63 protein-coding genes (1 of these 63 cut by a window edge) are annotated in these 90,315 nt (G+C 52.4%); 33 read left to right on the top strand and 30 right to left on the bottom strand.

The features are described 5' to 3' along the window. Positions 1–164: 164 nt before the first annotated feature. The 3 genes from CA13_RS16900 to CA13_RS35305 all read left to right on the top strand — a co-directional run bounded on the left by CA13_RS16900 (position 165) and on the right by CA13_RS35305 (position 1,653). Positions 165–773, top strand: coding sequence for a hypothetical protein (locus CA13_RS16900; RefSeq protein WP_146398557.1), 609 nt, complete (start codon positions 165–167; stop codon positions 771–773). A 17-nt stretch (positions 774–790) separates the two neighbouring features. Continuing rightward, positions 791–1,444, top strand: a complete 654-nt coding sequence (locus CA13_RS16895) for a hypothetical protein (RefSeq protein WP_146398555.1) — start codon at positions 791–793, stop codon at positions 1,442–1,444. Between the two features lie 62 nt (positions 1,445–1,506). Further along, positions 1,507–1,653 (top strand): hypothetical protein, encoded by a 147-nt coding sequence (locus CA13_RS35305; RefSeq protein WP_419194471.1) that lies wholly within the window; start codon positions 1,507–1,509, stop codon positions 1,651–1,653. A 71-nt stretch (positions 1,654–1,724) separates the two neighbouring features. Here CA13_RS35305 and CA13_RS16890 read toward each other — a convergent pair whose 3' ends face one another. Continuing rightward, positions 1,725–3,785 carry a S46 family peptidase gene (locus CA13_RS16890; protein WP_419194470.1) on the bottom strand — a complete coding sequence of 687 codons (2,061 nt, stop codon included), beginning with the start codon at positions 3,783–3,785 and terminating at the stop codon, positions 1,725–1,727. A gap of 293 nt (positions 3,786–4,078) precedes the next feature. Here CA13_RS16890 and CA13_RS16885 point away from each other — a divergent pair, with 293 nt between their 5' ends. Continuing rightward, complete coding sequence (locus tag CA13_RS16885) at positions 4,079–5,146, top strand: glycosyltransferase family 9 protein (RefSeq protein ID WP_419194469.1); 1,068 nt, start codon at positions 4,079–4,081, stop codon at positions 5,144–5,146. Positions 5,147–5,243: 97 nt separating this feature from the next. Here CA13_RS16885 and CA13_RS16880 read toward each other — a convergent pair whose 3' ends face one another. Continuing rightward, positions 5,244–6,821, bottom strand: a complete 1,578-nt coding sequence (locus CA13_RS16880) for a sulfatase family protein (protein ID WP_146398553.1) — start codon at positions 6,819–6,821, stop codon at positions 5,244–5,246. A gap of 89 nt (positions 6,822–6,910) precedes the next feature. After that, entirely contained in the window at positions 6,911–9,166 is a 2,256-nt protein-coding gene (locus CA13_RS16875) for a bifunctional SulP family inorganic anion transporter/carbonic anhydrase (protein WP_146398551.1), read from the bottom strand. A 269-nt stretch (positions 9,167–9,435) separates the two neighbouring features. On the opposite strand from CA13_RS16875, the gene CA13_RS16870 reads away from it, so the two are divergent. Then, a complete protein-coding gene (locus CA13_RS16870) occupies positions 9,436–11,487 on the top strand; it encodes a hypothetical protein (protein WP_146398549.1) in 2,052 nt (683 codons plus the stop codon). Between the two features lie 67 nt (positions 11,488–11,554). Here the strand turns inward: CA13_RS16870 and CA13_RS16865 are convergent, their stop codons facing one another. Further along, positions 11,555–12,367, bottom strand: a complete 813-nt coding sequence (locus CA13_RS16865) for a sensor histidine kinase (protein WP_146398547.1) — start codon at positions 12,365–12,367, stop codon at positions 11,555–11,557. 206 nt (positions 12,368–12,573) lie between these two features. Here CA13_RS16865 and CA13_RS16860 point away from each other — a divergent pair, with 206 nt between their 5' ends. Both CA13_RS16860 and CA13_RS16855 read left to right on the top strand, forming a co-directional pair. Then, complete coding sequence (locus tag CA13_RS16860; protein WP_146398546.1) at positions 12,574–12,891, top strand: hypothetical protein; 318 nt, start codon at positions 12,574–12,576, stop codon at positions 12,889–12,891. An 80-nt stretch (positions 12,892–12,971) separates the two neighbouring features. Further along, entirely contained in the window at positions 12,972–13,994 is a 1,023-nt protein-coding gene (locus CA13_RS16855) for a type II secretion system F family protein (RefSeq protein ID WP_146398544.1), read from the top strand. A gap of 19 nt (positions 13,995–14,013) precedes the next feature. Here the strand turns inward: CA13_RS16855 and CA13_RS16850 are convergent, their stop codons facing one another. Genes CA13_RS16850 through CA13_RS16835 form a run of 4 tightly spaced genes read right to left on the bottom strand, consistent with a single transcriptional unit; the run spans position 14,014 to position 20,224 of the window. Further along, the gene (locus tag CA13_RS16850; RefSeq protein ID WP_146398542.1) at positions 14,014–16,854 is read right to left on the bottom strand and encodes a hsp70 family protein; all 2,841 of its coding nucleotides are present in this window, start codon (positions 16,852–16,854) and stop codon (positions 14,014–14,016) included. Positions 16,855–16,861: 7 nt separating this feature from the next. Further along, positions 16,862–18,640, bottom strand: a complete 1,779-nt coding sequence (locus CA13_RS16845; RefSeq protein WP_146398540.1) for an Hsp70 family protein — start codon at positions 18,638–18,640, stop codon at positions 16,862–16,864. Positions 18,641–18,651: 11 nt separating this feature from the next. Beyond that, entirely contained in the window at positions 18,652–19,227 is a 576-nt protein-coding gene (locus CA13_RS16840) for a DUF2760 domain-containing protein (RefSeq protein WP_419194468.1), read from the bottom strand. A gap of 43 nt (positions 19,228–19,270) precedes the next feature. Then, positions 19,271–20,224 carry a hypothetical protein gene (locus CA13_RS16835; RefSeq protein ID WP_146398538.1) on the bottom strand — a complete coding sequence of 318 codons (954 nt, stop codon included), beginning with the start codon at positions 20,222–20,224 and terminating at the stop codon, positions 19,271–19,273. A gap of 190 nt (positions 20,225–20,414) precedes the next feature. On the opposite strand from CA13_RS16835, the gene CA13_RS16830 reads away from it, so the two are divergent. The 3 genes from CA13_RS16830 (at position 20,415) to CA13_RS16820 (ending at position 24,235) form a co-directional block, all read left to right on the top strand. Next, positions 20,415–22,289: a mucoidy inhibitor MuiA family protein gene (locus CA13_RS16830; protein ID WP_419194467.1), complete on the top strand. Its 1,875-nt coding sequence runs from the start codon at positions 20,415–20,417 to the stop codon at positions 22,287–22,289. An 87-nt stretch (positions 22,290–22,376) separates the two neighbouring features. After that, positions 22,377–23,270, top strand: coding sequence for a hypothetical protein (locus CA13_RS16825; RefSeq protein ID WP_146398534.1), 894 nt, complete (start codon positions 22,377–22,379; stop codon positions 23,268–23,270). 155 nt (positions 23,271–23,425) lie between these two features. Further along, positions 23,426–24,235: a site-2 protease family protein gene (locus CA13_RS16820; RefSeq protein WP_146398532.1), complete on the top strand. Its 810-nt coding sequence runs from the start codon at positions 23,426–23,428 to the stop codon at positions 24,233–24,235. Here CA13_RS16820 and CA13_RS35300 read toward each other — a convergent pair. Beyond that, positions 24,232–24,558, bottom strand: coding sequence for a hypothetical protein (locus tag CA13_RS35300; protein WP_419194466.1), 327 nt, complete (start codon positions 24,556–24,558; stop codon positions 24,232–24,234). The two genes, CA13_RS16820 and CA13_RS35300, sit on opposite strands and share 4 nt — an antisense overlap. Before the next feature lie 56 nt (positions 24,559–24,614). On the opposite strand from CA13_RS35300, the gene CA13_RS35295 reads away from it, so the two are divergent. Beyond that, the gene (locus CA13_RS35295; RefSeq protein ID WP_419195185.1) at positions 24,615–24,869 is read left to right on the top strand and encodes a hypothetical protein; all 255 of its coding nucleotides are present in this window, start codon (positions 24,615–24,617) and stop codon (positions 24,867–24,869) included. A 187-nt stretch (positions 24,870–25,056) separates the two neighbouring features. Here CA13_RS35295 and CA13_RS16810 read toward each other — a convergent pair whose 3' ends face one another. From CA13_RS16810 to CA13_RS16800, 3 genes are all read right to left on the bottom strand, one after another. Continuing rightward, positions 25,057–25,668, bottom strand: a complete 612-nt coding sequence (locus CA13_RS16810; protein WP_146398528.1) for a peptidylprolyl isomerase — start codon at positions 25,666–25,668, stop codon at positions 25,057–25,059. A 260-nt stretch (positions 25,669–25,928) separates the two neighbouring features. Then, entirely contained in the window at positions 25,929–27,149 is a 1,221-nt protein-coding gene (locus tag CA13_RS16805; RefSeq protein ID WP_146398526.1) for a hypothetical protein, read from the bottom strand. Between the two features lie 93 nt (positions 27,150–27,242). Continuing rightward, positions 27,243–28,796, bottom strand: coding sequence for a Gfo/Idh/MocA family protein (locus tag CA13_RS16800; RefSeq protein WP_146398524.1), 1,554 nt, complete (start codon positions 28,794–28,796; stop codon positions 27,243–27,245). An 87-nt stretch (positions 28,797–28,883) separates the two neighbouring features. On the opposite strand from CA13_RS16800, the gene CA13_RS16795 reads away from it, so the two are divergent. Both CA13_RS16795 and CA13_RS16790 read left to right on the top strand, forming a co-directional pair. Further along, entirely contained in the window at positions 28,884–29,687 is an 804-nt protein-coding gene (locus CA13_RS16795; RefSeq protein ID WP_419194465.1) for a sulfite exporter TauE/SafE family protein, read from the top strand. A gap of 15 nt (positions 29,688–29,702) precedes the next feature. Then, entirely contained in the window at positions 29,703–30,596 is an 894-nt protein-coding gene (locus tag CA13_RS16790) for a TerC family protein (RefSeq protein ID WP_146398522.1), read from the top strand. 53 nt (positions 30,597–30,649) lie between these two features. On the opposite strand, the gene CA13_RS16785 is transcribed toward CA13_RS16790, so the two are convergent. From CA13_RS16785 to CA13_RS16770, 4 genes are all read right to left on the bottom strand, one after another. Beyond that, on the bottom strand, positions 30,650–31,828 hold the full coding sequence (locus tag CA13_RS16785; RefSeq protein ID WP_419194464.1) for a class I SAM-dependent methyltransferase: 1,179 nt from the start codon (positions 31,826–31,828) through the stop codon (positions 30,650–30,652). Positions 31,829–31,893: 65 nt separating this feature from the next. Next, positions 31,894–32,733, bottom strand: a complete 840-nt coding sequence (locus CA13_RS16780) for a DUF1365 domain-containing protein (RefSeq protein WP_146398518.1) — start codon at positions 32,731–32,733, stop codon at positions 31,894–31,896. Then, entirely contained in the window at positions 32,679–33,986 is a 1,308-nt protein-coding gene (locus CA13_RS16775) for an NAD(P)/FAD-dependent oxidoreductase (protein WP_146398516.1), read from the bottom strand. Before CA13_RS16775 ends, CA13_RS16780 begins: the two co-directional genes overlap by 55 nt. 3 nt (positions 33,987–33,989) lie before the next feature. Further along, positions 33,990–34,778, bottom strand: a complete 789-nt coding sequence (locus CA13_RS16770; protein WP_146398514.1) for a DUF1295 domain-containing protein — start codon at positions 34,776–34,778, stop codon at positions 33,990–33,992. A gap of 115 nt (positions 34,779–34,893) precedes the next feature. On the opposite strand from CA13_RS16770, the gene CA13_RS16765 reads away from it, so the two are divergent. Next, positions 34,894–35,910 carry an SAM-dependent methyltransferase gene (locus CA13_RS16765; protein ID WP_146398512.1) on the top strand — a complete coding sequence of 339 codons (1,017 nt, stop codon included), beginning with the start codon at positions 34,894–34,896 and terminating at the stop codon, positions 35,908–35,910. Between the two features lie 4 nt (positions 35,911–35,914). After that, on the top strand, positions 35,915–36,262 hold the full coding sequence (locus CA13_RS16760; RefSeq protein WP_146398510.1) for a DUF1475 family protein: 348 nt from the start codon (positions 35,915–35,917) through the stop codon (positions 36,260–36,262). Here the strand turns inward: CA13_RS16760 and CA13_RS16755 are convergent. Beyond that, a complete protein-coding gene (locus CA13_RS16755) occupies positions 36,246–37,220 on the bottom strand; it encodes a putative bifunctional lysylphosphatidylglycerol flippase/synthetase (protein WP_146398508.1) in 975 nt (324 codons plus the stop codon). The genes CA13_RS16760 and CA13_RS16755 overlap by 17 nt on opposite strands. Positions 37,221–37,406: 186 nt before the next feature. Between CA13_RS16755 and lpdA the strand changes: the two genes are divergently transcribed. Beyond that, positions 37,407–38,798, top strand: coding sequence for a dihydrolipoyl dehydrogenase (lpdA, locus tag CA13_RS16750; protein ID WP_146403717.1), 1,392 nt, complete (start codon positions 37,407–37,409; stop codon positions 38,796–38,798). Between the two features lie 78 nt (positions 38,799–38,876). Here lpdA and CA13_RS16745 read toward each other — a convergent pair whose 3' ends face one another. Then, complete coding sequence (locus tag CA13_RS16745) at positions 38,877–40,739, bottom strand: serine/threonine protein kinase (protein ID WP_146398506.1); 1,863 nt, start codon at positions 40,737–40,739, stop codon at positions 38,877–38,879. A gap of 149 nt (positions 40,740–40,888) precedes the next feature. On the opposite strand from CA13_RS16745, the gene lnt reads away from it, so the two are divergent. The 4 genes from lnt (at position 40,889) to CA13_RS16725 (ending at position 48,628) form a co-directional block, all read left to right on the top strand. Beyond that, positions 40,889–42,598: an apolipoprotein N-acyltransferase gene (lnt, locus tag CA13_RS16740; RefSeq protein WP_146398504.1), complete on the top strand. Its 1,710-nt coding sequence runs from the start codon at positions 40,889–40,891 to the stop codon at positions 42,596–42,598. Positions 42,599–42,710: 112 nt separating this feature from the next. After that, a complete protein-coding gene (locus CA13_RS16735) occupies positions 42,711–45,659 on the top strand; it encodes a secretin N-terminal domain-containing protein (RefSeq protein WP_419194463.1) in 2,949 nt (982 codons plus the stop codon). A 160-nt stretch (positions 45,660–45,819) separates the two neighbouring features. Then, positions 45,820–46,746, top strand: coding sequence for an ATP-binding response regulator (locus tag CA13_RS16730; RefSeq protein ID WP_146398502.1), 927 nt, complete (start codon positions 45,820–45,822; stop codon positions 46,744–46,746). Positions 46,747–47,188: 442 nt separating this feature from the next. Further along, positions 47,189–48,628, top strand: a complete 1,440-nt coding sequence (locus CA13_RS16725; RefSeq protein ID WP_146398500.1) for an RNA polymerase sigma factor RpoD/SigA — start codon at positions 47,189–47,191, stop codon at positions 48,626–48,628. Positions 48,629–48,634: 6 nt separating this feature from the next. On the opposite strand, the gene CA13_RS16720 is transcribed toward CA13_RS16725, so the two are convergent. Together CA13_RS16720 and CA13_RS16715 are read right to left on the bottom strand one after the other, a co-directional pair. Then, positions 48,635–49,627 carry an NADPH:quinone reductase gene (locus CA13_RS16720; protein WP_146403715.1) on the bottom strand — a complete coding sequence of 331 codons (993 nt, stop codon included), beginning with the start codon at positions 49,625–49,627 and terminating at the stop codon, positions 48,635–48,637. Positions 49,628–49,747: 120 nt separating this feature from the next. Beyond that, a complete protein-coding gene (locus tag CA13_RS16715; RefSeq protein WP_146398498.1) occupies positions 49,748–50,617 on the bottom strand; it encodes an OmpA/MotB family protein in 870 nt (289 codons plus the stop codon). 486 nt (positions 50,618–51,103) lie between these two features. On the opposite strand from CA13_RS16715, the gene CA13_RS16710 reads away from it, so the two are divergent. The 4 genes from CA13_RS16710 to CA13_RS16695 all read left to right on the top strand — a co-directional run bounded on the left by CA13_RS16710 (position 51,104) and on the right by CA13_RS16695 (position 54,713). Continuing rightward, a complete protein-coding gene (locus CA13_RS16710) occupies positions 51,104–51,736 on the top strand; it encodes a hypothetical protein (protein ID WP_146398496.1) in 633 nt (210 codons plus the stop codon). Positions 51,737–51,740: 4 nt separating this feature from the next. After that, positions 51,741–52,322: a hypothetical protein gene (locus CA13_RS16705; protein WP_146398495.1), complete on the top strand. Its 582-nt coding sequence runs from the start codon at positions 51,741–51,743 to the stop codon at positions 52,320–52,322. Between the two features lie 733 nt (positions 52,323–53,055). Next, the gene (locus CA13_RS16700; RefSeq protein ID WP_146398493.1) at positions 53,056–53,307 is read left to right on the top strand and encodes a DUF3302 domain-containing protein; all 252 of its coding nucleotides are present in this window, start codon (positions 53,056–53,058) and stop codon (positions 53,305–53,307) included. A gap of 26 nt (positions 53,308–53,333) precedes the next feature. Beyond that, complete coding sequence (locus CA13_RS16695) at positions 53,334–54,713, top strand: HlyD family secretion protein (protein ID WP_419194462.1); 1,380 nt, start codon at positions 53,334–53,336, stop codon at positions 54,711–54,713. Between the two features lie 121 nt (positions 54,714–54,834). On the opposite strand, the gene CA13_RS16690 is transcribed toward CA13_RS16695, so the two are convergent. After that, a complete protein-coding gene (locus CA13_RS16690) occupies positions 54,835–57,069 on the bottom strand; it encodes a serine/threonine protein kinase (protein WP_146398489.1) in 2,235 nt (744 codons plus the stop codon). A 978-nt stretch (positions 57,070–58,047) separates the two neighbouring features. Here CA13_RS16690 and CA13_RS16685 point away from each other — a divergent pair. Beyond that, positions 58,048–60,927 (top strand): methyl-accepting chemotaxis protein, encoded by a 2,880-nt coding sequence (locus CA13_RS16685; protein WP_146398487.1) that lies wholly within the window; start codon positions 58,048–58,050, stop codon positions 60,925–60,927. Between the two features lie 31 nt (positions 60,928–60,958). Here the strand turns inward: CA13_RS16685 and CA13_RS16680 are convergent, their stop codons facing one another. Next, positions 60,959–63,397: an ATP-binding protein gene (locus CA13_RS16680; RefSeq protein WP_146398485.1), complete on the bottom strand. Its 2,439-nt coding sequence runs from the start codon at positions 63,395–63,397 to the stop codon at positions 60,959–60,961. Positions 63,398–63,622: 225 nt separating this feature from the next. Here CA13_RS16680 and CA13_RS16675 point away from each other — a divergent pair, with 225 nt between their 5' ends. From CA13_RS16675 to hisA, 3 genes are all read left to right on the top strand, one after another. Further along, a complete protein-coding gene (locus CA13_RS16675) occupies positions 63,623–64,462 on the top strand; it encodes a purine-nucleoside phosphorylase (protein WP_146398483.1) in 840 nt (279 codons plus the stop codon). A 190-nt stretch (positions 64,463–64,652) separates the two neighbouring features. Beyond that, complete coding sequence (locus CA13_RS16670; protein WP_146398481.1) at positions 64,653–65,501, top strand: purine-nucleoside phosphorylase; 849 nt, start codon at positions 64,653–64,655, stop codon at positions 65,499–65,501. A gap of 68 nt (positions 65,502–65,569) precedes the next feature. After that, on the top strand, positions 65,570–66,298 hold the full coding sequence (gene hisA / locus CA13_RS16665) for a 1-(5-phosphoribosyl)-5-[(5-phosphoribosylamino)methylideneamino]imidazole-4-carboxamide isomerase (RefSeq protein WP_146398479.1): 729 nt from the start codon (positions 65,570–65,572) through the stop codon (positions 66,296–66,298). A 133-nt stretch (positions 66,299–66,431) separates the two neighbouring features. Here hisA and CA13_RS16660 read toward each other — a convergent pair whose 3' ends face one another. Further along, positions 66,432–67,577, bottom strand: a complete 1,146-nt coding sequence (locus CA13_RS16660) for a helix-turn-helix domain-containing protein (RefSeq protein ID WP_146398477.1) — start codon at positions 67,575–67,577, stop codon at positions 66,432–66,434. Positions 67,578–67,847: 270 nt separating this feature from the next. On the opposite strand from CA13_RS16660, the gene CA13_RS16655 reads away from it, so the two are divergent. Beyond that, on the top strand, positions 67,848–71,393 hold the full coding sequence (locus tag CA13_RS16655; protein WP_146398475.1) for a hypothetical protein: 3,546 nt from the start codon (positions 67,848–67,850) through the stop codon (positions 71,391–71,393). Between the two features lie 123 nt (positions 71,394–71,516). On the opposite strand, the gene CA13_RS16650 is transcribed toward CA13_RS16655, so the two are convergent. The 3 genes from CA13_RS16650 to CA13_RS16640 all read right to left on the bottom strand — a co-directional run bounded on the left by CA13_RS16650 (position 71,517) and on the right by CA13_RS16640 (position 76,583). Further along, positions 71,517–72,290: a response regulator gene (locus CA13_RS16650; RefSeq protein ID WP_419194461.1), complete on the bottom strand. Its 774-nt coding sequence runs from the start codon at positions 72,288–72,290 to the stop codon at positions 71,517–71,519. Positions 72,291–72,692: 402 nt separating this feature from the next. Then, positions 72,693–75,788, bottom strand: coding sequence for an error-prone DNA polymerase (locus CA13_RS16645; protein WP_146398471.1), 3,096 nt, complete (start codon positions 75,786–75,788; stop codon positions 72,693–72,695). Between the two features lie 36 nt (positions 75,789–75,824). Further along, positions 75,825–76,583 carry a hypothetical protein gene (locus CA13_RS16640; protein ID WP_146398469.1) on the bottom strand — a complete coding sequence of 253 codons (759 nt, stop codon included), beginning with the start codon at positions 76,581–76,583 and terminating at the stop codon, positions 75,825–75,827. A 531-nt stretch (positions 76,584–77,114) separates the two neighbouring features. On the opposite strand from CA13_RS16640, the gene CA13_RS16635 reads away from it, so the two are divergent. Further along, a complete protein-coding gene (locus CA13_RS16635) occupies positions 77,115–78,224 on the top strand; it encodes a DUF937 domain-containing protein (RefSeq protein WP_419194460.1) in 1,110 nt (369 codons plus the stop codon). Positions 78,225–78,325: 101 nt separating this feature from the next. Further along, complete coding sequence (locus tag CA13_RS16630) at positions 78,326–80,023, top strand: cation:proton antiporter domain-containing protein (protein ID WP_146398465.1); 1,698 nt, start codon at positions 78,326–78,328, stop codon at positions 80,021–80,023. 69 nt (positions 80,024–80,092) lie between these two features. Here the strand turns inward: CA13_RS16630 and CA13_RS16625 are convergent, their stop codons facing one another. The 4 genes from CA13_RS16625 to CA13_RS16610 form a co-directional block, all read right to left on the bottom strand. Then, positions 80,093–82,075, bottom strand: a complete 1,983-nt coding sequence (locus tag CA13_RS16625; RefSeq protein WP_419194459.1) for a c-type cytochrome domain-containing protein — start codon at positions 82,073–82,075, stop codon at positions 80,093–80,095. A 35-nt stretch (positions 82,076–82,110) separates the two neighbouring features. Beyond that, positions 82,111–84,597, bottom strand: a complete 2,487-nt coding sequence (locus tag CA13_RS16620) for a DUF1549 and DUF1553 domain-containing protein (protein ID WP_146398461.1) — start codon at positions 84,595–84,597, stop codon at positions 82,111–82,113. Continuing rightward, complete coding sequence (locus CA13_RS16615) at positions 84,594–87,038, bottom strand: PPC domain-containing protein (protein ID WP_146398459.1); 2,445 nt, start codon at positions 87,036–87,038, stop codon at positions 84,594–84,596. Before CA13_RS16615 ends, CA13_RS16620 begins: the two co-directional genes overlap by 4 nt. Before the next feature lie 84 nt (positions 87,039–87,122). Then, entirely contained in the window at positions 87,123–88,424 is a 1,302-nt protein-coding gene (locus CA13_RS16610) for a DUF1501 domain-containing protein (protein WP_146398457.1), read from the bottom strand. A 525-nt stretch (positions 88,425–88,949) separates the two neighbouring features. Here CA13_RS16610 and CA13_RS16605 point away from each other — a divergent pair. Then, a complete protein-coding gene (locus CA13_RS16605; protein WP_419194458.1) occupies positions 88,950–89,921 on the top strand; it encodes a S26 family signal peptidase in 972 nt (323 codons plus the stop codon). Positions 89,922–90,176: 255 nt separating this feature from the next. Next, positions 90,177–90,315 carry the 5' end (the start) of a 6-phosphofructokinase gene (locus tag CA13_RS16600; protein WP_146398453.1) on the top strand. It continues 983 nt past the right edge of the window, so 139 of the gene's 1,122 nt are visible here — the first part of the coding sequence; the start codon lies at positions 90,177–90,179; its stop codon lies beyond the right edge, outside the window.

The raw sequence follows: 90,315 nt of genomic DNA, 5'->3' as shown, positions 1-90,315 counted from the left end.
GCTGTGTCTGCTGTGTCTGCTGTGTCTGCTGTGTCTGCTGTGTCTGCTGTGTCTGCTGTGTCTGCTGTGCCGATTCGCTACGAAAGACGGTTGGCGGTATACTGACTTGCCGCGAACGCATTGATAGTCATCGGTTTTTGAACTTCGTGGCGAGATAACGATAAATGAGCACCGACAATCCTTTCGATCCAGGCGACTCGGAAAGCCCGAATTCGCAGAACCCTTACTCGCCTGCACAGGACCCATCGGTGGTTGTCAGCAGCAGCCCAGGAAACCTTTCCGATGTTGTTTCGCGAGGCATGGTAGGTCAAGTTCAGATCTTGGGCGTCTTGATGATCGTGCAAGGCATCTTGATGGCATTGATGGCCGTTGGGATTGCATTTTATGCGTTTTTTATGCCTAGCATGCTTGAAGCGATGCAGCAGCAAGCGGCGGCACAAGGGGGAAATGCCCCAACGCCAATGCCCCCCGAATTTGGACCGATGATGATGATCGGCGGTAGCATTTTGGGGACGTTGATCTTCGCCCTTGGGGCTGCAACCGTCTATTGTGGTTTTCGCACGACTCAGTTTCGAAACCGTATGCTCAGTATGGTGGTGCTTTGTGCCGGACTACTCACCGCGTTCACCTGCTATTGTTTACCAACGCAATTGGCGTTAGTCATCTATGGACTCATTGTGCTGCTCAACGGACCCGTGGTCGAAGCGTTTCGTTTTGTCGACCAAGGTCACTCGGCACGCGATGTTCAGAGTGCTTATTTGTCGCGACCTTAACCCATTTGAGACAACTCATGGAATCTTCCAATACGATTGCGGCGCACGAATCACAACCGATCGTCACATCGGATGGTCCGATGCTGCGACCGCTTGGCGTGACCGTTGTCGGTGTATTAAGCATTCTTGGTGGCGCACTTGGTTTCATGTCGTCGTTTAGTGTCATCATTCAAACCGTGGCCGCACCGTTCATTTCGGATTTGTTCAGCCAGGGAGGTCCGTTTCAGGGCTCACAAGCGGCGATGCAGAAAGAGATGTTTGATGTAGTTTCAAGGTACGCGATTCCAAATTGCCTCATCGCAGTCGCCGGAATGGTACTCACCGCGATGATGGTTACGGGCGGAGGTGGTTTGTTCATGAGAAAGCCGTGGAGCCGACAACTGCTTCGCCGTACCTTTTTGTTCATGATCATCTGGGAATTCGTTCGACTAATCCTCAACGGTTTTATGCAGGTCGAAATCATCCCGATCAACCAAGCCTATTTTCAGTCGACCGCTGCTGGTCCGGGTGGCGGTGAAGCAATGGCCCAATTCGCTTCGATCATGACCTATGTCGGGCTGGTTTTCTATGTCGTTTGGGTACTGGTCAAGCTCGGTTTGTTGACCTGGGGTCGAAAGTACCTTGCCAAACCGCACCTCGACGGCTACTGGAATTCTCCGCAACGTAGCTGAAAACGGGTCGCTCGTGACACCGCGGCAAAAGGCTCGTGCTCAATCGCAGCGAGCAAGCCTGAATGGGGCTCGCTGCCAAGCACGTTCGCCGTCATTGCGCGGTGGCTTCGGCAACCGCCTTTCCTGTTGCAGAACCACTTGATCGCCACGGTGTCGTTCGTAACGCCATCCGCTATGGCACCGAAATCGCCGACGTCAACGTCAGCTGATAGGCCAACCAAGTCGAAGCAACTGACAAGCGTAAAAACAACAACGATGCGTAAAAAATCCCTCGCTAAATCTACTTTCCAATCGATTCGGCTAGATCTTTTGCATTGTAGATTGATCGCAGTGCTTCGAGGATGCCGACGCCTGAAACGCTGACCGCCCGAGCCTGGTCGTCGCTGTAAAGATAGTCGCTCGTTAGACTTTGAATGTTTCCATCAAAGATCAATCCAACCAATTCGCCTTTGCGGTTGACCACAGGCGATCCACTGTTGCCACCGATGATGTCAGCCGTACAAACGAAGTTCAGTTGGGTATCCAAATTGACTTCTGCTTTTGCTTTCATCCAAGACGGTGGCAAATCAAAATCAGGCTGCCCTTGGTGTGCTTTGGCATGATCGTAAGCACCGGCGAAGTTCGTGGTTGGATCAATCGACTTTCCGTCTTCGTTGTACCCTTTCACGGTCCCAAAGGCTAATCGCAGCGTGAACGTCGCATCGGGATATCCGCTGGTCCCTTCGATCGCCGTAATTGCCTTAGCGACTTTTGCGTAAGCCTGTCGCTCACGCTCTCGGATCTGTTCGTTCTTTTCGCGAAGACGACGATACTCTGGTTCCAAGGTTCGAGCCAGCACGACGATCGGGTCTTTGCTTCCGAACACCGCGTCATGACCGCCATCGATCAATTCACTGCGGTAGTCGACGTCATCAAGTTTGGTTCCCTCAATCAACGCTGCTGCTCGTTCCCGTGGACCTTTCCCAGTAAGGATTTCCTGTACGAGGCTATTGTCGGCACCTCGCAAGACAATCTGTCGCGAAATCTCGTCCGCCAATTTGACTTGTTCTAAGTCGCGATAGATTGGTGCGGTGCTTAGCAGTTCTTGCATCAAGGATTCGCGTGACGAGTCCGTGAATTCGCGAAGTCGCTCTTCGTTCGGCTTCAAGTCTTCACGAGTGAGCAACACAATCTGAAGAGCGAGATCAAACAGGGTGCTACGCAAACTGACTGATTGATCGAGCATTTCGCGTTTGTCATCTTGAATCGCTTTGATGTCGGCCCAGGCCGATACCAGATCCGCCATTTCAGGATCCTTTTTCAAATCGCTCAAAAGCCGGTCTTCGCGACCTCGTTTGGCGACAAAGGTTTGCGGATCTTGCAGCCCACCTAGCATTCCGGTGTAAGCTTTTCGAGCGTTTTGGATGCCAAACAATTCATCGCGAGCACGTCGTGCTTGTTCGGTCCCTTCGAGCCCAAATTGCTGCATCAAAATTTCTTTACGACGCAAATAGTCGAGCGTGTAGGGAATCCGGTCATCTCGCAAAAACTTCAATGCGTCGACGGTAAAGATTCGCTGGGTCCGGCCGGGATTTCCACTGACAAACACAAGGTCGCCGTCGGCCAGCGGGTCTTGGCACCAACGCAAGAAATGATCCAACTTGGCCGGTTTGCCATCCTCGTATACTCGCATGATCGACGCATCGAGGTTGTAACGCGGATACTCAAAATTGTCGGCGTCTCCGCCAAAGAATGCTGCTTCGGTTTCCGGTGCCCAAACCAATCGCACATCGGTGTATTTTTTGTAGCGGTAAAGGTGGTATTGGGCACCGCCAAAGAGAGTCACCACATTGCTTCGCAATCCCGTTTCATCGAACGATTCTGCTTCGATCGTTGCGATCACCGCGCGACGCTGTTTGACGGCATCTTCGCTTGTCGCGTCCGCCGCAACGGCCCCATTGACCCGCTCCGTGACGTTTTCGATTGCCACAAGTTGATTCAATTCCAAGTCGGGTGCCTTGAGTTCCTCGTCGAGCGTCTTGGCCAAGTAGCCGTTTTCAATCAGGTTCATCTCAGGTGTGCTGAGTTTGTGGAGCGTGTCGCTAGCGACATGATGGTTGGTCAGTACTAACCCATCGCTGGAAATGAAGGAGCCCGAACCACCAACATTAAATCGAACCGATGCTAAACGAAGTTCATCAGCCCAGGCAGAAGTCGCATCAAAATCATGCCGCTGCTTGAGTCGTTCGGTTGGTAACTCATTGAATAGGAACATGCCTTCGTCGCCACGTACTTCGACCGGTAGCGATGCGTTGGTGGTGAAAATAAACATAAGAGGGATCAGCAGTGATGGGATTTTCATGAAGATTCATCAATAGGAGGCATAGGAAGCGAGGGAAACCGACTGGTTCAAACGCTGCAAATTCGGCTCCATTTCAAAATAAGCAACCTGAAATGATATCAAACTTGCATCTCTTCTTTTCTGCGGTTCGCCGTATTCTAGCACTCTATGCGAGCTTTTTAACCAGTCCGAAAGCTGGAAGTGGGTTATTTCCGCCGTCGGTTTCACGATGCGGGGATCACTCTGGCATTGGAGAGGGTTGAAGGATTAGACTCGCACAACGAACCGAGTTTCTCAGGCGAAGGATCGCAAGAATGTCAAATGCCCCAGAATCGTCAACCGTGCCGTCAATCAATCGGTCAGGTCTCCGAATTCTAATTTCTCGCATGAGTGCGATTGGTGATGCGATTTTGACGCTCCCGGTTGCCTGTGCACTGCGGCGCGAGTTCCCCGATGCCTACATCGGTTGGGTGGTCGAGAAGAAATCGGCACCGATGGTGCGCGGTCACCGGACGCTCGACGCTGTGATCGAACTCGAGCGAAAATGGTTCACTTCTCCATCGGGAATTCGTGACGCCCGGGCGAAATTGCGTGGCCATGAATTCGATATTTCGATCGACTGCCAAGGAAACACCAAGTCGGCGTTGGCTGGTTGGATTGCGGGGGCATCACAGCGGATCGGGTACGCGGGTTCGCATGGCGGTGAGCTGAGCCGATGCTTTAATAATGTCCGAGTGGCGCCTGCGTTTCGGCATTTAACCGATCGATCTCTAGAACTCCTTTCACCTCTTGGGATTCATTCGCCAGGCGTGCAATGGGATTTGCCGATTTCCGACGCATCCATTTTATGGGCAAACCGGTGGCGACGAATGGTCAAGCATCCACGGTTGGCTGTCCTGAATCCTGGCGGAACTTGGGCATCCAAATTATGGGAAACCGATCGGTTTGCTTCGACAGCCAAATACCTTCGCGATCGTTACGACTTGAAAAGTGCCGTGGTTTGGGGAACACCCGACGAAAAGAAAATGGCTAATCAGATAGTGGCGCGAGCGGACGGTGCAGCGATTCTCGCACCGGATACTGACCTGCATCACTTAGCCGCATTGATCAGTACATCCGACCTGTTCATCAGTGGTGATACCGGGCCATTGCATATGGCGGTCGCAGTTGGAACGCCTACGATTGGTTTGTACGGCGCGACCCGGCCGGGTGACAGCGGCCCGTACGGCCAAATTGCGTTACAAAAGGCTTACGAGCGAGGTTCACGACGACACCGTCGCCGCGCCGATAACTCGGCCATGCGAGCGATTGGTGTGGAGCATTTGTGCGCCGCGGTCGACGAACTCGAATTCCAGCGAAAGCTAGCCGAGAAGGTAGCTTAAGGTTCGACCGGAATGCGTCGTGGTGGTGTCCTCGAACATTCTATTGCGGATCACCACGACCGATTTGATCGGGTTCGACAAGAACCAAAAAGACGGCTCACCAATTCAGAGCCATTGATTCGTCGCCCTCGGCCATCTTCCCTGGGGCACGGAGCTCGCTTCCGGTTCGCTTGGTTAGTTTGTCGCCGAGTTCCTTGCGAGCTTGTTCGGCAGCAGCCATCAATTCCTTGACAACCTCCGGGTATTTTTCTTTCACATCCGTTGTTTCCGATATGTCGTTGTCGAGATCGAACAAGGACAAAGCCGTTTTGTTCATTTTGTATGAAATCGGTAGACCATCGGATCGACCCTCACGACCATCCAAAGTTCGGTAGGCGTGCGGGAACATTAGTTTAAATCGCTCGCTCCGTACTGCTTGCAATTCCCCCCCTTTGTAATAGCACCAAAAGGCATCATGAGGGGAAACCGCATCCTGTTCCCCGAACAACAATGGGCGGATATCCTTTCCGTCGATTTTCTTTTCGGGTAACTCGGCTCCGATTAATTTTGCGACCGTTGGCAATAGATCGATCGTGCTACAGAGTTTGTCGCAAGTCGTGCCTGCAGGGATTTTGCCTTTCCACTGCATGATGGTTGGCTCGCGGTAACCTCCTTCGAACATGGTTCCTTTTCCTTCACGCAGTGGCGTTGCGTGGCCTGCATGTGTTCCATAAGACAACCATGGGCCGTTGTCGCTTGTGAAGACGACGATCGTATTTTCAGTCGCTCCGATGTCTTCGATCGCTTGAACCACTTGGCCGACTGACCAATCGACTTCCATCACAACGTCGCCAAACAAGCCTTGTCCACTCTTTCCGCGAAAGGTTTCCGAAACGTACAGCGGTACATGGACCATCGGATGAGGCAAATACAAGAAGAAAGGATGATCGTCGTTCTGGTGAATAAATTCGACCGCTTTTTCGGTAAATTGGCGCGTCATTTGTTCTTGGTCGGACGGCTGGACATTGTCATTGACAATTTCGTACCCATGATCGCGGGTCGACGAGATCATTGGCAAATCAGGCCATGGCGATTTGGTGTTTGGGTTCTTCGCTCGGCGAGCTAAGTAATCCGGGTGCAGTGGCCACATATCGTTGCTGTAGGGGATGCCATAGAACACATCAAATCCGTGCTGGGTTGGCAAGAATTTGGGATGATGCCCAAGATGCCATTTCCCAAAGATGGCTGTCGAGTAGCCCTTGGATCGACATACTTCGGCCAACGTCGTCTCGTCCGCATTGATGCCGATGTTGGACTTAGGGCCAAGCGCACCCGAGATGCCGATGCGTCGGTGATAACAGCCGGTCAGCAGTGCTGATCGCGACGCGGAACAAACGGCGGACGAGACGACAAAGTCGGTAAATGTTCGACCATTGGCAGCCATCGCGTCCAAGTGAGGCGTCGGATACTTGGTTCCACCAAATGGATTGATGTCCGCGTATCCCATGTCATCGATGAAGATGACGACAACATTCGGTGGTGAAGTTACTGCTGCATAACTATCAACGACAAAACAATGTGCAACAAATAACGCTGCGATCAAAACCACCGTGGGCCGCAGTGTCCATTGGGAATACCGCAGTGTCCATTGGGAGTACCGACGAGATGCAAGACAGCGGACGATTTGACGTTTCATTTTGAAAAGCCTAAAGGGGAGTTGTTGGTGGCTAGGCATAAGCCGCCCAATACGTTGGCCAGCTCAATGTAGATAGCACCTAACTCGCCCTATTCTACATCATTGAGGAAATCGATGTTCCCCGTGACGACATCATACATCGCTCCGGCGACCATTAGGCGTCCCGCCTCAACGGCTTGGCGGATTCCTGGGCTTCGCTCGATGATTGCCGAAACGGTATGCATCACGTTTCGTTTTGCGACGTCGTCAATAAGGCTCTTGGTCTGCTCTTCGTCTTGTTGCTTCGGTATCCAGCATTTTTCTCGATCTAAGCAAGGTTCGATTTCGGAGATGATGGCGTGCAGATGCGAACACCCCGTGGCCTGCTCGGTGTCTTGATTGTCACAGAGTAGTTTGACTGCGGAGGTAACGGCGCCACATCGAGTGTGACCCAGGACAAGTATCAATTTCGCACCGGCCACCGTCGCGCCGTATTCAATGCTTCCGAGCGACTTGGTGCCGATCACATTTCCCGCGACACGAACGCTAAATATGTCACCGAGTCCAAGATCAAGAATCAATTCAGCCGGTACTCGCGAATCGATACAACTGAGGATCACTGCTAACGGGCTTTGTCCTTCCTTGGTCGCTTCAAGTTGGCGGCCGAAGTCGCGAGTCAGTCGTTGGCCGGTGCGAAAACGTCGATTCCCTTCTCGTAAAAAATCCAGCACTTGTTCCGGTGTGACTCGGTCCTGTAGTTCACGGGTGGAATAGTCTGCAAATTGGATTTCATCATGAAGCTGATACTTCGTGCGAAATCCTTTTAAGCTCACTTTCACACCGTGGACGTCAGCCGTTGTGGCTTTGAAGTCTCGGATCAAACTGAGCACATCCGGATCGATATAATCCGTTTCGGATGCGTCAATCAGGACATGGCTGCCGCGCGGCGCTTCACTAAAGACTTTGTCGAGTGCGGCACGATTTAGGAAACTCACTTGATTGGCCAATTCAATATGCATGATGTCTCCGTCGACGTGGGTTTCGACAATCCGTCGAATCGGACGTCGCAAGTTACTGTTGAGGATAAACAGCAAACTGATGCCAAGTCCGATCAGAATACCGACGAGCAAATCAGTAAAGACGATCGCAACAACCGTAATAATGAACGGTAGGAATTGGTAACGGCCCTCGCTCCACATTTGTCGAAACAACGTGGGGCTGGCAAGCTTCAAGCCGGTCGCAAACAGAATGGCCGCCAATGCGGACAGGGGGATCATGTTCATATAGACGGGAAGCAGGATCACGCAAACCGCCAGCAAGATGCCATGGAAAATAGCGGACATCTTGGTTTTTGATCCTGAGTTGACATTCACGCTACCACGGATAATGACCGACGTCATTGGTAAGCCGCCTATCAATCCCGCGACAACATTGCCGACTCCTTGTGCGAGCAATTCGCGGCTGGGAGGTGAGTTGCGGCGCTGTGTGTCAAGCTTGTCAACCGCTTCGAGGTTCAGCAGTGTTTCGAGCGAGGCGACAATGGCGATCGTTACGGCCGCGAAATAAACCGCAGGATTCAATATCTGAGAGAAGTCCGGCAACATCAGAAAACCAGTTAACTCACTCATCGACTCCGCGATCGGGATTTGAACCAAGTGGGAAACACCAATTGCCCAAGGGCCTCCGATACGTTTGAACAATAGGTTTAATACGACACCCAACACAACCACCACGAGCGGCGCCGGAACACGGGAATTTTTGAGTGGTTTATATTTTTCCCAAAACAGCAAAATGGCGAGCGACACGATTCCGACAACGAGTGCGCCAAGGTGAATATCACCTATCATCGAGACGAATTCCGAAAACGTGTTTTCATTGTCGACTTGAGAAAACGCCAAGTCTCCTTCCGGGTCCGTGTCATGGCCCACGAGATGTGGAATTTGTTTCAGAATAAGCGTCACACCGATCGCCGCTAAAAGGCCCTTGATGACACTCGAAGGAAAAAACGCCGACAGCGCACCGGCGCGAGCGATTCCAAGTCCAATTTGCATCAGCCCGGCAATCAAAACGGCTAACAAGAACGCTTCAAAGGAACCAAGGATCGCGATTTGGGCTGCAACGATCGCGGTCAACCCGGCCGCCGGACCGCTGACGCTGGTATGCGAGCCACTGAGCATGCCCACGACCACGCCACCGAGAATTCCGGTGACGAGTCCCGAGAACAACGGCGCGCCTGAAGCCAAGGCGATGCCCAGGCACAATGGAAGGGCGACCAGGAACACAACCGACCCCGAAAGCAGGTCAGCAGGGAGCGTTGATAGTGAAAATACTGAATCACGTTGGTCTTGCAGCGGTGTCGAGGTCATAAACTTGCTGTGGGGAGAGGATGGAATCGTACGTTAGAATACAGTAGTCTCGGGTCAATGAGTAAAAAGTCCTCTTGGTTCAGCGTACGAGAACAATCATGATAGAGAGTGTCGTCTTTTTGCCGTGCTGAGCACACTCGCGTTACCATAAAGGGTTGCCGTTGTCGTTCCAACCATTTTCTGTCGAGTGTTTGACCTGTTCAAGTCGGCTGCGGGTGTCCGACCCGTCATTGGTGGGTACGATCACAAGTTGCCCAAAATGCGGGTCAATGGTGCAAATTCAACCGCCCAGCGGCGAGGTGGATGGTTCGCTGCCTGCGGCGGCTGGACAAGTTGCCGTCGGTAATTCGAATGTTGATAGTGAACAAATCACTCGCGATGCAATGTCAGCGGTCGACATCGATTCACCGGACAACACGGCGGACTCACACGTGCCGCCTACCGCGTTCCAGGGTGCCGAAATTGTCGCCGCCGAGACGATCGAAGATGTGGCTCCACCGATCGCCGGTGAGGGTTGGCAAAGTGATCAAACACGGAAATCCCGGCAAATCGCACTGGTCGTCGCCGTTTCGATCGCCAGTTTACTGACCGCTGCGGTCGTGTTCGTCTGGTTTGTGCGTTCAAGAAATCCAAAAGCAGATATTGCCCAAGGGGATGATACTGCCCAAGTAGCCACCGATGCTGGTCCAGAGAATGACACTCACCCAGGGGAGATGGGGGGTACGGGGGAAGACGGTATTTCAAGGAAAGGTATCGCTACCGATCCAACGGCAGTCGCGCTGCTTCCCGAAACGCCCGAAGTGGTGGAAGTTCAACCCGACGCGGGTAATGGCGACCCGGGTAATGGCGACCCGGGTAATGGCGACCCGGGCAATGTCCAACCTAACGCAGGTGAATTGACAACACCCCAAACGCACGGGATGGTCACGGACGCGACGGAGACTCCACCCTCCACCGAGAAGCTTCCACCTTCGATCATTCCCGCTGATTTATTACCGAAAGATCCGCTTGCATCGGATGCAGATCTGCCAATGAATCAGCCACCGGTGATTGCGTCGCCTGAAACACCGCCGGCGACCGACAACGAGTCACCAAGTCCGAGCCTACAACAATTGCCGCCCGGGCTAGCGAAGTTCACACAGTTGCTCGATTTGGGCGGGGATGCCAACGAAGTCAAACCGACGATCGAGGCGCCGCCGACACTCGCACCCGTCGCGCTTGATGCACCTGCCGAAGAATCGATCGATCCGATGATGATCGCAACGCCTCCACCGACGATCAACACCAAGCGATCATTGGCGATACCGTTTGCGTTCGATTCCAAGGGGTATCCATTGGGTGATATGGTGTTGCTGTTAAGTCAAATTACGGGCGTACCGATTCAGCTCGATTGGGTGTCACTTGACATCGCAGGGTACGATATTGCCAACCGAGTCGTGCCGGAGCGAGGTTTCCTGTCGGCGAAGGAACACGTCGAGAAAATATGCGAGTCGTTTCAAGGCGAAATGCGAATCGAAGAATCTTTGATCGTCTTAACAGTCGCCGACGATGCTTTCTCACAGCGCAGCGACACCATCACGGAGATGGCCGATTTTGGTGAAGGTCGTTCATCAGCAATCTCCGTCGTCAATACATTTTTGAGTGAGCCCGACGGCGAGGATGCTACGGAATTGCCCGTCAGTGATTTACGGCCCGAGCAACAATTGAAATTGTTGGCCGTCGATTCACTTCGCCGAATGCGAGGGATCGAACCGAAAATTGATGACGCGCATTTTCTGCGTTGGGCGCATCCGGCTGATGCAGCTCAATCACAATGGCCGGTGCTAAGCGGAGGTGACTCCGTTCCCACTCTCGATGCGCCGATCACCATTGGTGGACTGTTGCGGCGAGTGTCGCGGAAAAATGGAGCGACGTGCGTGGTGAATTGGTTCGATGCAAACCGCAGGCAAATGTCGCCAGAACAGTTGATGATGACCTATGCGAAAGATGACGCAGGCCAGTTGTTCGAGCGAATCTTGGCTCCGTTTGAAGTTCAGGTGCGAACGGTCGACAAGCATTATTGGTGGGTCGGTACCGAGGCGTCGTACGACCGATTGTCCGCGATCGTATGGACGGAGCCGCTTGGTGAGAATCGACAAGCGTTTCTAAGTAATATCCACGAAAAGATGGCGGGCCAGACACGCGATGTTTTTCGAATTGCTTATGACCAACAAAGCGATCGCGTGCTCATGATGTTGCCAAGATTCATCGTTCGGCAATTGCCAAAGTTTCAACCAGCCTTGGCCAACAATTCAGCGGACGGTCGATTGCCTCGTCCATGACGGCGAACCCAATCCTCGAAGTTGACGAAGCATTTGGTTGGGGGTCACCACAGCTGAATGTTAACCACTAGGCGGCCGCTTGTTGTTTATCGGCCACGGGCAGCCGAATCACGAACGCGGTTCCTCGACCGACGGTACTCTCGACGCGGATGCGACCGTGATGCGCATCGATCACTTCTTTGCATGCCGCCAACCCAAGCCCAGTTCCCCCTTTGCCTGATTCGTCCGGTCCCGTCTTTGTGGTGTAGAACGAATCAAAGATGCGCGGCAATTGATCCCTTGGAATACCGCTTCCTGAATCACGTACGGTCAATTCGACCCAACTTTTTTCAGCCGAAGGATGCAATTTAATCAAAATCGTTCCGCCATCGGGCATCGCTTGTCGGGCATTGATCAAGAGGTTCAAAAGTACTCTTTGGATCTGGTTACCGCTGGCCATCGCATGCGGCGTTTCCTCGGCAATGTCCGTTTCGATGACAATGCGATATTTTCGCATTTCCCGCTCAAGTAGCACCAACGAATCGTCAATGATCGAACCCAAATCGGTTGGTTCGAGCGATTCACTACGGTTGCGTGCCTGGGCCAGAATCGTGCCGGTGATCTTTGCGGCTCGCTCAGTCGAGGCCAAAATCTTGCTGAGTGCCTTGTCGCGGCTGGCGTCGTCCCGGTTGCGAATCCCCAATTTGGCGTAATTCAAAATCGTCATCAGCACGTTGTTGAATTCGTGCGTCGCCGTCCCCATCAACTCCCCAAGTGTGGCAAGCGATTGCAGTTTCCGCATCTCGCGACGCAAGTATTGAATTTCAGCATCTTTGTCGTGAGCTGAGTTGGTTCCAGCAGGGCAATCCACGTGGTGCGAATCCGATATTGGCGATGGCATGGTATGACGGTATGGGGTTTGTCGTTGGTGAACAATGAGAAGCGGCGGGCTTGATGTTTCTACCTGATCTATCGTCGAATCCGTTGGATTTGCTACACCCGGAACAATCGTTCCCTCATAGTTTGCCACAGCCAGCGCAACCGGCTAGAGAGACGGCAAACTGTACCGATTGAATCGTTTTTCACCTTTTCCGAACGGGGCTTCCTGTGGCCGATGCATCAAGATTTTTCCGCAGTGGCGACCGAACCACCCGCGAGCAGATGAAGAGTGAAGAAAATGTGGTTGAGCGTCTAAAGCGACGTTCGGCGGAAGCGAAAAAGCTTGGGTTTCATCTTCGAACCGAGCTGCTCGATGGGGAACAGGCCACTTGGTGTATGATCGGAATGAAAAAAACGATCTTCATCGATTTATCGCAAACTGCTGCCGAACAACTCCGTACGCTTGACGAAATACTGGCCGATTTCAGAAACGAAGCGAAAAAGAGTCAGCCTGCGAGGCAAAAGTCGCCTAGCCAAGCTGCATAACGTGGCAAGTTCTCCTACACTGGGAAGCGGCCCCTGTTTCGCTCCTCTTTCAAGGCATGTCCTGCGTGTTTTCTCGCCGAATGAAGCTCTCTGCCGCTCAAGGCTTTTGCTATCGCTTTGGTACAGGCATCAAAGCGGGAGCCGATCTTCTGGTTTTGCTAAAGAGCGAAGCTGGCTACGGTAGCGATCGACAACGCAACGCGATGCGTTCCCTTGGCGAAGGGGCCAAATCGGGAGAGTCTCTCAGCAAGTCGATGGAAAAAGAGGCTCCATTTTTTCCACCATTAATGATCGCGATGACACGCGTGGGCGAGGTGACGGGGCGGCTCGAACGCTCGTTATTGTCTCTCTCGCAGCTGTACCAACATCGGATCCAGCTTCGCCGCAAGTTCCTGGGTTCGATCGCATGGCCCGGCCTCCAATTATTTGCCGGATTAATGGCGATCTCGTTGTTGATTTGGTTACTCGGCGCGTTAACGCCTGCCTCCGGTGGCGAGATGTTCGACGTGCTCGGTTTTGGTATGAAAGGAGTCTCAGGCGTCCTGAAACTTTGGGGATATGTCGCCATCGTCGCCTTGATAATCGGTGGGATGATTTGGGCTTTCTTTCGCAATCTCGGCGGTGTCCAAAACATCATTCCGATTCTTTACATGATTCCCGTGATGGGGCCAGCGCTGCAAACGATCACATTGTCGCGTTTTTGTTGGACGCTTTCTCTGGCCCTCGACGCGGGGCTTGATCCCATTCGTTCCATTGAGCTTGCGCTCGACAGTACCGATAGCGACTATTACCGCAGCGGAGCCGAGCCTGCGAAGGCCGCGATCCTAGGTGGTGAAACCTTGGCCGGTGCATTGAAGGCGACCAATTTGTTTCCGGAGGAATTTTTGACGCGAGTTGAAATCTCGGAAATTTCCGGGACCGATGCCGAATCGATCGATATTCTGGCAACCGAATACGATGGAAAAGCCAAGGTCGCCGTTGGGACCATCTCCGCGATCGCCACGGGATTGATTTGGCTTTCCGTTATCGCCATTCTTGTTTTCTTGATCCTTCGGATGGCAATCAGAATCTTTGGCGGGATGTACGACGTGACTCAGATTTAGTCGACACGTTGGATTCCGGCTATCGGACGAGGTGGATTCCGAGCGGCAATGATTCACCAAAAATCACCGCTTCTTCGTCACTTTGCAGTGCGCCGCCTTTGGTTAATAGCGTTATGTAGTGCTCGGGTGCGTCAAGTAGTTCGAGTTGTACTGCCATCGCTTCACGCCGCGGTTGCGAAAGGTCGCGGTATCGGTCACCCGTTTGCCGTGCCATTTGGACGATCGATAACAGCAACATGTTTTTGCTTTGGGTAAGATCGTTCTCTTTCGCAAAATCCAATAACTCCCCTGCCCATCGTGACGCTTCTTCAACAGGCAAGGTGGCGTTGAGTGGGCCGTAAGCCGGTTGGCGACTTCCGATTCGACCGAGTGCCCACAATAATGCCGGCCGGATCTTTTTGTTCTTTTTTTGTTTCACTGCCGCGAGAGCTACCAGCCCAAGATCGATCTTTTCGCGGACGGACAACCGTTCCATTGACCCTAGCAGTCGCCACACTTCGGCCGCTTCATGAGCCTCGATCCGTCGAGTTTTGTTTTTCAGTGCGCTGATAAGCGGTGCGGCTAATTGTTCTTGTTGACCGCTGGTCAATCCGCCTGCGATTCGTCGCCATAGAATCATGGATTCGGTTCGCGACGAAGCGGCCGCAAAGGCCAATTTTCCGTGGACGGCTCGCCAAGTTTGTGCGACCCGCCAATCGTCGACGGCAACGCCGTAACCCGGCCGCAAACAGAATCCAACAAGGTTCAACCAACGAGCTTCGTGTTGTGCCGACTTTCGACGTCCCTCTTGGTGATCCAATAGCGATTGCCATTGATCACGCAGGAGTGATGGCGGCCACTGGTTACGGTGCAATTCCGTCGCCGATTGCAGCTGTTTGACAATCACGCCCGGTTTTTGTTGCGACTCCGACGGAACAGCACCAAATACGTTGGCGATCACATGGCCGCACGCTTCGGCCGTTTCCGCGTCGACGATTCCAGCGGCTTCGCCAGAACCTTGGTGGGCTTCACGATCGGTTTCGAGGGTGCTGCGAATGTCAAATTCTAGTCGCCATCGCTTGTTTGTCGCCGAATCGACACAAAATAATCCGATCGTACCGATCTCGCTCAATTCCGCTTCGATGACCACTTCGATTTCCGCATCGACATGTTTTTTGCCTTGTACCAATGCGGTACAAATCGGCGGTAGAGGTGACGCTTCGGTGCGATCAATTGGAACCAAATCGCCCACCGAATCGGCCAACCGCGTACTGCTGACCCAAAGCGGGAATTGTACCGGTGTGCCAATCTTTAACCGCAGTGGATGCGAATCGGCACGGAATCGTTGTCCCGCTTCGGCCTTGCCTGGGATCAAGCACAATCCACGCGGCGGGTCCGATGTGACTTGCATGTAATACGAACGCCCCAAATTCGCCGCGATACGAACGCCTTGTCCGCGGCGGACCATCGCATAGTAGGCAGCGCCTTGTGCGACCGCTAAGTCCAATCGAGGCGACGATAGAACGATGGGTTTCCAGTCCGTAGAGCCATCGGTTGATTGGGCAAACCATTCTGATAATCGATTGACGATACGCGTCCGAATCGCTGGCGCGGCCATCACGCCGCCGTTGAATAACACCAAATCAGGTCGATCTGCGGCGTCCTTTTCATCAGCCTCTAATCCACTGCGGCGATGTTCGCGTAAGAATGCCGCCAAGTGCCGCGTGATTGCGGCATCGGCTGCGTATGGCAAACCAAATTCTTGGAACCCGCTTTCACCGAGCGTCGGTTCGTCACTCAGGTCGACATTAGGAAAAAAACCTTCCAACAAGGCTTCGTCGATCTGGTCCGCCGTCAATTGCATTTGAATCGAACCGCCGATCAAGCGTGATCCTTCCGATGGCAGATTGATTGTGTAAGTATCAGGCCGATCATCGCCAAGCATCGCTTCTTTGACCGATCGCGATACCTGAACCAAACGATCCCACTGGGCCGGTGATAGCGATTCGACCGATCCCGAGGCGGTAATTTCTGATTCAGCTAGTCGGGCGACGGCCAAATCCAAGTTGTCGCCACCGAGAATCAAATGCCGACCAACCGCGACACGATGAAATTGAACTTGGTCACCTTTCTCACCAGCGGTGCGTACACGTATCAACGTCAAGTCGGTCGTTCCGCCACCGATATCACAAACCAAAATCAATTGGCCTGGCGTGACTTGCGTGTGCCAATCATCGCCTTGGCGATCGATCCAAGAATAAAACGCCGCTTGCGGTTCTTCGATCAGATACACGCGTGGCAGCCCCGCCTGTTTCGCGGCTGTGACGGTCAATTCGCGAGCGACTTCGTCGAACGAAGCGGGCAACGTGATGACCACATCTTGTTCATTGAGCGGATATTCGGGGTGCGCATGATCCCAAGCGGCACGAAGATGGGCCAAGTACCGCGAGGATGCTTCGACGGGCGACAATCGAGTGACATCGGCATCGCCGTGCCAAGGCAACAAGTCCGCCGTTCGATCAACCCCTTCGTGGCTGAGCCAACTTTTCGCCGACGCAGCCCGACGACCGGGGTGCCGCGTGCCGGAATCGCGAGCAAGTACACCGACGCAATGCTCGGTCCCCTTTTTCTGCCAAGGCAAACGATGGCCTGCTGACTTTTCATCGGATGTCAATTCGTAATGGAATGACGGCAGCGTTTCGCGTGTTTCACGTTGACCAAAATCGACCCATTGAGGAATCTTGAATGTTTTGACCGACCAATCCGCATTGTCGGTATCGACGTAGCACATCGCGCAATTGGTGGTGCCTAAATCGACACCGACAACATAGCGGCTAAGTGCATTAGAGGGATCGTCGGCGGTAGGGTTGGATTGAGGCACAGCTGGGTTATGTTTCGCGAGCGTTGAATTCCATCTTCCATTTGTCCTCACTACGCGTGCTATGGCACCACAGTTCAAACATCCCTAATTCAGTGATGCGGCTCACGAAGCGAACGGGCACGAAAGCAGACTCGCCGCTTGCCGATTCCGATGTCAAACAAACGCTCACCGGTTCAATTTCGACGAGTTCATCCTTTGTCCATCGATCGAGCCTGGTTCCGGCGGTGTCATCGGCGCGAATTGCCGAGCTGAAAAAACGGAACTGGGCCGGAGTCCCCACGATCACGCCCACCTCTTCGCCGGGGACTTCTGATTCGGTTCCTTCTTCCATGCCTCGTGGGGCAACACAAACTGCTCTCAGCGGACGCGGTACGCCCGGGATCGCGAGGCCTGCCGTTTCGATGCCAACGTAGTACGATCGAGCGGTGCCGCCACGTATGCGAATCCCACCGCTTTGTTTGCTCCATCCGTAATAGGCTGCACCAATGGCGACCGACGTGTCTAAGTCTTCGGGGCCACCCAAGGTTTGTGGGGCGTTTTGGCACCAATCGTCGATCGTCTCACGCATCCGCAACCGTAGCGTCTCGCTACGGAATACGCCGCCGTTGAAAAGGACGTGAGTCGGCGAGACGGTATTGGATTCTTCGGCCGATTGATCTGCCAAGAAAGTCGCGACATGTTTCGTGACCGCAGCATCGGATTCATACGGTAGTCCGATGTCTTGAAAACCTGATGCAACGTTGCTTTGAGGGCGATCGCTTGCACCACATTTCGGAAAGAAGCCTTCGACGATCAGCTTTGCCGTTTCCTGTTTGGTAATTTCGGTCGATACGGTGCCACCAATCAGTGAACTGCCGCGTCCCAGAACCGAGATGGTCTGTGTTTCAGGACCATCCGGTGCGAGCAGTTGCTCTTTGGCATTGCGGCATGCGTGCCAAAGAGAAATGCTTTGCCACGGATCGAGATCGTGGCCCTGCTCGGCGAACCGCCCACTCACGAAATGGGCAAGTGCCAAATCCATGTTGTCACCGCCAAGCAATAGGTGGTTGCCAACCGCCAAACGGCGCAGATTCAATTCGCCCTCGTGTTGCGATACGGTAACCAAAGTTAAATCGGTCGTTCCACCGCCGACGTCGACGACCAACATCACGTCATCGGGCTTCAGCGATTCACGCCATTGGTCGCCCCGAGCCGCGAGCCATCGATAGACGGCTGCTTGAGGTTCTTCAAGCAGAACAAACGATTCGGGCAAACCCGCTGCGATGGCCGCTTGGCGTGTCAGTTCACGAGCCGCAGGTGCAAATGATGCAGGAACCGTCAACACCACTTGTTGATCGCGTAGCGGCGCGTCGGTGTGTTGCTCGTTCCATGCGGCGACCAAGTGAGCTAAAAAACGTTGAGTACATTCGTAAGCGGATACTTTGGGAACTTCCGGCGGTGATTGCCATGGCAGCACTGCATCGGTACGGCCCACGGTACTATGACAAAGCCAACTCTTAGCGGCCACAACCACACGCTGAGGATTCTCGGCTGCTTGGGTTCTTGCATACTCACCGACAACGCCGCTGGCGGGATCAGCGTCGATTTCGGTGCGCAGCGAATCGATTTCGCCTTCGCGAGGCAAATACAGGAACGATGCCAGCGAAGCAAGGGATTCGACTTGCCCAGGCTGGACGATTTGCGGAATCATCAACAGCTGCAAATCGGTTTGGTCCGATAGCGGTGAGTAGGCGACGACGGAGTTGGTGGTTCCGAGATCAATGCCGACTGAATAACGAGCGTTCATATTGGATTTTTTTACGAGCGTTGGACTTGTGCGGGGGCAACGGTATTGGCGTCGGCGTCATCACCCGTCCACTGGGGTAGTTCGACCTTGGAAGCGACCCATCCGTGATGAACCAATTTTCCTTGAGTGGACGTTCCTTCGCCGATCCATTGGTATCGAGCCGCCGATTCATCGGCACTGACTTCGATCGTGGCTCCTTCGCCGGATGCATCCACCGGTTTGAGCTCGAATAGTCTCGCAAGAGTCGAGGCACATTGCAGCAGACAAGGGCGTGCAGCCGCGCCGACTTGTGCGTCGGAGAATTTAGCTAAATCTTCTTGAACCAAATCAATCAGCCGTGATTCTCGTTGTAGTGCTGACAGCAACGTCACCGCTTCACTGCGAGCCGATTTTTTCGTTGGGGCGATCGCTTTGGGTTTGGGCTGGGCGGGGGCGGGCAATTTCGGTTCCCCTGATCGCGTATCGTCCCCATCGAGTACTTTACGGAGCTTGTCGGCGGTCTGTTGATTGAACAGAGCTGCTGAAAATGCTCGAAATGCGACGCCTAATCCCATGCCGTTTCCCTCAAGAATGATGGTTAAAACCACCAGCTTGGCACACCTTGTCTCAGCGTCAAGCGGACATGCCCACTCAGCGGTTCAAGCGGTCCAGTAAGGCCCCAATCTTCCAGTGTGTCGTCGTTTTGGCAGCCACAATCATCCATTGGCGTCCACGCGCCGGGTAAAGCTCCATCGTCGAAACGCCACCAAGGTATTCCCACGACTCGGGGTCCACCATATGCGTGATCATGCTGATGATGGTCGGATCGTCGGAATAAGAAACGCTTGGGTACGTGCTTGTTGCCATTGGTTGGATGTTGGGCCCCATCAGTGGAGTGACGTCGTAAACGCGTATGGGCAACTCGTCTTCGGCACTCTCGACGGTGGTGAGAATCAACTGCCCTGAACGAATACTCAGCGTCAACTCTTGTTGCGATAGCAGATAGATCAAGCGCGCTGCGGTGCTGATTTCAGCGGTGTTTCGGTTTGCCGCCATTTTTGTCGGCGCGCTACGACGCCACCAGGGTGTGACCGTTTCGGCGTTCGCCCTCTCGGTAGTGGTCACGACGTTCGTGCGGCTGGCAGCACTGGCACTAATATCAGCATGGTCATTCGACGGCTGACCAAAGGGATCCGCTGCCGGTGGTCGTTTTTGACTTTTGGGATTCGATTCCAATTTCGGTACGAGAATGGCATCGCTGCGGATTCCGAGTTCTTCCAATGCTCGGTCTTCGATCACAGTGGGAAACAGGGTCAATAGGTCGCGATGGACGTCTCGCAGCGTTGTGCCCGCGCTCCAGTCGAACGGACAAGGTTCCTTCAGGTGTCGCATGATGATTTGTTCTTGTTGGTCCGTCATCAAAGGATCAACACTCCACGATGCAATCGATTGTCCAGCGATCGAGGTCCGACTTGAATAGCGAAGGCTGGTGACGACATCGGCTGGAAGAATGCTTTGTGCCGGACCATCGCTGGCAACACAAACGAAACATAGCACCATCAACGGTTTGTCCAAGAAGCGATACGAAAAAGAGTGTCGTGACATGTTGTGGCCTTTTCGAAGTTGTGACCTGCTTATTGCGATGTTATTTGGTCGATAGGAGCAATTGGCATTCCAAATGCATCGAGCCCTAGTCGAACGCCATTCTCGTCGTGGATGGCGTCAATCGGCTGAGCAAATCCGATACACATGTTGCAAATTACAACGTGGTACAAGCTACAAAAGGAACTTCCCAATGATGAATCGAACAATTCCTGGAACAAAATGGTTTCTGGTCGCTGTAGGGCTTGGCATTTCAGTCGTCGTCGCTGCTTCTACACCCGCTCAAACACACGGTGCCGAAATATCGGCGGATCAGTACACGAAGATCGATTCAGTAACGCTCTACCATAACGAGGCTCGCGTGGTTCGTGAGATGCAACTGCCTGCTTCCAATGAGGTCCAGCAAATTCGTGTTCCACATTTGCCGATCGGATTGATCTCCGGTTCGGCAACCGCGGAATCCGATTCAGCCACCACCGTCCGTTCATTGCGAATCCAGCCGGCCGGAATCGTGGATGATGATAAACGAGAGAAATTGGACGGACTCAACCAACAGCATCAAAGTTTGTTGGACGAACAATTCACAATGGAGGCTAAGTTGGCAGTCATCGAACAAGATTTGTTGACGATTGAGAAATTGGTCAACTTTTCATCCGAAAAAGTGCAACAAAACCTCGACCGTGCCACCCTGGATGTCGATTCAGTGACATCGCTCGCCGAATTCACGATGCAATCTCGACGGAAACTTGCCGCAGAGCTTCACGGGATGCAGCGAGATACCGAATCGCTTGGCAAGAAGATCGACGCGAATCGCTTGGAATATGGACGGCTCCTGTCCAAGCAAGACAAGCGCGGCTTCGAAGCACTCCTTGCGGTTGTTTCCCCGCAAGGGGGTTGGGTGCGGTTTGGCTATGTTGTCGGCGATGTTGGGTGGAAACCAAGCTACACGCTTCGTGCAACCACAGCCGGTGACGATGCGCCAACATTCCGTCTGCAATTCGATGGCGAAATTCATCAAGAAAGCGGCGAAGATTGGAACGATGTTGCATTGGTGCTTGCGACTTCGCGACCCGATGCACAATCCACAGTGCCTATTTTAACTCCGCTTCGCATTAAAACATCCGCCGCGTCGGAAGCTCAATCCGAATTTGGGGCCTCGTCGACGGGCGGCTCGTTTGCCACGAACATACCGGCGTGGCAAGACCCCGCAGTTTGGCAACGTGACTTGTTGCGAAATACCGAAGCGGGCAACAAACAGCTCGACGAGTATCGCTCCGCTGCGCAGGTGCAACGTGATATCGCAGCGGACGCGGATTCACAAATTGCGGATGAAACTTACCCTGTCCAAGGCCGCATCGACCTCGTTTCACAGCCTGAACCACAAACGGTCGCCATTACTGCCGATCAGCTCACAGGGACGCTGTACAACGTCGTCACGCCACTGCTGAGCAGTTTTGCATACCGTGAAGCCGAATTTGAGAACACGCTCGGTCGAAATCTGATTGCGGGACCCTTGAATGCTTATTTGGACGAAAAGTTTGTTGGTCGCACCGTGTTGGCACCAACGGCTGCTAGCCAGAAACTGTTTGTTGGCTTCGGCGAAGACCGTCAATTGCGAACGCGTCGAGAGTTGCTGTCGCGTGAGGAGACCATTCGCGGTGGAAATCGTCAAACCGAATTAGAATACCGGCTAGTGGTCTCTAACTATCACGACAAGGCCGTCGACGTTCGACTCTACGATCGTATTCCCCTCACTGCTAAAAACGGCGCGATCACCGTCGTCTTGGCGACGGAAGCAACGGAAAAATTGTCCCCCGACCCGTTGTACAAACGGATGCAGCGTCCGACCGGCATTTTACGATGGGATTTGTCCATTCCGGCGAAGCGATTTGGCAGTGATGCGTTCGACTTCGAATACCAATTCTCGCTTGAGCTTGATAAAGAGCAAACGGTCGTTGGTGATGCAATGATCGAAAAAATGCGAGCCGATTATCGCTTCAAGCATTCAAGCGGCGGCGGTGGGTTTGGAGGCGGAATGGGAGGCGGAATGGGAGGCGGGCAGTTTTAGTCGGATCGGCTACGCGTCGTGTGATCATCCGTTATCATGGGGTTTTCGATTGATTAAAAATCATGAAAGCACCCAAAGGAACACACGATGCAAAGCCTTGTGGAATGGTTGTCGAGTTTGCAATGGGAACGCTTGTTTCCGGAATTCATCGGCAAGGCGCTAGGGTTTCTTGCAGGGTTTGCAGCGAGTTGGTTCTTAGTGTTTCGGCAGCGTCTCAATGCGATCGCACGTATGCAGTCCGGTGATTCGGATGATTTTATATTCCAAATGCATCGTTTGTGGGAACTGCCTCATCAAGCGAATGATTGCGTGCTGCTATTTCGCAACATCGCCCCCAAAACCACGCTCAATGATCTATACGACAACATTGCCGTTCGGGAATTCTTGAAATCGACTGCGGAGACGACAACACTCGAAAATCCGATCCTTCATTCCGAGGGGACCCTTGGGTTCGAAGTGCTCAACGATGCGATGGGGCATATCGCTGGGTTGGTTGCGACGACGCCTTTCAAACGCGAAACGTGGTTGTTTGCAATGACATGCGAAGACCGCCAAGTGGTGCGAAAAAAGTGCATTCGTTGTTTTTTGATTCGTCCAGATGATTTGGAACGCTTTTTGGATTGGCAGTGGTGCCAAAAACATGTCCTGGTGGAAAAACCTTGGCATTGGTTCCGCGTCGTAGCACTGCATCAAGTCGCGTTGGCATGGAAAGCAGAGCAGGAAATGGCGGTTCAAGAAGCTATCGCGTCGCGTGATCAAGACATGCCACTAGTCGACAAACAAATTCGTCATGATCGCATTCGAATGTTGTCGATTGGGCTCAATGATGGCGAGCGTCCGATCGGCGAGCCATTTCGGATCGAGTGGGCTAGCCATGTCGCGAAATTGGAAACGATGGGGCTGGAATTGGCAGGCCCTGATGTTGAACCTGACGAGAATGATGAAGCCGCAGCAGCACCCGTCGAATCGGTCGCCGAGTAGCCCGCTCAATTGAACGCGGGCAAGATGCTAGACTTCACGAGGCCCAAAATACTCACTAGACACTGTCCGGTAAAGCAACCGTGCGAAGCCTGTTGAATTCGGCCTGTTGATTTTGGCCCTGCAACACACACTCGAAACCAGTTTCACTTTCCAAAATGCTCCAAGAACCCCCTGAATCCCAATACGATCTCCGTTTTGAAATCTTTGGTTTCCCCGTTCGGGTGGCATGGTCTTTTTGGCTAGGAGCAGTGATTTTTGGCTATAGTTTGGTCGATTTGCTCGATCGGGTAGGTGCCGATAGTCCAGGTCGATTACCGCTACTGATGCTGTGGTGCGTCTGCATGTTGGTGTCCATTTTGATCCACGAGCTTGGTCATGCGTTTGCGTTTCGCCAATACGGAATCAATGCTTCGATCGTGCTGTATCACTTCGGTGGATTAGCAATTCCAAGTAGTTCGTTTACACCGGGACGATCGTTTTCGCGGTTGAGCGAAAAACAAGACCTATGGATCGCTTTAGCAGGGCCATTGGCGCAAATTGTTTCTGCGTTTGTGCTGATCGGCGCACTAAAGGTATTAGGACTCGGATTTAGTGAAGGGCAGTTCTTTCTAGTCGATTTAGCGATGCCTCTTGGGCTGTCGAGAATCTTTAGCGTGCTCGATGGCGAACCGATCCAAAGTATTGGTCTGTATGCGATGGTTTTATTCTATATCTTCCCAAGTGTCCTATGGGCGCTACTAAATTTAGTCCCTGTGTGGCCACTTGATGGTGGTCGCATCATGAACTCGGTTGTGTTGATTGGTGGTGGTCGTCGCGATCAAGCGTTGTGGATCAGCGTTATCGCTGCAGGATTGCTTACCGCGTATGGTTTCAAGAACGGCCAAACATTCTTGGGCATCTTATTTTTATCCTTAGCAATCTCGAACTATCAGGTACTTCAGCAAAACAGTACGTGGCGTTTCTAGTTCATTTTTTTAAGTTGGTTTGCGGTGAATGATCGATCTGTTTCAGCACGTTTGAAAAGCGCAATCAAACGTTTTGAGCGCGAGAGATTCATTGCTTCAAAGGTGATAAACATCCAATCGATGATGTGCGTAGCAAAAAAAAAATTTGTTTGCAAGCACTTTTTTGCCAAAAAGATGTTGCGAAATTCTGAGAAGCGCGTACAGTTACGCGCAGTTTCTAAACGGTTGAAAGCAAAAGTAATGTTGAAGGACTTTAACAACGCTTTGAGATTCAACTTCCATTGTGACGATTGGTGAGCCGTGGCCGGTGACTTTTGAGACAACGTGTTTTAAAAAGTCACAAGGACTCGCCAGCGTTTCCTTTCTAGCGGAGGAAAACATGGCCAAGAAGAAAGCAACGAAGAAGAAGGCAACCAAAAAGGTTGCAAAGCGAGTAACCAAGAAGAAGGTTGCTAAAAAAGCAACTAAGAAAAAGGCTGCTAAAAAAGTAACCAAGAAGAAGGTTGCTAAGAAGGCGACCAAGAAAAAGGCTGCTAAAAAAGCAACCAAGAAAAAGGCTGCTAAAAAAGCAACCAAGAAAAAAGCAACCAAGAAGAAGGTTGCTAAGAAAAAGGTCGCTAAGAAGCGTCGCTAATTAGCTAACTTGCTCTTCTCTTTGAGATTGAAGCAACGATTTAAAAAAAGCCGCGTCAGAGTTCACTCTGGTGCGGCTTTTTTTCGTTGATTTTTATCGTCCGAGGGTCGTCTTTAGATACGAAAAAACCTCGCTAGAATGGGCTGGGCGTGCCAATTTGGCAGTTTTGTGGTTGGCGTCGTCTGGCTCACTTTGTGACAACTTCCGCGCCTTGAATCACGACTTGAGTCACAGGGACATCCGCCATCAAGCCACCTGGAATTGAGGGATCACGAATTGGTTTAGTAGGTGTTTTGGCAATGCGGTCAACGACATCTTGGCCTTTGACAACTTTGCCAAAAACGGTGTAACCAAAACCGTCTTGCGAGTTCACCCGATCCAACATTGAGTTCTTGACGGTGTTGATGAAAAATTGGCTCGTTGCACTGTGCGGATCAGGCGTGCGCGCCATTGCGATGGTGTACTTGTCATTCTTCAGCCCGTTGCCTCCTTCGTTTCGAACCGGAGCCTTTGTCGATTTCTTTTTCATCGACGTATCAAAACCGCCTCCTTGGATCATGAAGCCATCAATGACGCGATGGAAGACTGTATCCTTGTAGTATCCCTCTTTGGCATAGCTAAGGAAGTTCTCGACCGTTTTAGGGGCCTTGGACGCATTTAATTCCAAGACAATCGCTCCTTCGCTTGTGTCAAGCTTAACCAAGATCGGTTCACCCTCTTGTTGAGCGTGAACCGGTCGACTGTGAAACGCCAACACGCCGATGGCTAATCCTGCAATCAAAAACAATCGGGAAACCATGCTGTTTGTCCTTTTCTATGTTTGGGTGAGAACCTCTTTGGAAAAAGGACGTTACATCCCTTTTCCATCAATGAATTTTTTCCAGCAGTACGTTTTCTGAACTGCGCTTTCGTCAAACCGTACGATGTAAAGGATTTGGCTGTTCGCCGTAAAGTGCGGTAAGTCCCTCGGCTCAATCGCTCCATTGTGGTATTCACCCCTATGGCCGATTGCGAACCGTAGTTGTCTCAAAACGAAACACGGTGACTCAAGAGAGTGATTCAACCAAATTCGACACGAGCATCGTTGGTGTTTTCGCCTTGCGGCGCGGGTTCGGCATCGACTAGGACGCCGATTCGGCTTGCCAAACTCTCCAATCTGGAATCGTATCGTCGGCTGCATGCAAACTCAGTCTTTTTGCCTGATGGATCAACCACTTCCATGGTGTGCATGATCCAACCTCGTCGCATTTTTGGTGTCGAAGATTGGGCGATCTCGTGCCGAGTGCTGGGCATCCACCAATTGGCTTCGCAAAGTTGCCAGCCCTCTCCCGATGGGGCACGCTCAAGTCGCAAACGACTCTTCGCGGCAAAGGGGCCGAGTGCTTCTTTGCAAAATATGATCATCTCAGGTTTTGTCGGGTCACCGTATTTGCTCCAAAGTCGTGAAATGATCGGGTCCAATACCATCGTTCGATAGTAGCGTACGTGGCGACTGATCCAACGCAGAACAACTGCGGCGACACACAGGATCGTCAGGTTCAAAATGGTTGCGATCGTGGGGCTAAACGCATAAACGGTCATCAGTGCAGCGCAAAGTGTTTTGTTGCATACTTCGAAAATCGCATCGATCGCGGGAATCGGTGTTAACCAAACCATGAATTCAAAGAAAAATTTGACACTGTTTATGACCAAGACGTTGATGATCATCGCAATCGCCAAAAGGGTGTCCGCCGTAAAGCTGAACACGCCCAATTGGATCATCGCGACGGGGGCTTGTTCGACACTCGGAGTCTCGATCGAGGCAATGATTTTGATTGCCAACAGGATCACGATGACGGCGTAGGTTTCGAGCCGATCCGTCGCCTGAGCAAACGGTTTGCTGACTTTGGTTAGCCGCGGAACGCTGGTCAAAACCGTTAGCGCCAAGAAGACGAAAAACAGCGTATGGCTCTTCAGCGGCCCCGACGAACCAAGCAGCGCGTTGTTGGTAATGGATTCAGGGCCCCAAAGAGCTAAACCGGATAAGCAGGTTACTCCGAAAAAGGGAGACAGAGCCACGGGCGCAAGCGGCCCGAGCCAATCGGCAAGCCCGAGCGAATCGGCCCACGACGTGGCCGCTGCGATGTCGGTTGTATCGAAATCGCCTTCGAGTTGTTCTTGGACAGTTTCGACACTCAGAGTTCGCGATGATTCCGCCGGCGTTTTTGTAACGGCCTCTTGAGCAAAGCTAGTGGAGAACGTCGCAACGACGAAGCCAAATAAAAAGAAGAGTCGAACCATCAGGGAATTCTCGCGTGAAAAGCCGTAGGCCTCACCCATGAGGCCTGACACGCTAGTTTACGCGAAAATGGTCGCATCTGCCCGCCGAATCGACTACACGTTTGCTGCGGATGGTACCTCGAAACCTTTTCGGTACTCGCGGCTGAGCATTGCATTGGCGTCATCATTGCCAATGAACCGTTCGGCTTCCGGATCGAACTTCAGTTGGGCTCCGAGTGAAAGTGGCGTCTGGTCCAACTCAACACCATTTTCAACGAGGTGGTCGATAGTGCGGTCAAGTGTCGCATCGTTGTCATCCAGACTCTTCACTTTTGACAGCACGTTACGAAGTTGATCCGGCGAGACGTGATGTTTTTCGCCAAGGTAGTAGGAAATGTTCCCAAGATGACTTACTCCGGCCGACAAATGACCCGTCAATGCATCTGCGTTCAGCGCCGATGCATCACGTGACCGACAGGAGTCGATAAAGTTTGCGAAGTGTGCATCGCCAACGTTCTTGGCACGAAACTCTTGGATCACGTTCATATCGAGGTCATACGCGGTGCACTGTGCGTAGGACGTTTGTGCCACGTAGCCCTCGTTGCCATAAAAGATCACGCCGATCTTGTTGCTGGTTTTGTTGCCAAAGAAACGCTCGATCTCCGGGCCAGACGTCGTTTTGCAGTCGAGCCCTCGTGTTTCAAACACAATGCACTTGTCGCCGTAATCGTAAAGTGAGATTTCGGTGTTTCCCGTATCGCCAGCATCGACGTAATTAGGGTCTTTTTGTTCGGTTTGGTATCCGAGTCGTCCCCCGTAGGTGAAGATTGCATTGGGGTGTCGGTTTAGTCCGAGCCCCCATCGCGCGATGTCGGTTTGGTGAGGGCCTTGGTTGCCGAGGTCGCCGTTACCGTAGTGACGTTGCCAATGCCAATCGTAATGAAAACGACGGCGAGTCACCTTTGGATCCGTGTACGTGGCGGGACCACTCCAAAGATCGAAGTTCACTTTTTCAGGAATCGGATAGTCACCAAGTGCTCCAATCGACGGACGTCGTTTGTAGCATAGTCCGCGAGCAAAGTTGACTTCGCCGATGCCTCCGTCGGCGATCAATTGCATCGCATCTCGAACTGCACTACTGCTGCGGCACTGTGTTCCGGTTTGGCACATGCGGCCATACTTTTCGGCTGCTGCCACGAGGGCACGACCTTCGTGGAGGTTGTGACAAATCGGTTTTTCGATGTAGACATCTTTTCCCGCTTGCATGGCCCAGATGCCCATCAATGCGTGCCAATGATTTGGAGCGGCGGAGGTGACGATGTCGATGCCATCCATTTCGAGCGCTTCGCGTAAGTCCGTAAAGAATTCAGGCTTGCGGCCTTGCGTCTCGGCGATCTTTTCCACGCGTCGTTGACCAACACTTTCGTCAATATCCACAATCGCTCGCACTTCGGTCCGAGGGTCATGGCTAAAGCCTCGGATATGCTCTTGCCCACGACTATTGACGCCTGCGATACAGACTCCCAATTTCTCATTTGGGCCGACCGCAATTTCATTTGGCTCGACCGCATTTTCATTCGAATCGGCAGCAGAAAGTCGTGACATCCTTGTGGACGCGATGGTCGCTGCGGCTGCGGCTGCGAATTGACGACGATTTAGACGTGGCATGTCTTATGTCTCTCAGGAAGGGAAATGGGGGGATTGGTACAGAAATCAAGGCAGGATCGCGTCCAATTTTAGTCAAACCACCGTCACATGCCCATCATGGGAATCGAAAAAGGTCGCTACAATGCCGCGATGAGTGAATGGCTCCACTATATTCCGTTTGTTTGCGTGTTGTGTCTGGGGATGTTTGTCCAGTCCGCAGCGGGCTTCGGCGCTGGACTATTGACGATTCCTGTGTTGATGTGGCTGGGTTATTCGATCCCTGAGGCCCAAACGTCACTATTGGTCGCAACGGTCCCGCAAAACCTTTGGGGCGTGTGGGTGCTACGAGATTCGATCCCCGTGTCGAAAGTGGCGGTGCCGGGGTTATCGCGAATCGCATTTGTCCCGATCGGGATTGCAGCGTTAAAAATGCTCGAAAGCCTTTCTGCTGTGGTGCTTCGCCAATGCGTCGGCGGCATTGTCTTGGTCGTTACCATCACGATCATGGTCTTCAATCCCAAGCCCAGGCACAAATTGCATCCGGTGTGGGCTTGGTTGGCGTTTCCTACGTCAGGTTTCTTGCAAGGAATCGTTGGCATGGGGGGGCCGCCGATGGTGTTTTGGGTCCAATCCCATGATTGGAACACACGTCAAACGCGCGGCTTTCTTTTCGCAGCCTATTTGATCAGCCTTTTCCCCGCGTTAGGGTTGTTGTATTACAGCTTTGGAAACCGCATCATCGGTCCAGGCTTGGCTTCGATAGCGACCACACCTTTGTTGCTGCTTTCGACCTTTGTGGGATTGAAGTTCGGAACATGGCTTGGCCGCAAACGGCTGCGACGGATCACCCTAGCGATGTTATTGTTAGTCGGACTTGTCGGACTAGCCGCACCGCTACTGAGTCAAACCTAGAGGAGAATTCGATTCATGTTATTTGCATCGACTGCGGCAGTTGCCGAAGGTGCGTCGCTCTATTCGATGGAATCGCTGATTGCGATTTTGGCGCTGACCGCGATGGAAATCGTCTTAGGGATCGACAACATTGTCTTCATCGCAATTATCACTGGCCGACTTCCGCCCGACAAACGCTCGGTCGCTCGTCGCGTTGGGCTGTTCTTGGCCATGGGGATGCGGATTCTACTTTTGCTGATGATTGGTTGGCTGATCAGCCTCGAAGATCCGCTATTGGAACTATCGCACTGGATGCCGATTGAAGTGTTTTCACAGCAGCTGATCGATACACCTGAGATCAACGAAATCTCTGGTCGCGACTTGATTTTGCTATTCGGCGGCTTGTTTCTGCTCTATACCGCCGTCCGCGAAATACATCACAAAATCGAAGGAGACGAAGAAGAGGCGGATATCGGTAACATGCCCGGTGACCAAGGGGGGGCGAGCGATGGCATCACACCGGCCGCTCAAAGCAAAACGGCGATCACCATGAGTGGGGTACTGATTCGTATCGCATTTATGGATGTGATTTTTTCACTCGACTCGGTGATCACCGCAGTCGGGATGGCAAACCATATCGAAATCATGATCGCCGCGGTGATCATCGCAGTGACCGTGATGATCATTTTCGCGAACCAGATCAGCGACTTCGTTCAAGACCACCCGACGGTGAAAATGTTGGCGTTGTCGTTCTTAATGCTAATCAGTGTCGTTTTGCTAAGCGACGCGGTAGGCACACCGATCAACAAAGGTTACGTCTACTTTGCAATGACATTTTCGTTAATTGTCGAATTCTTGAATCTAAGAATGAAAGCCAAACGCTATCGCCCTAGCCAAGGCGAAGGTGAGATTGGAACGGTGGAGGCATAGGGGGTTAAGTTGAACTCCAACTCGGATGCACGTTGACATGCGTCCTCCAACATCTAGCCTCGCGATAAAATTGGATCGCGGCGGCATCCGGGTTTGGCGAGGAGCACGTGCGACACCCCGATTTCACGTTCCTCAAACCCCGCTTCGCAGTAGCAGAGATAATAGTGCCATGTGCGAATAAATCGCTCATCAAACCCGAGCTGTTTGACTCGGTCAAGGTTGTTCCAGAAATTCTCACGCCATCGAGCAATCGTTTGGGCGTAGTGAGATCCAAAATCTTCCGATTGGAGAAATCGAAAATCGGTCGCTTGTCCTACGCACGTTGACATTGCTCGCATGCTAGGCAAAAAACCGCCTGGGAAAATGTAGCGTTGAATGAAGTCGACTGATTTGCGATAGCGATCGTAGCGGTGGTCGGGAATCGTGATCGCTTGCAAACACATCATGCCGTTGGGTTTGAGTAGCTGCGAACATTTCGCGAAATAGTGAGGCATGTACTTTTCGCCCACTGCTTCGATCATTTCAATCGACACCAATTTGTCGTATTGGCCCGTCAAATCGCGATAGTCATCTTTCAACAGGGTGATTCGATCAAGAAGCCCCGCATCACGAAATCGCTTTTCCGCATATGCATGTTGCTGATCCGATATCGTCGTGGTCGTGACGCGGCATCCATATTCTCGCGCAGCGTACTCTGCAAACCCACCCCATCCGCCACCAATCTCGATCACGTGATCATGCGAGCTAAGTTGCAGTTTTTGGCAAATTACATCGTACTTTTCGATCGAAGCGTCTCGCAGCGTTGAGTTCTTGGTCGAAAAAATGCCGCTACTGTAGGTCATTGTCGGATCTAGCATCAACGAAAAGAATTCGTTGCTTAGGTCGTAATGAGCCGCGATGTTTCGCTTGCTTCCGGAGCGAGAGTTTCGGCGACGATAATTCAGTGCCGCAAGAGCTGGGCGTAGTAACCTCGCTGTCCCATTTTCCACGCTTGCGATCATCTCTCGGTTCTTCACTAAGATTCGAAGGGTGGTCGTCAGGTCGGTCGAATCCCAATCGCCACGCAAATACGACTCCGCGGCACCGAGCGCGCCTCGAAGGCTGATGGTCCGATAGAACCGCCGATGATGAACCTTCATTGTTGCTGTTAATCCTGAGTCGCCGACTGTTCCGAATTCATATCCGTCACTTCGATCGACGAGGGTCAATTGGCCGGTATCAAGCCGACTCAATCGTCGCAATACCGCGCGACGAAACCAACAATTGGCGTCGAGCCAGCGTAGTCGGCGCGAGGTGACTAGCCGGCCTTGTCGTTGATTTTCGACAATACCTTCGTCGTCGTGCTGGCATGGGATGCCGGTGGGCTCACCTCTTTGGGATGAGGATAAAACGGGCATTTTTTCCACCATAGTCTCAAAGCCTGAAAGTAAATCGCCACACCAATTCGTGCGGTCATCAAAAAGTAACGAGTTGTCATTCGACGAAGTTCGCGTTTGGTGAGCTCGCGACGCTGGAGCGTCATCGAGGCGTCAAACACTTTTCTTGACTCTTGAAAGTTGGACAATTGGATTGTCGCATGCTTCGTTGGCGACGTCACTCGCCATTGGTATTGCATGTCCATTTGCATAAAAGGCGAAACATGAAATGTCTTCGGATGACAGTACCGTAGTACGTTGTCTAGCGTTCCATTGTTTTTGTCATTGTCTTGGCGGTTCCCTTCCCAAAGCACATAGCAATGTCGTTCTTTCCACGGCGTATTGCTGACTTCGGCGACAATCGTTTCCACTCGAGAGTCCGTTTCGTCAAATACGTAAAACAAATTCAATGGGCTGAAATAATACCCTAGGTAACGCAATTGACTCAGCACTCGGATTGGCCCCAGTGGAGTGACCCCCGTTTTTTCCTGTACGATTCGGCGGACTTCCGATTCGATTGATCCAGACGAATCATACAAGTGGTCACCGCGCAGCAACGAACGGCCCGCAATCTTGCGATCGGAGATTATCTTGCCTGGGCCCACCAGCGATGGCAATTCAGCGAGATCCAAGTAGACCATGAAGAGTCGATACCTAAACTGATGAATCACAGGCTCGTGGCGGCAATGCGTGACGGTTCCTTCGTAGATGCAACTGTGCATGATTGAAATGGGATTCCGAAATGTTTGGCGACGCTAATCGCGCTGTTGACGCCATCCTCGTGAAAACCATAGCCCCAATACGCCCCGCAATAATGCGTCCGATTATGGCCGCTGATGCTGTGGAATTGACTCTGCGCAGCGATCGAATCGCTCGCGAAAGCCGGATGAGTGTAGGAAAAGTTTCGCATGACTTTTGACGGGTCAATGCTTTCGGTCTCGTTCAAGGTTAGCAGGATCGGCACCGGCGATGCATGGTTTTGCAATCGGCTTAGATCGTAGGTTACCGATGCAGCGGAGGATCTTCCTTTGGGGATATGGTAATTCCAGCTCGCCCACGTTCTCGGCCGTTTAGGCAAAAGACTTGAATCCGTGTGTAGCACCGCTTCATTCAATTGATAGGAAAATGCCCCGAGGACCTTTCGTTCGGCATCCGTAGGGTGAGCCAAAAGTTTCAGAGTCTGGTCGGCGTGGCTTGCCATAACGATTTTATCAAACCATTCGCGATTACCGTCATTTGTCGTGACCACGACGCCATCTGTTTTTCGCTCGACTGCGGTGACTGCCTGATTCAAACGTAATTGGTTTTCAAGGGGCGCTAGCAAGGCAGTCAAATAGTGTCGGGAACCGCCGAGGATCGTTCGCCATTGAGGACGATCGCGAAGTTGCATTAGTCCATGATTTGCAAAGAAGCCAATCATGAATTCCGCTGGGAAGCTCAGGATGGATTCTGGCTTGCTCGACCAAATTGCCGCTGCCATTGGGACCAGGTAGTGCTGCACAAAACGTTTGCCAACCGAGCACTCGTTGAGGAAATCACCCACGGATCGCCCATCTTTTAAACAGCCACTTGCGGCTGCTGCCATTCCAAGTCGATTAAAGCGGACAATATCTCGCAGCAGTCGCAAGAAGGAAGGGCGAACCAAGTTGGAACGTTGGGCAAACAAGCCATTGAGCGAACTTCCTTGGTACTCGGTTTGACTGTTACTGCAGCGAACGCTGAAACTCATCTCGCTCGGTTGCGATGGAACCGCGAGCCATTCCAGCATCTTGCAAAAATTCGGATACGTCCGCTCGTTAAATACCATAAACCCCGTGTCGACGCTGTACGTTGTTCCATCAAGCGATATGTCGACCGTATTTGCGTGCCCACCGGCATAGTGATTTGCTTCGTAGACAACGACATCGTGCAGTGATGACAGCAGACGCGCGACTAAGCTGCCGCTGATTCCTGTTCCGACAATGGCAATTCGCATCAGTTAACTCGAAGCAGAGCTTTTTGAACGAGGAAGCGGGAAAAATGGACTTGTTATTCTTGCATATTCATCATAGCCATCGACGCGGCTGCGAAGTGAGTTTTCCAGTAGTCGCACTCCCGAGACGCGAAGCAGCAGAAATGTCATCAAGATCGGGCTGAGGATCGTCCACCACCATGATCCGCTTTCAACGGCGGTCAGGTAAAAGCCCCACCAAACGCAAAAGTCACCAAAGTAATTCGGGTGCCGAGTGTAGTGCCATAAGCCACGATCCATGACTTTGCCTTGGTTCGACGGATCGGATTTGAAGCGAGCCAATTGATAATCGCCCACCGATTCAAAAAACAACCCGATTGACCAAACGATCACGCCAAACCATACCACAGGATGCCAAGGAATCGATTTCAGAATCGCCACCTGAATTGGCATCGAGATGAACCACATCAACAATCCTTGAAGAGAAAAGACGGTCACAAGACTGACGATTGGGAACGCGGAGCCATGCTTTTCTCGCATTGCCGCATACCGATAATCTTCTTTCTTGCCCCAATTCCGTCGTCCGAGGTAAATGCCTAACCGGGCGCCCCAGATTGTAACCATCATCACAAGTAGCATCGTTCGTGTGGACGAGTGACCGGCCATCCACTGAGAAAACCAAGCGATGAAAACGAATCCGAGCCCCCAGAAAATGTCGACGATGCTGACATCACGAATTGCCAAGCTGATGCCCCACAGCACAAAAATAATCCCAGCGATGGCTGCTAGGCTCGGTAGGAAATCAGCAAACTCCATCGTAGTGCGTCTGGGGCAAGTGGCTCGGATTTTTGAGGATGTCGCAGTCTTTGGACTTCTCAGGAACGTAACATAGTACCACCGAGGAAAGTCTGGCATCACTGGAAATGATAAAATGAACTTAATTGAACTTGCTGAGTCAGGTCTCATCCCCGATGCGCTGATTCGCATTGGGATTCGCCGTTTGTTGGCTAAACGGTTGCAATCCATTGGAACGCACGGCCCCGATGCCACAGCAGCGTTTGCTCAATCGCTTCGTGCGAGTCCGTTAGCGATCGCCACCGACGAGGCAAACCGCCAGCACTACGAAGTCCCTGCCGAGTTTTACGAGCACGTTTTGGGTCCGCGTTTGAAATACAGTTCCTGCTTTTACACAACGGACGAAACGACTCTCGCCGAAGCCGAAGAGGTGATGCTTGAAATGACATGCGAGCGAGCCGAACTTCAAGACGGCATGCGAGTGCTTGAACTCGGTTGCGGATGGGGATCGTTGACCCTTTGGATGGCAGAAAAATTTCCTAACTGCGAGATCACAGCAGTATCCAATTCCGCCAGCCAGCGAGCGTTTATTGAGAACAAGGCGGCGGAGCGTCAACTTTTGAACATCCGTGTGATCACCGCGGACATGCGTTCGTTCGAGTTAGCCGAAACATTTGATCGAGTCGTTTCGGTTGAAATGTTTGAACACATGCGAAACTATCAGTTGCTGTTTGAACGAGTCGCCGGGTGGCTTGAGCCGAATGGGAAGGCATTGGTTCATGTTTTTTGCCATCGAAATTCGCCTTACCTGTTTGATACCGAGGGAGTCTCGAATTGGATGGGGCGTCACTTTTTCACTGGTGGCCAGATGCCCTCGGAAGACTTGTTTGGCTATTTTGATGAGTCACTCGCAATCGAGCAGCAATGGCAAGTCAATGGCATGCACTATTACAGAACGAGTCAGGATTGGCTCGCGAATTTGGATTCCAATCGCAGCGTGATTCTGGATCGATTTAGTCAAGATTTATCACCGTCCGAGGCAAAGAGGAGCTTGCAGAGGTGGCGGATGTTCTTCATGGCGTGTGCGGAATTGTTTCGCTATCACGAAGGCGCGGAGTGGTTTGTTGCTCACTATCGTTTTAAGAAAGTCTGACAAAATGAATCGCACTCAGTTGGTTCTCTTATTCAGCATGATTTTGATCGTGATGTTGGCCGTGACGACCTACGCGTCGCTCGACCGAAGCGTCTTGAAGGTTGGTTCCGAAATCCTCTTGGACCGTTGGTTTATCGCCACATTGTGTGATGCTTACCTTGGTTTTTTGACGTTCTATGTTTGGGTTGCTTACAAGGAAACAGCCTGGTGGAAACGCATCACTTGGTTCGTGCTGATCATGTTGCTAGGAAACATCGCGATGGCAATCTACGTTTTGATTCAACTATCAAGCTACGACCAATGCAAAGGAATCGAGTCGGTGTTGCTTCGCAAGTCTACTTGTTCCGTTTGATTCTCGGCGGAGCCTCTAGCCGGGCTTCGCGCGCTTGCATCGCGCCACTGTAAATCTCGTGGGCGGCTAAGGTGATCATGCCAAACAACAGGGGCAGCACGTAGTACAGAATGCGGAAAATCAACACTGATGCTAAGACCGAATCTCCGACCGTCCCTTTAAGCAGCTTCACCAAAATGACTTCCAAGACGCCGAGGCCACCGGGAACTTGAGTCAGTAATGAGATCGAGATAGCACACAAATATGCTGCTAAGACTTGGGCGAACGGCACGGTAGCGTCGTTCGGCAAAACCAAATACAGCGCCGTCGCGGAGATCAACAAGTCGACCGCGGCAACGGATGCTTGAACCGACATCAGCCCCAATTCGGGCGGACGCAAATGGAGCTCACCGATTGGCCACGGTTTTCGCCATAGCCAACAAACGACCGCATACCCAATCGCAAGCGTCAACAAGATCACTCCGAGGGCTTGTGTGCCGAACGGCAGGCTCAGTTCCGGTGGCAATTCAATCGGCACGAAAACCAAAACCGTCCCGCCGAGGAACCACAGCCCACTCCAAAAAGTCAAACCACAGATCGAAATCAGGACGACGATTTGACGCGGAGTTAATCCCCACTGGGTGTAGAAGCGAAACCGAATGGGTGCACCTGCCATGAGCGTGCCCAAGTTATTCCCGAGCGTGAACCCCAAAAAAGAAACCAGAGCGACTCGGCGAAGGGGCAATGATCGGCACACATAGCGAAGTGCAAGCAAATCGTAGGTGATCAATAACCCGTAATTCAGCGCGATCAGGAACGCTGCGATCGCCAGATAGACGGTTGGAACGCCCGTGAAACCAGCTTTGAATTGCTCCCACGTGACCTCATGTGCCTCTCGCCAAAGCAACTTCACTGCCAAAGCGAAAAGCACTGCCGCAAACGCGGGACCGGCAATCTTGCGAATTTTCGTCTTTGACAAGGTGTACTACCGCCGGAAGTGGCGAGGGTTCGGGTTCTGTGGAGCGGTGCAATTGTCCCAGCTGACGCCAGTTCGGCAAGCCCATATTCCACTTGCCCCCCTATAGCCTAACTGGGGCTCCGTTTGGCACACTGGATGAATCTAATTGGCATTCGCATCCTCTTTCTTGACGCAACAATCACCGATATGAAAACCGTTCGACATGAATTAGTGGTATTAGGTGGCGGACCCGCTGGCTACGTCGCAGCCATCCGAGCCGCCCAACTCGGTATCGATGTTGCCTGTATCGACGAAAATGATCGATTCGGCGGCACATGCCTGCGAGTCGGATGCATTCCCAGTAAAGCGTTGCTTGAATCGAGCCATTTGTATGAAGAAGCACAGCATCGGTTCGCCGAACATGGATTGAAGATCGACGGCGTCCAATTGGATCTTGATGCAATGATGGCTCGCAAGAAGAAGATTGTCGACGCACTCACTGGCGGTATCGACATGCTATTCAAGAAGAAAGGCGTCACCCCCTATCGTGGTCGAGGCCGTTTTCGTGATGTCGAGTCGATTCAAGTCGAAGGCCAAGACAACGTCTTGATCCAAGCCGACCGAATCTTGATTTGCTCCGGCAGCCGTCCATCGAAGTTGGGTTTTGTCGAAGAAGATGGCGACAGAATCGGTAACAGCACGACTGCTTTATCGTTTCCCGATGTCCCAGAACGGTTGGTCGTGATTGGCGGCGGTTATATCGGTTTGGAAATGAGCAGTGTTTGGAATCGGCTCGGCAGCAAAGTGATCGTGCTTGAGGCACTCGACCATATTATGCCCGGGATCGACGGCGAGCTCGCACAGATGGCTCATCGCATTTTCAAAAAACAAGGTATGGATATTCGCACGAAGACGTTTGTGGAATCCGCCAAGCGAGATGGCGATGAGTGTGTCGTGGCGATCAAGGATGCCGAGCCGATTCGATGCGACCGTGTGTTGCTGTCTACCGGGCGAACCCCGGCGACCGATGATCTCGGGCTAGAGGCGATCGGATTGGAAACGGACCGACGCGGATTCATTCCCGTCAACGCCGAGTTTGAAACCTCGGCTGATCATGTCTACGCTATCGGTGATTGTATCGGCGGAGCCATGTTGGCACACAAAGCGATGGAAGAAGGGATCGTTTGTGTCGAACGAATCGCAGGTGTCAAGAGTCACATGAATTATGATGTGATTCCCGCGATCGTATACACGCATCCAGAAATCGCGATGGTTGGCAAGACCGAGGAGCAACTGAAAGAGGAAGGAATCGAATACAACAAAGGGGTTTGCCCGTTTGGTGCAAACGGCCGTGCGCGAACGCTTGGCGAATTCGAAGGACGCGTGAAAATTCTTGCTGACGTTGAAACCGATCGCGTGCTTGGTGTTCACATTCTTGGAGCACGCGCAGGCGACTTGATTGCGGAAGCCGCTTCTGCGATGGAGTTTGGTGCCAGCAGCGAGGATATCGCGCGGACCTGCCACGCGCATCCTACGCTGTCCGAAGCCGTCCACGAAGCCGCGTTAGCCGTCGATTCCCGAGCGATTCATACGATTTAGTGGATCGATTAGCGGCCCAAGAAGGTTGTTCTAACATGTTTTCTGGTCTGTGGAGGATCGGAAAACCATCGTGAATTGTCAATTCGAATCCGCGTTGGTCTCGTCCAAATTTCTTAACTGCCGGCGGGCCTCTTCGACGGCCGGCGTCGCCCAGGCTTCCCCTTCGTGTAGCTGGACGATTCCCTGCAATGTGTCGCGTGCCGATTCTAGAGGTGCCTTTTCAATCGTGTCGATGATACGCTCAATCAACTCCGTCGCACGCGGATCAATCAAGATTTCGGGGGAACGCTCGACCAACTGGATAATTTCGTTCTTTGCTAAGACGACCATTGCATCTAACTCTTCGCTCGACGCGATCGTGTCAGCATCGTAAATTGCGAGCCACTGTTTCAATCGCTCGCTTGCCGAAATCGGATCTTGTTCGCGGCCTGTCATTGCATCCAAAAATCCTTGTTCGGCCGCGTTCAGTGGCGTGATCCCCAACTTGTTTTGCACGGTCAGACGCCGCAGGGTTCGCGTTAGTTCTAATGCAAAGTTGAGTTGTTTGATTTCTTCAAAACGAGAGTCATCGGGAAAACGTCTAAGGAATTGATCGATCTCCGTTTGCGCTTGTTGCACTTGGTCCGCTTTGTTTTTTTGAACGACGGCGCGGTAAAGATCATCCGCACTGGGTTGCTTGGTCGCTTTGACGAACAAAACCAGACATGCGATTAGAACCGCGCTCATCATCGAAATCGAAATAGCTTGTTTCCACCGCTCGGCCGCAGTTTCCTTGTCGGAAGTGGGCTCGGTTCGGATATGTTTGTCTGATTCAACCGATTGGAAATGCGTTTTTCGTTCGCCGGGTTCGCCGGGTTCGCCGGCGTTGTCTTCACTCGATCCGCCATCGGTTCGACCGCCTGCTTCGGTACTGCCCAACTTGACTGTGGCTAGCGTTTTCGAGGTTGGGCGAGAATGGAGGTCCGATTGATCCTGACCTGGAACGTTCGCTGCGATCGGTGTGACTTCTTGGTCCGCTCCAGCCGACTTCTCGACGCTTGCTTGATCGTTTTCGTTTCCTCGCGAATTTTTTGGATGCGAACTGGTCGGCGAATCACCACGATGAACGGTTTCTTGATGAAGTAGACCCGCTCGCATGGCCTTGAGTCGGTTCGTTACCGACAGTGCCGTTGGCGGTCGTTTTGCGGGATCCTTCTCGAGCAATTGGTGAACCAATTCAACCAGGGCTTCGGGCAGTTCCGGGTCCAAGCGGTCGAGCGGAATCACTCTGTCATTTCGCAATGCCTTGATGACTTGCGTGACATTTTTTCCCGTGAAGGGTGGTTTTCCCGAAAGCATTGCGTACATGACGCTACCAAGCGCATACAAATCGGTTCGGATGGTGATTCCTTCGCCATCGGCCTGTTCGGGAGCCATGTAGTCAGCGGTGCCCAGCACCGAGCCCGCCATGGTTTGTTCACCGAAACCGAATAGCTTTGCGATTCCAAAGTCGACAAGCTTGACCGAATGATCGGGTGTCAACAACAGGTTCGCAGGTTTCAGATCTCGATGGATCACACCAATGTCGTGAGCGTGCTTGAGTGCCTCGCAGATTTGGATCGACAGGTCGATGGTTGTTTGCCAATCGAGCTTTTTCTCGCGGCGTATCCGTTGTTGTATTGACTCGCCGTCGATCCGTTCCATCGAGTAGAAAAGTTGTCCTTGTTGTTCGCCGTACCCGATCAAGCGAACGATTCCTTTATGACGCAGTCGCTTGAGCATTTCGACTTCGCCAGCAAATCGTCGCCTGAATCGAGGTTCGTCTGCGATGTGTTGGGAAATCAGCTTGACTGCGACTTTTTCACCCGTGCGTTCATGGACACCTGCATAGACGGCACCCATCCCACCACGCCCGAGAGTCTCTCCGATACGATACGGTCCAAGAAACTCAGGTGAAGTCATAACAAGCCATTAGTCAATCGAAATAAAAACTCGTGCCCAATATCAGCGAACACACGATTTTATCGCACCGCAGCCATGAATACGCCACCCCTTGGACGATTCTCCTATTTGACATTCTCGTGACAGCCGTCACTTCCTAAGATTGCCACATGAATTCTAACCACAACTATTTCGACACATCGACCGAATACGGCCGATATTTTTTGGTCTGTCTCGCCTGTCTGCTGCTTTGGGCATCGCAGCCGCCATGGGGTCTGTGGCCGCTGTCGATCGTCGCGTTAGTCCCTTTGCTACGGTTGGTGGAAAGTCCATGCGGATTCTCGCGACGTGATTACCTCGGCTTTGGATTGGTCGCAGTGGTTTATTGGCTCGTGACGTTGCAAGGTATCCGGCATGCGCATCCGGCGATGTATGTTTGCTTGTTCGTTTTGGCTAGCTATTTCGGTGTCTATATCCCGCTGTTTATCGGGCTCGGGCGGCACCTGCGAAAACGAAATTGGCCGCTCGTCTTGGTTGCTCCTGTGGTATGGGTTGGGCTTGAATGTTGGCGAAATTATATTGCGACTGGCATTTCTGCCGCGATGCTTGGACACACTTGGGCCGACGTTTCGATCATGATCCAAATTGCGGATCTGTTCGGGTCCTATGGCGTGAGCTTTTTGATTGTCATTATCAATGTCGCATTGTATGCATTGCTTGCCCGCTTTTGCTGGAATTCGTCAGGGAAGAAAGTTGGTGTTTCTGTCTCTCTCTCTGTGGCGGCCATCTTGGTTGTGGCAACTTTCTTTTACGGCCAATACCGGTTGGGCCAATCCCTTGGCGAAGAGCTTTGCACGTTTGCGTTAATCCAGCGAAATGAACAGGTTGAATACCAGCAAGAGGCGGGACGCGCCGACGAAATTTTCGGCGCCTACGCACGCCAATCCATCACGGCTTTGGAGTCTTCACCGGAACCTGTGGGTGCCGTCGTTTGGCCCGAGTCAATGTTCACGGGTGGCTTGCCTTACATGCTTGCAGACGTCAACGCGGTCGCTCCGCCGGAGTATCCGGGGGATGCATCCGAGTTTCCGATGGTGGTTGATGAGAATCGACAAGCGTTTTTGAGTCGAGCCGGAGATGTGCTTCGAGTCCTCGAATCGGTCAATCCAAATGGAGCGATGCCGCACTTGGTCGTTGGTTGCGGCGTGGTTCATTACAGTGATGTGCCTCGTATCTACAGCGGCGTGGTTCAGATCGCTCCCGACCAAACCGTTCCGAATTGGTACGGCAAGAATCATTTGGTCATGTTCGGTGAATACATCCCGATTATCCGCTCGATCCCAGGGCTTCGCAGCTTCGTTCCTGATGGCTTGATGGTGACTCCTGGGGCGGGGCCTCAGGTATTAAAAATCGACGACACCCAGGTGCTGCCATCGATTTGCATTGAAACGGCTGTTGAGCGAGTGACGATCAACCATCTTTCCAAATTGGTTTCGCAGAAATCTGGTGCCGATGTGATTGTCACCGTCACCAACGATGGATGGTTCGACGATTCAAGCATTATCGACCATCATTTGCGGTGTGCTAGATTCGTTGCGGTTGGCGGGCGACGACCAATTTTGTCATCCGCCAACAACGGGCCGACCGCTTGGATTGATAGCTGCGGACGCATTGTCGGGGCGTCACCCGTCGGTACCGACGGTGCGGTGATTGCGACGCCTCGGCGAGATGATCGAACGAGTTTGTACGTGCGAATCGGCGATTTCCCGGCCAAAGTACTGGCAATGATTTGTTTGGTTGCAGTGATGGATTGGTGGATTCGTCGGAATCGCGATCGGAAATTTGCTTCAAAGCAGGCCGTTCTTGATGAAAGCAAGTGATTTCACCGGCCCGGAAGCGGCCCGTGGGCTTTTAGTTTGTCATCCGCTTACAGACAGGTCATACTGAGATCGCGTGATTTGGTGCGGCTATTCGTTTTTATTGGGTGATCGCTTGGGTTCCAAGATCATTTTTCTCTTCGCAATACTTGCCGTTCTTGTGAGCGGGGTGTCGATCGGCTCGTTCTTTTTAGGGCAAGAACTTTTTGCTCAGGAAGCTTTTCAAGCTAAACATGGCATGCCGATGGGGATGCGTCCATCGGGACAACCGGGCGACCCCGGGGTCGAAGCAGGAAAAGAATCCGGTGGCGAAAAGGAGAAGGACGGCAAGAAAGAGGGTGAGAAGGATGGCGAGAAAGGAGAATCGCCGGAACCGAAAGTAGTGCGGCGAGACCAAAATATTGATGATGATGCGAACGCAGATGAATTGAAAGCGACGGTGGGTGAAGATGGCCGCGTGGCATTTCAATTTCGCAATCAACCTTGGGTCGAACTGGTTCAGTGGCTCGCGGAAATTTCGGACAAACCTCTTGATTGGTTGGAATTGCCTGGTGACCGGGTCAACCTTTCGTCGCCTCGACGCTATACCGTTGCTGAAACTCGTGACTTGTTCAATCGATATCTATTGGCTCGCGGTTATGTGATTTTGGACCTCGATGGTGGATTGACGGTTGCGAAAACGAATGCGATTAACTCAGCGATTGTTCCACGTGTTGATCCGGAGGAACTCGAATCAATCCCGCCTCACACGTTTGTTCGTACTTCTCTTGATGTCGCTTGGTTATCAGCCGAGAAGCTCGCCGAAGAGCTCAAGCCAATGATCAGTTCGAATGGACAACTGACTGCTTTTTCGACAACCAATCGAATCGAAGTGATGGATGCTGCGATCAATGTTCGACAGGTTGCCGAGCTGCTTAAGCAAGAAGGTAGCTCCAATAGCCGTGAAGCACTTGCGCCCGAATTCAAACTTCGTTATGTCCCAGCCGAGGAAGCGAAGCGAATGCTCGAAGAGTTTCTCGGTGTTGCCAAAGAAAAACCTGCTCCACTTTCGCCCGAGCAAATTCAGATGATGCGCCAAATGCGAGGCCAGGGTGGTGGACAGAAGCCACAGGCTGAGAAAAAGGTCGAAATATCGATTGTTGCTAATACTCGGCAAAACTCGGTGATCATCCGAGCTCCGGAGGACCGTGTTGCGATTGCTGCCGAATTTGTCAAACGAATTGACGTACCGAGCAATTCACTCGCATCGTTGGCCGATGTCGAAAAACGGGTCGAGGTTTTTCGGCTGGCGTCACTCGATCCAGAAAAACTGGTCGAGATCATTGGCGAGATGAATATCCTTGAACCGGCGACCCGCATGCGAACGGACAAAGACAATAACGCTTTGATCGTTTCCGGGTCTCCGGCGGATCGGTTTATCATCCAGTCGTTGATCGAGCGGCTTGATGGCAGTGGGCGGAGTTTTCATGTTCTGCAACTTCGCCGGCTCGAGGCGAGTGAAGTTACCGAATCGATCGCTTTCTTGATGGGGCAAGAGAAAGACGACAAACAGAATAATTCACGTCGGAGCTATTCCTTTTGGGGCGGTTACGGCGACGACGATCAGGACAAAGAAAAGGATGAGTTTCGTGTTGCTGCGAATAATCGGTATCGCCAAGTCCTGTTGTGGGCCAACCCGATCGAAATGGAGCAAGTCGAATCGCTGCTGATCAAGCTCGGCGAATTACCACCACCAGGCGGCAGCGACCGGACCGTGCGAGTGATCGATGCCTCAGCAACCCTCGAAACGCTGGAGTACCTGAAGCGACTCAAACAGCAATGGAATCAATTATCACCGAATCCACTCGAGCTTCCGGATCCTGACGAATTTATTGATCCGAGTGCTGATGCTGATGCTGATGCTGATGCTGATGCGGCGCCCGATCAAGGCAGCGGCGATGAGTTCACGCATGCCGATAGTGCCGATTCCAATAGTGCCGAAGCCTATCAACTTGCGATCATGCAGCCGCCCGGCACCGAGGCTCCCGTTGCGCCAACGGAGAAGTTGCCTGAGATTCGGTCGCGTCGCGAGTTTGATCGTTTGTTTGGAAGCGATGACCCGAGCGAGTCGAAATCCGATAAGCCGCCCGCAGCGATTCGGATTGAACTCGATTCGTCAGGGAATTTGGTGTTGAGCAGTGCCGACACGAAGGCACTTGACCGGCTTGAAAATTTGATGCTGCAAGTCGCGCCACCAAAGAGGCCCTATCATGTGCTCAAGGTTAAGAACACCACGGCCTATTGGATGCGTCTGAATCTGGAAGAGTATTTCGACGAAGAGGACGACGACAATTCCGATGATTCGTTCTATCGTTGGTATTGGGGAGAGGACAACAGCGACGATGAAGACCCCGCAGGTTTGGGGAAAGGGGCTAAGTTAAAGTTCATTGACGACATCGACACCAACACCATTGTCGTCACCGGGGCGTCGACGGACCAACTTCGTACGATCAAAAATTTGATCGAATTGTGGGATGTGGCCGAACCGGTCAACCAGCGAAAGGCTCGTTATACAAAGTTGGTGCCGATCAAATATGGCAAGGCGGATAAGGTCGCCGAAACGGTCAAAGAAGCCTACCGCGATTTGCTAAGCAGCAACGACAAGACATTTCGAGGTGGCGGCGGAGGCGATCAGCGTCAACAAAAGGAAGCATCCCGAAATCGAGACGGCAACGGTTCCGGGTTGGTCGAATCGGAAGGGGGCCGCGACGCGGGTGGAGCGGACTTTTCATTCAAGGGCAAACTTTCTTTAGGAGTCGACGAAGTTGGTAATTCGCTGTTAGTCAGCACCGAGGGAGAACCGCTTTTGGAATTGGTATGCGAGATGATTTCGAAGTTGGACGACGCAGCGAAGCCGAGCGGTGAAGTGGAAGTGATCAATTTGCCAGGTGAAATCAGTGCCAAGTCGCTTGAGACTGCACTAAAGGCGTTCGGTGCGGTAGAATCAGTGGGTAACGATAATCGTGACCAACGCCGTCCCAATCGAGGTGGTGACGGTCGCGGTGGCGATTGGCGAAGAAATTAAGGCGGGAATTCGCTTGAGTTAGCTTCTTTGATGTCTAGGCCTGCGCCGTTCGAGGCGTATAAATTGTCCAGCGACTAGATAGTTCAGCGACCGGACGCAACGAGAGGCTGTGGACCAGTGCGTGATTTCCAAAATGATTCAACCTTGAAGGTGATCTAAGATGGCGACGGTATTACTTTGTGAAGACAGCCCGACTCACATGGTTTTGATGCAAACATTGTTAGAAGACGACGGGCACGAAGTGCGCTGCGCAGCGGATGGTCGGCAAGGGCTTGAGCAAATTCGCCAAACGATGCCGGACGTGGTTGTCACTGACTTGCGGATGCCTGAAATGAATGGCTTGGAATTGGTCCAAGCCATCGCCAATGAATACTCTTCATTGCCAACCGTCGTGGTCACTGCGCGTGGTTCGGAAGACTTGGCGGTTGACGCACTTGCGCTCGGCGCGGCAAATTTTGTACCGAAAAATTCGCTAAATGTTCTCTTGAACCCTATGGTTCGCCGGGCGATTTCGTTTGCCAAGTGTGACGCGTTCTACCAGGCCTTCAAGGGACAACTCCATTCACCCGAGTTCTACTACAAGCTGGGAAACACGATTGATGCGATCAATCCAGCGTCCCAGTTTGTTATCGAATCACTCGCAGCGGCTGGTCAATTGAACCCGACCGACCGGATTCGCATTGGAATGGCGGTCGCCAGTGCCCTATTCAACGCAATTTGCTACGGCAATTTAGAACTCCAAGACGAAGACCCTAGAATCGCCGAAGCGATTGCGGGCAATGAAAGCAGCCGCGGTGAATTGATCGAGCATGCAAAGAGTCCGACATTTAGCAAACGACACGTTCATTTGAAGGTTTCGGTCGGCGATTGCGATACTCGCATATCGGTGGCTCACGATGGACCAGGACGTTTGGCTAGGTTCCATCCAGCACCTGGGACCGCCGAATCGTTTGAAGTCGAGCAGTGCCGTGGCATGATGCTGATCACTAGCTTTATGGATAACATGATGTTCAACTCAGACTTTAGCGAAGTCATTATGGTCAAAAACCACGCAGCGAGTGAGAACCACCAATTGTTGCCCGTGTAGAGTTTGACGCGGCTTTCGAGACGCATGGAGTGCAGAATCCAAGCATCCTTTTGGCCGAATGCCAAAGCCTCAGCACGCGTCTTTAACCGACTTGCGCATTTTGCCTTTGGGGGCACCAATGCGTAGGATTAGCTACCAAACGCAGCGAAAAGGCCCTTTTGGGGAATCCGCACGTTTTTCTCGCTGGTGGTGACACTTTTCTCTCTGTTGAACGTCTAAGGGGAAAAGTGAACTCGTCAGGATGACTCTGCGTAGGAGTTATCAGTAGAGACTCCAAACTCTGTGGGAAAACACCGATCACGCGATCACTCAAATTTAACCGATTCGTGTTGGTTAAGCCCACATTGACTTATCTTTTGGGTGGATGCACACATGCGTCGCTCGGGTTTGATCGATAATTCGTTCGGACGGATTTTCGGCATTTAAGAATAAAGGCGAACAAATGGTTTCCCTCAACTCTGATTATAGTGACACTCTCGCAAGTGAAAGCGGCGAATCGACGGATTTGCATCTTGGTAGCAAAGGCATGCATTCCAGCGAGGAACTGGCTGACACGCTCGGCACGTACCTGAAGCAAATGGGCCGGACTCCACTGTTGTCGTCTGACGAAGAAACCGAGTTGGCGACGAGGCTCGATTCCGCCAGGACCCAATTTCGAGAGGAACTATTGCGACTGCGGTTTGTTGCCGAGGATGCCGTGTCGACGTTGAGAGGGATTCTCAGTGGCGAGGCCCGAGCCGATCGCACGCTGAATTTTTCCGTGTCTGACGAACGAGCAAAAAAGAATATTCTCAATCGGCTTGAGCCAAATGTCCGAACACTCGAAGCGTTATTGGAATTGAATCAACGCGACTTCGCAACGATTCGTGATGAGCGAGCATCGATCGGGCTACGTCGTGAGGCGCGGCGGCGTTATGTACGACGTCGCGAATCGATCGTTACACTAATTGAAGAGCTGGGTCTGCGGTTGCCGTTTCTCGAGCAACATTTCAATCAGCTTGTTCTGATGCGTGATCGAGCGGTAAATCTCCGTAGCCGACTTGCGGTGGTATCGGCCGACGAGGCCCATCAGTATGAACAAATCATGCAACGGACCCAGCATTCGTGCCGTGGGTTGGACCAACGTGTTAAGCAACTTCAGAAGGCGTACGAGGCCTATACGGACGCGAAGCAAAGACTTGTCGAGGGAAATCTTCGCTTGGTCGTTTCCATTGCGAAAAAGTATCGCGGCCGCGGGTTGGCGTTCTTGGATTTGATCCAAGAAGGCAATTCGGGGCTGATGCGAGCGGTAGAAAAATTCGAAGCCGACAAAGGTTTCAAACTATCAACCTATGCAACTTGGTGGATTCGCCAAGCGGTCGGGCGCGCCGTGGCTGAGCAGAGTCGCACCATTCGAATTCCGGTCCATGTAGTTGGTGAAATGAATGAGTTGCAGCGTACAATAAGCGAATTGTACCAGCAGCTCAGTCACCGTCCGACTCACCGCGAAGTGGCTGATTCATCAGGTATGAGCGACGAACGATTGGTCGTTCTTGAACGATCGCTCAGTGCCAGCTACAGCTTGGACCAAGCTGTCGATGCGGAAGTGCCAGCGAATTTGCGAGACATGATTCCTGAGCAAAACGATGAACCAGCTGGTGAAAGCGTCGACGCCACGAGTCTTCAAAATCGGCTTGAACGTTTGATGAAAAAGTTGGATGACCGCGAGCGATCCATTGTTCGAATGCGATTTGGATTCGACGATTTCTCGTCGCGAACGTTGTCGGAGGTGGCCAGTGTCTTCAACATTAGCCGTGAACGAGTACGTCAGATCGAGCGCAGGGCGTTGCGAAAACTTCAAGCCAGCGAAGACGCGGAGAAGCTCGAAGGGTTCCTGGACTAAAGCTTTCTACACTCGTAAAACAATCTTCCCCGCTAAGGATCCAACTGGTCCTAGCGTCGATGCTTCTTGTAGTCGGTGTGATTCGGCAGCATCGTCAAGCGTAAGTGTTTTGGCAATGTTGGCGCGGAGCTTCTCAGCGGCCATCCAACGATTGAGATCTTTGGCGGCAGCGGACAATTCGGCGTTGGTCGCTTTGAACATTGCGAAACCGTGCAGTGAACATTCTTTGACATAAAACGGTCCGACGGGGAATGGCGGTCGTGCATCTCGCCCCGCCATCACTATCATTCGACCGCGCGGCGCAAGCATTTCGATTGCTTCATCAAAATTGGGGGTACGACGCGTTTCCCAAAAGACGTTCACTCCCTTGGGTGCTTCGCGAGCAACCGCCTCTTGTATCGATTCGTTTTGGTAATTGATTGTGATGTCGGCGCCGAGCGATTTGGCACGCGCGCACTTTTCGTCGGTTCCGGCGGTCGTGATTACTTTTGCTCCCGCGATTCTTGCCATCTGCATTACCATTGAGCCTACTCCACCGGATCCTCCAATGACAAGAATCGTTTCGCCGGGTTGAATGTCCGCTTCGCGAAACAGTCCGAGGTGAGCGGTAATTCCGACGAGCGCACACGCTGCTCCTTCATCGCATGACACGTTTTCCGGTAACGGGTAGCAAGTGGCGGCATCGACCGCGATTCGTTCAGCGAAGGTGCCTTGGCGGCCCAGCAATCCTTGGTTGGTACACCACACTCGGTCGCCGACCGCGAAAGCGTTTACATTTTCACCCGCTTGCTCAATGACGCCCGCTGCGTCACAGCCGATAATGTGAGGCGCAGGAGAGTCAAACGTGACGGTGCCAGATCGAACGTACGTATCGATCGGATTAACCGAGACGGCATAAACGCGAATGACCACTTGGTTATGGCCACAGGTTGGGTCAGGAAGTTCGCCAACCTGAATCACATCAGGTGAACCGGGGGATTCAAAGAAAGCTGCCTTCATCATTGTGGCCAAATACCGAGAGAAACGACGACCGGGGGGCGTTGCGTCAAAACGCGACAATGCCACTAATTTACCCGCCGACAATGGTTACGACCACGGGCTCGGTAAGACGCCAATGAACTAGAAGGTTTCGGGATAGATCACGAGCTCGATACGTCGGTTCGCCGCTCTTCCCGGAGCCGTTGTATTGGGTTGTCGCGGATTGTTCGCTCCCTGAGCAACCGTAAAGAGTTGCTGCGTGGGCATGCCAGCACGTCGGGTTAGAAACTCAAGCACCGAAGCGGATTGGCCCGCAGCCAATTGGTGGCTAGTGGCAACTTGGCCACCATAGAGAGGTGCGTCGTCCGTGTAGCCTTCGATGCCGATCCGTTGACGCGGAAATAAATGGCGAAGCTGACCTGCGATCGGGTCGAGGACGGTGGCCGCTTGCGGCAATAACTGCGTTGTCCCAGGCTGAAAAAGCTGGTCCGCAGGGATCACGATGCGAATGACATCGCCATTCTTTTCAACAGGAATTCCGCCCAAATTGAGTTGGTTCGCCGATTGAATTAAGTTCGTATTGGCTTGGATGGTCGCTCCGGCACGAACTTGGGTTGATGCCTGAAAGCCTCGAACGCGTTTTTCGGCTTCTTTCGCCGCAATTGCAGTCGATTCGAGCCTTTGTGTTGTGTCGGATAATTGACTACGGACCAAGTTAAGTTCGTCGCGATAAACTTGGGATTGCTGCTCGCTTTGAGCCAATTGGGTATGCAATTGGCGGTTGTTATCATCAAGTAATTGAACGCGACGGTTTAATTCGGCAACTTGTGCGTCGGCCGGATTGACAGCGACGCTTTGCGGCAATTGCCAAGTTCCCCCTGCTGTATTGGCTAAGTAGGGGTTTTGACTACAGCCCTGCAAGCCCCCGATGATCGCAAGCAGCCACGTCACCGCCAGCAGGTGGTACCTGCGGTTCTGGGTGGGGCTCGGGCTGCTACCTGTAAATGACATGACTCGTTTCCATTACCGGTAAACGCGGTTAACGCGGGTGGTATTTGGGGGCGTCGATGTGAAACGAACGGACACTAGAAAAAAGATCCGCTTGGTAGCAAGACCAAATTTTTGCAGCCGCAATTGCGCAATTGGGTGCATGACCGGGCTGACCGGGTTTGCGGCAAGGATTGTGCTCGGCTTGAAATTGGTTTGGATTTACAACCAGAGGCGTGCAGTTTGGAAGGCTGGGAGTTTTAGAGGACACGCGAAGGTGAATTGCCATGGAATCGGCCCGAAATAGTCCCACCGCAGACGAAATTGCTAGCCTCGTTGTTGAGCGGTTGCTGGTCAGCGGTAAGCTGCCCGATCTCGCTAACGCTAACCTGATGACCATCGAAGAACTGACCATCGAGCAGGTCGATCAGGTCACTCGGCTGGTCATGAGCGAGCTACTCGCCAAACAGGCCCGGCAAGCCACTGTCCCAACGATGTGCGAGAAATGTAGTGGGCCGATGCAGGAGCGAAAGCCGCAGCATCGCTCGCAACCCTTCTTACGCCGAAGCAAGTCGCAGGCTGGAAGATCTTGCCGAACTGAAGGTCTCAGTCAAGCAGTGTAAGCGCATCGCCATTCGCATCGCCATTCGCATCGGCAGCGAGCGACGCGACGAACAGCAGGAGCGCATCGACGCCTACACTTCGGCCAGCATCCGCGATCAACAACACGGCCAAAGCGACGATGCTCCGGCCAACGCGTGGGACAACCGCGTCGCGGTGATTCAGTGGGATGGCGGACGGGTGCAAGTGCGAGACGACTATTGGGGCAACGAGAAACCGGCCAACAAAAAGCATCGTTGGTGGCGAGAAACCCAGACGGCTGTTCTGCAGACCTATCGATCGACTCCCGGCAGCGAAGATCCCACGCCCGAGGTGCCTGAGTGCTTAAAGGATTCTCTGTGGGGGGTACCAAAACTTAACGAAATCCACCGGCCTCACACGCCGGCTGGCTCCGCCGAAGAAGGGGAGGAGAGTTCGCAAGTGAGTCCGACAGAAATATCCAAGCAGACCGCTGAAGAAACGAAAGACGATTCAGTGGCGGGGAAAAAAACGATCTTAGAAGCCACGTTGGAGCGGCGGTGAGCCATTGGTCAAAACGATTGTTGCCACTCGTCGCGGTTACGATCACTTGGGCGAGGCGATGGCTGGCGAAGCGTTCGCTCGGGGGTTCAACAAGGCGAAGTCCAAAGCGTTCATAGCCGACGGTTTGAAAGTGAACTGGTCGCTGTGGTCCACTCACTTTTCACACTACACGTCGATCACGGATTTGATGCATGCGTTGAGCTACGTAGATGGTGCGGCGATCGCTTCTCATGGACGGATCGAAGACGGTTGGTCGTTGTATCTGGATTGGCTTAGCTGGGTATGGTCTGGCGATGTGGATCGGGTGATCGCTGCGCTCCAGAGAATCGCAGTTGGGCAAGAAGAAGTCCCGGAAGCCATTCGCCGAGCGATCACCTGTCTGAGCAACAATGCCGAGCGATTGAAATACGCTGAAGATCGCAAGTCAGGGCTTCCGATCACAACATCGCCGGTGGAATCGACACAGAAACAAATCAACAAACGGATTAAAAGGACCGAGAAGTTCTGGCGAGACGAGTCACTCGAACCGCTGCTTCAACTCAAAGCCGACGACCTGAGCGAAACGCACGGCCGCGGAGCTTTCTAAAAACGCCGAGGCGTCCGAAATGATGGCTTCCGCCATCGCCGCCGTAAGACCATACTCACCCAATCCTAGCAAACCTTGTCATGCACCCCTTCTTGCCCCAGGAAAGAAACAAAAAATCAAACCGCAGTGGTCACAGCTTGTTAGTCGGCAAAATACGGAATCCCCTCGGTCGACTCCTTAGCCGAGAGCCAACGTCTTTTTTGCGTAAACCGTAGCGCGAGACCACGGCGTCGGCATCGGCCAAATAGAGCTCCTATGCTAAACAATGAACGCCCTACGACGTGCCAAAAGCTGTCATTCAAACAGCAAAGCGAGGTGTCCGTTGCCGACGATTGATCGATGCTCTCGGCGCGCGACCTTGGTGGAAGGTGTATCAACCCGGGCGACTCCGCGCGGGAGGCGTTGAATTAACAAGTGGCGTTATTCGTTTATAACGACGACTTCGCGAGCGAACTGACCCCGCTTTCGAAGTCCTGCATCGACAAAGCGAAACTGCTCCAAGATCAACAATGGGAACAACTTTCGTGGAGCGAACGGTTCCTCAAAATCGCAATGCGACTTGCCAGCCCGCTCTTATGATTCCGTGCGCACGACCATAAAGGTTCACAACACCGAATGTTCACATAAACGCAACCGAATGTGTTACGATTACGAGAGCTTGCAATTTGACGGCTTGGAAGACGAGTTTCTGAACACATCCCAAGCCGCTTTTCGAAATCAATAGGACAAGTTCATGCTAGATATCTTTGCTCTCATTGTTCTTTTGGTTCTATGTGCTGCAGCCGTCGCGGTTTGGGTAATCGTTGGCATGCTACCTGGGCGAATTGCCCGTGAGCGAAACCACCCTCAAGCGGAAGCGATCAGTGTCTGTGGATGGTTTGGGGTTTTGACGATGGGACTCCTTTGTCCGATCGCCTTTATCTGGGCCTATACCAATGCGTCCGATACTACCAAGACGCCCGATACGAATCCCAATTTTCAATAACTCGACGACGCGGGAGTCTTTTTTCGATGATTGTCTTTCTGACGCTCCTCTACGTTGCTGCATTGGCCGGCGCGGTCAGGTTCGGCTTGATCAAATTGAATTTGTTTTGGAAGCTCTCGCCATTAATTTGGATGCTGCTGCTGTTCGTCGCTCTGTTCCTGCCGATGCAATGGGGAGCCCCCGGTGGGAATGTGAACGTTCTTCAACCGGTCGTTGAAATTGTCCCTAACGTAAGCGGTGAAGTCATTGAGGTTCCTGTTGAGCCACTTGCCACCCTAGCCCCCGGAGACGTGCTGTTCCAAATTGACCCGGTGCCCTACCAAGCCGCCGTTGACCGCTTAAATGCTCAACTCGGCGCTGCGATTCAGAATGTTGAAAGATTGGAGGCTTCTGCCGATGCCGCTTATAATGCGGTCAGAAAGACCAACGATGAAATCGACATCCGAAAGACCGATATCGAAGCATCGACGGCTAAGGTCGAAGTCGCTGAAACAGAGCTGCAGCAGGCCCAGTCGAAACTTAGAAAAGTGACGCAGTTGGTTGCAGACCTAAAGGTCCAAGTCGCCGCGGGAGAGCGGGAGTTGAACCGACGAAAAGAATTACTTGCTCAAGACGCGGGGTCAAAATCGGAAGTGGATCGGACGGAAGTACAATACACGGGACTATTGAGCCAACTCAATTCAGCGGAGTCTGACCAGCAATCCGCCGAGCAGAACCTGTCAGGAGTTCGTTCCAAATTGGACGCAGAACGGGCAAATGCCAGGGGAGTGAATCTGCAACTGAAGCAACTGGTGGACGCGGAACTGCCGCGTGTCATGGCGGTTGCACTGGAGGCAAGACTTGCAGCCGATTCGATGATTGGCGACGAGCATACCAGTGTAGCGGATGTGCGAGCACAGCTCGCTGCTGCTCAATATGATTTGGACCAAACGACCGTGCGGGCTCCATCCAAAGGGCATGTGGCCTACGCGACGCTGCGTCCTGGACAACGTGTGGCCAACTTGCCAATGCGTTCATGGATGGCGTTCGTTGACCATGAAAAGATCGAGATTGTGGTTACTGTTCAACAGTTCGCGTTGCGACATGTCCGTCCAGGACAAAAAGCAGAGGTCACTTTCAAAATGTATCCGGGAAAGGTTTTTGACGCTACGGTGAATCGCGTCGTCAACATTACATCATCCGGTCAAATACAACCGTCGGGGCAAATCTCGCCGCTCACGACTAGCCAAGAGGCAGAACCTTTCGGCGTTGTTCTCGATATCGAAAATGACTCGATTGATCCCGTGATGCTAGGCGGCGGGACAAAAGGAACGGCCGCAATCTATACGGATTCGATGCAACCCACTCACGTCATTCGCCGTGTTATGTTACGTATGGACGCATGGACCAACTACATCCTTCCCTAGCTCGGCGAGCCGTGAAATCACGACGAAATCGATCTTGGCTCGCTTGCTAAACGCCATTGCTTTCACTGCTGGGCCGATTGCCTTGTCCACCGGACCGCAAGGAAACAAAGGGCAGGAGGCATCATTGATCATCTTGCGCCGTAATGTCCGTCGTTTGATCCAAGGTCGCTTCCACAACCACGGATGACTTCTGCGTCAACGTGTTATTGGCATCCGCTTGAGAACCGCGTTCGTGTCGGCCCCACCAACGGTCACCATCGGCGATTGACCATTGCCCGGCTGCCGTGCAGGCGGAAAGCAAAAGTGACAAATCCCTCGCAGTTTGCGGCCGCTTCGCTCGTGATTTTTCTAAACAACTCATCAGAGCGTCCTCAAGCTGATTTGATACTTTGATATTGCCTCGCTTCGACGCAGGAACAGGCGACTCATCAATGTGCTTTTGACACAGATCAACAAGGTTCGAAGCCTCGAAGACCGGATGACCTGTCAGCAAGAAATAGCCAACCGCACCAACCGCGTAGATATCTGATCGTGCATCGACCGACAGAGGGGCTTGGATTGATTCAGGCGACATATAGAGCGGCGTTCCCGTTAGCGACCCCTCGGCAATATGGCGAGCGTCCTCAGATTGTTCAATCGCTTTGACTAAACCAAAGTCGAGTACTTTCACGACGTCCGGTTCACAACCACGGCGATTCAACATCACGTTCGCAGGCTTGATATCGCGATGAACCAACCCTTGTGAGTGAGCTTCGTAGAGCGAACCGCACATCTGCAACAAAACATGAATCACCCTGGCTTCGGATTGTGGGCCGTAGGTGTTCACAAGATCCTGTAAATCAATGCCATCGAGATACTCCATCGCGTAATAAAAGACACCTTCGGGAGTACGCCCGTAATCATAGATCGCGATCGTGTTGGCATGATTGAGTTGACAAGTGATCTGTACCTCGCGTTCGAAGCGTGCGATGGATGTCTCGTTTACTTTTTCGGCATGCAACAGTTTGATTGCAGTTGGACGTCGTAGCATCGAATGATGTCCCTTGTAGACAACCCCCATGCCACCTTCACCAAGTTTCTCTTCAAGAGTGTATTGGCCGAGTTGCTGGGCTTCGATCACCGCCTCGCGCGATAGTCGTTGCAAGCGAGCGACAATCAACGTAAACACAAAGATTGCGATGGCGCTGAGAATCAGCAAACTATAGATAAAAAGGAATGTTCTTTGCAGAATAACCAAGGGGCGGAACGATTGTGCCGTGTCAACTTCAATTGCCACTCCGATTTTGTATTTCGGAAGCCAGCGCCAAGCTCCGATCACCGGAACACCACGATAATCACGATAGCCTTCAACATTGACGTTTTCGTTACCTGCGATGGCGTCAGAAGCCATGACCGTCAAAGGCAATTGCGATCGCCGTACATTAGGACGAAATCCTTTGGTCATATCATCGCCAGGATCGCGAATCATCAACTGAAGCATTGATCTAGAGCTGGGTTGATCAGGCAAGAGGCCAAGAAGAATGAGTGATTCATCGAAGCGGCTATTGCTGACCATTACCCCTTCGGAATTGAAGGCATACGTTTCGCCTGAATCGCCCACTTGCCCGAGCTGCAAAATCTGAGTGAACTCGCGTTCTGGTCGAACTTGTAGTGCCAATACAGCGATCACTTGAAATGACTGATCTCGCACCGGAGAGCAAGCGTACATCGTGGGCACTCCCATCCGCGATCGGCCATCCGCATCCTTCATCATCACGACACTCGAAAATGGTGGCGACACAAATGATTCGCCGTTGAGTGCCCGTTCGGTAAAAGACTCGTACTCCGGAACATCCTGTTCGCCAACGATTGCTGCGTGTGACGAAGCTACCACTCGGTTTGCTTTATCAACCAATAGAAAGCCGGCAAAGTCGTGAGCCGAGAGGGCAGGAGCGAGTTCGTCTGCGAGTTTTCGCTGAGCTTCAAGTTTTTGGACCTTCGTCCCCAACTCGGATGTTTCGTCTTTCTCAAGCAATGCGTAGACCGTGTTACGCACCGTTGCATCATTGGCCAAAGACTCCGCTGTCGATTCCTGCACCATAAACCATTTTTCAAGCATCTCTGTTTCAATGTTGACAAAACTCAGAAGTCCAGCATGTACATTGCCCTTGATCGTCGCTTCGATCGCATTTTGCACAAAATAGCCGATCGTCGACAGCATTATGACGGCAACAATTGGCCAGACCCAAAGCTGTTTCTTCAGGAACAATCCCGTGCGAGCAACCGTCTTTGCCACACTTCGCGACGCCCAGGTCATGTGAGCATTCGGGTGGTCGGTCTTGCGGCGAGACCGGCGAAACAAGTTGAGTGGGTTCATGATGGGCAGCTGATTTGAAGAGTGGTCTCTGAGTAACCCCCTATCATAATCAGTCGTCGCTGCAGTTCGAGACGCGAGTTCTAATTGGTCGAATTATATCGAAGATCCGATCCAATATTGCCTCCCTTAGTTTGGTTGATTGAGTTCGATTTCAAAGACGCTCATTTCTGTATGGGTGCACCGCTCTGCATGGGTGCACCGCGGAAAAACACAATAACCAGTTTCGGTCGCGCCGGTGCAGACTCATTATTGCAATGCCACCACATGCCAACCAAACGATGCTTGTTCCAAATTCCGGCCGCCGTCCTCAGCAAGTCCCCCCCCAGCCTGAACGGTAGTAGTCGGGTCATATAGTCGAGCAAGTCATTACGCAATCGCGCCTGGGGCAAGGGTGTTGCGGAGTCGCCGCTTGAGATCCAAGGCGTTGATTCGGTGTCAAAAAATGGCAGAGACGGTTGTGCCCTCGATCCGCGCTGAGTGGTTGAACATTTGATTTGTTAGAGCGTTGGACAACATCGCCTCCATTTTCAATCACTCCTTATAACATCAACCACCAATTTTGCATGATACCAAGCCAAGTTAACGCAACCCCCGATACAGAAACCACGCGTTGCCAATCTTACTTCCGTTTTGAAGCTTTCGTCTGCGGTATCCATTATATCGACACAACCTCAACCCCCGCTCGCCCGACGAAGGGGACAACGCCTGAGAAACCAATGGCATTGGTAACATCCTATCACGTGCGAATTTGGGGGACGGCCGATGCTCCCGGACACCCTCTTCTTCGAGCACATGAAATCGTTTGGCAACCCAAAAACGATGTGCGGTTTTGTCGCAGCCTACCGACGAATCCAATGCAAATGAGTGGCCTATGCTTCCAATAAGCGGACGCTCAATCTAGGCATAAGACCTTCGATTGAGCGTCGTGATTGACAAAACGAACACACTTTTTTGATTTCAACTTGGGGCACTGTTGCGATGAAGATATCGACGAAACTGGTTTTGATGTTTGTAGGATGCGGACTCATACCGATTACGCTAGTCGGATATTTAAGCTACCGCGTTGCTGTGAAGGGGATGGAAAACGTTAAGGAGACTGCTGCAGAGGGATTCAGTGAACGGGCACAATCACAGCTAGTTGCTCTTCGAGATTTAAAGAAGCAGCTTATGGAAAACTATTGTGACGATCGACAAAGGGATATGGATTCATTAGTCGACACGGTCGTCACCATGCAAGCAGCAGCGGAACAGAAAATGAAAGACGTTCAGGACTCAGCAAAGAAGGAGGTGGAAGCAGAATTCAAGCAAGTAAAACTGGATATGGATATGCTCGCATCTAGCTCTGACCTGTATGAACTGTTTGACAAGTTGAAAGAGTATCACGATGAAATGGAGACCGGAGCAGACGAATCTTACGACACTTCAACGCTCCAATATCAAGAGCTTAGCGAAAGCTATGGAGCCTTACTTTCAAAGTATGTTTCCGCTCGCGGCTATGGTGATGCGTACGTCATTTGCATATCTCATGGCCACGTCATGTATAGCGTCAAAGGTAACGCGGACTGCGGAACAAATCTGGCAGAGGGAAAATTCAAACAAGAGGGGCTTGCGAATCTTTGGCAAAAGGTCAGAGACACCAAAGAGACAGCTTTCACCGATTTTGCTCCCTACACCCCTTGCGACGGACGGTACGTTGGTTTCGTTGGCAGCCCAATTCTCAATGATTCCGGAGAAGAAATCGGCATGGTGGCGCTGCAAATTGACGCAGATCGTCTCAACAAAATCGCACAGCGCCGTGAGGGCTTAGGGAAAACGGGCGAAACCTATTTAATCGGAAAAACAGCTACCGGAAGCAGTTACCGTAGCGACCGAGTCATCAAATCAGGCCGAATCGGCGACGAAAAATCCGACAAATACATCGAACTAGCTTTATCCGGTAATCGTGGCACGCTTCAGAAGACAGGCAGTACCGGAAACCTTGAACTGGTCTGCTACTCGCCGCTTGAAATCCCAAACAACAACTGGTGCATCATCACCACGATTTCGCTGCTTGAAGTCATCAATCAGGAGGAGGCAGGCAAATCCGATTGGTTCGCAAACTTCAATGAAACATACGGCTACTATGACTTGCTCTTACTGTCTCCGGAGGGGCATTGCATCTACACCGTTTGCCGTGAATCCGATTACGATACCAACATGCTCACTGGCCCATACAAGGACTCCAATTTTGGTCAGCTTGTGCGAGACATCATTCAAACGAAAGCGTTTAGCTTTTCTGATTTTGAACCTTACGAGCCGAGCAACTTTGACCCCGCCGCGTTTATTGGCGCCCCAATCATGAAAGATGGCGAGCTGAGCTTGATTGCTGCCCTGCAATTAACTCAAGAGCCGATCAATGAGATCATGTGTGCCAGGACCGGGATGGGCGAAACGGGTTGTACATACCTTGTTGGCCTTAACCGAGACACAGGGAAGACAACATTCCGAAGCGACTTGACGGCCATGGATCCAAAGTACACGCTTGGATCGGAGATTGCAACGGATTACATCGCCGAAGCATTTCAGACGCCTGATGCTATTGGGCAAGGTGTGTGGAAAGACTCGCACGGCAACGACGTCGTTGCTGCCTACTGTCGGTTTAAGTTCTTCGACAAGGACTGGGGATTATTCGGAAAGCAAAATGGCAGTGAGGCGTTTGCGGCAGTCAACGAAATCACCGAAATCGGCAACAAAGCTTCAAACTCGATGCTCGCGTGGACAGGGGGCATCTCAATCTTCGTGACATTTGTTGTCATAGGCATCGGGATTGTCGCATCAATCATGATCGTCCGACCACTCAAGAATGCCGTTTCAATGCTGAAAGACATCGCGGAAGGCGAAGGCGACCTGACACGAAAACTGGACGATTCGAAAAAAGACGAACTTGGCGAACTTGCTTATTGGTTCAACGAATTTGTTGGAAAACTGCGTGTCATGATTGAAAGTCTCGCCGGAAATTCGAAGAGTCTTGGCAAAGCATCAAGCATGCTTGCATCGACTGCAAACGAATTGACCGGGGGTGCAAAGGAAGCAACCGCTCAAACCACAACCGTTGTAACTGCCACAGAGCAAATGAGCCTTAACATGAACTCGATGGCAGTCGCTTCGGAGCAAATGACGGGCAATGTCCGATCCGTTGCCTCCGCAGCAGAAGAATTAGCAAATTGCGTTACTGAGATTGCAAACGCAGCGGAACATGCATCGTCGGTCGCAGGCAATGCGGCGGAACTCACTCAATCCAGCAACGACACCATCTCGGTGCTGGGTGACTCGGCCAACGAAATTGGGCAAGTAATTGAAGTGATTCAAGACATCGCATGCCAGACAAACCTGCTTGCATTGAATGCAACGATCGAGGCGGCCCGAGCTGGAGCAGCCGGACACGGTTTCGCAGTTGTTGCCAGTGAAGTGAAAGAGCTTGCCCGCAAAACGGCTGACGCAACCGAGGAAATTCGCCCTTTGATTACGGGAATTCAAACTTCGTCGTCTGACGCTGTGGATGCAATCAACAAAGTCAGCGAAGTAATCGATGAGGTCAAGGAGGTTTCACGCACGATTGCGTCCGCGGTAGAAGAACAAACCATCACCACTCGCGAAATCGCTCAGAATATCACCGAGACATCCGAGGCTGCTGAAACCGTTGCAAGTGGCGTTGGAAAATTAGCAAACGCGGGAACTCAGATTAGCGAAAGCATTGCTGGCGTCGACAAATCCGTACGTCACACCTCTACTGGAGCCGTGCAAACACAAAACGCGGGTGATGAACTCCATCATCTTGCCGACGAGCTCAATGGACTTGTCCAACGATTTAAGACTTGATTCCGTAAACCCGCACGGCAGTCACGCAAGGTCAGAAAATCGGTGTCGCGATTCCAGTCGAATCCACTTGCCATGGCGTCCATAGAATAATGGGACCAGTGACTTTTAGATCGCTCTTTCGCGGAGCGATGACGGTGGTGTCGAGTTCCCATGTTTTGACATCGTACTTCTCGCCAAGAACAGCGATTTCACTTTGAAGCTCTTCATCCAACTGAGTCATCTCGACAGCCAGTGATCTCAAGGTTTCTTCGGCTCGCGCGATATCTCCGCGTTGCTGAACGGCTCGGCCCGCACCGCGTGCGGCCGTAGACACCTTCGAGACGTTCGTACGGCTGGCAAGTTTTCTGCCTAGGAATGCGCCGAGGATCGATGCACCAAACGAAACGACCGTCGACAATTTGGCTTGCTCGTACTGGTCTTCCTCAACCGCCACGCGAGCCTTGGCGGATTGAAGTTTTTTGTCGAGTGTCTTCATTTTCTTCGCGTATTTGTCTCTCAGTTTCTCGGTTTCTCGATCACGTTCCTCGCGTGCACCCTGTTCAAAGAAAATCCTTGCATCGCCTTCGTTGCATCCTCCCGGTGCATAGCTGCCAAGCAACGAACTCTTGTAGAGCGTGATTGCATGATGGCGATATAAGTAATCCTTGAACTGTTTTGCATACGTCTTAAACTTCGACGCGTTACGAAGTTCGTTGGGCAAATCGCTAAACGTGAAATCGTCATCGCAGTTTTCGGTCAATTCGGCATCGATGTGAAGCGGTTCACTCAATTCCCATATGTCATCTGGAATTCCTGCACCACATCGGGCCATTCGCTTGGCATCTTCCCATTTATCTAAATCCGCGGAACTTCGAACGAAGTGCAAAGTGCCTTCGGCATAGATCGCAGGGCGATAGACAAGACGGTTACCGTCGGCGGACATTGAGATTGCGGTTAAAAAACGTTCATCTATCCCGCTGGGGACGACCGGTCGGGATGACGCTGCTGGTTCATTCTTGACTGACTCGGATGCCGGTTTGGTGGAATGATCTTCAAGTCGCTTTTTCCGATCGGCCATCAACATTTTGATCTGATCGCGCGCAAGTGGTCCGGCTAAGAACGACAACGCCCATCGCGTTTGAAAAATACTCGGTCCGTCGTCGTGAACATTGTTCATCACAAAAACTCGGTTACCAAGCGACGCAAGCGTTTGTTCCATCGCCGCTCGATCAAACTTGGCTCCCGATTGAGAAGCGGCTCCTTCAAGTCCTTCGAGTACTCGCGCTTTATCGCGTTCGGTTTGCAGACGGCCTAAAAACCAGGTTCCGATGTTGGACAAACCTTTGTAATCCAAATCAACAGGATTCTGAGTCGCCAACATGATCCCAACACCGAATGCTCGGGCTTGTTTCAGCAGGGTCAACATTGGCGGCTTCGAAGGCGGATTTGACACGGGCGGGAAATAGCCCGCGACTTCATCCATGTAGAACATCGCTCGTAGCGAACTCGTTCCACTTTGGGTTCTTACCCACGCCAATAGCTCATTGAGCAAAATCGTAACGAAGAACATTCGCTCCGAATCGCTCAGATGGGCAATCGATAGGATCGTTAGCCGTGGCTTTCCCTCGCTGGTGTAAAGCAGATTCTTGATCGACAATGGCTCACCATCAAGCCATGTTGAAAAAGCGGGCGAGGCGAGCAGATTATTCAACTGCATCGCCAACTTCGCGCGATCGTTTGGCGGCATGAACGAATCCAAGTCCAACACGCCCACTCGTTCGATTGGCGGGGATTGAATCATTCCAATCAAGTCGCCGATGTTGACGTTCTTTCCTTCACGCCAACACGTGGCGAGAATCGAAGAGATTAGAATGTGCTCACGTGAAAGCAGCGGATCGGCATTGATCCCCATCAACGTTAGCAATCCTGACGCCGAGCCGGTGATCCGTTCCCGCATCGCGTCGGAATCATCGAGCAATGCCGCGGGAGGCGCATCGAAACTTTTTAGCACTGTCATCGGAATACCGGCGTTGCTGCCGGGCGTATAGATCGCGACGTCAACGCTCTCTTTAAACTTGGCGATTCGCGATGGCGATTGTCCCCAAGACTCAATTCCTTTCCGCCAAAGCTTCGCTTTCTCAGCCGCCAAACCGTCGGTCGTAACCCCTTTGCGAGTTGCTTCACCAGCATCGACCCAGGGCTGGAAATCTTCGGGACGCAGCTCGGGAAACGTCAACATCAAGTTGGCGAGATCCCCTTTGGGATCAACGCAGATCGCGGGAATCCCGTCGATTGCGGCTTCTTCGAGCAGTGACAAACAGAGCCCCGTTTTACCGCTACCAGTCATCCCAACGCACATCGCGTGCGTGCAAAGATCCTTCGCATCGTACAGCAGCAAGTCGTCTTGGAGTGCCCCTTTCGCCAAATCGTAATGGCGGCCCAAATAGAACGAAGCGAGCTTTTCAAAAACATCAGGCGAAGGGACAGACATAATCGAGCGGAGTCCTTGAACGGGAAAAGCGGTTGTCGAGTGGAGTCGCAATGAGAACGGCGTGGTGACGAATTAACTCGAATCCGTTTTGTATCTTAACCGATTCCGCCTCGTATGCGGACACACTCTCCAAGAGTCGTTATCATACCGAAGTGTGGGTGCGGCTTAACAGCGCACTAAGACATTCATGAAACAACGAATTGAAACATAACTTGCAGGGTATCAATGTTAGACTTGTTTGACAAAATCGAAGACGCTTCTAAAAAAATCAAAAATGAGTTTGCATCGGTACCAAAAGTCGGTATCATTCTTGGCACTGGTTTGGGAGGCTTAGCCGAACAGATCGAAGTCGAAGCAACCATCGATTACGGTGACATTCCTCACTTCCCAACTTCGACAGCAACAAGTCATAAAGGACGATTGGTTTGCGGGCAACTCGCTGGCGTTCCAGTTGTGGCCATGGAAGGCCGCTTTCATCAATACGAAGGCTACCCGTTAAAACAGATCACACTTCCTGTGCGGGTTTTCAAAGCGCTCGGCGCAGAGCTTCTCGTTGTCAGCAATGCCTGTGGCGGATTGAATCCCTACTTCTCCTCCGGTGACATCATGGTCATCGAAGATCAAATCAATTTGATGGGTGACAATCCCCTTGTCGGCATCAATGACGACCGTTTGGGACCGCGTTTTCCCGATATGTGCGCCCCGTACGATCCCTTTTGGATCGATCGTACGATCGAAATTGCGAGACAAGAAAGTATCGCAATTCACAAAGGAGTTTTCGTTGCCGTTACCGGACCAAACCTGGAAACGCGTGCCGAGTATCGCTTCCTAAGAACGATTGGCGCAGATGTTGTCGGAATGAGCACGGTACCGGAAACGATCGTCGCCGTGCATGCCGGCTTGAAGGTCGTCGGATTAAGTGTGATCACCGACATGTGTCTGGCCGATGCACTCAAGCCAGCCGATGTGGACGAGATCATTGCGACAGCCAATGAAGCCTCGCCTAAACTGATCACCCTTGTGCGCCGAATTGTCGCAGAATCAGGCCAAACTCGCATTGCCTGAACGAGACCTCGCATTGCCTGAGTGAGACTCGGCCAATGTCGATACTCAACGTAGCGTGCTGCGAAGTAACGCCATGTCAATTCATTCCATCCAATTTCACTTCAATCCTCACGCCGACGCTCGCGCAACGCCTACGTGATACCAACCTAAGCAATCGAAGATTGAGAATGCAAATCAGTGAGACAGCCGAGTGAGCAAGAAACCGACGACCACGGATGTGCAGCAACGATCGATTGACGAAGCTTGTGATTTCATTCACAGCCGATCGACCATGAAACCGTTGACCAGCATCATCCTCGGCAGTGGACTTGGTGGAGTAGCAGACAAGATCGAAAAGGCCGTCGCGATTCCTTTTAACAAGATTCCCGGGTTTGCGAGATCGACTGCCGGTGGTCACCGCGGGCAGCTGATTCTTGGCGAACTTGAAGACACACCGATTGTGGCGATGGCAGGTCGCTTTCACCGCTACGAAGGATGGACGATCGACCAAATCACGTTTCCGGTTTACGTGATGGCGTCGCTCGGCGCGGACCGATTGATCGCCAGTAATGCTGCGGGCGGAGTGAACCCGAAGCTTCGCGTCGGCGACATTGTGGTGATTCGTGATCACCTGAACTGGATCCATGGCCCCAGCCGGATACCGAAGGCACAAACCAGAAACTTACTGGGGCGCCGTGGCAATCTCTATGACCCTCCAATGGCCAAACTAGCCATACAAACATCACTTGCACGGAACTTCACGGCTTACCAGGGAACCTACTTGGCAACCCTTGGACCAACCTACGAGACGCGGGCAGAGTACCGGATGATGCGGCGAATTGGGGTTGATGTTGTGGGCATGAGCACCGTGCCGGAAGTGTTGGCTGCGTCAGCCATTGGAATGCGAACTTTGGGGCTTTCGATGGTCAGCAATGTTGCGCGTCCCGATGCCCCCATCGGAGAAGCGGGGGCGAATCACGAAGAAGTCCTCGCAGCGGGAAAAGCAGCTGAAACAAAGATGGAATCAATCGTCAGAGCCATCGTGAAAAATCGGGCATAAGTTGGTAAACTGGGTTCCAGCGGCAACTTTGGCCGCCCGTTTGAATGTGGAACATTGAGGAGAATGCATTGGAAATCTGGCCCGCGATTGATCTTCGTCATGGAAAACCTGTTCGGCTTCGCCAGGGTGACTATGATCGCCAAACAGTTTTTGGTGACGATCCAGTCGAGTTCGCGATTCGCTGGCGCGATGCAGGAGCAAAACGACTGCACCTTGTCGACCTTGACGCCGCCCGTGGCGATGACCCTGAACGAAATCGCGACGCGGTAAAAAAAATCGTGGAAGCAACGGGGCTTCAGTGTGAACTTGGTGGCGGCGTTCGAGACGAACAAGCGATCGAAGCACTACTGGCCCTCGGACTCAGTCGATTGGTTGTCGGTTCGGCTGCCCTGAAGGAACCTGATTGGTTTGCCTCGATGTGCGAGAAGTATCCTGGGCAACTAGCAGCCGGCATCGACGCCCGTGACGGAATGGTAGCGACCGATGGTTGGTTGGAAACCAGCAGCACTCCCGCAGTTGAATTGGCCAAAGATCTTCGCAACCGAACCGACAAAATTGCTGCGATTATCTACACCGACATTGCACGCGACGGCATGATGCGAGGCCCGAACTTTGAAGGTCTCGCCCAGATGGCCGCCGCGACCGATATCCCGCTTGTTGCCAGCGGCGGGGTAACGACGTTGGACGACGTTCGTAAATTGGTCAAAGTGGAAATGCCTGCGGCTATCGTCGGACGATCGATCTACGATGGCGCCATGCAGCTTGAAGAAGTACTCGATGTTGCTGGCGACCGTTAGACCACGGGCGAGCACAACCGAGTTGAGCATTAAAAAAACGGTGGCTGTTAGCCACCGTTTGACACAGACGACGAATTTCACAACGGCAGCCAGTCGCCATCGCAACGAAATTGGCGTTTTCAATACGGCTTGCCTACCGTTTCGACAATCGCCTAGCCAAGGCTTTCTCTGACAGCGGCATGATCTCAGCGGCACCGCCAGGATTGAAGATCAAGTCATCGCGGCTAGGGGTCGCATCGGTGTTTTCGTACTGAACTAAGTAAGCACCGACCTGCATCCCACCATGCTCGTAAACGGGTGGCCAAAACTCTTCACCCCGAATTGCCAAAGTCTTCGCCAAAAGTCGAGTCGCGCGACCTGAAAATCCGCTGAGCACCATGTCGAGTCGGCCAAGAGCTTCACGGTAAATGTAGAATACAAGCGCTGCGTCATTCCCCTTACCACCGGCGTACGCCCAAGTGCCGTCGTCTTTTTCGTAATAGAAACCTGGCTCGGGTGCATCCTCGTTCTTGCTCAATCGCATTCCCGCCGACGCGGCCCCCGGTTTCGGATCATTCTCGCGGTAACGCAAAAAGAACGGGCAAGATCGGGCCGAAACATCATCGACATCGTCTTCGGTCACAAAAGGAGTGCATCCGAATGCGTCGGAGAACAGCAATTCAACTACGGGATTGCTTTTCACGCTGCCAATACAAACCATGCCTCGATCGTTTTGGGCTTCGACGAAACCTTCGAATACTTCCGAAGCTCGTGAACGAGCATCTTCGAGGGAGACTTGCCCGGGACTCCACACAAGCGTTTGCTGCAAGCGGTCTGGCATTGGCAATTCAATTGCCTTTCCATCCTCACCTTCGGATCGCGTCTTGTGCTTGGCAGCTCCACCGAGGGTGGAAACCCCATTGAGTAACTCACCAAAGAGTACCGAATCGCTGGCGACCACTGTCGCGTTCTCAGGCGAACTCTCCCCTTCGTTTTGGCGAACGCCAATCACAATTTCAATATCGCTTCGCCGAGCTAGCAATTCCCAAAAATTCTCAGCATTAACCGCAAAGAGAGCCCCAGGTAGTTGGTCCGCAGTCGCATAACCATGGTCGATCAAGTAGTCACAAAGCCGCGAAAGGGCATCCAATGGTATATACTTCGCTTCGTTTTTTAGAAGCGATGCGACCTGATGCCGGTCAAGACCAGTGTGTTCGACGATTGACTTAATCGTTCCCGGTCGCTTGCGTCGGTCAGGGGTGTGGCCTAGTAATTCCGCCAGTCGGAATGCATATCTCATATTTTGGATGTCGAAGAATATAGGAGTAAGTTTGAGTTGGACGTACAGAGAAATTGTAGCACGAAGTGAGCCAGCGGTTGGCAATCACCGCCCCAATACATTTCATGCTAAACTCCCTCTTTCGTTCCAAAAGAACCATACAAGATTAGAATTGTCCACGATTTGGCAGCCTTTGTCAGCTCCACTCGAATTGCAGGTTGACGTTTGTCGCTTATTCACGGGCGATTATAATAAAAGAAATCTTTTCTTGGATCTCGTTTTGCGAGTCACATGTCGGCATCTACCCCCACTTCGACCCGTCCTTTAACCGGAAAACCACCCGGACGGGGTGCCGCAAAAAGGTCGTTTGATGAAGTCGCTTCGCTGGTCGAATCGCGAATCCATGAAGCACAAAATGCACTTTGGTGGGCAGAATTGGTCCGCAATTCGCTGAAGGTCATTCTGGGGGTCGGCACAGCATTGTTGGCCTGGGTGATTTTTGACCAATGGATTTACTCTCCCGGGATTTTGTTTCGCCTCGTTTTTTGTGTGGCACTACTGGGGTGGATCAGTTGGATGCTGGTCAAGCGAATTTGGCCCGTTCTGACTGGCACGATCCGTCCCGAATATGCCGCCAGATCGATCGAGCGGGACAACCCCGAGATGCGTCAAGAACTAACCAGCTTCGTCACACTTCGCGACCAGCAAGACGATTCCGGTCTTCGAGGCAAAGTCATCCGATCAGTGGGGGCTCACGCCGCCGCGCGGCTTCGGAAAAATGACGCCTTGCCCGCCGAAGCAACCGGAACGATGGCTTGGTGGCTCGCATCGATCGCGATGCTAGCGGTTATCGGCGCGTATGGGTTTGCATCGCCAAAGAACAGTTTGCAGTCGGCTAGGCGGTTGCTCATGCCGACCGCGTCGATCGATCCGGCAAAACGAGTTGCCATCAAAGACGTGAAACCGGGGAATCAAATCGCGATCGCCGGCCGCACAATAGCGATCTCGGCCACCATCTCGGGCTTGCCAAACGACGAGCCGGCTTGGTGCCGATGGCAATTGCCGGATCGAGCCGTTGAAACTGAAATGCTTCGAGATCAAGAATCCGAACGTTACGTCGGAGAGATCATTTTAGACCACTCTACCGCTGGCGAGGTACCTTATTGGATCTTCGCCGGAGACGCGCAAGCGGGGCCGTTTACACTAAGAGTTCAAGACGTCCCCGTTGTTGCCATCGAGTCGGTGGCCTACCAACCACCGGACTACACAGGCTCAGAACCTCACACTAGTAGTAGTGCAGCGATCACAGCAATCGATGGCACTCGGGTGACCATCCGCGCGAAGGTCAACCGGCCGGTGCAAAACGCAACGATCCAATTCAACCCCAAACCTCTCGGCGATAGCGTTCGTGCAACCGCGGGCAAAATGGAAATGCAAATCGATGAATCTGGGACATTCGCTTCGGTGTCGTTTCCCGTTCGTCATGTGCGTCAACGGTCCGCTGCGGTTCAACTTGAAAGTTATCGCGTCGAAGTACAAGACGAGACGGGACAAACCAATCCGGAACCGATTGTCTATCCGATTCGTGTAATCGCCGACCTTGCGCCCGAGGTGACAATCGTGATGCCTCAGCAGTCGCCGAAGAATATCCCGATCGACTCGCAACAAATCATCGAAATTCATGCAGCCGACCCTGACTTTGGACTCCGTCGAATCGAAGTCGAAATCCGCCGCGGAATCGACGTTCTGCCTCGCATCACACTATGGGAAGAAACAAGCGGAGCCACTGGGAATCAAATCGCCGAATATCGCTTTCGACCACTCGAACATTTTTTGCGAGTCGGTGATTCAGTTCAAGTGATCGCAATCGCGACCGATAACCGACTTGACGATAACGATCCGCTTGTCGAAGCGAATGTCACAATGACCGATCCAGTGGAACTGAACATCACGATGAGTAGTGGTTCACCAAGCGAGGAACCCGAGTCAGGTGATGGGATTTCTGCACCCGATGAAAGCCCCGCCACTGACTCAACAGGGCAACAACAATCCGAAGGGGGCCAAGGAGGCTCATCGGGTGGAAGTGGTGAGCAATCAGGTGAAAAACAAGAGGGCGATTCGGAAGGCTCTGGGGGAAGTAGCAGCTCCGGTGGCGAAGGGGAATCACAAGAAAAACAACAAGACGGTTCAAAGAACGACTCGCAAGGTGGTGCCGAAAGCGACTCACCGTCCGGGGATCCAAAAAGCAACGGGAATGCGTCCGACTCTAATCAAAACCAGCAGAATCAACCGCAGACGGGAGACAACAATGCCAATGACGGCATGAACCCCTCTTCTCCGAATGGCTCACCCGATACGAACAACCAGGGTAGCGAGGCACAACCGCAACAGGGGCAATCGTCCGAACAAACCGGGACGGAGCCAAGTGACCCCACTCAAAACGGTGAGCCTCAACCCGACGGTGCGGAGGCAAGCGGTGCGGAGGCAAACGGTGCGGAGACAAACGGCGCTGAGACAAACGGTACTGAGACAAACGGTACAAATTCGAATGGAACAGAGTCGAAAGAAAGCCACCAGCAGCAGCGAGCGGGGACCCGCGAGGGCCAGCAAGGTACCTCACAACAAGGCCAATCGAGCAACCAGCAAGGAACACCGGAGTCCGAAAGCGGCCCGCCACAGCATGACGGTGAAGCATTTGAACGCATTCGTGATTACCTTGACAAAAAGAAGAACGAACAATCGGGACAAGGATCACAAGGCAAACAGACACCCCAGAACGATCCCCAAAACAAATCCGACCAAGCATCCGAGAACGATTCGCCCCAAGGTGACGATGAGCAAGACTCAGGGAATCAGCAGGACGACGAAAACCAACAATCTGCAAGTGGCAAACAGGGTGCCGAAGAAGGTACCAGCCAACCAGAGGGCTCTGGCAGCGATCAACCTACTGGCAGCGAACAGCAAGGCAGCGAACAGCAAGGTAGCGAACAGCAAGGTAGCGAACAGCAAGGCAGCGAACAGCAAGGCAGCGAACAGGGCGATTCAATAAACCAAACAGGCAGTGCCGAGAAACAGTCGAGCGACGGCAAGCAAGGAACGGACTCACAATCCACTGGCGATAAGCAATCCGGCCAAGAACAAACAGGTAATTCGGGTGAGCAAGGAAAGTCTGGAGAGCAGGGCCAGTCATCCGATCAGCAAGGCGACAGTTCAGCGCAACCGGCCAATGACGGATCGTCCGGCGAAGATCCCCAGAGGAATGACGCAAAGACAGGTAGCGATGCACAACCGAGCGAGTCGAAGCAACCGTCCATGCAAGATTCCTCATCCCAATCGCCTCCACCGAACGGTTCAAATCCGTCGTCACAAGCCTCAACCAATCCTTCATCTGCATCGCAAGGGTCTAGCGGCGATGCAACAGGAACGGACATCGGGGGCGATATTTCGGAGCCACCCACGACGCCCAATCCGGTTGACCTTGACTACGCAAAGAAGGCAACCGACATGGTTCTCGACTATCTCGAAGAAACCCGTGACTCACCGGACCAAAATTTGCTTGATGATTTGAATTGGAGCGAGAACGACTTGCAGCGCTTCGCAGACCGGTGGAAAAACGTGCGGCAAATTGATAACGTCGATTCAGAGCAGCAACGTGATTTGGCGGAATCGCTTGAAAGCCTCGGTATTCGCCCTCCAACCCAATCGACCACTCGCCGCCAGGAACAAGCCGATGCACTGCGAGGACTGAGGGACGCGGGAAATCGCACGCCACCACCCGCAGCCTATCGCGACGCGTTCGAATCCTTCCGTCGTGCCATCGGCCGCCAGAACCCATAAGAAAACACGGTCGCGGCCCTATGACGGTGCGCGGCCCATTGCCGCCTTCGCTAAGCGGACGCCTAGCCGGATGGCAAGGAAGCTGGCACGCAAGGAAGCAGAATCGGAAACCCTGATGTAACCTTAAGAAAAACAAGTCCGGGTGACTTCTTCGGCTAAATCATGAGCAAATTCATCTGGTTTGATCGGCTTGGAAAACCAATGATCGACACCTTGGTCGCCAGTCGGAACCAGTTGTTGCTCCGCTCCACTGACGGCGAACAGCTTGATCCCTTCGTAATCAGGGTTGCTGCGGATTGCGGAAACGGTTTTCGGCCCATCCATTCGTGGCATATGCATATCCAAGAGCACAATGTCGGGACGTTCGTGAGTTTCCAAGTACTCCATCGCCGCGACCCCGTCCTCGACCGCATCGACCTTGTAACCGCAAAGCTCCAAGAAACCAGCCATCAATTGACGCTCGTTGTCGTTGTCTTCGACGAGTAGCGCCCGGCAAGTCCCATCCACTTTGAGTTCTTGGCGAGTCGATACTGGCTCGGCGGCCAAACGGTCTAGTTCCGCCAGCGATTCAACTGCGCGGACAAGCGTTTGCTCGGCATCGCTAATCCGGCCAAGATCCAACTGACGCTGCAACAAATGCAAAGCCAAGTTTGCCGTGTTGAGCCGATTGCGAAGTTCATGCCGTGCATGGCCTTCTTTTTCAGCGGCCAGCTCCGCTTCCGCCTTTTCTTGTTCAATGTCCTCTGAATCAGGCAATTCACCGCGAAGAATGCGAATATCACGAGGAGCATCTACCCCAACTCGCACCGTTTTGCCATCGACACGAAGTATTTCGATCGTGATGTCAAGGTTGGGGAATCGTAGACTTTGATTTTTTTTTCGAGATAGGACGAGCATGGGAAGGTCTCCATTCTGAAGAGCTCTTAAGGAATATGCCCCTGTATTTTGAGCCCAGAGATGCCTGTTGACCCTCGCCATCGACCTCTATGACGAAGTCGTAGGAGATAGGCTAACGAGGCAAGCGTCCGACATCTTGTCGAACACGTCCACGAGACGCACAATTGATTCCGTTCGAGCAGCTTGCCCTCTAGGTTGGGAAGATATCGCAGATCGAAAGAAACACAAACACCAGTTTGGAAAGAAATCAGTAAAATGAAATGCTAGCAAAGGCCGTGAACTGGAAAAAAGGCAAGTGGACAATGTTGTGTGGGCAATGTTTTGCAGCAGCAGTTCGCCCACTTGCAATTGGTTTCCACTTGAATCCCTAGACATCAAAGATTCTGATCGTTTTCGAAGCCCTTAGCGAAAGTGCCTTGATCGTTGGTCGATCGAGCCAGCGTCATCATCAAGCTCGGCAATGCGTCCCACAATCACGTGAATGACGCCTTCACGGTTTTCGAGTTTGCCATCGACCAGCCACGCAGTTCTGGATTGGGCGATCGAATAAAATCGCTTCCAAACCGCAGGAAAGAAGACAAGATTCATCGATCCTGTTTCGTCTTCAATCGTAACAAATGTAATTCCTTTCGCCGTTCCAGGACGTTGCAATACGAGCACTAATCCGGCGACTCGCACATGACGACCATCACGTAGTGTCGGCAAGTCGCTGGCTCGAACACATCGCATGGTGTCTAGCTTATCACGAACAAACGATAGCGGGTGAGCCTTCAAACTCATTCCGGTCGTATGGTAATCCGCATGGACCTCCTCCTCCGACGTCATCACTTTTAACTCCTCAGGAATCCATTCTTCGTCCGTTTGCTGCTCCAACAACGGTCGCGACTGGGGCTTCTGCTCCTCCGCCAATGATTGCCAAATCGCAAGCCTTCGATCACCCGCAATATCATGTAGTGCATCTGCATCAGCAAGGGTCGCGACGGTCGACTTCTTGATTCCAGTGCGGCGAACTAATTCTGCAATGGTTTTAAATCGACCGTTTAGGACTCTTTCTTCAATGACGTGCTGAGTCGGTTTTTGACCAAGTCCGCGAATCAGGTGCAACCCCAAGCGAATTCGTGGCGTTCTGCCATTGGTTTGGTCTTCAAGCTTCGATTCCCAATCGCTACGGTTGACGCACAACGGCAATGCCTCGACGCCATGCTTTTTTGCATCAGCGACCAATTGGGCAGGGGCATAAAATCCCATGGGCTGACTGTTTAGAATTGCAACACAGAACGCAGCCGGATAATGCCGCTTCAAATAGCAAGACGCATACACCAGTAGCGCAAAGCTAGCCGCGTGGGATTCCGGAAAACCGTACTCTCCAAAACCGCGAATTTGGTTGAAGACATGTTCTGCAAATTCGTCCGTCAATCCGGTTTCACGCATGCCATCAAGCAATTTAATGCGAAACCGGTCGATTACCCCAGGCCGACGCCAAGCCGCCATCGCACGCCGCAATTGGTCTGCTTCGCCCGGCGTAAAACCAGCTGCAACGACTGCTAATCGCATCGCTTGTTCTTGAAAAATGGGAACGCCCAATGTTTTTTCGAGCACACCCCGAATCGCTTCATTCGGATAAACCGCGGATTCAGGATTTTCGCGAGCCTTCAAATAAGGATGAACCATGTTGCCTTGAATCGGCCCTGGACGAACGATCGCCACTTCGACCACTAGGTCGTAGTAGCACCTCGGTTTCAATCGCGGCAGCATGCTCATTTGTGCGCGACTTTCGATTTGAAAAACTCCCACCGTGTCGGCAGCACAAATCATGTCATAGGTTGCAGTATCATCAGGCGGAATCGTCGATAGCGATAAATTTTGCCCATAATGACGCGATACTAATTCGAAACATCGCCGAATTGCCGAGAGCATCCCAAGAGCCAGAACATCCACTTTCAAAATTCCAAGATCGTCAAGGTCATCCTTGTTCCACTGGATAACCGTTCGCGCATCCATCGCCGCATTCTCGATCGGACACAATTCACACAAGTCGCCTTGCGTCATCACCATCCCACCAACGTGCTGAGACAAATGCCGTGGAAAACCAACAAGCGTTTGCACAAGATATACAAAGCGTTTACCAATCTCGCTCTCGCTGTCGAAGCCCGCTTGAACGCATTTGTCAACGAAACTTGATTCCCGATCGTAGCCACGAGCATGCTTGGAAAGCGAATCGAGTTGGTCAGGCGACACGCCGAGAGCTTTGCCTACTTCGCGAATCGCACTACGGGTGCGATAGGTTGTCACTACCGCTGTCAAGCCGGCTCGATGACGCCCGTATTTCGCATAAAGATACTGGATTACTTCTTCGCGACGTTGGTGTTCAAAATCGACATCAATATCGGGAGCTTCGTTGCGTTCGCGACTAATAAAACGCTCAAACAGCAGATCGCTTTGACTGGGGTCGACACTGGTGATCCCCAAACAATAACAGACGGTTGAATTGGCTGCCGAACCACGACCTTGGCACAAAATATTGCATTCGCGTGCAAAGCGGACGAGATCCCAAACGGTCAAGAAGTAGGCCTCATAATCCAAATCTTCGATCAATCTCATTTCATGGCGAATCGATTCGATCATCTTTTCCGGGACTCCGCCGGGCCAACGCTGTTTAGCTCCTTCCCACGTCAATCGCTTCAAATGCTCTATCGGCGTTCTACCTTCGGGCGCCAATTCGATCGGGTATTCGTAACGTAGTTCATCGAGCGAAAACTTGCATTGATCAGCGATCTCGACCGTACGTGCAATTGCGTCGGGCGTATAACGAAACAGGTTGGCGATGTCCGCAAGAGAGCGAAGCCCGAATTGGCTGTTGGCTAACCGCTGCCCGTGAACCTGATCGATCGTCGTTCCGGTCCGAATCGCAGTGACACAGTCATGCATCAGCATCCGTTCGGCTGAGTGATAGTAGACGCCACCGGCAGCGACCAACGGCACATCGTTCTTTAGCGATAATTCGGCGAGTCGCTTCGCCTTTTCGCGGTCATCGACACCAAGGTGCATCTCTAACAAAAGGTAGGCACGATCTGCGAATGCATCGCGAAGCTTTTGACGCAAAAAACGCCCCGAACATCGTTCGGTCGGCACTGCCGCAGCGATCGTCCCTTTGCTATGCTCGGCAATGTCGTTCCAACTCAGGTCGCAATGCCCTTTTTCCGCCCGCATGCGACCAAGCGAGATCAAGCGGCAAATTTGTCCATAGGCAGCACGGTCTGTAGGCCAAAGGACCACCGGTGGCCCATCGGACGGTTCGATTTCGGCCCCCACGATGTACTGGATACCGGCTTCTTTCGCGGGAATATGACCACGCACGATTCCTGCGAAGGATGCCTTGTCGGTCAGCGCGATTCCACGATATCCAAGCTCCGCCGCTCGCTCGACGAGTTCATCGGGATGCGACGCCCCTTCTAAGAACGAGAAGTTGCTTTTGCAGTGAAGTTCGACGTACTGCATGGTTACAAACGATGCCTCGTTGTTTCGGTGAGCAGACTAAAGTAGATCAAGCTGAGAAAGCCAGACAAATCCCCATGAAGCGATGCTCAATCCGTTGATAAACGAAGCGGCGATCAACCGACGTCGCGAAGATGGAAACTTAAATGCACCGTGTGGAATCGTAAGAGTAAGGTAAAGAGAATAGATGTTGACCAGGGGCGGAAGCATCAAGAGTCCGATGATCGACGAGTAAAACACGCGCCGTGTTTCTTCTTCAATTCGCTCGCTCCGCTCCGAGGAAAAACGTTCTCTTGCCAATTTGGACAAGCCTTTGTCAGGAACCACCGCTGGCGGTGCATAGGGATTATCAGAGCTGCCCATAGGAGACGAGTTCGTCTGAGGAATCGTGAAACCGTTCGTGGCTTCTGACTCTCCGAAGCCTTGATTCTGGTTTTCTCGATCAAACTTCTCTGCAATTCTACCCTGGCTATCTTCATCGCTACGATGTTTATTGCAGCTCCAACAGACTTCAAACGCAGGTTCATTTTGCTCACCGCATCGTGAACAGATCCACGGACCCGCCGTAGACAGAAGCTGTTCGTCGTTTTGCAGAATCTCGATCGCTCGTAAACAATCCGATTCCGCCACTTCGACGCGAACGAGTCGGTTGGTCGCAGCACCACCAAACCCGAGAGCAGCAACCGGGTCGGTACCGGTAATCAGAGCCGATATCCCCTCGTTCGCTAAGCGAATGCGGATCGTTTCGGCCAGATATGCATCGGCACATTCGCGGACGACTACCCTCGATTGCTGCAATTTTTTCTCTCCGAACAAAAACAAATGCGACTACGTAACCATCCACTCCTCTAATTGTAGCCAAACCGGCCAATCGACGTAGTACGACGTGTCACGACAACGCCAGTGTTTTTTTCTGACTGGATTAGCAAAGGTGGGTCCACATAAACCCTCGTTGGAAAAGCAAAAATTGATCGCAACATGAACGACTAACTTCCCTAGAGATAAGGTCAGTCGCTCATAATCAATCGAGTGCGACACACTTGAATCCTTCACTTGACCCAAAGTACTTTTCGTAAGCAATCGCATTAAGATCATGTCGAAGTAATTTGGTTAGACTAATTGTCCAACTAGGATTTTATTCGCGGGTTTTTAGCGGTTTTGACATCGATCGATCATTGAACTACTCGACGTAGGCCTTTGCAAACCCCTATATTTGCATGTATTGGTCGTGCAGTGTGCGTGGCTCAAATGTTCGGGGGAAGCAAAGCGTTTTCACTTCGCATAGATGTGCAGACGACTGAGGTTTCATTTACAAGCTGGGAAGAAAACATGTCAATCGATTTGATGGAACTTTTGAAGAGTCAAGTTGTGGGACAACTCGCAGGGAAAATCGGCGGTTCGTTGGGTGAAAGCCCGCAAGCAACCAGCAAAGGACTGGAAGCCATTTTGCCAACCGTGCTCGGTGGACTGATGAAACAAGCATCCGCGCCAGGCGGCGCGGAAAAAATCAACGAAACACTCGATCAAGATGACTATGACGGTAGCTTGCTCGATAACATCGGTGACATGCTCGGTGGCGGTGGTGATGTCAGTGCGGTTAGCAAGTTAGGTTCCGGTTTGGTTGGCATGCTTTTTGGCGACAAAGTGGGTGGTGTCGTGGATATCATTGGGAAGCTTTCCGGCATGAGCGGAAAGAGCACGACATCGCTGCTCGGTTTAGCATTGCCGCTCATCATGAGTTTCCTTGGCAAACAAAAACGAACGATGGGACTCGATGCCGGTGGCATGCAAAATTTGTTGATGTCTCAGAAAGACAGCGTGGCCAAAGCGTTGCCGGCCGGTATTTCAGACACACTCGGACTTGGGTCGCTAGGACTCTCGGCCCCCTCCCCCTCACCTGCTCCGGCACCCACACATTCGGCACCCGAAAGTAGTGGTGGCGGATTGATGAAGATCCTACTCCCACTGGCAATTCTCGGTCTTCTTGGATGGCTCGGCCTTTCGATGTTCAAAGGTGGAGCAGAGAATGAAAATATCGAATTAGAAGATCTGGGGATTGAGGCGGGCGTCCCTGAAGTACCGGGCGTCCCTGAAGTACCGGGCCTCTCCGAAATATCGGGGATGGCGGATCTTGGTACCAACTTGACATCAAGTGTCGACCAATTGAGTGCGATTTTTGGGAAAGTCAACGATGCTGCATCCGCAGAAACCCAGCTTCCCGAACTAGAAAAGATTAACGAAAGTTTAGGGGCCTCTGCAAAAATGTACGAGCAGGCACCGGACGCTGTGAAGTCAACGGTTGGTGGTATGATTGGGAAACTGCTTCCAGGGCTTCAAGAAAAGATTGACCAAGTCCTGGCAATTCCAGGGGTCGGTACGATTTTGAAACCCATTGTGGATAGCATGATGGAGAAATTCGCAGTCTTTTCAGCCGCGTAATCAATATAGTGGTGATTCGACGACGACCATTAACGGCCGTCGCGAAGCATCCGACCGACGGCCATTGGGAGACATCCATGGATTCCTCGAAGGTGTAATCGATGGATGATTTCCATTTACATATCGCCAGCACACTCGGCCTGCTGTTAGGCGCATGCCTAGCCGCAGGCGTCTTTGCTGACCTGCTGCATCTACCCAAGGTGACGGCTTTCTTATTGGTCGGCTTGGTCGTTGGCCCAAGCATGCTCGATTTGATCCCGATGGATCATGTCGACGGTTTTGAACCGGTGCTTGAATTTGCGATGGCAGTGGTGTTGTTTAATCTCGGTTGCGAATTCACGTTCAAAAAAGTTCGCCGAATCGCCGGGCACTGCCTAACCATTTCTGCTGTCGAAATCCTCGTCACCTGCGCCCTTGTGACCATCGGATTAAGAGTCTTCGGTTGCTCGGGCGGCACGGCGATTTTGCTCGGATGTCTTGCGGTGGCAACCGCCCCGGCCACAACGGTTTTGGTGCTCAAAGAGTTTCGTTCCGAAGGCCCGGTAACCGAGAGCACCGGTTTTCTCGTCGCGATGAATAACTTTGCCTGCATCATTATGTTTGAATTCGCATTCTTGGCGATTCATTTGATCCAAGGCAAATTGGATGTTTCGCTCGGCAGTCAGGTCGGCGTCCTGCTGACCGACATTGCGGGCTCGGTCATGCTTGGGTTGGCTGGTGGTTTGATTGTCAGTTATGGTTGCGGCTTACTGCGGATGACGCGCTGGTTGGTCCTTCTGGTCGCCACCACCACGTTCTTGCTTGGCGTTTGTGAATCGTTTGACATTCCCTACATGATCACGTTTTTGGTCATGGGAGTCACGGTAGCAAACACATCCGAAATGAAAGGCAAGATTGTTGATGAGTTGGACCACCTTTCAGGCCTTCTCGCCGTTGTTTTTTTTGCTGTGCATGGAACACAACTTGACATCAGAGCCTTCTTAGCTGCCGGCATGATTGGCGCGGTTTACATTCTGCTGCGAATGTCAGGAAAGTGGGTGGGTGTCTACGCCGCCGCCCGTGCTACCCGTCAACCGCTCGAAGTGCGACATTGGCTCGGCAGTTGTCTTTTCGCCCAAGCCGGTGCCGCAATCGCACTTTCATCGATCGCGGTATCGCGTGACCCCGAGCTTGGCAAACCGATCCAAGACATCATCCTCGGATCTGTGGTATTGTTTGAAATCATCGGCCCACTCTTCATCCGCCAATCGCTCTTGCGAACCGGCGAAGTTCCGCTAGCTCAAGCGATCCATCACACACACCGAACACCATCGGAACAAGTCCGCGAATTGGCCGATCGATTCCGCCTCGGACTCGGACGTCATCACTCGCCAAGCGAAAACAAGTCGGAGCGTGGACGCAAGGTGAAAGTCAGCGATTTGTTACGCAAGACAAAAGGAATTCATCAATCGGCCGATTTCGAAGCAGTCATTTCTCACATTGAACATAGTAACGACAATACCTATCCTGTCGTTGATGATAAGATGCGAGTAGTGGGTGTGATTCGCTATCCGCTACTAAGCAATGTGATGTTCGACGACAGCGTGACGCAATTAGTCCGAGCCGAAGACTTGGTTAGCGAAACCGATTCAGTACTTTTTCCCGATGATTTGGCGGCGCGAGCGTTTGAGTTATTTGAAGCCGAGACCGACGATTGCATTCCCGTGGTTACCCGAGGGGAACCAAATGAATTGCAAGGGGTCGTTCGTCGCAGCGACGTGATGCACGCACTCATCACGCGCCGCCGAAAAACGAAGTAAATCACCGTTAGCCGTCCGGCTATCATTGCGAGACTCGTGAATCTCTGGCACTCGAACTTGGAACCAAACTCAGTTCACGTCCTGGATCGCTTCGGACAACTGACTTCGTTTGGCTTGCCAAGAACGGAGACGTGCAGCGATAGGTTCGTACGCTTGTTTGGCCTGGTTGGCGGCGTTTTGAGCTTTGGTTAATGCCTCGGCCAGAGCTGGAAGCCCTTCGGCAAGTTTCGAAGCTTCCGCCAACTTGGCTTCGGACAATTGGGCGTTCGTCTTGATAGCCGCTTCCGAAGCGATTCGTTCTCGACGCAGGTTTGCTAATTGATTTAGCTCGTCGGCGAGCAATTGCTCCGATGTAGCGACGACTTCGGCATTTGTTGCCCCTTCCTTCGCCTTGAATCGAGCCGCGATGACCGCGTCATGCTTGTCTCGCGACGAATCGGTTAACGTGCTTAGCTGGGTGTCAAGCTCCGCGATCCGTTTCTTCGCGGATTCGCCAGCGACGGTTGCTTTGTCTGATTCCGCTTTTGCCGCAGCAATTTTCGCGTTTAATTCGTCAATCGGTTTTTGGGCTGCCTCAACCGCATTCGTTGCGGCATCCATCGCTAACTTCACAGGTTCAAGTTCGGCTTGAACCTGTGCGATACGAGCGTCCGTGTCCTTGATTCGTTGTTCCACCGATGGCGGGTTCGCTGGGAGCGGTTGCCGCGTCGCTGGATTGTCGGTGAGAGCACACAGGACTTGCCCCGTCCAATCGCCATAGACCACTCGCTTGCCGTCGTAACTGATCGCTGCTTCGAGTACGACTTCAGCATTCGGTTCAAAATCGCGAATATGGTTGCCGCTTGGATCCCATAACTTCACCCGATTGTCTTTCCCTGCTGTAATCAATCGTCCGTCATGGTCGAATGTGACATCCGTAACGCCGCCGCCATGGGCATTAAACGACTTGATGACGTTACCTTGGTTGATATCCCAAATTTTGACCGTGCCATCATCACTCGCACTTGCAAACACATTCGAATCGTCTCGCCACGCCACCGCGTTGATCGAATCTTTGTGTTCGTTCAGGTCCATATAGAGTCGGCCGGTGTCGGCTTCCCATAAACAAAGTCCCGCTGATCGATCACCTGATGCAATCAGCACCCCATCGGGGCTGTAGGCGACTGCGTAGATCCAATCGGTATGTTTCTTTAAATCGAAAACCAATTCGCCATTGGTTGCATCGTAAACCCGCAGCATCTTTTGCGGTCCACCCAACGCAACTCGCGTCATCGAAGCATTGATGTCAGCATCAAAAACGACATCAAGTTCATCGCCGACAGTGGCCACTCGCTCTCCCGTCTTGACGTCAAAGATCGCTACGATTCCCTGTAACGCATGCGTCCCTCCGCCAGCGATTAAAAAGCTTCCATCGCGACTAAATCGCAATGATTGGGCGATCCCTTCCTCAAACGGTAACACACCAAGCAGTTCCGCCGTATCCGTGTTGTACAACGAGATTTGATTTTGGCCAGCGATTGCCACCAGTGGCGCCCACGAACTTGTTCCGATCGCGGTGATCGCAGACGCACGCTCCGTAACGACCGGGACCCGTTGAGAAATCGACTCAGGCATCGCCGCCGGACCCTCGGGTTTACCACCGGTACTAGCAACAAATGCCAATGCGTTCTTCTTTTTCTCCTTCGCCTTGGAACCTGAGTTTTCAAGCACGCCACCTTCGATCCACTGCTGCACTAACGCCAATTGTTCCGCAGGAATTTTGTCTTGATTGGGGGGCATGATCGGCGTGTCGTCATGGTTGACCAACTGCCACAGACGGCTCCCCGACACATCGCCATCGTCGTAGACAATCTCGCCACTTCCTCCACCTTCGATCAATGCCAAATAAGAATCGAGAGCAAGCCCTCCCTTTTTCTCGCCCTGGTTATGACAACTAAAGCAGTGTTGGCGAAAGACAGGCTTGATGTGTTCCTCATAGGTGATCTTCGCTTCTTTATCTTGGCCAAAGCCAATAACAGACAAGCCAATGAAGAGAACACAAGAAACAAACATGCGATTTAGAAACGGTCGGATCATGGTAGCAAACGTCAATGGTTGAATGCGAATTCGCGGCTATTGAGTACCGCCCAAAAGATATCTGTTAGTGCTGGCAAGGGATCACCTTGATCTGGGACCGAACCGATAAGTTCCTGCTTCTCATCGGAAGTCGGTTGCCTTGACATGCATCGGACGTAAATCCGATCAATGACTTGTTCTTTACTAAGTTTTTCGTCTCGTACCCATCTCTGAAGAACCTTGCCTTGGTTGATTTTGTTACTGACTGAATTGCCGTTCAATAGATGCAATGCTTGGGACAAGGACGGCGCCGTGGATGCTTCGCATTCACAAACGGTTGCTCTTGGCGAGCGTCCGAAAGCATCAAGGAAGTAGTTCGACGTTGCCCCGTCGGCAATCTGAACCGCGGTAGCCCCCAACGGCAATCCGCGAAACTTGTCAGCGGAGTCGGTCACTTGGCACAGACAATCGAGCAAGTTCTCGGCAGGAATCCGACGGACAACGGCATAAGCATAGTTGCGGGTATCATGAACATTCGACTCATTCGGTTGACTCGATCGTTGATAGGCCTCGCTATTACAAATATCACGAACTAAGGAGCGAAGATCGAATTTATACTCGACCAATTTTTTGCCCAATACATCGAAAAGTTCAGGATTACTCGGCGGGTTACTGACACGAATGTCGTCAACTTGGTCAACGATTCCGACTCCCATAAAGTGAGCCCAAACTCGATTCGCCACTGAGGGCGCAAAGAACTCGTTATCGGGACTCGTTAACCAATTAGCGACGACTTCCCGGCGATCTTTCCCTTTTGTATTGGGTGCTTCCCCGCCAAGGAATTTTGGCGGGAGTGGTTTTCCGCTCAGTGGATGCTTTACTTCGCCACTAAATCGATTAAAGACAATCTTTTCCCGGTAATCTTCAGCTTGTTTGCGGCCAACTTGGGAAAAAAACGAAGCAAATCCGTAGTAATCATTTTGGGTCCAGCGGTCGAACGGATGATTATGACACTGCGCACACTGCGTGCGAATGCCCATGAAAACCTGTGCCACGTTTTCAGCGGTCTTCAATGTGTCCGGTTCGATTTCGTAAAAATTAGTGGCCGGCGACGCGAACGTCCCGCCCGTGCTGGTCAACAATTCGCGGACCATTTGGTCAATCGGAACGTTGCGTGCGAACTTATCCGTCAACCAATTCGCATACAAGAACGCCGATTTATAGCTCACCTGATTCGTACTTTTAATCATCAAGAGTTGGGCGAATTTCATCGCCCAAATTTCGCTGAACTCTTTTCGCTCGAGCAATTGATTAATAACCGCGGCACGCTTATCCGCAGCAGTATCCGCAATGAACTTGGCGTACTCATCTTCGGTTGGCAGAAGTCCAGTAATGTCGATCGTCACTCGTCTCAAGAACTCTTTGTCCGAACACCGACCGCTAGGCAGTATCCGCAGCTGCTGTAATTTCTTGCCGACAAGAGTATCGATCGTATCGCCCTCGATCGGTGGGGCAGAATATTCTAAATCATTTGGCAAAGCCAACACTTGGCTTCCGACCGTATGCGTATCAAACCGAGCCATCACGAAGGCCTCGCCGCGACGCCCCGCCGTGACGACCCCAATATCGTCGATCGCTGCGGTACCCGAGTTATTCGAATTGAATGCGGCAAGACGCGTCACATCGCGAGTCGTCCCGTCACTGTAAGTCGCCACTGCAACGAATCGTTGTTTTGCCCCTTCGCCCTCAATCACCGCTTGCGGCGGAAAGATTGCGAGCGACGCAACCGTGGGCGGACGTGCATCCGCGGCATCACCGTTGCCGCCCTTTTGAAGCCATTCCAATATGGTCGCGTAGTAATCCGAAGCGGGATTAAACAGTTTTCCACCTGTGTGCGGGACCGCTCCGATTGCCTTTTTCAGAAACAGACTCTCTTCGGGAATGGCCAAGTTAATGCGGCGAAAACCGATCTCGCGAGTCACGCGAAAGTAATCTCCATCGGGATCAAAACCGAACAAACTCAATCGAAACCCATCTTTCCCTCGTGCCGCCCCATGGCACGAACCCGTATTACAGCCCGACCGAGTGAGCACGGGCATGACGTCTTTTGTGAAACTAACATCCGGCCGCAATGTTGCACCGGAGACTACGATTGGAATCCGGACTTCGGAACCCGCGTATTTGGCTACCAATTCGGTTTGCCCATCCGCAACAGGAAACAGCACAAAGCCCTCGCGACGAGCCTTCGAAGGGTCCGCGATCGACCAATCGATTCGCTCGCTAGCGTCTTCGGTGATGCCATCGTCGCGTCGAAGCACAGCAACGAAGGACTGGAAATCACGCGCCGAGCCAAGCTTGATCTCTTCCGGATACACCACGATGTCAGGTTTCGCAGTAGCGTCACGGATCGATGTCAACGACTCCGGACCCTCCGCCAGTGCGAGCAAGCAAGGCACGGAGAATACGCTTACCATCGCCGCTACAACAAAGCAAAGTGACTTATGCAAATGTGTGTTCATCTTTGTTCCTTCTTCATTTGTCGAAGTTGCTCAATCCGCGTCAACGGTTTGGCTTGCACAGGCTTCTTTTCGACAGGCTTCGGAGCCTCTTTGACTTTGGGGGCTTCTTCGACCTTAGGGGGAAGCGGCTTATCGACCCGAAGTTCACCGGTACCAACCGTTTGAACAATCACTTCGTCGCCCACTTTCACCCTCGCTTGGCATACCAAGGTTTTGTGGTTACCAGGCTTTGCATCCGCAGCAACGACAATGGGGAAAGTAAGCGACGTGGTCTCTTTCGTGACTTGTTGAACGGCGGCGGGACTTGTCACGCCGTTCGGAATTCCGACTAACTGCACTTCGGCTTTGCCAGGCAAATCACCGAGCACTTCAACATCCACCGCAACAACCGCTTCGGTTCCCAATTCCGCCGTAGCACGAGGAAACTGGAACTTAAAAAGCTGGCTTTGGATGTCCAACATAATCGGAGGCGTCGCCATTTCAGCGGGGCCATTTTTCGTCGAATACTTTGCGATCATGATCAATGGCCATGAACCGATTGCGGCACCACCGTTTGCCGTAATCGGAATTTCGACTTCCGTTTTACCTTTGGCGATTGTGCGACTGTTGTTGATCCCGATGCCCGGCGGATTGTAAAGCGTCTTGAAAGAGACAGCCTCATCGAAGCCATCCTTCTTGTTGATCCTTACGACCAAACTCTTGCTTCCATTTCGAACAATCGCCGTTTTTGGTTGAACAAATTCAATGGAAAAGGGAGCCGCATCCGTAACTGCAACGGCGGCTCGATCGGTCGTGTAGCCCCACATGACGCGGCGATTTTGCCCAGCGACCAACTTGTGCGTCTGGCCAAGCTCACCGATGACGCCTGGATTCTTTTCGTTACCAACGGCGGCGATTTCAAACAACGAAGCGGAATGCGTGGCGTCCGAAGTGGCGGTCAACAGAATCGGGATTTCAGGCCGCCCAGCCGGAATCGGGTAGGTTGTGGGTGTCACCTTATCAGGAAGTCCAGCCAATTCCATATTGATCTCACCATTGTATCCGCGCCGCGCCGCAGTGACCATCATCGCCATTTGACCACCAATTGGGACCGAGACGACTTGTGCTTCATCACGTCGAAGCTCCTTAAGCGATAAATCAAACTCGGGATTCGATTTGGTCACTTCGATTCGATATTGATGACTTGGGCCTCCGCCTCGCAAATGATCAAAAATACGAACAGTGTGCATTCCGTCGGTGGCAACGTTTAGTTCAAGAAACGGATCCATTTTCCCAGCAATATCATCAGAATAAAGAACCCCCTTATTGTTTGGATCAAAGACGTTGACAACGGCATCGAGCGGCGAGCGGAGCACATCTCGCGAGAAAACCGCTATCCGGTACTTCTCGCCCTTTTTGCATTCGAACCCGAAACAATCGAAATCATTTGCTTGATCAACCGTCCCGCAAAAGGCTGCGGGGACAGTGAACACATTCGGTTTTCGGGAATCGTTGTTCGGTTCTTGCTCGACCATCACGGGGAGCGAATTCACGCGAATCCAATTTGGCGATGGCGAGATACCGTGTTCGTTTTCTGTGACAACAGGCCATCTTTCCTCTGGTTTACTGGGCAAGAGAACCGCTGCGTCCGAAGAATCGCCATCGAGTGCGATGAGTTTTGCGTTGAGCGTTGAACCAGGAAGTCCACCGCCGGGAATCGCTGCAACCGGTCGCGGAAACGTGCCGACGTGCAGGCGATAGCCGCAAACCGAACTACCGCCGAAGGAACTGTCTCGGACCAACACCGTGTAGGTACCCGCTTCGGTAGCGGTGAAAGAACAAACGCCGTCTTGGCCGAGCAATGCGGAATCGTCACTTGAGGCGACTTCAAAACGACGTTCATCCAAGATGGCAATGTAAGGATCGAGAATGTTTCGGTTGTTGAGCGAATAGGCAAGCCGAATCCCTTCGATCTCGGCGTTGAGTGTTTGGCCTGCAGCAAGTTTCACTTGAAAGTGATCGACATCTTCGCGATCAATGACTCCTTCAACGGTTCGATTCAATTCGATCGGCTGTGACTTGTTGAAATCGCTATTCGGTTCCGTTTCGTTGACGATTGGCATCGTTCCGACGCCCAACAGTCTTAGATTCGCGATTCCCCCCTTAGTCACCAACCGAATCGGGTACAAACCAGGTGCAAGCGTGGCATCCGCCTTCAATTTCACTTCGACCTTTTGGTTATCGATCGGCTTGACTTCGATGATCGTAATACCGGACAAATCCGTCAGGACTTGGTGGGCATCACCAACACGCTTTCCTACCAGCGTGATCGTCGACTCTTCCCCGCGAACGACCCCAAGCGGGCTCAGTCGTTCGACAATCGGAAACGTCGCAAACGCGTTGGAAGAAGCAAAGCAAATCGCAACCAGGAAGATCGCTGTGTGCCGGAAGCTTGGTTTCATAGTCGTGGCAGTTGGTTTGGATTGGGGACGAAATGCAACCGTGCAAAACAGATCAGCTTCCAATGCAGCCTCATACCGATGGGCTTAGACCATCAGCGGTTCGATCAACTTTCCACCATCGACGATTTCGATAGGGCGATCTCCGGGAGCCATCAATTCTTTGTCGGCAACAATACCGAGTAATCGATACATCGTGGTAGCGAGGTCGGCGGGGGAAACCGCGTTCTCTTCGGGTTCGGACGACGTCGAATCAGATGCTCCATGAATCATGCCTCCTTTAATGCCACCACCAGCAAGCATCACGCTAAAGACTTTCGGCCAATGGTCCCGACCGGCATCCGCGTTGATCTTGGGCGTTCGACCGAACTCGCTCGTCAACATCACCAATGTTTCATCGAGCAGACCTCGCTCGGACAAATCATCGAGGAGTGTGGAAAGAGCAACATCGAGCGCGGGCATTTGTCCGCGAATGCTCGCAGTAATATCGGTGTGCATGTCCCAGCTTCCGTATGTCAACGTAACCAGCCGAGAGCCGGCTTCCACCAAACGCCGAGCCATCAACATCCGTTGTCCAGCCTGGTTACGGCCGTAACGGTCTCGCATTTTGGCGTCCTCTTTGGAAATGTCGAACGCCTCCTTCGCAGCAGGCGTGTCGAGCAAATCGTAGGCGCGCTGGTAGAACGTGTTCATCGCTTGGACATTGTCTGCCGCCGACGTCGAAACGAAATGACGATTGACAATTTCCAACGCATTCTTGCGCTGCACGAATCGCTCTTGGTCCACTCCGCCGGCTAAGTCCAAGTCGCGAACCTTAAAATCATCGCGCGTCGGGTCTGCCCCCAACGAGAACGCTCCGAAACTACTCGGCAAATATCCGGTACCGGCGAATTCGTTGGGGACGTTGGGGATGCAAATGTACGGAGGCAAATTGTTGCGAGGGCCATATTCATGACTGACCACCGAACCAAAACTGGGGTACCGCAGTGCGGGACTCGGCTTATAGCCGGTAAACATATTGTGAACACCACGTTCGTGCGCCGCTTCGCCGTGCGACATCGACCGAATGATACTAAACTTATCCGCTCGCTTCGCTAGCTGGGGAACCGTCTCGCAGAACTCCTCGCCGGTGTTCGTCTTGATCGTTCTCAGTTCACCGCGGTATTCCAGTGGACTGTAAGGTTTCGGGTCAAACGATTCTTGTTGAGCGAGACCCCCAGGCAAGAAAATATGGATGACACTTTTTGCCTTGGCTTCGACAAAGTCGTACTGCTTCTGCTCAGCAACGGCTTGCCGCATGAGCAATTCGGGCAACGTCAGTCCAAGGCCCCCGAGGGTGCCCGCAGCGAGAAAGCCGCGACGACTCAGTGGGTTTCCGTAACAACGCATGGTGGAGATTCTCCGAAATGAGAAAGCGGTAACTTGATTTTTGCGGAAATAATGAGACCGAGGGAAGTGTTTCATCCCATCGACTTTTGAAACGGAACCTGCAACAGTGCTGCAAGCCATGGCTGCGAAGCCGAAAAGGAATTCCGTAGTCGATTGTGAGGCAGGTTTGATCGGGCGGGCAAAATCGGCGAGGGCGAATTTTTCAAGTGGACATTACTAAATCGCCTTTAACTGTGACATTTTACCGCAGACAAAAAGGGCCGTCAAATGCTAAAAAGGGCACAAACGACCACATGCCGAGCGTTTCGAGCTGTTTTTTGCAGTAATTCAGCCGCTCTGTCACTATTCAGGATTACGCGAGTTTCGAGCTCAATTCGCGCAATGGTCACGTTCGGCGCCATCATAATCGCGTTGACGGCTATCATTTTTGGATGTTCCAAAGACTTCCAAACCGATTGCCCGCCTCCAACCTTTCGCGTTTCAGGCCATTCAATGGCCCCCACCTTCGTAGGTGCACATCTTGAAATGAACTGCACTGAATGTGGTGTCACGTTGCCGCTGCCCACTGAGTTCAGACGTCACGAAGTGCCTTGTTGGCATTGTGGAAAGCCTCATCCACGCAGCCTTGTCCAGGGCGAGGCAGTCACAGTGGAAGGTGATTTAATCAAAATTGTGCCCACGCCGACCGAGCTGCAGCTTGGAGACATCATTGCCGCCAACATCGACGAGCAGCCTCGTGTTAAACGGATTCTCGGCACGCCAGGCGACACAATCTCAATCGAATCTTTGCGACTGCTGGTCAATACACAGCGACTCGAAGACATCCTCGCGGCTGCCCCCAACAAATCAGTAGCAACGCTCCCCGTCGACTACGATTCACATCGCAAACAATCGCGATGGCAACCACAACTGTCGCGTTCGGGATGGACCCGTAGCGAAGGCAAATGGAGGTTCACCCCCCCGAGTGCCTCCAACGCAAACGATTGGCTGATCTATCATCACCAAGCGGTTTACGACCAAATGCGTGCTGCCGCTGTCATGGACGATGTTCCAATCAATGTAGACGAATCCCGGCGAATGGCATTTGTCGACCGAATGGCAATCGGCATCACGTCGAACGCCCATTCACATGCCACCGTCGAAGTCGCATTTTTCATCGACGGTGAAACCCGTACGACCAACCCAGTTATCATCGGCGAATCAACGATCATCCGTTGCGACCAAGCAAGCGTGAGTCACGGCAATGCAGCACTCGAACTGGCGGACGTAGCCCCCATGGCGGTTCGCGTTACGAGCGGCATTGCATCCTTCGATGAATTGAACCTATTTCGGTCCGTCGAGTACCGTTTACGCAAATACGATGACCAAAGCGTCTTTCCCATCACCCTAGGCCCAACCGAATACTATATCGTCGGCGACAATGTGCCGGCCTCTGTCGATAGTCGAAACTATGGACCGATTGCGGATAGCCAAATCCTGGGCATCATCGAACCATGATGGCTGCGAATCCGAAGGCGACCAAGACGCCCTAAATGATCAATCGTTGTCCTGTCGTTTTGTCTCGCATGCCCGCTAACTAGCCCCGTCGGCAAGTTCACGGTCATTTCTATATCGATTCGAAACGTTTCCATCTCCAGATTGAAAGTATGAAGTTACTCTACGTGATAGGGAACGCGGTTTCCGTTTCGCTAATGTACCAGTAGACTGGGGGCGCTGAGGCATTCTTTTTTTCGACTAGAGGAACCGTGATAGATGAAATCGATTGGAATCCTAACGAGCGGTGGTGATTGTCCTGGGCTTAACGCGGCCATTCGTGGAGTGGGCAAAGCGGCGATTGACGAGTTTGGCATATCGGTCCTTGGGTTTCGCGACGGGTTTCGTGGCCTTACAC

It is taken from the genome of Novipirellula herctigrandis (assembly GCA_007859835.1).
In the GTDB taxonomy this organism is placed as follows: Bacteria; Planctomycetota; Planctomycetia; order Pirellulales; family Pirellulaceae; genus Novipirellula_A; species Novipirellula_A herctigrandis.
Note: the sequence above shows the minus strand (reverse complement) of the source record. Positions and strands in the feature narration are given on the sequence as shown.

Excerpts from the sequence above, each read along its gene's own strand:
- CA13_RS16900 (WP_146398557.1), top strand. The coding sequence starts at position 165 with ATGAGCACCGACAATCCTTTCGATCCAGGCGACTCGGAAAGCCCGAAT.
- CA13_RS16895 (WP_146398555.1), top strand. The coding sequence starts at position 791 with ATGGAATCTTCCAATACGATTGCGGCGCACGAATCACAACCGATCGTC.
- CA13_RS35305 (WP_419194471.1), top strand. The coding sequence starts at position 1,507 with ATGGGGCTCGCTGCCAAGCACGTTCGCCGTCATTGCGCGGTGGCTTCG.
- CA13_RS16890 (WP_419194470.1), bottom strand. The coding sequence starts at position 3,785 with ATGAAAATCCCATCACTGCTGATCCCTCTTATGTTTATTTTCACCACC.
- CA13_RS16885 (WP_419194469.1), top strand. The coding sequence starts at position 4,079 with ATGTCAAATGCCCCAGAATCGTCAACCGTGCCGTCAATCAATCGGTCA.
- CA13_RS16880 (WP_146398553.1), bottom strand. The coding sequence starts at position 6,821 with ATGAAACGTCAAATCGTCCGCTGTCTTGCATCTCGTCGGTACTCCCAA.
- CA13_RS16875 (WP_146398551.1), bottom strand. The coding sequence starts at position 9,166 with ATGACCTCGACACCGCTGCAAGACCAACGTGATTCAGTATTTTCACTA.
- CA13_RS16870 (WP_146398549.1), top strand. The coding sequence starts at position 9,436 with ATGGTGCAAATTCAACCGCCCAGCGGCGAGGTGGATGGTTCGCTGCCT.
- CA13_RS16865 (WP_146398547.1), bottom strand. The coding sequence starts at position 12,367 with ATGCCATCGCCAATATCGGATTCGCACCACGTGGATTGCCCTGCTGGA.
- CA13_RS16855 (WP_146398544.1), top strand. The coding sequence starts at position 12,972 with ATGAAGCTCTCTGCCGCTCAAGGCTTTTGCTATCGCTTTGGTACAGGC.
- CA13_RS16845 (WP_146398540.1), bottom strand. The coding sequence starts at position 18,640 with ATGAACGCTCGTTATTCAGTCGGCATTGATCTCGGAACCACCAACTCC.
- CA13_RS16835 (WP_146398538.1), bottom strand. The coding sequence starts at position 20,224 with ATGTCACGACACTCTTTTTCGTATCGCTTCTTGGACAAACCGTTGATG.
- CA13_RS16830 (WP_419194467.1), top strand. The coding sequence starts at position 20,415 with ATGATGAATCGAACAATTCCTGGAACAAAATGGTTTCTGGTCGCTGTA.
- CA13_RS16825 (WP_146398534.1), top strand. The coding sequence starts at position 22,377 with ATGCAAAGCCTTGTGGAATGGTTGTCGAGTTTGCAATGGGAACGCTTG.
- CA13_RS16820 (WP_146398532.1), top strand. The coding sequence starts at position 23,426 with ATGCTCCAAGAACCCCCTGAATCCCAATACGATCTCCGTTTTGAAATC.
- CA13_RS35295 (WP_419195185.1), top strand. The coding sequence starts at position 24,615 with ATGGCCAAGAAGAAAGCAACGAAGAAGAAGGCAACCAAAAAGGTTGCA.
- CA13_RS16810 (WP_146398528.1), bottom strand. The coding sequence starts at position 25,668 with ATGGTTTCCCGATTGTTTTTGATTGCAGGATTAGCCATCGGCGTGTTG.
- CA13_RS16805 (WP_146398526.1), bottom strand. The coding sequence starts at position 27,149 with ATGGTTCGACTCTTCTTTTTATTTGGCTTCGTCGTTGCGACGTTCTCC.
- CA13_RS16800 (WP_146398524.1), bottom strand. The coding sequence starts at position 28,796 with ATGCCACGTCTAAATCGTCGTCAATTCGCAGCCGCAGCCGCAGCGACC.
- CA13_RS16795 (WP_419194465.1), top strand. The coding sequence starts at position 28,884 with ATGCCCATCATGGGAATCGAAAAAGGTCGCTACAATGCCGCGATGAGT.
- CA13_RS16790 (WP_146398522.1), top strand. The coding sequence starts at position 29,703 with ATGTTATTTGCATCGACTGCGGCAGTTGCCGAAGGTGCGTCGCTCTAT.
- CA13_RS16780 (WP_146398518.1), bottom strand. The coding sequence starts at position 32,733 with ATGCACAGTTGCATCTACGAAGGAACCGTCACGCATTGCCGCCACGAG.
- CA13_RS16775 (WP_146398516.1), bottom strand. The coding sequence starts at position 33,986 with ATGCGAATTGCCATTGTCGGAACAGGAATCAGCGGCAGCTTAGTCGCG.
- CA13_RS16770 (WP_146398514.1), bottom strand. The coding sequence starts at position 34,778 with ATGGAGTTTGCTGATTTCCTACCGAGCCTAGCAGCCATCGCTGGGATT.
- CA13_RS16765 (WP_146398512.1), top strand. The coding sequence starts at position 34,894 with ATGAACTTAATTGAACTTGCTGAGTCAGGTCTCATCCCCGATGCGCTG.
- CA13_RS16760 (WP_146398510.1), top strand. The coding sequence starts at position 35,915 with ATGAATCGCACTCAGTTGGTTCTCTTATTCAGCATGATTTTGATCGTG.
- lpdA (WP_146403717.1), top strand. The coding sequence starts at position 37,407 with ATGAAAACCGTTCGACATGAATTAGTGGTATTAGGTGGCGGACCCGCT.
- CA13_RS16745 (WP_146398506.1), bottom strand. The coding sequence starts at position 40,739 with ATGACTTCACCTGAGTTTCTTGGACCGTATCGTATCGGAGAGACTCTC.
- lnt (WP_146398504.1), top strand. The coding sequence starts at position 40,889 with ATGAATTCTAACCACAACTATTTCGACACATCGACCGAATACGGCCGA.
- CA13_RS16730 (WP_146398502.1), top strand. The coding sequence starts at position 45,820 with ATGGCGACGGTATTACTTTGTGAAGACAGCCCGACTCACATGGTTTTG.
- CA13_RS16725 (WP_146398500.1), top strand. The coding sequence starts at position 47,189 with ATGGTTTCCCTCAACTCTGATTATAGTGACACTCTCGCAAGTGAAAGC.
- CA13_RS16720 (WP_146403715.1), bottom strand. The coding sequence starts at position 49,627 with ATGAAGGCAGCTTTCTTTGAATCCCCCGGTTCACCTGATGTGATTCAG.
- CA13_RS16715 (WP_146398498.1), bottom strand. The coding sequence starts at position 50,617 with ATGTCATTTACAGGTAGCAGCCCGAGCCCCACCCAGAACCGCAGGTAC.
- CA13_RS16700 (WP_146398493.1), top strand. The coding sequence starts at position 53,056 with ATGCTAGATATCTTTGCTCTCATTGTTCTTTTGGTTCTATGTGCTGCA.
- CA13_RS16695 (WP_419194462.1), top strand. The coding sequence starts at position 53,334 with ATGATTGTCTTTCTGACGCTCCTCTACGTTGCTGCATTGGCCGGCGCG.
- CA13_RS16690 (WP_146398489.1), bottom strand. The coding sequence starts at position 57,069 with ATGAACCCACTCAACTTGTTTCGCCGGTCTCGCCGCAAGACCGACCAC.
- CA13_RS16685 (WP_146398487.1), top strand. The coding sequence starts at position 58,048 with ATGAAGATATCGACGAAACTGGTTTTGATGTTTGTAGGATGCGGACTC.
- CA13_RS16680 (WP_146398485.1), bottom strand. The coding sequence starts at position 63,397 with ATGTCTGTCCCTTCGCCTGATGTTTTTGAAAAGCTCGCTTCGTTCTAT.
- CA13_RS16675 (WP_146398483.1), top strand. The coding sequence starts at position 63,623 with ATGTTAGACTTGTTTGACAAAATCGAAGACGCTTCTAAAAAAATCAAA.
- CA13_RS16660 (WP_146398477.1), bottom strand. The coding sequence starts at position 67,577 with ATGAGATATGCATTCCGACTGGCGGAATTACTAGGCCACACCCCTGAC.
- CA13_RS16655 (WP_146398475.1), top strand. The coding sequence starts at position 67,848 with ATGTCGGCATCTACCCCCACTTCGACCCGTCCTTTAACCGGAAAACCA.
- CA13_RS16650 (WP_419194461.1), bottom strand. The coding sequence starts at position 72,290 with ATGCTCGTCCTATCTCGAAAAAAAAATCAAAGTCTACGATTCCCCAAC.
- CA13_RS16645 (WP_146398471.1), bottom strand. The coding sequence starts at position 75,788 with ATGCAGTACGTCGAACTTCACTGCAAAAGCAACTTCTCGTTCTTAGAA.
- CA13_RS16635 (WP_419194460.1), top strand. The coding sequence starts at position 77,115 with ATGTCAATCGATTTGATGGAACTTTTGAAGAGTCAAGTTGTGGGACAA.
- CA13_RS16630 (WP_146398465.1), top strand. The coding sequence starts at position 78,326 with ATGGATGATTTCCATTTACATATCGCCAGCACACTCGGCCTGCTGTTA.
- CA13_RS16625 (WP_419194459.1), bottom strand. The coding sequence starts at position 82,075 with ATGTTTGTTTCTTGTGTTCTCTTCATTGGCTTGTCTGTTATTGGCTTT.
- CA13_RS16620 (WP_146398461.1), bottom strand. The coding sequence starts at position 84,597 with ATGAACACACATTTGCATAAGTCACTTTGCTTTGTTGTAGCGGCGATG.
- CA13_RS16615 (WP_146398459.1), bottom strand. The coding sequence starts at position 87,038 with ATGAAACCAAGCTTCCGGCACACAGCGATCTTCCTGGTTGCGATTTGC.
- CA13_RS16610 (WP_146398457.1), bottom strand. The coding sequence starts at position 88,424 with ATGCGTTGTTACGGAAACCCACTGAGTCGTCGCGGCTTTCTCGCTGCG.
- CA13_RS16605 (WP_419194458.1), top strand. The coding sequence starts at position 88,950 with ATGAACTGCACTGAATGTGGTGTCACGTTGCCGCTGCCCACTGAGTTC.